Below are 113,719 nucleotides of genomic sequence, written 5' to 3'. Positions count from 1 at the left end.
GTGGTGAGCGTGAGAAGGGCGAGGTTGCGCCGCGTATGTCCGTCCCGGAAGGCGGCATAGAGCAGGAGCCCAGCGCAGAAGAACGCGCTCTGATCGGTCAGGAGGAGATAGCGCAGGATTTTGCTGGACAGGAAGGCGCGATCGAGAACGGAAACCAGAAGCCAGACGAGAACGATGAGCGGATAGCGATCGCGCCGAAAAGCTCCCAGCGCCATCAGCAGGAGAACCCAGCCGTAGAAGATCACTTCGTAGAAGATCGACCAGTAGGAGCCATCCATGGCCTGATAACCGAGCAGCTCGGGCTTGATGACCAGATTCGCTGCCCATTGCGCAGCGCTGGCATGCAGGAACGGCGCGCCCCAGGCGAGCACCACCAGAAAGGTGAGCGTCATGCAGAGCAGGAAAGTGGGATAGATCCGGGCGAAGCGGGCAATGGCGAACTGAAGCGGCGTCCGCCCCTCGGCGGAATAGGCGATCACGAAGCCACTGATCACGAAGAAAAGCGGCACGCCAAGATAGCCGTATTTCAGCACGCTCTCGCCGACCGGCAGCGACATCTGCGTAAAGCCGATCGCCAGACCGCAGAACCCGAAATGGAACAATGCGACCGACAACGCCGCGAGAAGGCGCAGGCCGTCGAGCGTTTCGAGGCGAAGACCGGGCTGGAGGTGGTTCGGCTGACTCATGGCTCACGTCACGTTTCGGCACAGGTTCCGGGCGATGCGGCTCACGCAGCAAGCCGCGCGCCAAACCGTTGGGAGCCTTCATGGTTTCGCCAGACCACCCCAGATCAAGGATATTAATCCTAGGCATATTTACCTAATTCGCCAATTGAGCTTATTTTCCTAAGGCATAGTCCCTTCGGGACCCCCCTTCCCGCTCGACAAAGGCATGATGGACGGCCTCGCCAAGGCATGCTCACATTCGCTGCATCGCAGCATGGAGCCCCCGATGACGAGCAAGACGCCACGCCAGTTCTTCCGGCCGCTTGCCATCGGCGCTCCCGAGCCCTATCGGGAGCTCCCGCTCAAGCTCGAAAGAATGATCCATTTCGTGCCGCCCCACCTGGAAAAGGTGCGCGCCAAGGTCGGCGAGCTCGCCGGGCAGGTCGATATCGTGCTCGGCAATCTCGAGGATGCGATCCCGGTCGAGGCCAAGCAGGCGGCGCGCGACGGCTTCATCGCCATGGGCAAGGCGGTCGATTTCGGCAAGACCGGGCTGTGGACCCGCGTCAATGCGCTGAACTCGCCCTGGTTCCTCGACGACATCATCGCGATCATGGCCGAGATCGGCGGCAAGCTGGACGTCGTGATGGTGCCGAAGGTCGAAGGGCCGTGGGACATCCACTATGTCGACCAGTTGCTCGCGCAGTTCGAGGCACGCCATGCGCTGCCCAAGCCGATCCTGATCCACGCCATCCTGGAGACGGCCGAGGGCGTGAAGAATGTCGAGGCGATCGCCACCGCCTCGCCGCGCATGCATGGCATGAGCCTCGGCCCCGCCGACCTCGCCGCCTCGCGCACGATGAAGACCACCCGCGTCGGCGGCGGGCACCCCGAATACAAGGTGATCGCCGACCCCTCCCCCGATGGCGGGCCGCGCGCCGTCGCCCAGCAGGATCTCTGGCACTACACCCTGGCCAAGATGGTCGATGCCTGCGCAGCGGCGGGCATCAAGCCCTTCTACGGTCCCTTCGGCGATTTCGCCGATGCGGCCGCCTGCGAGGCGCAGTTCCGCAACGCCTTCCTGCTCGGCTGCGCCGGCGCCTGGACGCTGCACCCCTCTCAGATCGAGATCGCCAAGCGGGTGTTCAGCCCGGACCCGACCGAGGTGATCTTCGCCAAGCGCATCCTCGAAGCCATGCCGGACGGTTCGGGAGCGGTCATGATCGACGGCAAGATGCAGGACGACGCGACCTGGAAGCAGGCGAAAGTGATCGTCGATCTGGCGCGGCAGGTTGCCGCAAGGGATCCGGCATTAGCAGAACGTTACGGATTGTGATGGGACTGCGTCCGGCGCTCGATTGATTTTGACGCATTTACGACGCATTGCTCTCGCAAGGGCGGCGACGACCCCGGCCGGCAAAGGATCGGCGGGGATAGCGTAGGTTTGTCATGGAAGCGCGTTCGGCCAAATTCTGCATCGGGCAAGTGGTCAAACACCGCATCTATCCGTTTCGCGGGGTCATCTTCGACGTCGACCCGGTCTTCTCCAACACCGATGAGTGGTGGGAGGCGATTCCGGAGAACATGCGCCCGTCGAAGGACCAGCCCTTCTACCATCTCTTCGCGGAGAACGAGGAGACGGAATACGTCGCCTATGTCTCCGAGCAGAATCTCGTCGTCGACGATTCCGGCGAGCCGGTCCGCCATCCGCGGGCGCGCGAGTTCTTCCGCCGCGACCGCAAGGGGCGCTACCGGATCGACCGCACCGGATTGAACTGAGGGCGACGCCCCAGCGCCCAAGCCCCTGCGCGCTGACGTTTTTGCTCAAAAGAAAAAGGCCGACCCTTTCGGGCCGGCCTTTTCGATTCTCGACCTGTTGCCCGATCAGGGCTTCGGCGGCGTCGCCGGGGCAGTGCCGGGAGCAGGCGCGGCACCGGGAGCTGCGCCCGGGGCGGCGTTGGCGCCGCCGGCGCCGAGCCGCTGGCGCAGCTCTTCCTGGCGCTTCGCCACCTCGTCCTGAAGCTTCTTCTGCTGCTCCTCGAGCACCTTCGGGTCGATCGGCGCGCCGTCGAAGCCCTTGGCGAAATCGGCGAGCGGGATCTGGAAGGTCACCTCGCGGGCGCCCTGGTTCTGGACGCTGACGTTGAGGTTGGTGCCCTTCTTCATCGAATTGATGAAGTCGTCCTTGATCTGCGCCTCGGCGAAGCAGCCGTTCGGAAAGCAGATCGCATAGCGGCCGCCGACCGGCTGGGCGCTGTCGACACCGAAGCGGATGCCCGGCTGGAGCAGGAGGCCGAGCGGCATCAGGAAGCGCACGATCTTGTTCGGATCGCCCTTCACGTCATAGATCGCGACGGCCAGCACCGGCTGGTCCTGATCCGAGACGAAGTCGCGGGTCGTGTAGCAGATTTCCTTGTTGGCGGCCTGGTCCTTGCCGCAGACCTTGGTCCAGCTGGTCTGCTCCGGATTGGACTTGACCTGCACGACGGTGGGGCCGGCAGGCGCGGCAGCGCCGGGCTGCTGGGCGGGAGCGGCCGGCTGCTGGGCCGGGGCCGCCGGACGCGCGGGCGCCGGCCGCTGGGCCGGGGCCTGAGCGAAGGCCGCGATGGGCGAAAAGCCCACGGCCGCGCTGAGCACGAGCGCCAGGGCAGACGATGACAAGCGAAACGGAGCGGGCATTCCTTGCTTTTCCTCACAGGCGAATTCGGGATCACGACTTCGCAAGCCGCGTGCGTCACCGCCGGCGGCCCAATCGCATGGTTGCGCCGGCCACCGCAAGCCGTGCACATCAAGGGCGATTGAGGCGTTTGAATGACACCCGCCCTCGCCTTTAGCGAGTTCGCCCGCCCAATTCCAGCCCGAATAACTGCCTGACGAGCCCATCCCCATGCTATTCTTCGGCAGGGAATCAGGTCGTGCGATGGATTTGCCTCGATTAATCGTGATGCCGTCGCGTCGCGAATTCAGTTTGCTGCTTGCCTTGGGCTCCTTCGCCACCGCGTCGGGCAGGCCCGCTCGCGCCGATTCGGTTCCCGCAGGCCGAGCCATCGCCAGCCATGCGATCGCGATGCATGGCACGCCGGCCCTGCCGCCCGGCTTCGGCCACCTGCCCTATGCCGATCCGAAAGCCCCGAAGGGCGGGCGCATCGTTCTGGGCATCCAGGGCACCTTCGACAGCCTCAACCCGCTGATCGTGCTCGGCGTCGCGCCCGACGCGGTCCCGAAATACGTCCAGCAGAGCCTGCTCTACCGCTCGGCCGACGAGCCCTTCACCGCCTATGGCCTTCTCGCCTCGCAGGTCGAGCTCGATCCCGACAGGACGATGCTCGCCTTCGAGATCGATCCGCGCGCGACCTTTTCCGACGGCAAGCCGGTCACGGCCGAGGACGTGCTCTTCACCTTCGAGATGCTGAAGACGAAGGGGAAACCGTATCACCGCGCCAGCCTGTCCGGCGTCACCGGTGCGTCGGCGCCTTCGCCCCGCCGCGTCGTCTTCACGCTCGGCGACGGCGCCAATCGCGAATTGCCGCTGATGATCGGCGCCATGCCGGTCTTCGCGAAACACGCCACCGATGCCGAGACCTTCGGCGACACCAGCTTCAAGCCGGCGCTCGGCTCGGGGCCCTATGTCGTCAGCGAGGTCAGGCCCGGCGAATCGCTGACGCTGAAGCGGCGCAAGGATTTCTGGGCCGAAGAACTGCCCGTGATGCGCGGCCTCTTCAACGCGGACGAGATCCGCTACGATTTCTATCGCGATTCCAACGCGCTGTTCGAGGCGTTCAAGGCGGGGCTCTACGATCTCCGGCTCGAAGGCGACCCGACCCGCTGGATGACCGGCTACGACATCCCGGCCGTCCATGACGGGCGCATCCGCCGCGAGACCCTGCATTTCGATACGCCCAAGGGCATGACCGGCCTGGTCTTCAACACGCGCCGGCCGATCTTCGCCGATATCCGGGTGCGCGAGGCGCTCGGGCTGCTGTTCGACTTCGAATGGGTCAACCGCAACCTGTTCCACGGCGCCTATCGCCGGGCGGGCAGCTTCTTCTCCGATTCGGACTTGTCGGCGCTGGGCGTGCCGGCCGATGCGCGCGAGACCGCGCTGCTCGCGGCCTTCCCCGGCGCCGTGCGCGAGGACATCCTGACCGGCACCTGGCGGCCCTCCGAGACGGACGGTTCCGGCCGTGACCGAGAGCAGGCGCGCCGGGCGCTCGACCTGCTCAAGGATGCCGGCTTCACGCTGCAGGACGGCGCCCTGCGCAACGGCAAGGGCGAGCCCTTCAGCTTCGAGATCATGGTGACGAGCCGGCCGCAGGAGCGGCTGGCGCTGAACTTCGCGCAGTCGCTCGGCCGGCTCGGCATCGCCGCGCAGGTGCGGCTGATCGACGACGTGCAGTATTGGCGGCGACTGTCCGCCTTCGATTTCGACATGATCCAGTGGACCTGGCCCGCTTCGGCCTCCCCCGGCAACGAGCAGATCGGCCGCTGGGGCTCCGCCAATGCCGCGCGCCGGGGCTCGCTCAACTATGCCGGGGTCAAGTCGCCGGCCATCGATGCCGCGCTGCAAGGCCTGCTGAAGGCACGCGAGCGGGAGGATTTCGTCGCGGCGGCGCGCACGCTCGACCGGCTGCTGATCTCGGGCTTCTACGTGGTGCCGCTCTATTACCTCCCGGACACATGGCTCGCCCTTGCACGCGACGTCGTGCTGAGCGGCCGGCAGCCGGCCTATTTCCTGTCCACCGAAACGCTGGCGCGGCTTCCGGCCGCTCCGCCCGCGGCGAACTGAAGGACCGTCGATGCGGGCTGAACAGGACGAAGCCACCGCCCTGCTCGACGGGCTCGACCTCGACGCGTTGCTTTCGGCGCTGACCCGCGGGCGCGGCTACGAGGCGGCCCTGCGCGATCCGCCCGGCCGGCGCGGCTGGAGCGACGTCAACCCGGCCTCGATCAACTTCCTGCAGCTCGACCAGCGCATCGACCGGCTGGCGAGGCTGCTCTCGATCAACAAGGGGCAGCCCGGCGCGAGTGTCGCGATCCTGGCTCCGCTCGGCCCCGAGGCGATCGTTTCCATTCTGGCCTGCCTGCGCGCCGGTCTTTCGCCCCTGATGCTGCCGCTCCACGGCAACGAGCTCGAATTGCTCCGGCTGATCGAGGCATCGGACGCGGTGATGGCGCTCGGCGTCAGCCGGGTCGGTCCGCTGCGCCCCCTGCTGACGCTGCGGAATCTGGCGATGCGCGCCTTCAGCACCCGCTTCGTCGGCGGCTTCGGCCCCGATATCCCCGACGGCGTCGCACCGCTCGACATGCTGATGGCGAATGCCTCGCTGCATCCGCTGCCGACCATCACCGAGCGGCCGTCGCTCCAGGTCGTGGATGCGGCGACGATGGCCGGGCCGCTCGTCGTGCCCGAGCGCGACGTGCTCGGCAAGGCGCTGGAGCTGTCGCGGCTCTTGAAGCCGGTCACCTCCTCGCGCATCGTCACCACCCTGGTCGGGGGCGACCTCGCGGCGCTGGCCAGCGGGCCGGGCATGGCGATGCTGACGGGGGTCGAGCTTTTACCGCTCGGCCTGTTCAGCCTCGGCGACCTGCAGGCCTGCATCGAGGGCGGCCGCCATGTCCATCTCGTCCTGCCCGGCGAGATGGAGCCGGCGCTGGCGCATTCGCGGCTGGCGAGCCACCATGCGCTGGCCAGCGTCGTCTTCGTGCAACGGACCGGCCAAAGCGCCTATCCGGCGCTCGACAGGCCCGATCTCGCCATCGTCGACATCGATGCCCGCTCGGCGGCGGACATCACGGTTGCGAGACGTTAGAATCAGAGGCGGAACAGCGCCCGTATCTACGCGTTGATCAGGCCGGGCGCGCCAATGGAGAGTTCGCCATGCTCATCGTCAGCCTCGTTTCGCTTTCGCTCTCCTCCGGCCTGATGGTTCCCGTCGCCGATGGGCCGCCGAAGTTCAACATCGAGGCGACCTGTCGCGATGTCGGCAAGTCGAGCAACAGCGTCGGCGGCACGGTCAGCGCCTGCCGCACGGATGAGGAAAAAGCCCGCAACGACCTCACCGCGAAATGGTCGCAATACCCCGTCGCCAAGCGCAACACCTGCGTCGAGGGGGCGAAGCTCGGCGGGCCGCCGAGCTATGTCCAGGTGATCACCTGCTTGGAGATGTAGGCCCGGCCTCCGCGCCCCTGACTGCTTCACGGCCCGGAAGCGCCGCGCGCAGCAGACAATAGAGCACCAGCACGTTCATGAGGTGCCAAAGCCAATGCGTGCCGATCGGCAGCGCCCCGCAGAGCGCGCCATCCGTGCTGCGCAATGTCAGTGAGACGGCGAAGGCGAGGCCGGCCAACGAGACGAGCCGCCGCACCCGGCCCAGTTCCGGCCGGCGCGGCAATGCGGCGGCGATGCCGAACAGCCCGAGCAGGAAGGCGGCATAGCCGGCGGAGCCGGCCATGATCGGCGGCAGCACGGCACGCCCGGCCCAGGACAGGGCCAGCGCAACGCCGAAGAAGGCGAGCGTTCCGGCCGCGGTCGCGGCCGGGGAAGCGCCGAGGAAGCGGCGCAGGGCAAAAGCGAAATAGCCGAAGGCGAAGAGCTGGATCGGCACGACATCGGCCGCCAGCGTCCAGCCATCGGGCATGGTGTGGAACAGGAAGGAGCCGATGCCGATGGTCAGGACGAGCAGGATCAGCGCGAGCGTAGCGGCCTCGCCCCTGCCATGGCGCCGCCAGAGCCACAGAGCGCCGATACCGGCGATGAGAAACGCCGCATTCGTCACGGCGTTGAGCGGCTCGGCCCAGAAGCCATCGTCCAGCCTCTCGCAATAGCCGAATCGCATCCGCAGGGTTCCCGGTTCGAGCCTGTGCCAGCGGAGCCTGTCGCCGTGACACGGTCATGTCGCGGTTTCCCGCTTGTTTCGGGCGCCGGGCTTCTTCACAACGTCGCGAGAACCGGCTGAGGAGGATATCGCCATGCGCCGCTGCATTTCTTCGGGCCTGCCGCTCCGCGGCGCACTGGCCGGATCGGCCGTGGTTGGATCGGTCTTGGCGATCCTGCTGGCCGCCGGCCCGGCCCAGGCCCAGTCGGAACGCTGCGCCGATCTGTGGACTTCGCGCAACGAGATCTACAAGGCGCGAGGCTACTGCTTCCGAACCCAGCGCGCGATCGACGCCTTCGGCAATGCCGGCTGCCAGTACGATGCCATCGAGGACGTGCCGCTCTCCGCCAATGACCGGCGCGCGGTCGCCGACATCGTCCGGCAGGAACGGGAGCTGCGCTGCCCGCGCTGAGCTGACCTCACCCCACCGGCGATTGCCTGTGGAATGCAGCCCTGCCCTGCGCCCGGCGGGGACGAGGCCATGCTAGAAGCGCCGGCCGCGCTTCTGCGCACCATCATTCAAGGCGATTCACGACCGGCATGACGACGGCAATCGAGATGGGAACGACACGGACCGGCGAGCCCGGTCTCATCGATCTCGCCGAATTGCTGGCGACGCGCCTGCTCGTCCAGGGCAATTCCGGTTCGGGCAAGTCGCATCTGCTGCGACGCCTGCTGGAGCAGAGCGCGCCGCTCGTCCAGCAGGCCATCATCGATCCGGAGGGAGACTTCGTCTCGCTCGCCGACCAGTTCGGCCATGTCGTGGTCGATGCCGAATGCGGCGAGGCGGAATTGCAGCGCGTCGCGCTGCGTGTGCGCCAGCACCGCGTCTCGGTGGTGCTGAACCTCGAGAACCTCGAAGCCGACGAGCAGTTGCGCGCCACCGCCGCCTTCCTCGGCGGGCTCTTCGATGTCGACCGCTCGCTCTGGTTCCCGATGCTGATCGTGGTCGACGAAGCCCAGCTCTTCGCACCGGTGATGGCGGGCGAGGCCTCCGACGAGGCGCGCCGGCTCTCACTGGGCGCCATGACCAACCTGATGTGCCGGGGCCGCAAGCGCGGTCTTGCGGGCGTCATCGCGACCCAGCGCCTCGCCAAGCTCGCCAAGAACGTCGCGGCGGAAGCCTCGAACTTCCTGATGGGCCGCACCTTCCTCGACATCGACATGCAGCGCGCCGCCGACCTGCTCGGCATGGACCGGCGCCAGGCCGAGATGTTCCGCGACCTGGAGCGCGGCCAGTTCGTCGCGCTCGGCCCCGCTTTGTCGAAGCGCCCGCTGCCGATCCGGATCGGCGCGGTGAGTTCCGTCGACCGTGGCAGCGCGCCGGGGCTGATGCCCCTGCCCGAGCAGGCGCCGGAGGATGCCGGCAAGCTGATCTTCACGCCCGGCGAGGACGAGCCGCCGCCGATGGCCCGGCCGGTCCGCCCGGCTCCACGCCCGCGCCCGAATCCGAGCGAGGTGCTGCGCCAGATCGAGACCTATCGCCCTGCCCCGCTGCCGGAGCCCGAGCCGGAGATCGAGCTCGAGCCGGCGGAGCGCGAGGCGATCATGGCCGAGATCCTGCGCGAGTTGATGGCCGACCCCGAGGCGCGCTCGCGCCAGGTCGCGGTGCTGTATCAGGACTTCACCGTGCGCTGCCGGAGGCGGCGGCTCGGCCGGACCCATCTCAGCCTCGAGGAATTTCGCCGCAAGCTCGCCGTGGCGCGCGCCGGCGTGAACGACAGCATCGCAGCGAGCGAGGGCTGGCAAGCGGCGGTGGAAGCTTCCGGCACCTTGCCGGAGGACCTGCAGGGGCTGTTCCTGTTCATCGCACGCACGGCGATCGAAGGCGGAACCTGCCCGAGCGACGCGGAGCTGGCGCGGGTCTATGGCAGCCATTCGCCGAGCCGGGCGCGGCGGCTGCTCGGCTATATCGAGGAACGCGGCCTGATCGTCTGCCATGTCGATTTCCGCGGCCAGCGCACGCTGGCCCTGCCGACGCTCGGCGTCGAAACCGCGCCGGGACTGGCGCAGCCGCGCACCGCCGGCATGCCGCGCAGCGCGCGCGGCTGAACCACCTTTTCTACAAAACCTCCAGGTCATCCCGGGCTTGACCCGGGATCCATCGTAAGGCGTCCAGCTCGACGATGGATCCCGGATCTCCGCTTCGCTGCGTCCGGGATGACCCGCGCTCCGATGTCCGCCGCGTGGTGCGGGATCGATGACTTCAACTCACGAATGATGTTCCCCCGGACGGGCTAATCGCGCCGGCACGGCGCCTCCATGTTTGCGCCTCACAGGAGATTCTGACCATGGACTATCGGCGTTTGGGCCATTCGGGACTGAAGGTTCCCGCCCTCAGCTTCGGTGCGGGCACCTTCGGCGGACAGGGGCCGCTCTTCAGCGCCTGGGGCAATACCGATGCCCAGGAAGCGCGCCGCCTCGTCGATATCTGCCTCGAAGCCGGGCTCAACCTGTTCGACACCGCGGATGTCTACTCGAACGGTGCCTCCGAAGAGGTGCTCGGCGAGGCCATCAAGGGCCGGCGCGACAAGGTGCTGATCTCGACCAAGACCACGCTGCCGATGGGTGACGGCCCGAACGATTCCGGCTCCTCGCGCAGCCGGCTGATCAAGGCGACCGAGGATGCGCTGCGCCGCCTCGGCACCGATTACATCGACCTGCTGCAATTGCATGCCTTCGATGCCGGCACGCCGGTCGAGGAGGTCCTCTCGACGCTCGACGAACTCGTCCGGGCCGGCAAGCTGCGCTATGTCGGCGTCTCCAATTTCTCCGGCTGGCACGTGATGAAATCGCTCGCTGCGGCCGAGCGTCATGGCTGGCCGCGCTATGTCGCGCATCAGGTCTACTACTCGCTCGTCGGGCGCGACTATGAATGGGAATTGATGCCGCTCGGCCTCGACCAGGGCGTCGGCGCCCTGGTCTGGAGCCCGCTCGGCTGGGGCCGACTCACCGGCAAGATCCGCCGCGGCCAGCCCCTGCCCGCTTCGAGCCGCCTGCATGAGACCGCCGCATTCGGGCCGCAAGTCGAGGACGAGCAACTCTATGCCATCGTCGACGTGCTCGACGCGATCGCGCAGGAAACCGGCAAGAGCGTGCCGCAGATCGCGCTCAACTGGCTGCTGCAACGGCCGACCGTGTCCTCGGTCATCATCGGCGCCCGCAACGAGCAGCAATTGCGCGACAATCTCGGCGCCGTGGGCTGGAACCTGACGCCGGAGCAGGTCGCGAGGCTGGACGCCGTCAGCGAGCGCCCTGCGCCCTATCCCTATTCCCCCTATCGTCGACAGGAAGGTTTCGCGCGCCTCAACCCGCCTGCGGTCTGAGCTGACTTCAAAAAGCCGAGCCCTCATCCTGATGAGCGCCGCGAGACGCCATTCCCAAGGGAATGGCTCCTCAGGATGAGGGCTCGGAAGCTTGCCCGCCGACTTGGAACCTCGTCCGCGCCCCGCGCAAAACTTGACCACCCCGCCCCCGAACGTGCATGACCTCAAGCCGCATTCACAGGTCCGGCCATGCGCGTTCTGTTGATCGACAACTACGACAGCTTCACCTGGAACCTGGTCCACCTGATCGGTGGGCTGGGCGCCGAGGTCGATGTCTGGCGTAACGACGCGCTCACGGTCGAAGAGGCGCTCAATGGCGAGCACGACGCGATCGTGCTCTCGCCTGGCCCCTGCACGCCCAACGAAGCCGGCATCTGCCTCGATCTCGTGCGCGAGGGCGCCGGCGTGAAGCCGATCTTCGGCGTCTGCCTGGGCCTGCAGGCGATGGGACAGGCTTTCGGCGGCGATGTCGTGCGGGCAGCCCTACCCATGCACGGCAAGGTCTCAGCGATCAAGCACCGGTCGCGCGGCCTGTTCCGTGGCATCAACGGCCCGCTGCAGGCGACGCGCTATCACTCGCTGGTCGTCGACCGGGCAACCTGCCCCGCGGTCTTCGACATCGAGGCGGAGACCGATGACGGGCTGATCATGGCGCTGTCGCATCGCGAATTGCCGATCCACGGCGTCCAGTTCCATCCGGAGAGCATCGCCTCCGAGCATGGCGCCACGATCCTGCGGAACTTCCTCGATCTCGCCCAGCGATGGCGCAGCGAGCACGAAGCTGCCGCCCTGTCCCCATCCGCCTGATTTCCGCAGAGTTTCCATGGACGATTTCAAACCCTTCATCGCCAAGGTCGCCACCGGTGCGAGCCTCTCGCGAGAGGAGGCGCGCGACGCCTTCGACACGATTCTTTCAGGCGAAGTGACGAACGCGCAATCCGCCGCCTTCCTGATGGCGCTGCGCGTGCGCGGCGAGACGATCGACGAGATCGCCGGCGCCGTCGGCGCCATGCGCGGCAAGATGATGCCGGTGAAGGCCCCGGCCGATGCCATCGACATCGTCGGCACCGGCGGCGATTCGTCGGGCTCCTACAATGTCTCGACGCTGGCCTCGATCATCACCGCCGCTTGCGGCGTGCCTGTCGCCAAGCACGGCAACCGCGCGGCGTCGTCACGTTCGGGCGCGGCGGACGTGCTGACCGCGCTCGGCGTCAAGGTCGGGCTCGACCCGGCCGGCACGGAACGCTGCATCCGCGAGGCCGGCGTCGGCTTCATGTTCGCGCCGACGCATCACGCCTCGATGCGCCATGTCGCGCCGGTGCGCACCGAGCTCGGCACGCGCACGATCTTCAACCTGCTCGGCCCGCTCTCCAACCCGGCCGGCGTCAAGCGCCAGCTCGTCGGGGCCTTCTCCGAGACCTGGCTGGAACCGATGGTCAAGGTGCTGGCCACGCTCGGCTCGACCCGCGTCTGGGCCGTGCACGGCTCGGATGGGCTCGACGAGATCACCACCACCGGTCCGACCCGCGTCGTTTCGCTGGAGAACGGCAAGATCGAGAGCTTCTCTATCAGCCCGGCCGATATCGGTCTCGCCCTCGCCAAGCCCGAAGATCTGCGCGGCGGCACGCCCGAGCAGAACGCCGCAGCCCTCAATGCCGTGCTTGGCGGCGAGAAGACCGCCTTCCGCGACATCGCGGCCTTCAATGCGGCGGCGGGACTGCTCATCGCCGGCAAGGCGGGGGATCTGAAGGACGGCTTCGCCCAGGCCACGGCCGCGCTCGATTCCGGCAAGGCCAAGGCGACGCTCGCGAAGCTCATCGCCGTCTCGAACGGCTGAGGAGGCTGGCCATGACCGACATCCTCGCGAAGATCGAAGCCTATAAGCGCCAGGAGATCGCCGCCGCCAAGGCTGCGATCCCACAAGCGGAGATCGAGCGCCGCGCGCGCGGCGCCGGCAAGCCGCGTGGCTTTGCCGACGCTCTCGCCGCCAAGGTTGCAGCCGGGACGCCGGCGCTCATCGCCGAGATCAAGAAGGCGAGCCCGTCCAAGGGGCTGATCCGCGCCGATTTCGATCCGCCGGCGCTGGCACGCGCCTATGCGGCGGGCGGCGCGGCCTGCATCTCGGTGCTGACCGACGCGCCCTCCTTCCAGGGCCAGCCGGAATTCCTGACGCAAGCGCGCGAGGCCTGCGGCCTGCCGGGGCTGCGCAAGGATTTTCTCTACGACCCCTATCAGGTCTTCGAGGCCCGCGCCTGGGGCGCCGATTGCATCCTGATCATCATGGCCGGCGTCGACGACGCCACCGCCCGGGTGCTCAACGACACGGCGCGCGAGCTCGGCATGGATGCCCTCGTCGAGATCCATGACGATGCCGAGCTCGACCGGGCGCTCAAGCTCGAAAGCCGGCTGCTCGGCATCAACAACCGCGACCTGCGCAGCTTCAACGTCGATCTCGCCGTGACCGAGCGGCTGGCGCCGCGCGTGCCGTCCGACCGCATCGTCATCAGCGAGAGCGGCATCTTCACCCACGCCGACATCCGGCGTCTCGGCAAGGTCGGCGTCGAAACCTTCCTCGTCGGCGAAAGCCTGATGCGGCAGGCCGATGTCGCGGCCGCGACTGCGCTGCTGCTCACCGGCAAGGCGCGCGAGAACGCGGCGTGAGCCGGCTCAGCCATCTCGACGCGCAAGGCGCCGCGCATATGGTCGATGTCGGCGACAAGGCCGAGACCGGGCGCATCGCCATCGCCGAAGGCTGCGTCGTGATGGCGCCTGAAACCATCGCGATCGTGCGCGACGGCAACGCCAAGAAAGGCGATGTGCTCGGCACAGCCCGGCTCGCCGGCATCATGGCGGCCAAGCGCACCCATGAACTGATCCCGCTCTGCCACCCGCTGCTGCTGAGCAAGATCGCTGTCGATCTCGAACTGGACGAGGCCCTGCCCGGCGTGCGCGTCCGCGCCGAGGTCAAGATGAAGGGCCAGACCGGCGTCGAGATGGAGGCGCTGACCGCCGTCTCCGTCGCCTGCCTGACCGTCTACGACATGGTCAAGGCCGTCGACCGGGCGATGCGGATCGAAGGCATCCGCCTGCTGCACAAATCCGGCGGACAATCCGGCGATTACGACGCCAAGGCGCTCTGACATGGCTCTCACCCCGGTTCCCGTCGCGCTCAAGGCCCTGCTCGACAGCGTTCCGGGGCCGACGGGCAGCGAGATGCAGCCCCTGGCGCGCTGCGCCTGGCGCGTGCTCGCGGCCGATGTGAAGGCGCTGCGCACCCAGCCGCCTTTCGCCAACTCCGCCATGGACGGCTATGCCGTCCGCGCCGCCGACATGGAAGCCGGCAAGCAACTCCGCGTCATCGGCGAATCCGCGGCGGGGCGGCGTTTCGATGGCGACGTCCGTCCGGGCGAGGCTGTGCGGATCTTCACCGGCGCGCCGATGCCGGAGGGCGCCGACAGCGTCCTCATGCAGGAGAATGCCGATGGCGTCGGCAGCGAAACCATCACGGTGCGCGTGCCGGCCCATAAGGGCCAGTTCGTCAGGGTGGCCGGGCTCGATTTCCGTGACGGCGACGTGCCGCTGACGGCCGGGCGCATGCTCGACAGCGCCGCGCTCGGGCTCGCCGCCGCGATGGGGCATCCGCAATTGCCGGTACGCTGCAAGCCGCGCGTCGCCATCCTCGCCACCGGCGACGAATTGGTGGCGCCGGGCGAGCCGACCGGGCCGGACCAGATCGTCGCCTCGAACTCCTTCTCGCTGATGGCGCTGGTGGAAAAGGCCGGCGGCGAGGCGCTCGACCTCGGTATCGCCCGCGACGATCACGACGACCTCGCGGCGCGGATCGCCGCCGCCCGTGCCGCGGAGGCCGACGTGCTGATCACCCTCGGCGGCGCCTCGGTCGGCGAGCACGACCTCGTGCAGGAGGCGCTGAAGCGGGCCGGCATGAGCCTCGGCTTCTGGAAGATCGCGATGCGACCGGGCAAGCCGATGATGACCGGCCGGCTTGGCCGCATGGTGGTGCTCGGGCTGCCCGGCAATCCGGTCTCGTCGATCGTCTGCGGCCATCTCTTCCTGCTGCCGCTGATCGAGGCGCTGCTGGGTATGGACGACCCCGATCGCGACCGCAGTATTCTGGCGATTCTCGGAAAAGATATGCCGGCTAATGATGAGCGCGAGGACTATCTTCGCTCCGATCTTGCCCTGACGCCGGCCGGTTGGGTGGCGACGCCCTTCGACAGGCAGGATTCCTCGATGCTGGGCACCCTGGCGCGCGCCAAGGCCCTGACGATCCGACCGGCGCATGCAGAGCCGGCTCACAAAGGCGATATCTGCCGCATTCTGCCGCTGCGGTAGCAGTCGCTTGCGGAACACAAGGCGAACAGTTATAGTGTTCTGGCTTTGTTTCGAATCTGTATCGCGGGGGCACCGGCGGGGATCATGCTGACACGCAAGCAACACGAACTCCTGCGCTTCATCCAGGAACGCTTGCGCGAAAGCGGCGTGCCCCCCTCCTTCGACGAGATGAAGGATGCGCTCGACCTGCGCTCCAAATCGGGCATCCACCGGCTGATCATGGCGCTTGAGGAGCGCGGCTTCATCCGCCGCCTGCCCAATCGGGCGCGGGCCCTCGAAGTCATCAAGATGCCGGACGGGCTCGCTGGCCCGCAGCCGCGCCGCTTCAACCCAGCCGTCGTGCAGGGCGGCCTCGGCTCGCAGCCCTCTCTCGCCAAGCCGCGCCCTGCCCCGGCCGATGACGATGCACGCTCCCCGGTCGCGATTCCCGTGATGGGCCGCATCGCCGCCGGCACGCCGATCTCGGCGATCCAGAGCCGCAGCCATACGGTTTCGCTGCCGCCCGACATGCTGGGTTCGGGCGAGCATTATGCGCTGGAGGTACGCGGCGATTCGATGGTCGAGGCCGGCATCCTCGACGGCGACACCGTCATCATCCGCAAGCAGGACACGGCAAACACCGGCGACATCATCGTCGCGCTGATCGACGAGGAAGAGGCGACGCTGAAGCGTCTGCGCCGGCGTGGCTCCTCGATCGCGCTCGAAGCGGCCAATCCGGCCTATGAGACACGCGTCCTGGGCCCCGACCGCGTCAAGATCCAGGGCCGGCTGGTCAACCTGCTGCGCCGCTACTGAGCGAACTCGGTCTCGTCCGACGCGACCTCCGGAGCAGCAGAGGCCCGTGTCGCAGCGGGGGCCGGCGCGCTGGGCCGAGCTGCGGATTCGGAAGGCTTGCGGCGGCTCCAGGGCCGGTCTGCGACGGCGTTTTCCGAGGAATGGCTGCGCCAGCCGAAGGCGGCGCGGTAGAGCGAGGTCGCGCCGTCCCGCGACAGCGCCATCCGATCGACGAGCCTGGCTTCGCAAGGCGCGCTCCAGGGAATGTTGGTGACGACGAGATCGGCGCGGCGGCAATCCTCGATGATGGCGATCCGATCCCGGGCATAGGAGATGCTGCGCCCGTCGGCGGTTCGGACGATGCAGGCATTGGCGTCGCAGGCGATACCGGCACGCAGGGTCGCGTCGTCCGGCGCGCGGCTGTCGCCATCGGAAGCGAGCCATTGCTGCAGGACGAAGCGGCTCGGCCGGCCGGCGATGGCGAGGCGGCCGTCGCTGCCGCGCACGGCGATGCCGGAGCCGTCACGCTCGATCAGGATCTCGGGCCGCTCCGGCCTCGCGGCGAAGGCGACGCCGAGGATGAGCGGCAGCGCCGCCAGCCAGCGCAGCCCCGTGGTCCAGAGCGTGATCCAGAGCAGCGAGGCGGCAAAGGAGAGCAGCACGGCCGGGCCGAAGGCCACCACCGTCATGGTCGAATGGTCGATGGTGGCGACCCAATGCGCGACTTTCAGCACGATGTCGGAAGCGAGCCCCATCAGCGCCCAGGCCGGCCAGTCCAGACCGAAGGGGTAGGCCAGCACGCCGAACACCGCCGCCGGCATCACGAAGAGCGAGACGAAGGGCAGCGCCATCGCATTGCCGAGCAGGCCGAAGGGATTGAAAGTCTGGAAATGATAGGCGCCGAAGGGCGCCGTCGCGGCCGTGGCGAGGAGCGTCGTCACCACGATGCCGAGCGAGGCCGTCCAGAGCGTGCCCAAGGGCCAGGGCAAGGCCGTCGGCGGCTTAGACCGGTCGCGCTTCTCCCAGCGCTCGGCGAAAGCGACCAGCGCCGCGACCGCACCGAAGGACATCTGGAAGCTCGGTCCGAGCAGGGCCTCGGGCTCGCGCAGCAGCACGATGATCGCGGCGAGCGCGAGATTGCGCATGCTGAGCGCCGCCCGGTCGACGAGGATCGCGCCGAGCATGACCAGCGTCATGATGAGCGAACGTTCCGTCGCGACGTCGCTGCCGGAGAAGATGCAATAGGCGGTGGCGCCGATCATCGCCGCGATCGCCGCGATCTTCTTCACCGGCCAGCCGAGCGCCAGCGTCTGCGACAGCGCCAGCAGAGCCCGCACGAGCCAGAAGATCGTCCCGGCTGCAAGCACCATGTGCAGGCCGGAGATCGAGACGATATGATAGATACCGGCGGCGCGCAGATCGTTGTTCGACGCCTCGGTGATGAGGCCGCGCTTGCCGGTGACGAGCGCGGCCGCGACCGCCCCGCCTTGCCCGCCGCCGACGCTGGCGATGCGCTGCGTCAGGACGTTGCGCGCCTTGTCGATCTCCACGTCGAGCGCGAGGCGCCATGGCAGGGGATGCGGCGCCGGGACGAGTGCGATCTTGCCGGCGATGCTGCCGACGGCGCCGATTCCGCGGAAGAAGGCGTCGCGCCCGAAATCATAGCCTCCGGCGCGGGCCGGCCCCGGTGGTGGCAGGAGCCGCGCGGTGCCGGCGATATGGTCGCCGGGCGCGACCGTGCCGCTGCGAATGTTGACGCGCACGCGCTTCGGCCGGCTCTCGGGCGGCACGCCGGCGATGTCCGTCACCACCAGGACGAGGCGGGCGCCGGCATCGCGCGCCTCGACGCTCTCGACGAAGCCGGTGATCTTGCCGATGCGCGGCCGCTCCAGCATCGGCGCGGCGATATCGGCCGTGCGCCAGACGCCTGCCGCGAAGCCGGCGAAGGCCGCGGCGAAGGCGATGCAGACTGCGGCAGCGGCGGGTCGCAGACGCAGTGCGACAGCGAGGCCGCCGGACAGGACGAAGCCCGCGAGCGGCGCCCAGAGTGCGGGTTCCCGATCGGCGGCGAAATAGAGCAGGATGCCGAAGCCCATCGCCACGGGCAGCCAGAGGAACGGGCGGCGGCGCTCGGCCTCCTGCGCCAGCGACGCAGCCAGCCAGTCCCGCAGCGCCTGGAGGCGCTCGGCCAGCGGCAGGCTTCCCAGTGCGACAGGCGGCAGGCGCGCCGGCAGGATGCCGGCGACGGCCCTCAGCGCGCTCCGGCGCTCCGGCGATGCAGGTTGCCGCGCCATCCCCCTTCCCAGCCCCTGCCTTACGGTTGCGCATTGAACGCTTAACCGCCCGGCGAAGCCATGTTACAGGGCGCGCGCCGGTTGTCATGCACGCTTTGGCGTGAAGGCCGGCGCCACATCCTCAAGTCTTGCCCCGGGCGGTTTCATCGCCCGGTCGGAGCTGCCTTCCATGAGCAACGCCGTCGTCACGCGCTTTGCGCCGTCCCCCACCGGATTCCTGCATATCGGCGGCGCCCGCACCGCGCTGTTCAACTGGCTCTATGCCCGCCGGCATGGCGGCAAGATGCTGCTGCGAATCGAGGATACCGACCGGGAACGCTCGACCGACGCCGCCATCGCCGCGATCCTCGACGGGCTGGAATGGCTCGGCCTCGATTGGGACGGACAGACGGTCTACCAGTTCCAGCGCGCGGCACGGCACCGCGAGGTGGCCGAGCAGATGCTCGCCGCCGGCAAGGCCTATTATTGCTATGCCAGCCAGGCCGAGCTCGAGGAGATGCGCGAGAAGGCGCGCGCCGAAGGCAAGCCGCTGCGCTATGACGGGCGCTGGCGTGACCGCGATCCGGCGACCGCCCCGGAAGGCGTGAAGCCGGTGATCCGGCTCAAGGCGCCGCAGACCGGCGAGACGGTGGTGAACGATGAGGTGCAGGGCCGCGTCGTCTGGCAGAACGAGAATCTCGACGACCTCGTGCTGCTGCGCTCGGACGGGACGCCGACCTATATGCTCGCGGTCGTCGTCGACGATCACGACATGGGCGTGACCCACATCATCCGCGGCGACGACCACCTGACCAACGCAGCTCGCCAGACCCAGATCTACGATGCGCTGGGCTGGGACGTGCCGAGCATGTCGCATATCCCTCTGATCCACGGGCCTGACGGAGCCAAGCTGTCCAAGCGCCACGGCGCGCTCGGCATCGATGCCTATCGCTCGATGGGTTATCTGCCGGCGGCGCTGCGCAACTATCTCGTGCGGCTGGGCTGGAGCCATGGCGATCAGGAGATCTTCTCGACGCAGGAGATGATCGACGCCTTCAACCTCTCCTCGATCGGCCGCTCGCCGGCTCGCTTCGACTACGCCAAGCTGGAGAACCTCAACGGGCTCTATATGCGCCAGTCGAGCGATCGTGATCTGCTTGAGGCCCTCAAGGTCATCCTGCCCGAGATCGGTCCGGCGCGGGGGCTCGGCCCCACGCTCTCGCCCGAGCTGGAGGCGAAGTTCCTGGCCGCCATGCCGGGGCTGAAGGAGCGCGCCAAGACCCTGATCGAACTGCTCGACAGCGCCTTCTATCTCTATGCGCAGCGCCCGCTGCAGCTCGACGACAAGGCCAAGAGCCTGCTCGACGAGGCCGCGCGCGGCCGCCTGCCCGCGATCGCCGGGAAGCTCGCCGCCGTCGGCGACTGGGCGGCGGCGTCGCTGGAAGCCGCCGTGCGCGCCTTTGCCGAGGAGAACGGGCTCAAGCTCGGCCAGGCGGCGCAGCCGCTGCGGGCTGCCCTGACGGGCCGGGCGATGTCGCCGGGATTGTTCGACGTCATGGCGGTTCTGGGCCGCGAGGAGACGCTGGCGCGGCTGGCCGACCAGGGTTGAGGCGGCGCCTGCGCGTGCCTGGCGCGACAGCCGGATCGCTATGCTTGGGAGGCGGCACAAACCGCCTTTCGGCTCGGTTGAATGCATGGGGCAAATGGTCTAGTGACGCGCAAGTGCATTGCGCCGCACAACGGCACAGGGCACGAAAATTGCTTGTAAATCAGTCGCATGGATTGCCTTTGCCCCTTCCGTTGACATGCTCTCGTCACGTCAGGCTATTCGGATGAAGGACCTTCCGCGGAGAACCGCGGACGGGGCGCGCAAAACACGGCCGAACAGCAGCGAGCCTTGAAAGGATCGGTATCGATGAGCGGAAACACCAGCCAGCTGAAGGTCGGCGACAAGACCGTCGACATGGCGATCAAGGAGGGGTCGGTCGGCCCCGCCGTCATCGACATCGCCAAGCTCTACGCCCAGACGGGCATGTTCACCTATGACCCCGGCTTCACCTCCACGGCGAGCTGCGAGTCGCAGATCACCTATATCGACGGCGATGCGGGCGTGCTGCTCTATCGCGGCTATCCGATCGAGCAGCTCGCCGAGCATGGCGACTTCCTTGAGACCTGCTATCTGCTGCTCTACGGGGAACTGCCGACCGCCGCGCAGAAGGCCGATTTCGACTATCGCATCACGCGCCACACCATGGTGCACGAGCAGATGGCCCGCTTCTTCCAGGGCTTCCGCCGCGACGCGCACCCGATGGCCGTCATGGTCGGCTCGATCGGCGCGATGTCGGCCTTCTATCACGACTCGACCGATATTTCGGACCCGCAGCAGCGCATGATCGCCTCGATGCGGATGATCGCGAAGGTGCCGACGCTCGCGGCGATGGCCTATAAGTACACGGTCGGCCAGCCCTTCGTGTATCCGCTGAACTCGCTGGACTACACCTCGAACTTCCTGCGCATGTGCTTCGCCGTCCCGGCCGAGGAGTACAAGGTCAATCCGGTGCTGTCGCGCGCGCTCGACCGCATCTTCATCCTGCACGCCGACCATGAGCAGAACGCCTCGACCTCGACGGTGCGTCTTGCCGGCTCGTCGGGCGCCAACCCCTTCGCCTGCATCGCGGCCGGCACGGCCTGCCTCTGGGGCCCGGCCCATGGCGGCGCCAATGAGGCGGCGCTGAAGATGCTGGAGGAGATCGGGACGGTCGACAACATCCCGAAATTCATCGCCAAGGCGAAGGACAAGAACGATCCGTTCCGCCTGATGGGCTTCGGCCACCGGGTCTACAAGAACTACGATCCGCGCGCCAAGATCATGCAGAAGACCACGCATGAGGTGCTGAACGAGCTCGGCATCAAGGACGATCCGCTGCTCGACGTCGCGATCGAGCTCGAGCGCATCGCGCTTTCGGACGAGTACTTCATCGAGAAGAAGCTCTATCCGAACATCGACTTCTATTCGGGCATCACGCTGAAGGCGATGGGCTTCCCGACCTCGATGTTCACGGTGCTCTTCGCCGTCGCCCGCACGGTCGGCTGGATCGCGCAGTGGAAGGAGATGATCGAGGATCCGTCCCAGAAGATCGGCCGTCCGCGCCAGCTCTACACCGGCTCGCCGAAGCGCGACTACACGCCGATCGGCCGCCGCTGAGAGCAATGCCAGCGTAAGAACGACAGGGCGCGGCCGTCTGGCCGCGCCCTTATTGTTTCGGATAATTGATATCGCCGGCGGCGATGACGCTCCGGACGAGGCCGCTACAGTCGTCTCTCTTTTCGGGAGACGCTTCATGACCAGCCATAGTTTTATCGACCGCCGCTCGTTCCTGGTCGGTGCCGGCGCCGCCGGACTCGCGGCCACCGCGGCCGGCGCGCAGGACAAGTATCCGACCCGCCCGATCACGCTGATCGTGCCCTTCGCCGCAGGCGGCTCGACCGACATCGTCGCCCGGCTGGTCGGGCAGAAGATGAGCGAACTGCTCGGCCAGAACGTCGTGATCGAGAATCGCAGCGGAGCCGGCGGCAATGTCGGCTCCACCGCCGTCGCCCGCGCGGCGCCCGATGGCTATACGCTGCTGCTCGGCACGATCTCAACGCACGCCCTCAACCCGGCGATCCTGAAGACCGTCACCTTCGACGCCGTGAAGGACTTCACCCCGATCTCGCTCCTGGCGATCGTCCCTAATGTGATGGTGGTGAACCCGAGCTTCCCGGCCAAGACGGTCAAGGAGGTGCTGCAGGTGCTGAAGGACAATCCGGGCAAATATTCATACGCCTCCTCCGGCGTCGGCACGCCGCTGCATCTCTCCGGCGAATTGTTCAAGTCGATCGGCAACGTCCAGATGAACCATGTGCCCTATCGCGGCGCCGGCCCGGCGCTGAACGACGTCGTCGCCGGCGCGGTGCCGATCATGTTCGACAACCTGCCCTCCTCCGCCGGATTCATCCGGAACGGGCAGTTGCGGGCGATCGGCGTCACCACCCGGGAACGCGTCGCCTCCTTCCCGGATGTTCCGACCATCGCTGAGGGCGGCCTCACCGGCTATGAGACCTACACTTGGAACGCTCTCTTCGGGCCGGCGAACCTGCCGCGCCCCATCGTCGAGAGGATCAACCAGGCCGCGAACCAGGCGCTCAAGGACGAGACCGTGAAGAAGCGGCTCAACGATGTCAGCGCCGATATCGTCGGCTCGACGCCGGAGCAGCTTGGCGAGCACGTCAAGACCGAGCTCGCCAAATGGGGGCCGATCGCCAAGGCGTCCGGCGCGGTCGTCGAGTAAGCTGGCTTACAGGCTCAAGCTTCGCGGCGCGGCCGCGAGGCGACGAGTGCCAGCGCCGCTTCGACGGCGTTGGCGGCCGGACTCGGGCCGGCCGAGCGCATGATGTTCTCGACCTCGGCGAAGCCGTCGAGCTGCACCTGCCGGTCGGGTCCCTCGATGAGCGCGGCCAGCATATGCCGGCTCAAGGCCTCGGCCGTCGCATCGTCCTGAATGAACTCCGGGACGACATTCCGCCCGAGGATCAGGTTGGGCAGGATCACGCTCGGCAGCTTGACCAGCCGTCGGGCCAGCACGGCCTCCCAACCTGCCCCGCGATAGGCCGCAACCGTCGGGACGCCGGACAGCGCCAGTTCGAGCGTGACCGTACCGGAAGCGGCCAGGGCCGCGCGGGCATTGCGGAACACTGCGAGCTTGCCCGCCTCGCCGATAACGATCTCCGGCGCGACCGGCCAGCGCGCCGCCGCCTCCGCAATCATGGGCTGGAGCCGGGCGACGGCCGGCAGGATAAAGCGCGCGCCGGGAACAGATGCCGCGATCCGGGCAACCGCCTCGCCAAAAACCGGCATCAGATGATGGATTTCGGAACGCCGGCTGCCGGGCAGGACCAGCACCTGCGGCCGCAATGCATCATCCCGCACGGCCTGCTCGACCGGGCCCGGCCGAAATTCGGCGAGACGCTCCATCAAGGGATGGCCGACATAGATCGTTTCAGGACCGTGCAGCCGCGCGAGAGCCGCCGGCTCGAAAGGCAGCAGCGCCAGGATGCGGTCGACATGGGGCGCCATGCGGCGCGCCCTGCCGGAGCGCCAGGCCCAGACGCTGGGACAAACCCAATGCGCAATCGGGATATGAGGAGCGCGCGCGCGAACTTTCTTCGCCACCCGCAAACAGAAATCAGGACTGTCGATGGTCAGCAGCAGATCCGGCTGAAAAGCGGCGATTCCCCGCGCGGCATCCTCCATCCGCCGCAGCAGCAGCGGCAGGCGCGCGATCACCGGGCCAAAGCCCATCACCGCGATATCGGCCTGCGGAAAGAACGGCTGCAGCCCGGCTTGCGGCAGGCCGTGATCGCCCACCCCGCGCAATTCGACGGGGCGATCCCCCAACCGCTCTCGCAGCGCCGCAAGAAAACGCAGGGCGAGCGCGTCGCCGGAGGCCTCGCCCGCGATGATGGCGAGCTTGAAGGGCCGCATCAGGCGCTGCCCTCGATGAACAGGCCGAGCTGATCGGCCTGCCGCCCAAGCGCCGCACGGTCACCGACCAGCACCTCGCCCGCCCTGAGACCGATGCCCGACAGGCCCGCTTCGGCAATGTTGCGAAGCGTGTCCGGGCCGATGGCCGGCATGTCGACGCGAAGATCCTGCCCCTTCTTCGGAGCCTTCACGAGAACACCGTCGCCCTTGCCGATCTTGAGACGTCCCCGCGCGACGAGATCCGCCACGCGCTTGATCATCGCGTCGGTCCCTTCGGCGGCCTCGACCGCGATGATGCGATGGTCGGCGAGGATTGCCGCCTGGCCGATATCGAATGGCGACAGCGCCGCCAGCAACGAGAATCCGTGTTCGAGCAGAGCCTGCTGCTTTGCCGTGGCCGGCTTGCGGCCGAGCGGCCCTCGCGGCGCCGTCAGCTCCGGTGCGATCTCCGCAGGACCGTGGACGCGGAAGCCCTGCTCCTCGAAGAAACGTACGACGCCGCGCAGAAGGTGGTCGTCACCGCCCCGGAAGGCGCGGGCGAAATAGGGCAGATATTGCAAGGTCGAGGCTTCGGGCCGCAGCGCCCCGAAGCTGGGGCGCGGCAGGCTCCCGAGCATGACGATGTCGCTGACGCCGCGTCGACGCAATTCGCCCAGCAAGCTGCCGAGCTGGCCAAGACGGTAGCTCCGCACATCGGCATCGCCGAAAGCAGCCGGGTCGGCCGCGCCCTCCAGCGCCGCAATGAAGGGAGCCTCGCCCTGATCGGAAAGGATTCGCGCCAGCCGAAGCGGGTACTCGCCTGCACCCGCGATCAGGACGAGAGGGCCGCGTGCGGTTCCCGCGGCGCTCACCTGTCCGCGGCGGTGACGTCGCGCGGCACGCACAGCGCCTTGTCGCCGCCCTCCCTGATGAAATCGAGAATCTCGTGGATCAGCGGGTGCGCGGCGAATTCGCTTGCGACATCCTCGACACGCTCCGCGAGCGTGCCTTCATCCGCAAACAGCAGACGATAGGCCCGGCGCAGCTCATGGATCTGCTCCCGTGTGAAGCCGCGGCGCTTCAGGCCGATCAGGTTCAGCCCCGCCAGATGCGCGGGGTTGTCGCGGATGGTGCCGAAGGGAATGACATCGCTCAGCACCCCGGCGCCGCCGCCGATGAAAGCATGGTCGCCAACGCGGATGAACTGCTGCAAGCCCGCGCCGCCACCGACGACGACGAAGTTGCCGATGGTCACGTGCCCCGCGCACATGACATTGTTCGAGAAGATGATGTTGTTGCCGAGCCGGCAATCATGGCCGACATGGGAATTGGCCAGGAAGAAGCAGCGGTCGCCGACGGAGGTGACCATGCCGCCGCCCTCGGTGCCGGGGTTCATCGTGACGCCTTCGCGGATCTGGCAATCCGCGCCGATGGTCAGCGTCGATGGCTCGCCGCGATATTTCACATCCTGCGGCGGGTGGCCGATCGATGCGAAGGGGTAGATGCGCGTGCGCGGGCCGATCGTGGTCCGGCCGGCGACGACGACATGGCTGACCAGCTCGACACCCTCGCCGAGCACGACGTCCGGGCCGACCATGCAGAAGGGGCCGATGCTAACCCCGTCCCCAAGCTGTGCCTTGGGGTCGACGATCGACATGGGGTGGATGGTAACGCTCATCGAAAGCTGCCTGACCTTAGTGGCACGACAATGGGTTCAGGACACCATCGCCGAGATCTCGGCCTCGGCGACGAGCGCGCCGTCGACCTTGGCCTCGCCGCGATAGAACCAGATGTTGCGCTTGCGTGCGATCTTGGTGAGGTGGAAGCGAATCTGATCGCCCGGGATGACCGGCTTGCGGAACTTCGCCTTGTCGATGGTGGTGAAGAGCACCGTGTTGACGTGCTGCTCGCCGTCGGGGCGGGCATTCACGACCAGAACGCCGGCCGTCTGCGCCATGCCTTCGATCATCAGCACGCCCGGGAAGACCGGCCGTCCGGGAAAATGGCCGGTGAACTGGGGCTCATTGGCGGTGACGTTCTTGATGCCGACGCCGGAATCGTCGCCGTTGATCTCGACGACGCGGTCGACCAGCAGGAACGGATAGCGATGCGGGATGCTGGTCATGATCTTCTGGATGTCGATCACATCCAGCGTCGTCTTCGGCTCGCTCATCGCCCTTGTTCTCCACAACTGCGGCGCGCCGCCGAAGCGCTCGCGCCGTTTGATCTATCGTCCTGCTGATGCGGGCTTTTCACGCCGTGCAGGTTTTCGGAAATTCATGCCCCTTTGCCGGAAACCTGACGCCTTCGGCAACAGAAATCTCCCGCCAGCACGCTGGAGATGCGGGTTTCCAGCCGCTCATTCCTGGTTATCGCCCGGCTTGCGGCCGCGTCGCGCCACGGCCGCCTTGAGCCAGGCGCTTTCGCGGGCCCAGCTCAGCGCCGGCTGCGCGGGGTAGCCGCCGTAACGAGCGCCGCGCGGAACATCGCCGGCAACGCCGCTCTGTGCGGCAATCTGGGCGCCGGCGCCGATGGTCAGGTGACCGGCGAGGCCGACCTGGCCGCCAAGGACCGCGAAATCCTCCAGCGTCGAGGACCCGGCCAGGCCCGACTGGGCACAGATCACGCAATGGCGCCCGATGACGCAATTATGGCCGATCTGGACGAGATTATCGATCTTGGTGCCCTCGCCGATCACCGTGTCGCGGCTGGCGCCACGGTCGATCGTGGTGTTGGCGCCGATCTCGACATCGTCCTGGATGATGACGCGGCCGATCTGCGGCACCTTCATGTGGCCCTTCGGGCTCATGGCGAAGCCGAAGCCGTCCTGGCCGATGCGGACACCGGGATGAACGATGACGCGGTTGCCGAGGAGCGCCGCCTGGATCGTGCTGCCGGCGCCGACCGAGCAATTGCGGCCGATCCGGACCTGCGGGCCGATGACGGCATGCGAAGCCACGACCGTTCCCGCGCCGATCTCGGCGCCCGGCCCGATCACGGCGCCCGGATCGACCGTGACGCCCGCCTCGAGCACCGCCGTGGCATGGACGATGGCGCCAGGGGCCACGCCTTGCGAGGCGAAGACCGATTCAGGCCGCAATGCCGTCGGGAAGAAGCGTGCGAGGATGCGCGCGAAGGCGTGATAAGGCGTCGGGGAAATCAGGGCGACGGTGCCGGCCGGCACCCGATCGGCGAAGCGGGCCGAGACGAGGCACAGCCCGGCCTTGGTGGCCGCCAGCGCCTCGACATATTTCGGGTTGTCCATATAGGCGAGATCGGCCGGGCCGGCCGTCTCGAGCGCCGCAGCGCCTTCGACGCGGCGGCCCGCCTCGACGCCCTCCGGCAAGGAGGCGCCGCAAATGCTTGCGACCTCGCCGAAGTCGAGCGAGGTCGCGAACGGAAAGAAAACGGGATCTGCCATCGGATTGATCCGAAGCGGGGCCGAAGCCCCGCCCCGTCAGAAGCGCGTGCCGCCCGAGAAGCGGAAGGCCTGGAGACGGTCGCCGCCATACTTGGCGAAGCCGAGCGGGCCGAGGCCGTACTGGCCGTCATCCTTGCTGAGTGCATAGGCGTAGTCGAAGCGGATCGGTCCCAGAGGCGACTGCCAGAGGATCGAGGCGCCGATCGACGAGCGGAGCACGTTCTTGTCGCGCACGCAGGCGATGCTCGACTGCGCACCACCGGTGACGACGTTGAAGGCTCGCGCCTCGGAGCCGGCGGGGCAGCCACCGAGCGCCGTCTTCGTGCCGCCGTCATAGTTGAACAGCGTACCGGCGTCGGCGAAGATCGCGCCGCGCAGGCCGATGTCGCGCGGCAGGCCCCAGATCGGGAACTGCACTTCGAGCGTGCCACCGAAATAGGTCGTGCCGCCGAGAGCGTTGGCCGTCGGATCGTTCAGCACGTCGCGCGGACCGATGCCCGAGGGCGCGAAACCGCGGACCAGTGTCGGTCCGAGGAAGTAGTGATCGGCCATGCGGAGATTGCCGCTGGTCGCCTGGACGTGGCCGCCCTGAAGCCGGACGAAGCCGACGACGTCGTCGAAGATCTCGCGGTAGTAGCGCGCATCCGCCGCGACACGAAGGAACTTCGAGTCGCCGCCCACACCGGCGAATTCCGGCTTCAGCTCGGCGATGAAGCCGTTGCGCGGGTTCTGGACGCTGTCGAGCGAGTTGTAGTTGAAGTTCAGGCCGACGAGCGAGGTCAGCGTGTCGCCCTGCGCTTCCTTGACCGCGACCGAGGCCTCGCCGTTGGTGACGCAGTTGTAGAGCTGGTCCGAAGCGACAGCGCCAGCCGTACCGGGAGTAATGCCCGGGATCGGGTTGGTACAGTCGTTATACGGCCGGCTGACGTCGTTCGGGATCTTGATGTTCGTCACGTAGAGCGAATAGCGCGGCGTGATCGAGAATTCTTCCGTGATCGGGAAGGTGAAACGCACCTGACCGCCGGTCACGCGGCTCTGGAAGCGGCCAACATTGTAGTTGTCATTGTACTTCGAGAACAGGTCGAAGCCGGCCGCGACGCGGTAGCCGAGGAAATACGGCTCGGTGAACGAGAAGTCGATGCCCTGGGTACGCTGGCCGAGCGTGCCGGCGATGCGGACGAACTGGCCGCGACCGAGGAAGTTCGACTCCGAGAGCGAGACCTCGCCGATCATGCCGTCCGAGGTCGAGTAGCCGCCGGCGATCGAGAAGGAGCCGGTCGCCTTGTCCTCGACGTCGATGTTGACGACGACGCGGTCCGGAGCCGAGCCCGGCTCGTTCGTGACGCGGACCTTGTTGAAGAAGCCGAGATTGTTCAGGCGCCGCTCGGCGCGGTCGATCATGACCTTGTTGTAGGCGTCGCCTTCGCCGAGATCGAGCTCGCGGCGGATGACGTAGTCGCGGGTGCGGGTGTTGCCGCGCACATTGATGCGCTCGACATAGACCCGCGGGCCTTCATCGACGACATAGGTGATGCCGATCAGGTGGCCGGAGGCGTCGCGATCGCCGCGCGGACGAACCTGCGCGAAGGCGTGCCCCTCGCGGTTGACCTCGGTGGTCAGCGCGACGAGCGACTTCTCGACCGCCTCGGCATTGTAGGTGTCACCCGTCGAGGTCGCCAGATAGCGCTGCAGGCGCGCCGCATCGACGCCCGGCACCGAGGAATCGACGGAGACGTTGCCGACCTTGTACTGCGGGCCTTCCTCGACCTGGACATCGACGACCCAGCCGCCGGCAGACTCGTCGAAGCGCGCGGTGTTGTTGACGATCTGGAAGTCGGCATAGCCGTTCTTCAGATAGAAACGGCGGATCAGCTCGAGATCGGAATTGATGCGATCCGGATCGTAGACGTCGGACGTCTTGATCCAGCTCAGGAAGTTCGATTCGGTCGACGTCATCAAGCCGCGCAGGCGACCCGCCGAATAGACGTTGTTGCCCGAGAAGTTGATCGACTTGATGCCGGTCTTGCCGCTCTCGTTGATGGTGAAGACCACGTCCTGCCGGCCATTCGGCAGCGGCGCGATGCGGCCGCTGACCGAGGACAGGCCGTAACCGGCACGGCGATAGGCCTCACGCAGGCGCTCGACGTCGGAATCGATCAGGGCCTGGCTCAGCGGGCCGCCGGCCTTGGACTGCACCAGCGGCGTGAGCTGGTCGCTCTTGAGGCGGCGATTGCCCTCGAAGGCGACGCGGTTGACGGTGCCGTTCTGCTCCTGGACGGAGATCACGGTCTGCGCGCCGCGGCGGCTGACCTGAACGTTGGAGAACAGCCCCGTCGCCAGCAGGCTCTCGCGAATCTCCTGCGGGTTGTCGCGGCCGACCGCGTAGGAGCGGATCGTCTCGGCATCGACTCGCCGGTTGCCGTGGACAACCACGGCCTGAGCGAACGCAACGCCACCACTCACGGCCAAGATCAAGGCCGAAAGTCCGATCGATCGAGAGAGCCGCGTCTTGGTCGTCCGGCTCTTTTGGGTCGACGTCATCGGGTCGCCTATTCCATTTCTCTGGTCACCACCCCAACAGGGGTCCGCCATCCGGGAGATGGCGGCAGGGCGAGATTTGCAGTGCAATCGCTTCTACAAAGTTTCCCGCGGGGTGCAAACCGCCATCGTCGTTAATAAAGTATTTTTAGATGGCTCGTTGCCAGGACGCCACGCGCGCTGCCGTGATTCCGCCGCAAAGCGGCCACGCAGCGAGGCGGTAACCGTCAGAGCAGGCCCTTGACGTGGACGAGGTCGTTCCAGGTCACGAACAGCATCAGCATCAGAACGAGCGCCAATCCGAACCGGAAGCCGATCTCCTGCGCGCGCGGGCTCAAGGGGCGCCCGCGAACCGCCTCATAGAGATAGAAGAGCAGATGCCCGCCATCGAGCATCGGCACGGGCAACAGATTCATCAACCCGATCGAGACCGAGAGAATGGCCGCGAGGTTGATCAGCCCGAACAGGCCGCCATTCTGGGCGACCGCTCCCGAAACCTGCGCGATCCGAATCGGACCCGAGAGCTGGTCGGTCGAGGCGCGCCCCTGCACCAGCTTGGCGACGTAGTCATAAGTCTGCGCGACGATGAACCAGCTTTCGGAGACGCCCTGCTTGACGGAATCGACCAGGCCGAAATGCTGCGTCGTCCAGTCTTCCGGCCGGGGCGAAGCCTTGACGCCGATCACGCCGATGCGCTGCTTGCCGAGCGGGGAATCCATCTCGAGCAGCGCCGGCGTCACCGGCAGGGTGACCGTATCCGTTCCGCGCTCGACGGTGACCGACAGGCGCTCGTCGGGCCGTGTCGAGACGATACGCTGCATATCGGAGAAGCTGACGATCCGCTGCCCGTCGATGGCGATCACGAGATCGCCCGGCCGCAGGCCCGCGCGCTCGGCCGCGCTGCCGGCCACGATCTCGTCGACTCGCGGCGTCAGCACCTGCTTGCCGAAGATGAAGGCCGAGCCGGCGAAGATCAGGATTGCCAGCACGAAATTGGCGATCGGTCCGGCGGCGACGATGGCGGCCCGCTCTCCGATCGACTGCGCCGGGAAGGAGCGGGCGCGCTCCTGCGCGGTCATCCGGCTCACAGCCTCATCGTCCGGCGCACTGGAGGCATCCGCGTCACCCGAGAACTTGACGTAGCCGCCGAGCGGAATCAGCGCGAAGCGCCAGCGCGTGCCGTGTCGGTCGTTGAATCCGAAGATCTCGCGCCCGAAGCCGATGGAGAAGGTCTTCACATCGACGCCGCACCAGCGGCCCACCAGGAAATGCCCGAGTTCGTGGACGAAGACCACCAGGGTGAGAACGAAAAGGAAAGGCACGAGATAGCCGAGCACGAAATGGCCCGCGCTGCCGATCGACCCCAAGATTTCCATCGAACTCTCCTGCTACGTTCCCCTAGGTGGCAGCGAATGGCGCTCGCGACAAGAGCAAGGCAGCCCGCTGGCGTGCGTCATGGTCAACAGCCAGCGCCTCGGCGACGTCCTGCGGCGCGCGCGCGGCGCCGAAATCCTGCGCGCAGACCGCCTCGACGAGCGCGGCGATCCCTGGGAACCGGATCCGGCCGGCGAGAAAGGCCGCGACCGCCATCTCGTTTACGGCATTGAGAATGGCAGGCTTGGCCCCGCCTTCGGCCAGGGCCGCCAGCGCAAGGCCCAGCGCCGGGAAGCGCTGCAAATCAGGCCGTTCGAAGGTCAGCGGCTCGCCGGAGGCGAGATCGAGGAAGCGAGCCGGCGGCGCGTCGAGCCGGCCATCGATCCCCAGGCAATGGGCGGCCGCGACCCGCATATCGGGCACCGCCATGCCGGCGCTCACCGAACCGTCCCGGAACGTCACGAGGCCGTGGACGACCTGCTGGGGATGCACGAGGACATCGAGCTGCGCCGGCTCCAGGCCGAAGAGGAAGCGGGCCTCGATCACCTCCAGCCCCTTGTTCATCAGGCCAGCGGAATCGACCGTGATCTTGGCGCCCATGGCATAGTTCGGATGCCGCAGCGCCTGCTCGGGGCCTGCATTCGCGATCGCCTCCGCACTCCAGGTGCGGAACGGGCCACCCGAGGCGGTGAGCGTCATGCTCCGGATCGAATCGAGCGGCTCGTGCCCGAGCACCTGGAACAGGGCGTTGTGCTCGGAGTCGAGCGGCAGCATCCGGGCCCCGGCGGCGGCGGCGCGCGCCATAACCGCCTCGCCGGCGCAGACGAGGCTTTCCTTGTTGGCGAGGGCGATCGTCCGGCCCGGCAGGAGGGCGGCGAAGGTCGCCTCCAGCCCCGCCGCCCCGGAGATCGCGCTGACGACGATATCGGCCGGGCGGGCGACAGCCTCGAGCACGGCCGAACGCCCTGCCCCGCTTTCGATGCCGCTTCCGGCGAGTGCGCGCTTCAGCGCGTCGCCGGCGGTCGCGTCGGCAAGCGCCGCGAAACGCGCTCCCGTCTCGACCGCGACACGGGCCAGCGCCTCGGCATCGCGGCCGCCGACGACCGTTCCGATCGCCAGGCGCTGCGGATTCTCGGCGACGACATCGCGGACGGAACGGCCAACGGAGCCAGTGGCGCCCAGGAGCGTGATGGTGCGAAGCGGCATCGGGTCAAATGTCGATCTGGAACGCGAAGAGCGCGAGCCCGGCCAGGACCAGCACGGCCCAGTAGCCGTCGAGCCTGTCGAGGAAGCCGCCATGGCCCGGAATGAGATGGCTGGAATCCTTGGTATCGAAACGGCGCTTGAGTGCGGATTCGAACAGGTCTCCGGCCTGGCTCGCGACCGAGGCGGCGAGCGAGGCGGCGATCACCCAGCCATTCGCGCCCGGCGCGCCGAGGGTCGCGAAGCTCCAGATCAGCGTGCCCGCGACCGTTCCCGCGAGGGTGCCGCCGATGGCGCCCGACCAGGTCTTCTTGGGGCTGACACGCGGCATCAGTTTCGGGCCGCCGAAGCTGCGGCCGGTGAAATAGGCGGCGATGTCGGTCAGCCAGACGACGGCAAAGCTCCACAGGATGAGCGCGAGCCCGACCACGGGCCAATCGCGCAGGGCCGGCGTGATCAGGGCGAAGGCGAGCGCATAGGCGACGCCGCATAATTCGAGCGCCAGGCGCGCCCGCACGAAAGGCGCCGCCAGCGCGCCGATGAGAGCGGCGGCGGCCGTCGCGCCCGCGAGGGCGGCGGGAGCGATCGGCAGGAAGGACAGGGCGAGCCCGGCCACGACGACGCCGGCTCCGGCCGCGACCGCGTTGCCCCGGCTGACGATCGAGAGCCATTCATAGGCGACGATACCGGCGACCAGCACCCAGACCAGCCGGAACGGCCAGCCGCCCCACAGCGTCAGGGCCAGGACGACGGCTGCGAGGACGAGCGCCGAGACGACGCGCCGCTTCAGTTCGCCCGAGCCCGATCCGGGCGAGGCGGGAGCAGGTTCATTCACGCGACGTCCACGCTGCGGTCTGGCGGCGCCGCGACGCCGCCGAAGCGGCGCTCGCGCTGCCGGTATTGTGCCAGCGCGTCCTCGAAGGCGGCGCGGTCGAAATCCGGCCACATCACCGGCGTGAAGACGAATTCGGCATAGGCCGCCTGCCAGAGCAGGAAATTGGAGATGCGCGTCTCACCCGAGGTGCGGATCACCAGTTCGGGGTCAGGCAGGTCATGGGTATCGAGCCGGGCGGCGAGCGTCGCGTCGTCGATGGCGGCCGGATCGATCCGCCCGGCCGCGGCATCGGCAGCGAGTTGGCGCGCTGCGCGGACGATCTCGTCGCGCGAGCCGTAATTGAACGCGATCGCCAGGATGAGCCCGGTATTGCCGCGCGTGCGCGTCTCGGCATGCTCGACCAGGCGGCGCAGATCCGGCGCCAGATCCAACCGGCTGCCGATGATGCGCACCTGCACATTGGCGGCGGAGAGCTCGGCCAGATCCTTCTCGACGAAGTGCTTGAGCAGCCCCATCAGGAAGCTGACCTCGGCATGGGGCCGCCGCCAGTTCTCGGTCGAGAAGCTGTAGAGCGTCAGCACCGCGATGCCGAGATCGCTGGCGTTGCGCACCGTGCGGCGCAGGGCCTCGAGGCCACGCCGGTGCCCTTCCTGGCGCGGCAGGCCGCGCATCTGCGCCCAGCGCCCGTTTCCATCCATGATGATGGCGACATGGGCCGGGTTGGAAACGCCTGCGTCGCGCTGGCCAGATGACATGCGATTGAGCCTCGTTGGGCCTTGGCAGAAACCGATGCGCGCAGCCCCGGAGGGCTGCGGATCAGACGTGCAGGATTTCCTTTTCCTTCGCCGCCAGCGCCTGATCAATCTCGGCGATATGCTGGTCGGTCGCCTTCTGGACCTGGTCGGTATGGCGGGTCACGTCATCCTTGGTGATGTGACCGTCCTTCTCCAGCTTCTTGATCACATCGATGCCGTCGCGGCGGACATGGCGGACCGAAACCTTGGAATCCTCGGCATATTTATGCGCGACCTTGACCATCTCCTTGCGGCGCTGCTCGTTCAGCTCGGGGATGCGGATGCGCAGCACCTGACCCTCGGTCTGGGGGTTGAGGCCGAGATCGGATTCGCGGATCGCCTTGTCGACGGCCTGGACCATCGAACGGTCCCAGACCTGGACGGAAAGCAGGCGCGGCTCCGGCACGCTCACCGTCGCGAGCTGGCTGAGCGGCGTGCGCGCGCCGTAGGCCTCGACCTGGATCGGATCGAGCATGTTCGAAGAAGCGCGACCACTACGCAGCGAAGCCAGATCACTCTTGAAGGACTGCACGGCACCCGCCATGCGGCGCTTTATGTCATCGAGGTCGAACGTCGTCTGGGCCATTTCAATCAAGACCTTACGGAACATCAAAAATCGGCGCGACCATGGCGGGGCGGCCGCGCAGGGTCAAGAACTACCTGCCGGAACAGCATTTTCCCCGCCGATGGGCAAGGGTAAAGCTGCCAGTGCAGGCAAATCATAGCCGGGCGGCGGGACAGGCCGTTGGCGGACCGCTCGCGGAAACCCATCTGCACACTACCGCCTCGCCTTGCGGCGAGCCAGTTCCGGCTTGCAGAAACCTTGGGAGAAACAGAGTGCCCCGCCTGAACCGCATCATCGAGACCGCGCTCTATGTCGATGATCTCGAACGCGCCCGCGACTTCTATGAGACGAAGCTCGGCCTCGCGCCGCTGCTCAAGACCGCGACGCTGTTCGCCTATGATGTCGGAGGGCAGAGCGTGCTGCTGCTGTTCCAGCGCGGGGCGTCGCTGCAGACGCAGCGCTCCGACAACGGCAGCATCCCGCCGCATGACGGCAGCGGCCCCCTGCACATCGCCTTTGCCGTCGAGGAGGCGGAGCTGGCCGCCTGGGAAGAGAAGCTGGAACAGCTCGGCATCGCCGTCGAGGGGCGCATGCAGTGGGGCGGCGGCGGCAAGAGCCTCTATTTCCGCGATCCGGACGGGCACATGCTCGAGCTGGTGACGCCCGGCCTCTGGCGTACTTACTGAGAATCCGTCCGCTCTTCCGCAGCCCTCATCCCGAGAAGTGCTCGAAGGATGAGGGCTTGAGCTCTTCAAGCGGGGCCAGTGAAGGTGCGCCCCGCTCAGGGAGTCACATAGGTCGCCCGCCCCTCGCCCCGAAGCACGGCCGCGAGAGCGCCCGACTCGGCGATGGAGAAGACGACGATGGTGAGACCGGCATCGCGGGCGAGCGCGAAGGCGGCGGTGTCCATCACCTTGAGATCGCGCCGGATCGCGTCCTCATGGGTCAGGGTGTCGTAGCGGGTCGCGGTCGGATCCTTCTTCGGATCGGCGCTGTAGACGCCGTCGACCTGCGTCGCCTTGAGCAGGTGGCTGCAATCGAGCTCGGCGGCGCGCAGGGCCGCGCCGGTGTCGGTGGTGAAATAGGGATTGCCGGTGCCGCCGCCGAGGATGACGACCTTGCCGTTGCTGAGATGGTCGAGCGCGCGCTTGCGGGCATAGCTCTCGCAGAGCGAGGGCATCGGCACCGCCGACATGGCGCGGGCCGGCGCACCGGCCGCCTCGATGGCGTGCTCCAGCGCGAGCGCGTTCATCACCGTGCCGAGCATGCCGATCGAATCGGCGGTGGTGCGGTCCAGCCCCTTGTTGAGCCCCTGCACGCCGCGGAAGAAGTTGCCGCCGCCGACGACGATGCCGACCTCGACGCCTTCGCGCGAGGCATGGGCGATGTCGGCCGCCAGCGCCACCAGCGTGCCGCCGTCGAGGCCATAGCCCTGCGCTCCCGCAAGGGCTTCGCCGGAGAGCTTCACGAGAACGCGTTTGGGTCGCATCGATGATCTCTCCGTCCATTCGGGCCGCCGCCGGGAATCGGCGCGGCCCTTCTTCCTACAAAAAAGGCCGCGCGATGCGCGGCCTTTCTGTCATTCCTGAACAGGCTTGTCAGCCCGTGGTGCCGCCGGCAGCAGCGACTTCGGCAGCGAAGTCCTGCTCTTCCTTCTCGATGCCTTCGCCGAGCGCGTAGCGGACGAAGCCCGTGAGCTTCACCGGAGCGCCGAGCTTGCCTTCGAGCTCCTTGAGCACCTGCGCGACCGACTTCGAGCCGTCATGGATATAGGCCTGCTCGAGCAGGCAGTATTCCTTGGCGTAGCTCTTCAGGCCGCTCTCGGTGATCTTCTCGAGCACATGGGCGGGCTTGCCGGCATTCTTCTCGGCCAGGATCGCCTTCTCGCGCTCCAGCACGTCGGGAGCGACCGAGGCGAGGTCGAGCGCGACCGGGTTGGTCGCGGCGACGTGCATGGCGAGCTGGCGGCCGAGCGCGACGAGCTCGTCGCTCTTGGAGGTCGTCTCCAGCGCGACGATGACGCCGATCTTGCCGAGGCCCTCGGCGATCGCGCCGTGGACATAGGAGCCGATCAGGCCCGAGGAGACCTTGAGCGCGGCGACCCGGCGCAGCGTCATGTTCTCGCCGATGGTGGCGATGGCGTTGGCGATGGCTTCCTGCACCGTGCCGCCACCCGGATAGTGATGGCCGAGCAGCGCCTCGGCGTCGCCGCCGCGCTCCAGCGCGACATCGGCGATGCTCTTGGCGAGCGCCTGGAATTCGGGGTTGCGGGCGACGAAGTCGGTCTCGGAGTTGACCTCGACCACGACACCCTCATGGCCCTGCACGGCGACGGCGACAAGGCCCTCGGCGGCGACGCGGCCGGCCTTCTTGGCGGCCTTGGAGAGGCCCTTGGCGCGCAGCCAGTCGATGGCGGCCTCGAGGTTGCCGTCATTGGCGGAGAGCGCGGCCTTGCAATCCATCATGCCCGCGCCGGTCTTGTCGCGGAGTTCCTTCACGAGTGCGGCGGTGATCGCTGCCATTGTCTCAAATCCTTAGCTGTCGTGCGGCGCGAGCCCGGTAGGCCGGCCGCGGATCTCTCGTTGCGACGCCATCGATGGGGAAACGCCGACGCTCCGTTTCCGGCCGTCGGCGCTGTTTGGCATCACATCAGAAGCCTGATGGCGACGCGCGAATGACGCGTCGCCATCATTCATTCGGCCGATCAGGCGTCGGCGAGCTCACGCGCCTGGGCGACCCAGCCCTCGCGCTCGATCTTGCCACCGAGCTTGAGGTCGTGGTCGATCTTGGTCACGTCGGCCGGCGACATCGCCGCGATCTGCCAGAAGTGGTAGATGCCGCCGTCGTTCAGCTTCTGGACCGCGTCGGGGCCCATGCCGGAGAGCTTGGTGAGATCGTCCGGAGCGCCACGCGGCGTGGTCAGCACCTCGAAGACCTGGCCTTCGGCCGCAACCGGCTCCAGGGCCTCCTCGACGATCGGAGCTTCCGACGCGCCGAGATCGACGCCGTGGTCGCCCGAGGCGCGGCCGATGCCGTCGATCGCCGAACGGGCGATCAGGTCGCAATAGAACTGGATGGCGCGGCCGGCGTCGTCATTGGCCGGGACCGGGAAGGTGATGCCGTCCGGATCCGAGTTCGAATCGACGATGGCGGCGACCGGGATGCCGAGGCGCTGGGCCTCCTTGATCGCGAGCGCTTCCTTGTTGGTGTCGATCACGAAGATCATGTCCGGCGTGCCGCCCATGTCCTTGATGCCGCCGAGCGCCTTCTCGAGCTTGTCGCGCTCACGCGACAGCATCAGACGCTCCTTCTTGGTCAGGCCGGAGCCGCCGCCATTGAGCAGCTCGTCGACCTTGCGCAGGCGCTGGATCGAGGCCGAGATGGTCTTCCAGTTGGTCAGCATGCCGCCGAGCCAGCGGGAGTTGACATAATACTGGGCCGAACGCTTGGCGGCATCGGCGATGGCATCCTGCGCCTGGCGCTTGGTGCCGACGAAGAGGACGCGGCCGCCCTTGGCGACGGTGTCCGACACGGCCTGCAGGGCACGATGCAGCATCGGCACCGACTGCGACAGGTCGAGGATGTGGATGTTGTTGCGGACGCCGAAGATGTACGGGGACATCTTGGGGTTCCAGCGGTGGGCCTGGTGGCCGAAATGGGCGCCGGCCTCAAGGAGCTGGCGCATCGAGAAATCAGGCAGAGCCATGGTATTCGTTATCCTTCCGGTTGAGCCTCTGGAGCGCGAATGAACAGGCATAGGCTGCCGCGTCACCGGAACGCCTCTTAGGACAGAGGCGATGCGCTCCATGTGGGATGGCGTGCGCCATACAAGGGATAGCGCCGCAATGCAAGCCGGCAAGGCATAGAAAAGCCGATGGAGCCGGCAAATACCCGCGCGAGCGGCTCGCGCGGGGTCGTTCCTGACGGAATCGGTGCCCGATCCGCCCCTTACTGCGGCAGCTTGGCGCCCATCTGCTTCACGAGATCGCCGATCTGCTTGCAATAGACGGCCGACGTGCCGTTCTGCGCCTTGGCGATGGCCTCGATGTCCTGCTCCATCCCCATGGCGGAGATCTTGCCCTTGCGGCCGGCAGCCTCGGCGGCATCACCGCCGCTGAGATCGGCCGGGGCCGGGATCAGCGCGACCAGCTTCTTCTGGACCTCGACCGCACCGCCATCGGTGTAGCCCTTGTCGACGCAATAACCGAGAAGGCCGAGCTGATTGCGCGCCGCCTGATAGGCGAGCTTGAGCTGGTCGGCCTGGGTCTGGGCGAAGGACGGCACGGCGGAAGACAGCAGCGTGGCGGCCGCGACGACAACCTTCAATGACATTTTCGAGATCATTTTGGAGTATCCTTCAAGCTTTCAAATCAATCGCATGCGAGACATGCGCTCCCTCCCCCCGCCTCGTGCCTAGCCGCCCCGGCCCATGCCGACAACCCCCGCTGCCGAACGGCACGCATGCCGTTCGTGCCAGGCCGGAAACCGCTGCTGGGCGGCTCCTGAAGGAGCGACCACCCAGGCAGGTTCCTGCCAAGCGGTTCTTGCCAGGCAGGTTCCGGGAAACACCTGTCGGACGCTTCAGCCTTCCGCGGGAAACGGCCAGAACACGCGCAGGCGATGACCGTCGGGATCGGACGCCGTGAAGGTGCGGCCGAAGTCGAGATCGGTCGGCTCCTGCAGGATCGCGATGCCACGCCCACGCCACTCCGCGCAGGTCGCATCGACGGCCGCGGCAGACGGCGCCATCATCGCGACCTCGGCCGCTCCGCCCTGCGCGGTCGCGGCAGGCTCGACCGTATGGCGCGACCAGAGCCCGAGCCGGATGCCCGAGGGCAGCACGAACATCGCGAAGGTCGGCGACAGTTCCTTCGGCTCCTGACCGATCAGATCGGCATAGAAGCGCGCACTCGCTGCCGGGCTCTCGACATGCAGCAGGATGAAATGAGCATCGAACATGATTGGCCTCCAGGGCTCGTCTTCGGCGGTTTCGACGATGCAGACCGTAGAATCAGATGCTGCCAATTTCCGGCAGTGTCCGTCATTGCGGCGACGGAATGCCCTCCTTCTCGCGCCAGGCCTTGAGCAGCACTGCGCGCCGCTGCGGATAGCGCGCATCCAGCGGCTCGAACCGGTCGATACGATCGACCCGGAAATGGCGAAAATCCTGCCGCAGTTCGCACCAGGCGACGAGGACGCGGACATGATCGAAGAAGGACAGCGCCAGCGGCCAGACGATGCGCTCGCTCGCCCGCCCCTGCCCGTCGCCGTAGGCCATGCGAGCCCGGCGCTCGGCGCGGATCGTGCGCCGCATGGCGGCGAGATCGATGCCCTCTGCGGCGGCGATCGCCCGACCCGGCCCGAGGATCAGCACCGCATCCTCGACGCGGCGCGTCAGGTCGGGTGGCAGCACGGCGACGATCTTCGCCATGGCATCGCGCGCGGCGAGAGCGAGCGGGCCGTCCGCGCGGTCCGCGACCCAGCGCGAGCCGAGCAGCAGCGCCTCGATCTCGTCCTCGCCGAACATCAGCGGCGGCAGCATGAAGCCCGGTTTCAGCACATAGCCGAGGCCGGGCTCGCCCTCGATCGGGGCGCCCTGCCCCTGCAGCGTGACGATATCGCGATAGAGCGTGCGAATGCTGACGCCGAGTTCATCGGCGAGCCGGCGACCGGAGACCGGACGCCGGTGGCGGCGCAGGAGCTGGATGAGATCGAGCAGGCGCTGGGCGCGCGACACCGACGCGGCTCAGCCCGGCAGGTCGCTCACCCTGACCCGGGTGACGTCGTTCTCGGCCATCTCGGCCCAGGCCTTCTCCAGCGAACCTTCGAGATCGATGGCGCGGCAGGCATCCTCGACGACATAGGTCTCGAAGCCGGCGGCGGATGCATCCTGCGCCGTCCAGCTCACGCAGAAATCGGTGGCGAGCCCGACGATGACGGCGCGCAGGATGCCGCGCTCCCTGAGATAGCCGGTGAGGCCGGTCGGGGTCTTGCGGTCGGCCTCGACGAAGCCGGAATAGCTGTCGACCTCGCGGCGATAGCCCTTGCGGATGATCGCCTGTGCGCTGGAAACGTCGAGATCGGCGCGGAACTCCGCCCCCTTCGAGCCCTGGATGCAGTGATCCGGCCAGAGCACCTGCCGGCCGTAAGGCATCTCGACCGTCTCGAACGGCTTCTTGCCGGGATGGCTGGAGGCGAAGGAGGAATGCCCGGCCGGGTGCCAGTCCTGCGTCAGCACGATGTTCGAGAAGCGCTTCGCCAGCGCGTTGATGACCGGGACGACCTCGTCGCCCCTGGGAACGGCAAGGTTGCCGCCAGGGCAGAAATCGTTCTGGACATCGACGACGATGAGAACGGCGCGCTCGTCGATCACGGGTGTCTCCTGTGCCCGGGCGCCACGCGGCGCACCGGCAACGGTCAGCACCGTCGCCCCCGCGATCAGCATGCGCCTGTCGATCTCGAACGGTCCAGCCATGGCCGCCCTCCTTGCGGTCTACAGCGTGCTTCAACCCCATGCCGCGGGCAAGTGCCGGCAAGGCGGGAAACAGGCCGGCCGGCAGGTCTCAACGCAGTTCGACGCTCACAACACCGGGAGCGGCGCGCACCGCATTGGCGACCTGCTGGGTGACCGGGTATTTGCCCGGCAGCTCGATCTCGACCTCCTGCGCACCATCGTCGAGAATCATGACGATCGATACCTTGCCGTCGGAGCGCGAAGCCTCGCCGCGCGGCCGGATGCGCTCGGCGATGGAGGGCACGGCCTTGTCGTCGCGCAGATAGATCAGGAGGTCCTGCTTCTGGCGCGAGGCGAGATCGTCGAGCACCTCGACATCCTCGATGCGCGGACGCACCTCCTCGCCGTCGAGCACGGCGGAAAGCCGCAGCACCAGCGCCCTGCCCGGCTCCAGCAAATCGCGGTAGCGCATCAGCCCTTCCGAGAACAGGACCGCCTCGAACTGACCGCTCGGATCCGACAGGTTGACGATACCCATCTTGTTGCCGGATTTGGTGCGCCGCTCCGACTTGTCGATGACGGAGACCGCGACCTTGCCGACGCCGGTGCCGTTGGCGCGCACGGTCTGGGCGAAATCGGCATAACGCTGCACGCGCAGGCGCTTCAGCACATGCTCGTAATCGTCGAGCGGATGGCCCGAGAGGAAGAAGCCGACCGCCTCGTGCTCGCGCTTGAGCTTCTCGGCCGGAGCCCAGGGCTCGACCTGCGGGATGCGGAAGGCTTCCTGGACGACGCCGCCGCTCAACAGGTCGAACTGGCCGGCGGCCGCCTCGTCGCGGGTGCGGTTGGAGAGCGCCAGCATGCCATCGATGGCGGCCATGGCGCGGGCCCTGTCCTCCTGCAGCTCGTCGAGCGCGCCGGCGGCGATGAGCGCTTCCAGCGTGCGGCGGTTGACCAGCCTGGTGTCGATGCGGCGCGCGAGATCGGCGAGATCGCGGAAGGGACCGCCGGACCGGCGCGCCGCGACCAGCGCCTCGACCGCCGCCCGGCCGACGCCCTTGATGGCGCCGAGCGCGTAGAAGATCTTGCCCTCGGCGACGTCGAATTCGACGCCGGAATGGTTGATCGCCGGCCGCTCGACCTTGATACCGAGCCGCTCGGCATCGCGGCGGAATTCCGAGAGCTTGTCGGTGTTGCCCATGTCGAGCGTCATCGACGCGGCGAGGAACTCGACCGGGTAGTTCGCCTTGAGATAGGCGGTCTGGAAGGCGACGACCGCATAGGCCGCCGCATGGCTCTTGTTGAAGCCGTAGTCGGCGAACTTCGCCAGGAGGTCGAAGATCTCGGAGGCGATGTCCTTCTTGATGCCGCCCTCGATGGCGCCCTTCACGAAACGGTCGCGCTGGGCGTCCATCTCCGCCTTGATCTTCTTGCCCATGGCGCGGCGCAGCAGGTCGGCTTCGCCGAGCGAATAACCCGAGAGCGCCTGCGCGACCTGCATCACCTGTTCCTGGTAGACGATGATGCCGTGCGTCTCGCGCAGATAGGGCTCCATGCCGGGATGGAGATAGGTCGGATCCTCCAGCCCGAGCTTTCGGCGGCAATAGGTCGGGATGTTGTCCATCGGGCCGGGACGGTAGAGCGCGACCAGCGCGATCAGATCCTCGATCCGGTCGGCCTTCATCTCGACCAGCGCCTTGCGCATGCCGACCGATTCCACCTGGAACACGCCGACCGTCTCGCCGCGCGCCAGCATGGCGTAGGTCGGCGGGTCGTCGAAGGGCAATTGGGCGAGGTCGATCTGGATGTCGCGCTGGGCGATGAGCTTCACCGCCGTGGTCAGCGTGGTCAGCGTCTTGAGGCCGAGGAAGTCGAACTTCACCAGCCCGGCCTGCTCGACCCATTTCATGTTGAACTGGGTGACGCGCATGCCGGTGCGCGGATCGACCGAGAGCGCGACGAGCTGTTCGAGCGGCCGGTCGCCGATCACCACGCCTGCGGCGTGAGTCGAAGCATGGCGGTGAAGCCCTTCCAGCTTCTGGCCAATTTCGAGCAGCCGCGCGACGATCGGCTCCTCTTCGGCCGCCTGCTGCAGCTTCGGCTCGCCCTCGATGGCATCCTTCAGCGAGATCGGCTTGGCCGGGTTCTGCGGCACCAGCTTGGTCAGCTTGTCGACCTGGCCATAGGGCATTTCGAGCACGCGGCCGACGTCGCGCAGCACGCCGCGGGCGAGCAGCGTGCCGAAGGTGATGATCTGGGCGACGCGCTCCTGCCCGTAATGGTGCTTGACGTAGTCGATCACCTCTTCACGCCGGTTCTGGCAGAAGTCGATGTCGAAGTCCGGCATCGAGACGCGATCGGGATTGAGGAAGCGCTCGAAGAGCAGGCCGAAGCGCAGCGGATCGACGTCGGTGATGGTCAGCGCATAGGCGACGAGCGAGCCCGCGCCCGAGCCGCGGCCCGGGCCAACCGGGATATCCTGGGCCTTGGCCCATTTGATGAAGTCCGAGACGATCAGGAAGTAACCCGGGAACTTCATCCGGGTGATGATCGAGAGCTCGAAATCGAGCCGCTTCTCGTAATCCTCGACGGAGAAGCCTTCGGCCGGGCCATGCTTGGCGAGCCGCGCGGCAAGACCGGCGCGCGCCTGTTCCTGCAATTCCTCGGCCTCGTCGCGGCCCTCCTCGCCGAAGCGCGGCAGGATCGGCTTGCGGGTGGTGACGCGCCAATGGCAGCGCATCGCGATCTCGACGGTGTTCGCCAGCGCTTCCGGCAGGTCGGCGAAGCGCTTCTTCATCTCGGCGCGCGAGGCGAAATAATGCTCGGGCGTGACGCGGCGGCGCGTGCCGTCCGAGACAAGGCGCCCCTCGGCCACGGCCAGCAGCGCGTCATGGGCGTCGAAATCGGCGGGCTTGGCGTAGAAGGGCTCGTTGGTCGCGACGATCGGCAGATCGGCATCATAGGCGAGGCGCAGGAGATGCGCCTCCAGCGCCGCCTCGTTCTCGCCGCCATGGCGCTGGATCTCGACATAGAGCCGGTCGCCATAGATTTGAGCGAGCGTGGCGAGCCGCGCCGCCGCCACGGGAATCTGGCCATTGCGCAGCGCCGCATCGACCGGCCCTTCGCTGCCGCCCGTCAGCGCGATCAGCCCGTCGTGATAGGCCGCAAGGCGCTCGATCGTGGTCACCGGCTGGCCGGCGCCGCCGGTCGCCAGCGCGGCCTCGCTGACGAGCTTCATCAGATTGCCGTAACCCGCCTCGTCCATGGCGAGCAGGACGATATGCGGCAGGCGCTGCGGCTGCACCGGCCTGCGGCCGCCCTCGCCCTCATCGGCGAAATCGACCGAGAGCTGCACGCCGACGATCGGCTGCAAGCCGGAGCCGGACAGCTTCTCGGAGAATTCCAGCGCGCCGAAGAGATTGTCAGTGTCCGTCAGCGCCAGCGCCGGCTGGCCGTCGGCGGCGGCCATCTTGGCGAGCGTCGTGACCGTCATCGCGCCTTCGAGCAAGGAATAGCTCGAATGGACATGGAGATGGACGAAGCCGATGTCCGACAGGATGCGTGTCTCGCCTGCGTCCCGTCCCATGTCCCTCTCCCGCCGCCGCCGCGCCGCGACTCGCTCACCCGTGCCTTTTCTTATGGAACTCCCTGGGGGCGCCCGTCGATAGTCTCGTCGGGCCGGCTGTGGACGGCGCGCCTCCCGCCCCCTCCTGCCATGATCAGACCTGCGGCCCTGAGAGAAGAGCGGCCCAGAGCCAGATCATGCCGAGGAAGACCGCAAGCGAGGCGATCTCGGCCAGGCCGGCGGCGAATTTACGCGCTGCAGTCATAGCGAACCTCCGTTGTTCTCGATAGGTTCATGTTAGTTCATCTTTTGTTCTCGTCAATTGCCGTGGCGAAAGGGACCGGCCCAGCCTCGTTGAAGAGTCAACGATTGCTTAACGGTTGACGCTTGTGGCGCCTCGCCTGGCGTAAAACCGCGTCATGCTCGGGCTCGACCCGAGCATCTCTGGCAAAATGAACTGCGGAGCCACCCCGTCATCCCGGACAAGCGGCGAAGCCGCGTAGATCCGGGATCCATCGTAGAGCGGCCCTATCATGGATCCCGGCGCTCAGCTTCGCTGCGGCCGGAATGACGGGGTGGTTCCGCAGTTCATCAGGCAGGAGAGCCCCGGGTCGCCGCTCCGCGGCGCCCGGGAATGGCGGCAGGCTCTCAAGCCAGCGGCACGACCAGCCCTTCGCGGATGGTGACCTGGCGGTCCATCTTGCGGGCGAGATCGAGGTTGTGCGTCGCGATCAGCGCCGCGAGCCCGGAGGCGCGGGCGAGCGCGATCAGCGTGCCGAAGACATGCTGCGCGGTTTGCGGATCGAGATTGCCGGTCGGCTCGTCCGCCAGCAGCAGGCGCGGACCGTTGGCGACGGCGCGGCCGATGGCGACGCGCTGCTGCTCGCCGCCCGAGAGCTCGCCCGGCAGATGGTCGAGCCGCTGGCCGAGACCAAGGAAGCTCAGGAGCTCCGCCGCCCGTTCTTCCGCGACATCCCGGTCCAGCCCGCGGATGCGCTGCGGCAGCACGACGTTCTCCAGCGCCGTGAATTCCGGCAGGAGATGGTGGAACTGATAGACGAAGCCGATCTCGGTGCGGCGCAGCCGCGTGCGGCCCTTGTCGTCGAGCTTGGTGGTGGCCAGCCCGCCGACGAAGACCTCGCCGCCATCCGGCTTCTCCAGCAGGCCGGCGACATGCAGCAGGGTCGACTTGCCGGTGCCGCTCGGCGCCACCAGCGCGACGACCTCGCCCGGCCAGAGCGCGAAATCGGCCTTGCGCAGCACTTCGAGCGGCGCATCCGCCTGCGGATAGAAGCGCTCGACCTGCGACAGGAAGAGCGCGGGCGTTTCCTGCGCCATCAGCCCATCCTCAGCGCTTTGACGGGGTCGAGCCGTGCCGCCTTCCAGGCCGGGTAGAGCGTCGCCAGCAGCGACAGCGTCAGCGCCATCAGGACGACATTCACGACGTCGCGCCAGTCGAGCACCGAGGGGATGTCGCTGAGAAAGCGCACCGTCGGGTCCCAGAGATTGGCACCGGTGATCCAGTTCAGCGCGGCCATGATCGACTTGATGTAGTGGGAGAAGAGAACGCCGAGAATCAGCCCGGCGAGCGTGCCGACGACGCCGATCGCTGCGCCGGTGATCAGGAAGACGCGCAGAACCGTGCCGGCCGTCGCGCCCATGGTGCGCATGATCGCGATGTCCTCGGTCTTGTCCTTCACCAGCATGATCAGGCCGGAGACGATGTTGAGCGCCGCCACCAGCACGATCAGCGTCAAGATGATGAACATGACGTTGCGCTCGACTTCCAGCGCATTGAAGAAGCTGCGATTCCGCTGCCGCCAATCGGAGAGGACGAGCGGGCGCGGCGCATCCGCCTCGATGGCGTCGCGGACCTTCTGCGTGTTGTCGGGATTGTCGACGAATATCTCGATGACGTTCACATCGCCGTCGCGATTGAAATAGGCTTGGGACTCGGCGAGCGGCATGTAGACGAAGGTGCCGTCGAACTCGGTCATGCCGATCGAGAAGATCGCCTTGACCGGGTAGGCCTTGATGCGCGGCGCCGTGCCGAAGGGCGTCGAGGCGCCCTGCGGCGTCACCAGCGTGATCGTGTCCCCGACCTGGACGCCGAGCGCATTGGCGAGGCGGATGCCGATGGCGACGCCGGGCGGAGCGGCATCGAAGCCATCGAGCGTGCCGGACTTGATGTTGCCGCCGATGAAGGGGATCGCCTTGATGTCGGCCTCGCGCACGCCGCGCACGAGCACGCCGTTATTGCCGGTCTGTGAGGATGCCAGGGCCTGGCCCTCGACCAGCGGGATGGCGAGCTGGATCCCGGTGATCTTACGCAGCCGCTCGGCCACGCTGTCGTAATCGTCGAGGGGCCGGTCGATCGGGGTCGCGAAGATATGGCCGTTCACGCCGACGATCTTCTCGAGCAGCTCCTTGCGGAAGCCGTTCATCACCGACATCACGATGATCAGCGTCGCGACGCCGAGCATGATGCCGAGAAACGAGAAGCCAGCGATGACCGAGACGAATCCCTCGCGCCGGCGCGTCCGGAGATAGCGCCCGGCGAGCAGCCATTCGAAGCCGGCAAAAGGCTTCGTGCCGGTCGGGATGTCCGAACTTTCGGCGACGGCGCTCATGCCCAATATCCCGCTGCCCGATATCCCGTCACGCCGCCTTGCCCTTGAAGCGATCGAGAGCGACCTCCAGCGAGACGAGCTCGCGCTCGCCGCCGGCACGGCGCTTGATCTCGACCTTGCCCTCGGCCAGCCCCTTGGGGCCGACGATGATCTGCCAGGGCACGCCGATCAGGTCGGCGGTGGCGAATTTGGCGCCCGGCCGGTCGTCGGTGTCGTCGAGCAGCGCGTCGTAGCCCTTGGCGAGCAGGTCCTTGTAGAGGCGTTCGGCTGCGCCGTCGGTCGCGGCGTCGCCCGCCTTGAGGTTGATGACGGCGATGTCGAAGGGCGCGATCTCCTCGGGCCAGACGATGCCGGCATCGTCATGTCCGGCCTCGATCAGCGCCGCGACGAGGCGACTCGGGCCGATGCCGTAGGAGCCGCCATGCAGCAGCACGGGCTGGCCGTCCGGCCCGGCCACGCTCGCGCCCATGGGCTCGGAATATTTGGTGCCGAAATAGAAGATGTGACCGACCTCGATGCCGCGCGCCGAGACGCGCTTCTCCTCGGGAATCGCTTCGAAAGCGGCCTTGTCGTGCATCTCCTCCGTGGCGGCATAAAGGCTCGTCCACTTGTCGACGACGCCCTGCAGGCCCGGAACGCTGTCGAAGTCGGTGTCGACCGCCGGAGTCTGGAAGTTCAGATAGTCGCTGTGGCAGAACACCTCGCTCTCGCCCGTCGAAGCCAGAACGATGAACTCGTGAGACAGGTCGCCGCCGATCGGGCCGGTATCGGCGCGCATCGGGATCGCCTTCAGGCCGAGCCGCGCGAAGGTGCGCAGATAGGCGGTGAACATGCGGTTATAGGCGTGGCGGGCCGTGTCCTTGTCGAGGTCGAAGGAATAGGCGTCCTTCATCAGGAACTCGCGGCCGCGCATCACGCCGAAGCGCGGGCGCACCTCGTCGCGGAACTTCCACTGGATGTGGTAGAGATTGAGCGGCAGGTCCTTGTAGGACTTGACGTAGGCCCGGACGATCTCGGTGACCATCTCCTCATTGGTCGGGCCGTAGAGCATGTCGCGATCATGCCGGTCCTTGATGCGCAGCATCTCCTTGCCATAGGCGTCGTAGCGCCCGCTCTCGCGCCAGAGATCGGCCGATTGGATGGTCGGCATCAGGATCTCGACGGCGCCCGAGCGGTTCTGCTCCTCGCGCACGACCTTGCAGATCTTGTCGAGCACGCGCAGGCCCAGCGGCAGCCACGCATAAATGCCGGCCGATTCCTGACGGATCATGCCGGCGCGCAGCATCAGCCGGTGCGAGACGATCTCCGCTTCCTTGGGCGTGTCGCGCAGAATGGGCAGGAAATAGCGGGAAAGACGCATCGGAAAACCTGTCGGAGGGCGTCGCGCAGGGCCCTGCGCGACGAGTCGCTTCACCTGAGAGACACCATCGCTCTCGGCAAAATGCAAACCAAAATCGGCAGAAAGCGGCGGAAGATGGCGAAGTTATGTGTCTTGCGCCCCGCCCCGTCGGCCGAGCTGGAACCGGATCCGTCATTCCGGGCCATGATCCGGAATGACGGCCGTTTATGCTTCAGCCTTTGGCGAAGCGCGCCTTCAGCGCCGCCAGCACCGGCGGCGGCACGAAAGCCGAAACATCGCCACCCATCGCCGCGATCTGCCGGACCAGCGTCGCGGTGATGTGGCGCACGCCGGGCGAGGCCGGCAGGAAGACCGTCTGCACATCGGGCCCCATCGTGCCGTTCATGCCGGCCATCTGCATCTCGTAATCGAGATCAGTTCCGTCGCGCAGGCCGCGGATGATGAGCGTAGCGCCCGCGCGACGGGCCGCGTCGACGGCGAGATCGTCGAAGGTCACGACGTCGAGCACGGCCCCCTTCGCCGCCAGCAGCGGGGATGCGACTGCGCGCACCAGATCGGCGCGCTGCTCGACGGGGAGAAGCGGCGCCTTGCCGGGGTGAACGCCGATCGCGACGACCAGCCTGTCGCAAAGCCCTGCCGCGGCGGCGATGACGTCGGCATGGCCGTTGGTCACGGGGTCGAAGGAGCCGGTGTAGAAAGCGGTGCGCGTCATGATCCAGCGTTAGCGGCTGGCATCGCCGGCGACAAGCACCGCCGGCTGCAAAGCCGCGCGCCGCCGCATCGGTTGCCGCAACAGGATCAGGAGAACGGAACGATCGCCGTAAGCGCCGCAACGCTGCCGAGGATGATCGCGACGCAGATCATCAGAGGCGCCAGGAAGGAAACAGGGCGGGACGCGACTTGGAACGGGTAGGCATGCATCGAAGACAGCCTCGCGAATCGAAGAATTACTGCATTTCCGTTGGGTGAAGGCGCCAGCGGGCCGCGCCGCGGCAGGATCGTGACGAAATCGTGACGTTTGCCCCGTTTCGCGCTTTCGATTGGCTTTTCCGGCCGACCGCCCTACATCGCCGGAATGCTGACGATCAACGACATCACCTATCGCCTCGGCGAGCGCCTGCTGCTCGACCACACCGGCGCCGCAATTCCCGATGGCGCGCGCGTCGGTTTCGTCGGTCGCAACGGCACCGGCAAGACGACGCTGTTCAAGATCATCACCGGTGATCTCGGCACCGAGAGCGGCAATATCAGCCTGCCGAAGGGCCGGCGCATCGGCGGCGTCGCGCAGGAAGCGCCAGGCGGGCCGGAATCGCTGATCGAGGTGGTGCTCGCCGCCGACATCGAGCGCACCGCCCTGATGAAGGAGAGCGAGACCGCGACCGATCCGCATCGCATCGCCGAGATCGAGACGCGGCTCGCCGATATCGGCGCCCATTCCGCGCCGGCCCGCGCCGCGATGGTGCTGCACGGGCTCGGCTTCAACGAGGAAGCGCAGCAGCGTCCCTGCTCCGATTTCTCGGGCGGCTGGCGCATGCGCGTCGCGCTGGCGGCGGTGCTGTTCTCGGAGCCCGACCTGCTGCTTCTCGACGAGCCGACCAACTATCTCGATCTCGAAGGCACGCTCTGGCTCTACGATTACCTCGAGCGCTATCCGCATACCGTGATCGTCATCAGCCATGATCGCGAATTGCTGGACACCTCGGTCGACCACATCATGCATCTCGACCAGGGCAAGCTCACGCTCTATCGCGGCGGCTATTCCTCCTTCGAGAAGCAGCGGGCCGAGAAGCAGATGCAGCTCGCCCGCGCCAAGGAGAAACAGGACGCCGAGCGCAAGCATCTCCAGGCCTTCGTCGATCGCTTCAAGGCCAAGGCTTCGAAGGCGCGGCAGGCGCAGTCGCGCGTCAAGCGGCTGGAGAAGATGGAGTCGATTGCGGCGATCGTCGACCGCGACGTCCAGCCCTTCGCCTTCCCGGGCCCCGAGAAGCCGCTCTCGCCGCCGATGATCGTGCTGGAGGATGCGAGCGCCGGCTATGGTGAGCGCAAGGTGCTGTCGCGGCTCAATCTCAGCCTCGCGCCGGACGATCGCATCGCGCTGCTCGGCTCCAACGGCAACGGCAAGTCGACGTTCTGCAAGCTGATCGGCGGCCGGCTCGACGCCATGTCCGGCGAGATGAAGAAGTCGAGCAAGCTGGAGACCGCCTATTTCGCCCAGCACCAGCTCGACGAATTGCGGATCGAGGATACGCCGGTCGGCCATCTACGCGACCTGATGCCGGATGCGCCTGAGGCAAAAGTGCGCTCCAAGGCGGCCCAGATCGGCTTCCCCGCGTCCAAGGCGGATACGCCGGTGAAGCTGCTCTCCGGCGGCGAGAAGGCACGGTTGATGCTCGGGCTCGCGACCTTCCACGGGCCGCATCTGCTGATCCTCGACGAGCCGACCAACCATCTCGACATCGACAGCCGCACGGCGCTGGTCAATGCGATCAACGACTATCCCGGCGCCGTCATGCTCGTCAGCCACGACCGCTTCCTGATCGAGGCCTGCGCCGACAGGCTCTGGCTGGTCGCGGGCGGGACTGTGAAGAATTTCGACGGCGACATGGACGACTACCGCACCTATGTGCTCGGCGCAGCCAAAGCCGAAAGGCGCGGCAAGCCGGCGCCGGAGGCCACTGCGAAGCCGAAAGCGGACGAGCGCAAGGAAGCGGCGACGAAGCGCGTGGCGCAAGGGCCGCTCCGGCAGAAGCTCAACCTCGCCGAGGCACGCATCGCCAAGCTGACGGGCCTCATCGAGAAGGTCGATGCCGCGCTCGCCAACGGCGCCTTTTCGCGCGAGCCCGACAAGGCGCTGCAGCTCTCCCGCCAGCGGGCCGAGCTGGCGGAAGCGCTCGCGGCGGCGGAGGAGGAGTGGCTGGTGCTGGGCGAGGAGCTGGAGAGCGCCTGAAGCACGCGCTTCGGGCCGAACGAACATGGTCCGAGCCAGGCACGCGTTTATCCGAGCAAGCGGCGCATGTCGTGCGCCCGTTCGCGGCGGCGTTTGCCTCTCTGAAACGACTATCGGGGCATGCTCGACGGGTTGCCCGGAGATCCGATGTGGAAACGTCCCTTTATCTACCCGTCAAACGCTTCCTCGAGGGCCTCGGCTATAGCGTCAAGGGCGAAATCGGGCATTGCGATCTCGTCGGGCTGCGGGATGACGATCCGGCCGTGGTGGTCATCGGCGAGCTCAAGCTGACGTTCAATCTGGAGCTCATTCTGCAGGGTGTGGACAGAATGAGCCTCGGCGACGAGATCTGGCTGGCCGCCCAGCTTTCCGCCAAGGGCAAGGGCCGCGAAAGCGATCCGCGATATCGCAATCTCTGCCGACGCCTCGGTTTTGGACTGCTGGGCGTCTCCTCATCCGGCCGCGTCGACGTCCTGGTGTCTCCCACCGCGCCGACGCCCCGGAAGGATCCGCGCCGGCGCTCGAGATTGGTCGAGGAGCATAAACGACGCCAGGGCGACCCCGCCGCCGGCGGAGGCACGCGCAAGCCGATCATGACGGCCTATCGCCAGCAGGCGCTCGCCTGCGCGGCAGCGATGACATCGGCGCCGCAACGGCCGCGCGATCTCAAGCGATCCTTCCCCGATGCCCAGAAGATCTTGCGCCGGAATGTCTATGGCTGGTTCGAGCGCTCCGAGCGCGGCGTCTACGCGCTGACCGAGACAGGCCGCAGCGCGTTGGCGACATGGCTGCCGGAGCCTCCTGCGGGCCAGGATGGCAGCGGAGTGGCTGCCTGAGGTCCGGGCATCCGCCATCGACGGCGCCGCAGCGAGCATCAAATGCCCGCTGCCCGCACCGGAGGCTGTCGCCTAGGCCGGCAGGACGACCACCTTCGTCTTGACCGGCGTGCGGTTGTAGAGGTGGATCATGTCCTGGCTGAGCAGGCCGACACAGCCGCTCGTGACCCCCGAGCCGATCGACTCGGGATCGCTCGACGCATAGATCGTGTAGAGCGTGTAGACGCCGTTCTGATAGAGATGGAGCGTGCGGGCGCCGAGCGGGTTGTCGAGGCCACCCGGCATGCCGCGGGCGTATTTGGCGGCCTCGGGCTGGCGCTTGATCATTTCCTTGGGCGGTGTCCAGGTCGCCCATTCGGACTTGCGCCCGACATAGGCGTCGCCGTTCCAGCGGAACCCGTCGCGGCCGACATTGGCGCCGTAGCGTGTGGCGGCCCCGTCTTCCTCGATGCGGTAAACGTAGTAATTGCCGGGATCGACGATGATCGTGCCGGGCGCTTCCTTGGTTTCGTAGCGCACGGTCTTGCGGAAATATTTCGGATCGACCTTGGTGACGTCGACCGCCGGGATCGGGAATTTCTCCTCAGGCACGGGCCCGTAGACCTTCTCCGCCTCGGCGAGGCTCATGCCGTCGGAGATCGCGCAACCGCCCAGCGTCAGCGCGCCGAGCCCCATGGCGGAGCCGGCCAGAAACGACCGGCGGTTGAGAAGCCCCGCGCGACGCTCCAGCAGAGCAATCTCGTCCATCTTGCCGGAATCGGCATTCCTACCGTCCATGATCATCTCTGGTCGCTTCCCATGTCCTGCTGCCCGACGAGAACATACGCCGGTCTAGTTCCGCTGAACGTCTTGTTGAATTGAGAGTGCCGTCACGGGGCTCCCCTGGCAAGCCCGGGGATGACGGCCGAGCGGACGCCGCTCAGCCCTCCCCGCCCGGCTTCACGATTCGGCCCAACCTGTTGTCGGTGAACAGATAAAGCTCGCGCCCGCCGGGCTCGGCATACAGCACCTGCACCTCGCGTTGGCCCTTGCCGCTCTCGCCGATCAGCACGTCGGTCGGGGCCTTGCCCTTGAGCTTGACCAGCTCGCATTCGGTGATGCCGGGCGCGATCTCCTTGGGAAGCGGCCGTGTCGAGGGGTCGAGCGAGACGCCGACGCTGCACTCGCCTTCCGGCGTCAGCACCGGCTCGCGCGTCGAGATGCCGGCGCTGCCGGTGGTGGTCGTCGTGGTGGTGACGCCACCCTTCGTCTCCGACTGGAAGGCGAAGCCGCCCATGTCGACCGAGCAGCCGCCGAGCGCCGCGGCGCAGAGGAACAGGACAGGCAGTCTCACGCTTTCTTCTCCCAGCGGCCGGCCTCGTCCTGCTGCCAGTAGCTGGCGGCATGTCCGGAAGCCCTCGCCTTCTTCCAATCCTCGCGAGCGGCACTGAGCGCCTCGGGATCGTCACCATCGAATATCAGAACGACGCGCTCGTAGTCTTGCATTGCGTCCGGAATGCGAACGCCATCCGCGCAGATTCTCACCTGCGCGGCATTGGGGTTATGCGCCTGCGTCGTCACCACGATCGGGTTCTTGGCCGCGTCGGCTTCCATCGCCGTGACATGCGGCAGGAAGCTCTCATCGGCATAGGTCCAGAGATGGTCGTCGACGACGCTCATCCGCTCCTGGCTGGAAACCTCGACCACGACCTTCTGACCACGCGCCAGCGCCCGGTCGAGGATGGTCGGCAGGACCTGCTCGAGCGGGCGCGACTGCAGATGGAAGAACAGGATCTCAGCCATAAAAACCCCTGCGACCCAAAACTTTACCGCTACTTCCTGAGAAAGCGAATCACCCTTCGTAATGGTCCTTCACCAGCCGGTCGAGCAGGCGCACGCCCCAGCCCGGTCCCCAGGAACGGTTGATCTCGCTGTCCTTGGCCGCCATGCCCGTGCCGGCGATGTCGAGATGGGCCCAGGGCGTGTCGTTGACGTGGCGCTGCAGGAACTGCGCTGCGGTGATCGAGCCGGCATAGCGGCCGGACGAGTTCTTCATGTCGGCGAATTTCGAATCGATCATCTTGTCGTAGGCCTTGCCGAGCGGCATGCGCCAGACCGTCTCGCCCGTCGCGAGGCCGGCCACCGTCAGGCGCTGCGCCAGCTCGTCGCTATTGGTGAAGAGGCCGGCATTCTCCTGCGCCAGCGCGACCAGGATCGCCCCCGTCAGCGTCGCCAGGTTGATCATGAAGCGCGGCTTGAAGCGGTCTTGCGCGTACCAGAGTACATCGGCCAGGACGAGCCGGCCCTCGGCGTCGGTGTTGATGATCTCAATGGTCTGGCCGGAGAGCGAGGTCACGATGTCGCCGGGGCGCTGGGCATTGCCGTCCGGCATGTTCTCGACGAGGCCGATCACGCCGATGGCGTTGACCTTCGCCTTGCGGGCCGCGAGCGCATGCATGAGACCGACGACGCAGGCCGCGCCTGCCATGTCGCCCTTCATGTCCTCCATGCCGGCGCCGGGCTTCAGCGAGATTCCGCCGGTGTCGAAGGTGACGCCCTTGCCGATGAAGGCGACCGGCTGCTCGTCCTTGCCGGCGCCGTTCCAGCGCATGACGACGACGCGGCTCTCGCGGCGCGAGCCCTGACCGACGCCGAGCAGTGCCCGCATGCCGATCTTCTTCAGATCCTTCTCGTCGAGAATCTCGACCTCGACGCCGAGCTTTTCGAGCTTCTTCGCACGATCGGCGAACTCCTCCGGATAAAGGACGTTCGGCGGCTCGTTGACGAGATCGCGTGCCAGAACGACACCGGCAGCGATGGCATCCGCCGCTTTCAGAGCCTTCTTCGCGGCCGCGGGATCGGCCACCCGGAGCGTGACCGCGATGGAGCCGGTCTCGTCCTTGTCCTTACTCTTCGTCTTGTAGCGGTCGAAGACATAGCTCCGCAGCCTGAGGCCCAGCGCCAGATCGGCGGCCTGTTTCGCCTCCACCATGCCCTCCGGCAGAGCGAGGACGATCTCCGCGCTACGACCGGCGGCAAGCCGGCCTGCGATCACTCCGCCGAGCTTCACGAAATCGAGTTCGCCGCGATCGGCGGCGGATCCGGTGCCGATCGCGATCAGCCGCTCATAGGCGGCGCCTTCGGGCGCAGGCAGCGTCAGCCCGGCATAGGCCTTGCCCTTGAAGCGCTCGGCGGCGGCCGCACGCGCGAGCAAAGCCTGCGCGCCCGGCCCCGCAGCCTCCTGCGCCGCTCCCGAAAGGGTCAGCGCATCGGAAACGAGGACGACGAGATCGTGCCCCTCGACCGTATCCGGGGCTTTGATCTCGAGCTTCAGGCGCTGCGACATGATCCGCTCACAATCTTGCGAAAATAGCTTGGAAGAGACAGTTGGAGGACACGGCGCGGACGATTCCCGTTTGCGCCGCAAATCCGCCTATACCATAGGGTGAGTTCGACGAACCACCTCGGGGCCCTTCGGTTCCCCGCCTGCCGGAAAGCAACGCGTGTTCCTGAACCGCCTCGACCGATACATCCTCAAGACCGCGGCGGGCGCGGCGATCGTGCTGCTGCTCGGCCTCACCGGCGTGATCTGGGTGACACAGGCGCTGCGCGAGGTCGACCTCATCACCGGCAAGGGCCAGACGGTCCTGATCTTCCTGACCGTGACCCTGCTCTCGCTGCCGGCGCTGGTCGCGGGTATCGCGCCGGTCGCGCTGTTCATGTCGACGCTCTACACGCTGAACAAGCTCAACGGCGATTCCGAGCTCATCGTCATGAACGCGGCCGGCATCGCGCCGCACCGCGTCACGCGCCCCTTCCTGGTCCTGACCGTGGCGACGGCCGTCGTCGTCGCCTGGATGACGGTGTCGGTGATGCCGGCAAGCTTCCGGATGCTGCGAGACCTCATCACTCTGATCCGGGCCGATTTCGTCACCAACGTCGTCAAGGAAGGCCAGTTCGTCTCGCTCGATTCCGGCGTGACCTTCCACTACCGCGAAAAGGTGGGCGACTCGCTGGTCGGCATCTTCATGCAGGACCGGCGCGACCCGACGCAGCCCTCGATCTACCTCGCCGAGCGGGGACGCACCGTCGAGGCGGAGGGCCAGAGCTTCCTGATGCTGGAAAAAGGCACGATCCAGCGCGAGGCCAAGAACACCAACACGACCTCGATCATCTCCTTCGAGCGCTACGCCCTCAATCTCTCGGCGCTGACCGGCGATCCGACCGGCGGGGCCGGCGAAGGCGACGGCGACAAGGTGGTCTACAAGCCGCGCGAGCGCTCGACCTGGGAGCTGATCAACCAGAACCCGAACGAGGCCTATTACAAGATCCAGGAAGGCCGGTTCCGGGCCGAGCTGCATAACCGCCTCTCGGCGCCGCTCTACCCCTTCGCCTTCATGCTGATCGCCTTCGCAGCCATCGGCGAGGCGCGCACCACGCGCCAGGGCCGCGCTCTGGCGATCCAGGCGGCGATCATGATCGTCGGCGCGACGCGCATCGCAGCCTATGCCGCCTGGACGGCGAGCGTGCGCTCGCCCGTCGCCGCCGCGATGCTCTATATCCTGCCTCTCCTCGCCATCATCCTGGCGGTAGCCCTCATCTATTACGGCGAGCGGCTGCGGCCCATCCTCGCCCGGCTGACGGCCCCGCTGACATTGCCGCTGGTCAATCTGGCGGCCCGGTTCCGGCGCGCCTGATGCTGCTCTTCACAACCCTCGGCCGTTATCTGACGCTGCGCTTCACCCGCGCGATCATCAGCGTGTTCGGCACCTTCTTTTTCCTGATCGGTACGCTCGACTTCGTCGAGCTGATGCGCCGGGCCGGCGACTCGCCGATCGCCACCACGCCGCGCATCATCATGCTGGCGCTCTATCGCGTTCCGAGCGTCGCCGAGCAGATCTTCCCCTTCGCGGCCTTGTTCGGCGGCATGTTCGCGCTGCTGACGCTGAGCCGGAAGCTCGAACTGGTCGTCGCCCGTTCGGTCGGCGTCTCGGCCTGGCAGTTCCTGCAGCCGGCGGCCGTGGTGGCGGGGGTGATCGGACTGATCTCGATCACGGTCTACAACCCGCTCGCCTCCGAGATGAAGCGCCGCGCCACCGCCCTCGAGACCCGGCTCTTCGTGCGCACCGGCGGACCGGCGGCCGCGAGCGTGCCGGAAATCTGGCTGCGGCAGAGCAGCGTCGACGGCCAGGCGATCATCCGTGCCGCCGGTGCCTTGCCGGACGAGGACGGGCTCTCGCAGGTCGCGATCTTCAACTTCAACCCGGACGGCTCCTTCAGGGACCGAATCGATGCCCGCCAGGCCATCCTGCGACCCGGGCACTGGCAGCTCTCCGATGCGCGTGTGATCTCCGCCTCGGAAGAGCCACAGAATTACAAGAACTACGATCTCGCGACGACGCTGGAGCCGGATCAGATGCGCCAAAGTTTCACACCGCCCGCGGCGGTCGGCTTCTGGTCCATGCCGACGGCCATCGAGCGGACGAAGCGCGCCGGCCTCGACACGACGCCTTATGAGCTGCGATATCAATCGCTTATGGCGCGCCCGCTGCTGCTGATCGCCATGGTGCTGGTGGCAGCATCCGTTTCTTTAAGATTTTTCCGCTTTGGTGGTGTCACGAAACTGGTGATCGCTGGCGTCGCGGCGGGGTTCGTGCTCTATGTGGCGACACAACTGTCGGAGGAACTCGGATCGTCGGGAATCGTCAATCCGGTCGTCGCGGCGTGGCTGCCCGCAGCATTGGGGACGATGCTGGGCGCTCTCGCCCTCCTCCATCAGGAAGACGGGTAAATCTTACTGTGCCTATGGTTAATTTTGCGTTTCACGGATGGGTCAAGGCGTGACGAGCGTGGCACGATTTGCTGCGGCGACGGCGCTTGCCTCCAGCCTCGCCTTCCTGCTGGCCGGCCCGGGCTTCGCCCAGGGCAAGCCCTCGGCAGGGGGCAAGCCGGCGGCGGGAGCCGCAGCGCCTGCCAAGCCGCAGGACCGCATGGTCGTCGATGCGCGTGAACTCGTCTACGACAACGACAAGAAGACCGTCGCCGCCGTCGGCGACGTGCAGATCCTTTATCAGGGCCGCACGATCGAAGCCGACAAGGTCATCTACGACCAGGCGAACAAGCGCGTCACGGCGATCGGCAATGCGCGCATCACCGAATCGAACGGTAGCGTCATCACCGGCGACCGCTTCAACCTGACCGACGATTTCCGTGACGGCTTCATCGATTCGCTCAGGGTGGTGAACCCCGATAAGACCCGCTTCTCGGCGCCCCGCGCCGAGCGGACGGACGGCGAGACCTTCGTCTTCGACAAGGGCATCTACACGGCCTGCGAGCCCTGCAAGGACAACCCGGAGCGGCCGCCGCTCTGGCAGGTCCGTGCGGCGCGCATCATCCACAAGAAGTCCGAGCAGACCATCTATTACGAGGATGCCCGCGTCGAATTCGCCGGCATCCCGATGGCCTATATCCCCTACATGTCGGGGCCGGATTCGACGGTGAAGCGCAAGACCGGCTTCCTGGCGCCAAAATTCATCAATACCGGGGCTCTCGGCTTCGGCGTCGGGCTGCCCTATTTCCTCAATCTCGCGCCGAATTACGACCTCACGCTGACGCCGACCTTCCTCACGCGCCAAGGCGTGCTGGGACAGGTCGAGTGGCGCCACCGGCTGCTGAACGGCTCCTACACGATCCGCGCCTCCGGCATCTTCCAGCAGGACAAGGGAGCCTTCGTCGCAGGCCCGCTCGGTCCCGGCGACGACAGCTTCCGCGGATCGGTCGAGACGACCGGCAAGTTCTACATCAACCCGCGCTGGACCGTCGGCTGGAACGCCGCCATGTCGACGGATCGCTGGTTCTACAAGAACTACCGCATCCTGAACGAGAGCTTCAGCAACACCACCTATCTGCAGGAATCGATCTCGACGGCCTATCTGAACGGCCAGAGCCCGACCGCCTGGTTCGACCTGCGCGGCTACTATTTCCAGCCGCTCAACTATCAGGACTGGCAGAAGCAGCAGCCCGTGGTGCTGCCGGTGCTGGACTACGACAAGCGCATCCACAAGCCGTCCTTCCTGGGCGGCGAGCTGGAGTTCAACGTCAACGTCACCAGCCTGACCCGCGATACGGCCGCCTTCACCCAGCTGCCCGCACAGAAGAACTATCTGATCACCACACCGGGCTATTCGCTCTATGACGGGTGCGCGGTCTACGACAAGAACAACTGCCTCGTGCGCGGGCTGGCAGGCAACGTGTCCCGCGCGACCGCGCAGGTCTCGTGGCGGCGCAACATCATCGATCCGATCGGGCAGATCTGGACGCCCTATGCCTCGCTGCGGGCCGACGTCTTCGCGATCAACCCGGATACCAGCGGCATCATCAATTCGCGCGTCTCGACGATCGCCGACAGCTCGGACGAGGTCTTCGGCCGGGTGATGCCGGCGATCGGCCTGATGTACCGCTACCCCTTCGTCGCCAAGACCGACTGGGGCACGCATATCATCGAGCCGGTGGCGCAGATCGTCGCCCGCCCGAACGAGACGAACAGCCTGCGGATCGCCAACGAGGATTCGCAGAGCCTCGTCTTCGACGCCAACAACCTGTTCGAATGGCAGGGCAAGTTCTCCGGCTACGACCGCGTCGAGGGCGGCACGCGCGCCAATGTCGGCGCGCTCTATACCGGTCGCTTCGGCAAGGAAGCCTATGCCAACCTCCTGGTCGGCCAGTCGTTCCAGCTCGGCGGGCGCAATTCCTACGCGACCGGCGACCTGCTCAATACCGGCCTCGATTCCGGTCTCCAGACGGCGAGCTCCGACATCGTTGCCCGGGCGCAGATCTCTCCGATGAAGGGCTTCTTCCTGACCGGTGCCACGCGCCTGAACTCGACGACCTTCGAGGCGCAGCGCATCGATGCCGCGGCGACCTATTCGACCGGCGTCGTCACGGCCTCGGTCGGCTATGCCCGCTACGAGCCGCAGCCGGATCTCGGCATCCCCCGCCGCCGCGAAGGCCTTTCGCTGAACGGCTCCCTGCTCGTCACCCCGAACTGGCGCGTCAGGGCCGGCGTGCTGTTCGACCTCGACAAGTACAAATACGACCGCGAGCTCTGGCGGAACGCCTATGCCGCCGCCCTGGCGGCGTCGACGGCCATCCCGGCCTATCCGACGACCGGTCCGTTCCAGACCGCCTCGACCTCGCTCGGCATCAACTACACCGACGAATGCACGGTCTTCGACGTCAGCTACTCGCAAAGCTATGCCGACCGGCAGGCCGGCGCGACGAAGGATACGCGCACCGTCATGTTCCGGCTCGAGCTGCGGACTCTGGGCGAGATCAGCTATTCCCAGAACCTCGGCGGAACCTCGACCGGCGACGGCGTGGGCGGCTCGAACTAGAACGCGTGATCCCATCGATATCTGAGAGGCGGATGCACCGATCGGGTTGTTTCGACCTGATCGGATCCGGCTCAAGCAAAGCGACGCGGGCAGCCCTATGGCCCGCGCTTCCGCGACATCGGAGCGTCCCTTGCCGACCCTGCCGCTAGCGCTGACCCAGGGCGACCCCGCCGGCATCGGGCCGGAACTCAGCCTGCGTGCCTGGCAAGAACGCAAAGAGCGCGCGCTGCCGGCCTTCGCCTGCATCGCGAATGCGGAGCAGCTCGCGCGAACCGCCGAGCGGCTTGGATGGCCGATCCCAATCCGGGAATGCTCCTGGGAGGAGGCCCCCGCGGTTTTCCAAGAGGCGTTGCCGGTGATCCCGCTCGCACAGGCGGTCGATGTCCTGCCCGGCAGGCCCGATGCCGTTTCGGCTGCGGCCACGATTGCCTCGATCGACCGGGCCGTGGCGGCGGTCCGGGCCGGACAGGCTGGCGCAGTCGTAACCAATCCAATCGCGAAATCAGTGCTTTACGCGGCCGGCTTCAAGCATCCCGGACATACGGAATATCTCGCTCATCTCGCGGCCGAGGGCGGGGTCGAGCCTCTGCCGGTGATGATGCTGTGGTGCGAGGAGCTCGCCGTCATCCCGGTCACGATCCATGTGCCGCTGCAACGGGTGCCGGAGCTGCTGACGACGAAGCTTATCGTCGACACGGCCCGGATTGTCGCGGCGGGTCTGCGTCAACAATTCGGTATCGCCAGCCCCCGGCTCGCCCTCAGCGGATTGAACCCGCATGCCGGCGAGAACGGAACGATGGGGCGCGAGGACGAGGACATCGTGAAGCCGGCCATCGCGCAGCTCCAGGCCGAGGGTATCGATGCGCGCGGGCCCTATCCGGCCGATACGATGTTCCATGCGCGGGCGCGGGCGGGCTACGACGCGGCGCTGGCGATGTATCACGACCAGGCGCTGATCCCGATCAAGACCATCGCCTTCGACGAGGGCGTCAACGTCACGCTCGGCCTGCCCTTCATCCGGACCTCTCCCGATCACGGCACGGCCTTCGACATCGCCGGGCGCGGCATTGCGAGGCCTGACAGCCTCTGCGCCGCTCTGCGGCTTGCCGCGCGCATGGCCGGACGGCGGGACGCGGCCCATGAGGCGGCGGGCCAGCCATGAGCCAGATCGACGATCTGCCGCCGCTGCGCGAGGTGGTGGAGCGCCACGGGCTGATGGCCCAGAAAGCGCTCGGCCAGAACTTCCTGTTCGATCTCAACCTGACGAGCCGGATCGCCCGCTCCGCCGGCCCGCTCGACGGCGAGACGATCGTCGAGATCGGCCCCGGCCCCGGTGGCCTGACGCGCGCCCTGCTCGCCAACGGGGCGGGCCGGGTCATCGCCATCGAACGCGACCGGCGCTGCCTGCCAGCGCTGGCCGAGATCGCGGCGCGCTATCCGGGGCGGCTGGAGGTCGTCGATGGCGATGCGCTTGCCGTCGATCTCTCGTCCCATCTGAAGGGCGAACGCGCCCGCATCGTCGCAAACCTGCCCTATAATATCGGCACGCCGCTGCTGGTGGGTTGGCTCAGTCTCGAGCCCTGGCCGTCCTGGTGGAGCTCGCTCACGCTGATGTTCCAGCGCGAGGTCGCCGAGCGCATCGTCGCCTCGCCGGAAGAGCGGGCGGATTACGGCCGGCTCGCCGTGCTGGCGAACTGGCGCTGCCGGACGAAGATCCTGTTCGACGTGCCGCGCGACGCCTTCGTGCCGCCGCCGAAGATCACCTCCTCGGTGGTCCAGCTCCTGCCGCGCGAGGAGCCGGAGCCTTGCGACCGGCGCCTGCTGGAGCGGGTGACGCTGGCCGCGTTCGGCCAGCGTCGCAAGATGCTGCGGCAGAGCCTGAAGGCCGTGCTGCCGGACCCGGCGCCCATCCTCGCGGCGGCCGGCCTCGCCGAGACGGCGCGGGCGGAGGAAGTGCCGGTTTCCGGCTTCGTGCGACTCGCGAACGCGCTCGCCGCAGAGCTTCAGGGCAGCTCCTCGGCCAGAAGCTGATCGACGAAGGCGCCGAGCCCCACCGCGCGGCTGCGCTTGAGGCGCTCTGCCGTCAGGATCGCCTTGATCGACTCGTAGGCTGCGTCGAGATCGTCATTGACGATGACGTAGTCGTACTGGCTCCAGCGCGCGATCTCGTCGCGGGCATTGGCCAGCCGCTTGGCGATGACCTCCGGCGCATCCTCGGCCCGGCGCACGAGGCGCGAGCGCAGCTCCGCCATCGACGGTGGCAGGATGAAGATCGTCACCACGTCGGCGCGCGCCTTCTTGACGATCTGCTGTGTGCCTTGCCAATCGATGTCGAACAACACGTCGCGCCCGGCCGCCAGCGAAGCCTCGACCTCCTTGCGCGGCGTGCCGTAGCCGTTGCCGTGGACCTCGGCCCATTCCAGCAGGTCGTTATGCTGGCGCATGGCGTCGAAGGCGTTGCGGTCGATGAAGCGGTAATGCACGCCGTCGATCTCGGACGGGCGCCGCGGCCGCGTCGTCACGGAGATCGAGAGGTCGAGATTGTTCTCGCTCTTGAGATTACGGGTGAGCGTCGTCTTGCCGGCGCCCGAGGGCGAGGACAGGATGAGCATGAGGCCGCGTCGGGCCGGGCGATGGCTCTCGGCCGTCATCTCTCACTCCACATTCTGGACCTGCTCGCGCATCTGGTCGACGACCGTGCGCAAGTCGAGGCCGATCCGCGAGAGGCCGGGGTCGTTCGCCTTGGCGCAGAGCGTCGAGGCCTCACGGCCGAATTCCTGGGAGAGGAAATCGAGCTTGCGGCCGATGGGACCGCCCTTCGCCAGGAGCTCCCGCAACGCCCCGACATGGGCGTGGAGGCGGTCGATCTCCTCGCGGATATCGGAGCGAACCGCGACGAGCGCAGCCTCCTGATGCAGGCGTTGCGGATCGAGCCCGTTGGCTGCGCCCAGCAGGGCTTCGACCTGGGTGGCAATCCGGGCACGGATGGCCTCCGGGCTGCGGGCAGGATGTCGCTCGGCTTCCGTCGTCAGGCGCGAGATCGTCTCGACCTGGCCGAGCACGATCGCCTCCAGCGCCCGTCCCTCGGCGGAACGGGCCTCCTTCAGCGCCTCGGCAATCGATTCGAGGCCGGCGAGTGCCGGCTTCTCGATGGCGCCGAGCGCATCCTGAGCCTCATCGGCGTATTCGACCACGCCGCGGATGCCGAGCAGCCCGTCGAAGGTCGGCGGATTGATGCCAGCAGCCGGCGGCAGCTTCTCAATGGCCTCCAGCAGGGCCGCGAGCACCGTCTCGTTGACGCGGGGGCGCGGCGGCCCTGCATCGCTGGTCACGGAGAGATTGACGTGGAGCGTGCCGCGCGAGAAGGCGCTCGTCAGGCGCTTGCGGGCCGCCTCGGCCAGCACCTCGAAACCGGGCGGAACCCGCACGCGCAGATCAAGTCCCCGGCCGTTGACGCTGCGGATTTCCCAGGCCCAGGCGTGAACGCCGGCTGTCCCCGCCGCGCGGGCAAAGCCCGTCATGCTCTCGATGCCCATTCAATCCCCGCTTTGCGATCCGCTTGCCGCCGCCCTGCCGGGCGCAATGCGGCGGGACCGTAGTGGCGCGCCGCAGCCATCGCAAGCACAGCGGCGCGGAAGATGGGGACGGCGAGCCGTGCCGGGAATGTCTCAGGGCATCTTGAGCTGCGGCAACTGCTTGGGCGAGTTGAGATCGAAGGTCTTGTTCAGCAGCGGATCCCGCGGAGTGCCTTCCGAGGCGTCGAAAGCCCGGGCTCGGGTGCCCGCCACGCCGCCGGCCGGCAGGGCGACAGGAGCCGAGCCGTCGCCCGCGGCGACTGGCTGGGCGCTCGCCGGCGCCTCGGTGCGGTTGTCGGGGCCCGCAGGCGGCTCGACCTTGTCGACGCTGTCCGCCGGGGGCTTGCCGGTCTGCTGCTGGCGCGTCGTTTCGATCTGGCGCCAGCGGCCGACATTGCGGTTGTGCTGGTCGAGCGTCTCGGCAAAGACATGGCCGCCCGTGCCGTCGGCGACGAAGAAGAGCTCCTTCGTGCGCGAATGATTGACCACCGCCTCCATCGCGGCGCGGCCAGGATTGGCGATCGGTCCCGGCGGCAGGCCGGGGATGACATAGGTGTTGTAGGGCGTCGCCTGTGTGATCTCGTTGCGCTGGATCGGGCGACCGAGCGTGCCCTTGCCGCCGACGAGGCCGTAGACGATCGTCGGGTCGGATTGCAGCCGCATCTTCTGGTTCAGGCGGTTGATGAAGACCCCGGCGACGCGCGGACGCTCATCGGCGCGGCCGGTCTCCTTCTCCACGATCGAAGCCAGGATGACGAGATCCTGCGGTGTCTTGATCGGCAGGTCGGCGGGGCGACGCTCCCAGATCCGGCTGAGGATCACACGCTGGTCGCGCGCCATGCGGTCGAGGATGGCCTGCCGCGAGAAGCCGCGCGGGAAACGATAGGTGTCGGGCAGGATCGAGCCTTCCTTCGGCACCTGGGTGATGTCGCCGGTCAGGAGATCGTTCTCGCGCAGGCGCTCGACGATCTGCTCGCTGGTCAGCCCCTCGGGAATGGTGACCGAATGCTCGACCACCTTGCCGCTCGAAATGATGCCGAGGATCTCCTGCGGGCTGACGCGCGCCTTGAACAGGTATTCGCCGGCCTGGAGCTTGTGCCAGTCGCCGCCGATGATGGCGGCGATGCGGAAGGTGAGCGGATGCTCGATCAGCCCTTCGCGCTGCAGAAGCTCGGCGATCTCGGTGAGCCCGCTCTCCTTCGGGATGATCAGCGCACGGTCGCTTGCCAGCGGACCCGGCGACTTGCTCTGGTTGGAGACGATGGCGATGCCGGCCCCGACCACACCGGCGCCGACGAGGGCGAGCGTGAACAAGCCGCTCAGCATGGAGAGGAACGGGCTGCGTCGCCGGTGGCGCACCTTCGGCGGCGGCGCCGGTGGCGCTACGGGCTTGAGGGCCTCGCTCGGGCTTTTTGGGGCGACGCGGGGCGTATCGTTCACAGTTTCAGCGCTCGCAGCACGGGATAGACGACCTCGGCACGATGCTTTCGTCCGCATCGTGCCGGATGAAGAACCGGGCATATCGGCTCCAGGGCCGCATTAGAGCCGGTTTCGTCGCCGCTGTGAACGCGGAATCACGCCTTCAGCAGCATCAGCCGCAAACTCTACCCAAGATTATGGCGAAACCGCGCTGTCGGGACGGGGCAAGGCCGCGGGCAGCGCATCGCGGCGCCCGAGAATCTCCGGCCGAGAAGGGCGCCTCTAGGCCGCAAGATGCTCGGGTCGAGCCCGAGCACGGTGCCTCCCGGTCGTGATCGAGCCGGCCGGTGAAAGCCTCAGCCGTCGGCCCGATAACGCTGCAGCACCAGCGAGGCGTTGGTGCCGCCGAAGCCGAAGGAGTTCGACAAAGCGTACTCGATCTCGCGCTTGCGGGCGACATGCGGCACCAGGTCGATGTCGGTCTCGACGGAGGGATTGTCGAGATTGATCGTCGGCGGCGCGACCTGGTCGCGAATGGCGAGCACGGTGAAGATCGCCTCGATGGCACCCGCCGCACCCAGCAGATGGCCGGTCGCCGATTTCGTCGAGGACATCGACGGGCGCTTCGGCGCGTTCGCCAGCAGCCGCTCGACAGCGCGCAGCTCGATCTCGTCGCCAAGCGGCGTCGAGGTGCCATGGGCATTGACGTAATCGAGGTCGGACGCCGCGATGCCGGCGCGGTCCAGCGCCATGCTCATGCAGCGATAGGCGCCGTCGCCGTCCTCGGCCGGCGAAGTGATATGGTAGGCGTCGCCCGACATGCCGTAGCCGATGACCTCGGCATAGATGCGCGCGCCGCGGGCCAGGGCATGCTCCAGCTCCTCGAGCACGACGACGCCGGCCCCCTCGCCCATGACGAAGCCGTCACGGTCCTTGTCGTAGGGGCGCGAGGCCTTTTCGGGGGTGTCGTTGAAGCTGGTGGAGAGCGCCCGGCAGGCGCAGAACCCGGCGATGCCGATGCGGTTGATGGCCGATTCGGCGCCGCCAGCCACCATGACGTCGGCATCTCCGAGCGCGATCATGCGCGCGGCGTCGCCGATCGCATGCGCGCCGGTCGAGCAGGCGGTGACGGCCGAATGGTTCGGCCCCTTCAACCCGTGCTCGATCGAGACATAGCCCGCAGCGAGGTTGATCAGGCGGCCGGGAATGAAGAAGGGAGAAAGGCGGCGCGGGCCACGCTCCTTGAGCAGGAGCGAGGCCTCATAGATGCCGCCGAGGCCGCCGATGCCGGAGCCGATGGCGACGCCGGTGCGGGTCTGGTCCTCGTAGCTTTCCGGTTTCCAGCCCGCATCCGCCAGCGCCTGCGTGGCGGCAGCCATGCCGAAGACGATGAAGTCGTCGACCTTGCGCTGTTCCTTCGGCTCCATCCAGTCGTCGGGATTGAAGGTCCCGTCGCTGCCGTCACCCCGCGGGATGTTGCAGGCGATCTGCGCCGGCAGGTCGCTGGCGTCGAAGCTGGTAATGGGGCCGGCGCCGCTGGCGCCGGCAAGGATCCGCGTCCAGGTCGGTTCGACGCCGCAACCGAGCGGCGTCACCATGCCGAGCCCGGTCACGACGACGCGCCGCATCGAAACACTACGAGGAGCCATGAGACTTTCTGTATGAAACGACCCTTGGGTCGATCAGCGCCCGATCAGGCGCCTAATCAGGCACTCTTGGCCGAGAGGAACTTGACCGCGTCGCCGACCGTCACGATCGTCTCGGCAGCATCGTCCGGAATCTCGACGCCGAACTCTTCCTCGAAGGCCATGACCAGCTCGACGGTGTCGAGGCTGTCCGCACCCAAATCCTCGATGAAGTTGGCGCTATCGACGACCTTCTCGGGCTCGACGCCGAGGTGCTCGACCACGATCTTCTTCACGCGCTCGGCGACATCGCTCATGGGTCTCTTCCTTAGAAACTGAAAACGCACCGCAGAGCTGCGACGCGCATATGGATCTTCATTCCGACCCGCCGCGCCATCGTGATGATGCACGCGATCCGGAAAGCTTGAAGCCTGCACAAACGCAACAACCGGGTTTTCGTCAAGTCCCCAGGAGCCGGAAAGGCAGCGCGACGGCGCTAGTTAACACACCCTGTCCACAGTGGCGAGAGCGTCGAACGGCTTCTGGAACGCTTCCAGAATGCGCCGCAACCCGTTCAGATCATGGCCATTCCGCCGTTGACGTGAAGCGTCTGTCCGGTCACGTAGCCGGCTTCCGTGCTGGCGAGATAAGCGACCGCCGCCGCCACATCGGCGCCCGCGCCGAGCCGCCCCATCGGCACGTCCGAGAGAATGCCTTCGCGCTGCTTCTCGTTCAGGGCCTGCGTCATCGGTGACTCGATGAAGCCCGGGGCGACCACATTGACGGTGATGTTGCGACTCGCCACCTCCGCCGCCAGCGCCTTGGACATGCCGATGAGACCGGCCTTGGCGGCGGCGTAGTTGCCCTGCCCGGGATTGCCCATCGTGCCGACGACGGAGCCGATCGAGACGATTCGGCCGTAGCGCCTGCGCATCATCGACTTCACCGCCGCGCGCGACAACCGGAAGGCGGCCGTCAGGTTGATCGCGATGACCGCGTCCCAATCCTCGTCCTTGAGGCGCAGGAACAGGTTGTCCTTCGTGATGCCGGCATTGTTGACGAGAATGTCGAGCCCGCCGAGCTTCTCCTCGGCGCTCGGCAGCAGCGCCTCGACCGAATCCTTGTCCGCGAGGTTGCAGGGCGTGATCACGACCCGCTCGCCGAGCTCGGCCGCCAGGGCCTCCAGCGCTTCGGCCCGGGTGCCGGAGATGGCGATGGTCGCGCCCTGGGCGTGAAGGGTTCTCGCAATGGCTCCGCCGAGGCCACCGGTCGCGCCGGTGACCAGGGCCTTGCGGCCGGTCAGATCAAACATGTCCACTCCCCGTTTCCGGCGTTCTGCCGTCTTAGCGTCCGGATTTCCTCCAGACCTTTCCGATCAGCCCTTGCGAGCCTTATAGGCGGCGATGTCCTCGGCCGTGCCGACCGAGGCCGTGGCGGTGCCGGCGGCGATGCGCTTCACCAGGCCGGCGAGAACCTTGCCGCTGCCCAGCTCGACGAAATCGTCCACGCCGGCCGCTGCCATCGCCTGCACGCATTCGCGCCAGCGCACGGTTCCCGTCACCTGCGCCACCAGCGAGGCGCGAATCGCCTCCGGGTCGCTCAGTGGCGCGGCGCCGACATTGGCCATCACCGGCACGACCGGCGCCCGCATCGCAATCTTGGACAGGGCCTCTCGCATCGCCTCGGCAGCCGGCTGCATCAGCGCGCAATGGAAGGGCGCGGAAACCGGCAGCAGCATGGCGCGCTTGACGCCCCGCTCGGTGGCGAGCGCGATGGCGCGATCGATCGCCGCCTTCGCGCCGGAGAGCACGACCTGCCCGCCGCCATTGTCGTTGGCCGCCTCGCAGACTTCGCCCTGCGCCGCCGCGGCGGCGATCTCGCGGGCGAGGTCGAGCTCGGCGCCGAGCAGCGCCGCCATGGCACCCTGCCCCGCCGGCACGGCCTTCTGCATCGCATCGCCGCGGATGCGCAGCAGGCGGGCCGCGTCGCTGACCGAGAAGGTCCCGGCCGCAGCCAGCGCGGAATACTCGCCGAGCGAGTGGCCGGCGACGAAGGCGGCATCGCGCCCGAGATCGAGCCCGGCCTCGGCCTCGAGCACCCGAACCACCGCGAGGCTGACCGCCATCAGCGCCGGCTGGGCGTTGGCCGTCAGCGTCAGCTCCTCGGCGGGGCCTTCCCACATCAAGGTAGAGAGCTTCTGCGACAGGGCCGCGTCGACCTCGTCGAACACCGCCTTCGCGACCGGGAAGGCGTCGGCCAGGCTCCTGCCCATGCCGACGGCCTGGGAGCCCTGGCCGGGAAAGATCAACGCTGTCGTCATGTCGGGAACGCCTCGTCCTGCAAAACTTTTGTATTATGACGCGGCTGTCACAACGGTTTCGCCGCCAAGTCAAGCACGGAGCCCAGCTTTTCCGCTCGTGGGCGGGTTTTACCGTCAGATTCCGGTTGCCATGGCCGTCCGGACACTGTAACGACCGCCTCCTGCTTGTTCGGCCGGAGGCTGAACGGATGGCGCGTGCCTTTTTGAAGGCCGCGCAGACTTCGATGGAGTCGTCATCCTGTGTCTCCGCCTTCGATGAAATCCTGTCGGGCCTTATCCAGGGCTCGGAGGGCTCCGCGCCGGGCGAAGCAGGGTGAAACAGAAAGGCCAAATCTAGATGGCATTGTACGAGCATGTGCTGCTCGCGCGGCAAGATGTCAGCGCGCAGCAGGTCGAAGCTCTTGTCGAGCAGTTCAAGGGCGTGATCGAAGCGAATGGCGGCGCCATCCGCAAGGTCGAGTACTGGGGCGTCAAGTCCCTCGGCTACCGCATCAAGAAGAACCGCAAGGCGCACTACACGCTGCTGAACATCGAGGGCCCCTCCGCCGCCGTGCTGGAGATGGAGCGCCAGATGCGCATCAACGAAGACATCCTGCGCTTCATGACCATCAAGGTCGAAGAGCTGGAGGAAGGTCCGTCGGCCATGCTCCAGAAGCGTGATCGCGACGACCGTCCCGAGCGTGGTGGCGACCGTTTCGAGCGCGGCCCGCGCCGTGACCGTCCGCGTCGTGACGACGAAGTGACCGAAACCGCCGAAGTGGGGGCCTGATCCATGTCGACCGCATCTGCCGGCGCCCGCCGCCCCTTCTTCCGCCGCCGCAAGTCCTGCCCGTTCTCGGGCGAGGGCGCGCCGAAGATCGACTACAAGGACGTCCGTCTGCTCTCGCGCTACATCTCCGAGCGCGGCAAGATCGTGCCGTCCCGCATCACGGCGGTTTCCGCCAAGAAGCAGCGCGAGCTCGCCCAGGCGATCAAGCGCGCCCGCTTCCTCGGCCTGCTGCCCTACGTCATCCGTTGATCCGCTAAGCGGATTTCGGAATTTCCGGAGGCGCCCCGGCGCCTCCGGCTTTCACGTTCAAGATCAACCAGTCGCCCGGCGGTGAGACTCCCCCGGGTTCGTTGAGGCGAGACGCCTCTCACCCTGCCGGGCCAGAACGGCCAGCGAGCAGCGGGACAGCAGGACGGACCATGATTCCGATTGTCGGCATCGGCGCGGGCCTCGTTGCGGCCCTGCTCTTTTCAGTGGTGATCACCGGATCGCCGCTGTCTGCACTGCTGTACTCGGCCGCTCCTCTCCCGATCTTCATCGCCTCGCTGGGCTGGAACCACCGCTCCGGGCTGTTCGCCACGGCCGCGGGCGCGCTCGCCGTCGCGGTGGCGCTGGCGCCGACGGGCGGCGTCGCCTTCGCCCTGATCATCGGCCTGCCGGCCTGGTGGATCGGCTATCTCGCCTTGCTCGCACGCGGCGACGCGCAGGGCACGACGGAATGGTACCCGCTCGGCAATCTCATGGTCTGGATCGCCGCCACCGCCGCGCTCGCGACCGTCGGCAGCGCGCTGGTGATGACCACCGACTACGAGACCTATCGTTCGGTGATCGCGCGGATGATCGAGAACCTGCTGAACGAGATGGTACGCGGCCGTCTGATCGCCCTGCCCGCCGGCATCGAGGTCGGCGAGCTGGCGCAGAGCCTCGCACCCGCCGTGCCGCTCGGCATCGGCGCTTCCTTCGTCACCACGATCACGGCCAATCTCTGGCTCGCCGCCCGCGCGGTGAAGGTCTCCGGCCGGCTGCCGCGGCCCTGGCCCTTCATTCCGGCCACGACGCTGCCGCGCCCCGCGCTGCTGCTCCTGCTCGCCTCTGCCTTCCTCGCCACGCTCGGCAGTTTCGTCGGCGTCGCGGCGATGGCCCTCACGGGCGCCCTGCTCGCCGCCTTCATGTTCTGCGGCTTGAGCCTGCTCCACGACATCTCGCGCGGCCGCCCCTGGCGGGCGCCGATGCTGATCTCGGTCTATGTCGCGCTCGTCGTGATGCAGGCCCTGCTAACGCCGCTGCTCGCGCTCATCGGGCTCGCCGACACGCTGTTCGGCCTGCGCAAGCGTTCAGCGTCGCCGCCTCCGCCTACCCAATCCTGAAAACCAGACCAGACCTGTAAGGAGAAGACAAATGGAAGTGATCCTGCTCGAACGTGTCGCCAAGCTCGGCCAGATGGGCGATGTCGTGCGCGTCCGCGACGGCTTCGGCCGCAACTACCTGCTCGCCCGCGGCAAGGCGCTGCGCGCCACCGAGGACAACAAGAAGCGCTTCGAGAGCCAGAAGCTCGAGCTCGAGACCCGCAACCTCGAGCTGAAGTCGGAAGCCGATGCCGTCGCCGCCCGCCTGAACGGCCAGAGCGTCACCATCCTGCGCCAGTCCGGCGAGTCCGGCGTGCTCTACGGCTCGGTCTCGACCCGCGACATCGCCGAGGCCCTGACCAAGGACGGCTTCAACGTCGCCCGCAGCCAGGTGACGCTGAACACCCCGATCAAGACGCTCGGCCTGCACACCGTCCCGGTCGTGCTGCACCCGGAAGTCGCCGTCACGGTCACCGTCAACGTCGCCCGCTCGGCCGAAGAGGCTCATCGCCAGGCCGCCGGCGAGGACGTCACCGCCCGCGAGGAGTTCGACCTCGACGATCTCGGCCTCGAGGTCGGCGCGGCGCTGGCCGAGGCCGGCGACGACGATCGCTGAGCCGAACCGCTCGGACGACGAGTCAAGGGCGCCGTGGCAACACGGCGCCTTTTTCGTTCCGTGGCCTGTGCAAAGGAGTGGATCACGCATCACGCTGCTGGCAGGAGATGGCGGGGTGGTAATCTAAGAGTCTTCCGAATCAGCCGCCGCGCGTTTCGTATCCAGCGGCCGAATGTCGGCTTGAAGTATCAATCAGCATTGATTTATCGGGACGGCCATGGCCACCGCTACAGCCCTCGTCGCTCGCCTCGACAACCGCGAGGCGGAATACCGCGTCCAGCCTCACAACATCGAGGCCGAGCAGGCGCTGCTGGGCGCGATCCTGGTCAATAACGACGCCTTCTACCGCGTCTCCGACTTCCTGCTGCCGGACCATTTCTTCGAGCCGATCCACCAGCGCGTCTTCGAGCTGAGCTCCAGCCTGATTCGCTCCGGCAAGCTTGCGACGCCGATCACGCTCAAGACCTTCGTCAACGACCTCGATCTCGGCGACATCACGCCGAGCCAGTATCTCGCACGACTGGCCGCCGAGGCGACGACCGTCATCAACGCCGGCGATTACGGCCGTACGATCTACGAACTCGCCGTGCGCCGCCTGCTCATCGGCGTCGGCGAAGACCTCGTCAACGTCGCCTATGACGCCCCCGTCGAGATGGCGCCGCGCGAGCAGATCGAAGAAGCCGAGCGCAAGCTCTACGAACTCGCCGAAAAGGGCCGCTACGAAGGCGGCTTCCAGAAATTCGACGGGGCGCTGCGTCTCGCCATCGACATGGCGGCGAGCGCCTATCAGCGCGCCGGCGGCCTGTCGGGCATCTCGTCAGGCCTGCGCGATCTCGACCAACGCATGGGCGGCCTGCAGCCCTCCGACCTGATCGTGCTCGCCGGCCGCCCGGCCATGGGCAAGACCTCGCTGGCGACCAACATCGCCTTCAACATCGCCAAGGCCTGGCGCGGCGAGCGGCAGGCGGACGGGACGATCAAGACGGTCGATGGCGGCGTCGTGGCCTTCTTTTCGCTCGAAATGTCGTCCGACCAGCTCGCGACCCGTATCGTCGCCGAGCAGTCCGGCATTTCCTCCTACAAGATCAGGCAGGGCCGCATCACCGAGGCCGATTTCGCCCGGCTGACCGATGTCGCCGCGCAGATCGAGCGAATCCCGCTCTATATCGACCAGACCGGCGGCATCTCGATCGCGCAGCTCGTCGCTCGCGCCCGGCGGCTCAAGCGGCAGAAGGGGCTCGATGTCCTCTTCATCGACTACCTCCAGCTTCTGTCCGGCTCCTCCAAGAACAGCCAGAACCGCGTGCAGGAGCTGACCGAGATCACGACCAGCCTGAAGGCGCTGGCGAAGGAGCTCTCGGTTCCGATCATCGCGCTGTCCCAGCTCTCGCGCCAGGTCGAGAGCCGCGACGACAAGCGCCCGCAGCTCTCGGACCTGCGCGAATCCGGCTCGATCGAGCAGGACGCCGACGTGGTCATGTTCGTCTATCGCGACGAATACTACCTCAAGGGCAAGGAGCCGCGCCCCGGCACCGAAGAACACAACAAATGGCAGATCGAGATGGAGGCGGCGCATGGCGTCGCCGAGCTGATCATCGGCAAGCAGCGCCATGGCCCGACCGGGACGATCGCCCTCCAGTTCGACGCCGATGTGACGCGCTTCTCCGACCGCGCCGACGACCTTCGCCTCCCGGACCGTGAATGATGTCTGTCGAAACGCCTGAACCCGGCGCCTATGGCGCGACACTGACCATCGACCTCGATGCGCTGGTCTCGAACTGGCGGCTTCTCGGCAAGCGCGCCGGCACGGAGGCGGGCGCCGTCGTCAAGGCGGACGCCTACGGCATCGGCATCGAGCCGGCCGTAACGGCTCTGAGCCGGGCGGGCTGCCGCAATTTCTTCGTCGCCCATCTCTCCGAAGGCATCCGCGCCCGCAAGGTCGCACCCGGGGCGACGGTCTACATCCTGAACGGCCTGCTGCCCGGAAGCGGCGGGATCTATGCCGAGCATGAATTGTCGCCGGTGCTCGGCTCGCATGAGGAATTGCTGGAATGGGCCTCGTTCCGGCAGACCGGCGCGAAAGTCCGGCCGGCGGCGCTGCACGTCGACACGGCGATGAACCGGCTCGGGCTCTGGCCCGGCGAGGGGCTGAACCTCGCCCGCGAGAAATCGGGCACCCTCGCCGCGGCCGATATCGGCCTGCTGATGAGCCATTTCGCCTCTTCCGAGGACGAAGCCGACCCGGCCAATGCCCGCCAGATCGCCGCCTTCGCCGAGATCGCCGCCGCCTTCCCGGAGCTGCCGGCCTCGCTCCTCAACTCGTCCGGACATTTCCTGAAGGACTGCCCGTCCTACCAGCTCACCCGGCCGGGCTACGCGCTCTATGGCGGCAATCCGACGCCGGGCCGGCCGAACCCGATGCAGCCCGTCATCGGGCTCGAAGCGACGATCATCCAGACCCGCGAGGTCGAGGATGGGACCCAGGTCGGCTATAACGGCCGCTGGACCGCCAAAGGCAAGCGCAAGCTGGCCACGATCTGCCTCGGCTATGCCGACGGCTATCCGCGCAACGGGAGCTGGACCGACACGATCACCGGCGGCTCGGCCCTCGTCGCCGGCGTGGCCTGCCCCTTCGTCGGCTCGGTCTCGATGGACCTGATCATCATCGACGTCACCGATGCGCCCGCGGGCGCCGCCCAGCGCGGCGCAAGCGTCACGCTGATCGGCGGGCCACTCGATCTGGAGTCCGTCGGCGCCGGCGCCAAGACGATCGGCTACGAGATCCTGACCAGCCTGGGTCGGCGCTATCAGCGGCGGTATTTGGGCGGCTGATGGCCAAGCGCGGCCCGACCTATCATTGTCAGGCCTGCGGGGCCGTCTATCACCGCTGGCAGGGCAAGTGCGACGCCTGCGGGACATGGTCCTCGCTCGTCGAGGAAGCGCAAGCGGCGCCGGTTCCGGGCGGCGGGCGCCCCTCGTCCGGCGGGAGGGCGCGGGGCCGCGTCTTCGCGCTGGAGACGCTCAAGGGCGAGACGCAGGACGCGCCGCGCATCGTCTCAGGCATAGGCGAACTGGATCGCGTCACGGGCGGGGGCTTCGTGCCAGGCTCGGTGCTGCTGATCGGCGGCGACCCCGGCATCGGCAAATCGACGCTCCTGATGCAGGCCTGCGCCGCGCTGGCGCTGGGCGGACGGCGCGTCGTCTATGTCTCGGGCGAGGAATCGACCGGGCAGGTCAGGTTGCGTGCCGAGCGCATGGGGCTGGCCGAGGCGCCGGTCGATCTGGCGGCGGAAACCAATGTCGAGGATATCATCGCGACGCTCGGCCAGGGTGAGCGCCCTGCCCTCGTCGTGATCGATTCGATCCAGACCATGTGGTCCGGCGAGGTCGAAAGTGCGCCCGGCACGGTGACGCAGGTGCGCGGCTCGGCCCAGGCGCTGATCCGCTACGCCAAGACCAGCGGCGTCTGCCTGATCCTGGTCGGCCATGTCACCAAGGACGGGCAGATCGCCGGCCCGCGCGTGGTCGAGCACATGGTCGACGCCGTTCTCTCATTCGAAGGAGAAGGGGCGCACTCGTTCCGCATCCTGCGCGGCCAGAAGAACCGCTTCGGCGCGACCGACGAGATCGGCGTCTTCGAGATGACCGGCAAGGGGCTGTCGGAGGTCACCAACCCGTCCGCCCTGTTCCTCGCGGGCCGAGACCAGCCGGCGCCGGGCGCGGCCGTCTTCGCCGGCATCGAGGGCACGCGGCCGGTGCTGGTCGAGATCCAGGCGCTGGTGGCGCCGACCGCGCTTGGCACGCCGCGGCGCGCCGTGGTGGGCTGGGAGAACAGCCGGCTCGCCATGGTGCTCGCGGTGCTCGAAACCCACGGCGGCCTCAGACTCGGCCAGCACGACGTCTATCTGAATGTCGCGGGTGGCTTGCGCGTCAACGAGCCGGCGGCGGATGTCGCGGTGGCGGCGGCGCTGGTCTCCTCGTTGACGGGTGCGATCCTGCCGCAGGAGGCGGTCTATTTCGGCGAGATCGCGCTGTCGGGCGCGGTCAGGCCGGTCTCGGTCGCGGCGGCGCGACTCAGGGAGGCGGCGAAGCTCGGATTCGAGGCGGCGCTCATGCCGGCGGGCGGTGCCGATCATGGCGACGGCAATGGCCTGTCGCTGCGCCGTTTCGGCCATGTGACGGAACTCGTTGCCGATATCGCCGCCCGCGCGCCACGCAAGAGTGTGAAATGACATCGCCGGCAGGGTGACGCAGGGGCGAGGAACGCGTATAGCAAAACCGAAACGGTGGTCCGTCGGCGGGCCGGCCGTCGTGAGTCATCAGCAAAGCGGCCTTCCCAATGCCTGTCACCATTCTCGATCTCGTCGTCATCGGCGTGGTTCTGATCTCGGCTTTGCTGGCCGCGGTCCGCGGCTTTACCCGCGAAGTGCTCGCCATCGTCTCATGGATCGCCGCGGCGGCCGTCGCCTGGGTGTTCCATCCGCAGCTCGTGCCCTTCATCCAGCAATACATTCCGGCAAGCTCGGCGCAGGGCACGATCGCGCTGGTCGCCTCGATCGCGTTGTTGTTCCTCGGCACGCTGATCGTCGTCTCGCTGCTGACGGCGCGCATCTCCGACTTCGTGCTCGACTCGCGCATCGGCGCGCTCGACCGCACCTTGGGCTTCGTCTTCGGCGCGGCGCGCGGGCTGCTGCTGGCCGTGATCGGCTATGTCTTCTTCGCGGCGCTGGTCGGCAACGAGAAGATGCCGGTCTGGGCCAAGGAGGCCAAGGCCAAGCCGATGCTGGAGGAAACCGGACGCTCGCTGATCGCGATGCTGCCGCAGGACGTGAATGCCGACTTCATCAAGAACCTGCTGAAGAAGCCCGGCACCGAGGCTGCGCCCGAACCGCCCGCAGAGGAGCCCCGCGCTCCGGGCACGCCGGCGCCCGTTGCGCCTGCCCCAACCCGTCCCTAATTAGCGCGTAGAAAGTTCGCCTCTAAACCCCGTGTGGAGCTCGCCATGATCTCGCCGACCGAGACGGAGACCGCCTTCGATCCCAACGCCGACCGGCTGCGGGAGGAATGCGGCGTCTTCGGGATCTACGGCCATGCCGATGCCGCGGCGCTGACGGCGCTGGGCCTGCATGCGCTCCAGCATCGCGGGCAGGAGGCGGCGGGCATCGTCTCTTTCGACGGCACCCGCTTCCACTCGGAACGGCGGCTCGGCCTCGTCGGCGATGCCTTCTCGGAAGCGAGCGTCATCGACAAGCTCAAGGGCAAGCAGGCGATCGGCCATGTCCGCTATTCGACGACGGGCGAGACCATCCTGCGCAACGTCCAGCCTCTCTTCGCCGAGCTGCATGGCGGCGGGTTCGCCCTGGCGCATAACGGAAACCTCACCAACGGGCTGACGCTGCGCCGCAACCTCGTGCGCGACGGCGCGATCTACCAGTCGACCTCCGATACCGAGGTGCTGCTGCATCTGGTGGCGCGCAGCCGCAAGCAGAATTTCGTCGACCGTTTCGTCGAGGGCATCCGCCAGATCGAGGGCGCCTATGCCTTCGTCGGCATGACCAACAAGAAGCTGATCGGTGCGCGCGATCCGCTTGGCATCCGCCCGCTGGTGCTGGGCGAGCTCGACGGCTGTCCGATCCTGACCTCCGAGACCTGCGCGCTCGACATCATCGGCGCCAAGTTCATCCGCGAGGTCGAGAACGGCGAGGTGCTTATCGTCTCCGAGAGCGGCATCGAAAGCCACAAGCCCTTCCCGCCGATCGCGGAACGGCCCTGCATCTTCGAATACATCTACTTCGCCCGGCCCGACTCCATCGTGAAGGGCCGCAGCATCTATGAGCGCCGCAAGGCGATGGGCGCCGTGCTGGCGCAGGAATCCCCCGCCAATGCCGATGTGGTCGTGCCGGTGCCGGATTCGGGCGTGCCGGCCGCGCTGGGCTATGCGCAGGCGAGCGGCATCCCCTTCGAGCTCGGCATCATCCGCAACCACTATGTCGGGCGCACCTTCATCGAACCGACGCAGAAGGTCCGCGAGCTCGGCGTCAAGCTGAAGCACTCGGCCAACCGCTCGGTGGTCGAAGGCAAGAGCATCGTGCTGGTCGACGATTCGATCGTGCGCGGCACGACCTCCTTCAAGATCGTCAAGATGATGCGCGAGGCCGGCGCCCGCGAGGTGCATTTCCGCATCTCCTCGCCGCCGATCACCCATCCCGACTATTACGGCATCGACACGCCCGACCGCGAGAAGCTGCTCGCCGCGACGCATTCGCTCGAGGAGATGCGGCAGTTCGTCGGCGCCGACTCGCTCGCCTTCATCTCGGTCGACGGGCTCTATCGCGCCATGGGCCATGAGCGGCGCGATCCGCTGAGGCCGCAATTCACCGACCACTGCTTCACCGGCGATTACCCGACCTCGCTGACCGACGTGATCGGCGAGAGCGCCAAGCAGCAGATCTCCCTGCTGGCCGAAGCCGGCTGAACCGGCGGCGTCTGATGTCCAAGCCTTTGCAGGGGCGCATCGCGCTCGTCACCGGCGCCTCGCGCGGCATCGGTCGCGCGGCGGCGCTGGCTTTCGCCGCAGCCGGAGCCCATATCGTGGCGCTCGCCCGCACCACCGGCGCGCTCGAGGAACTGGACGACGAGATCAACGCGCTCGGCGGCAGCGCCACGCTGGTGCCGCTCGACCTCGCCGATGCGGGCGGGCTCGAGAAGCTCGGTCCTGCGCTGCTGGAGCGCTGGGGCAAGCTCGACATCCTGCTCGCCAATGCCGGCGTTCTCGGTTCCCTCTCCCCGCTCGGCCACGTGACCGAGAAGGACTGGGCCAAGGTGCTCGACATCAACGTCACGGCCAACTGGCGATTGATCAAGTCGCTCGATCCGGCGCTGCGCGCTTCCGACGCTGGACGCGTCATCCTGCTCTCCTCGGGCGCGGCGCATAAATGCCTGGCCTATTGGGGGCCGTACTCGATCTCCAAGGCGGCTGTGGAGGCTCTGGGGCGCACCTATGCGGCTGAGACGGCGACGACCCCGGTCAAGGTCATGCTGGTCAATCCCGGCCCGCTGCGCACCAAGATGCGTGCCGAGGCGATGCCGGGCGAAGACCCGGCGACGCTGAAGACGCCGGAGGATCTCGCGCCGCATCTCGTCACGCTGGCCTCGCCGGACTGGGCCGACAGCGGCAAGATCTTCGACTTCCCGCAAGGCAAGGTGCTGGCGCCGCAGATGCCGGCCTGAGAGCGTCTCGCCGCTCCCGACCATCGGAGGCAGAATGCTCGCAGGTTTCGTCTGGCGTCCGCTTTCCCTCCCGGCCCTCGGCGCGGCTATGGTCCTGACCACCGGGCATGCTCTTGCCGATGACGGGGCGGCATCTCCTCGCCCGGCCATTTCGGACTTGCGCCAAACCTGTCGCTCCGGCCTCACGGAAGCGGCCCTCGATCCGCTGGAGAGCATCGCCCGCCATGACCGGGCTCTGGCGGCCTGCAATGCCTTGATCGACAAGGGCGGTCTCGCAGGTGACGCGCTCGCCGCGGCCCTGCTCGATCGCGCAGACCTGCTGGCGCCGGGAACGGGCGCAATCTACGCGCGAGCGCTCGCCGATTACGACCGCGCCATCGCGCTTGCGCCGACGCTCGCGGTCGCCTTCTGGAAGCGCGGAAAGGCCCATCTATTCTACATGCGGGATCTTCCGCGGGCCTTGAGCGATCTCGACACCGCCATCCGTCTCGACCCTGCGCAAGCAGAGTTCCTCGTAACGCGCGCCTCGATCCAGGCCTCGCTCGGTGAAGCGGACAAGGCGCTCGCCGATCTCGATCGCGCTGTCGCCCTCGCCCCGGGATTGGAAAAGGCGCGCACGGTCCGCGGCCTGACCTATTTCAACAGAGGCGACACGGCCCGTGCCATCGCCGACTTCAGCGAGGCGATCCGTCTCGCGCCCGAATCGGACGCGAATTACCGGTTCCGCGCCGCGGCCCGGCATGCCGCAAAAGACGAGGACGGGGCTCGGGCAGACGAGGCGAAGGCCGAGGAGCTCTCGGCGCGCGACGCGGGCAAGCCAGCCGGCGTCACTCGGCCCTGAGCCAGCGCAGCAACCCGGCCTGATCGCCGCTCTCGACCGCCGCAGCGACCCGCCTGCCGACGGCGGCGCCGAATTTGTAGCCGTGGCCCGAACAGGCCGAGACGACCGTGACCCGGCCGATCTGCCGCGAGAGGAACTTCTTGTCGGCGGTGAAGGTGTAGGCGGACGCGGTGCTGGTCGCCGGAAGCGGCGTAGTGGTTGGGGATCTGCGGTGCCTGCTCGAACAGCGTCACCGCATGCCCGCGCCGGTTCAACGACCAGGCGGTCGAAAGACCGGCGATGCCGGCGCCCACGACCGCGACACGCATCAGCCCTTGCGTTCCTTGTCGTAAGGATTGTGGCCGCCGCGCGTATGCAGCCGGATCGGCGTGCCCGGCAGCTCGAAGGCCTCGCGCAGATTGTTGACGAGGTAGCGGGTGTAGGACACCGGCAGGTGGTCGAGCTGATTGCCGAACAGAGCGAAGGTCGGCGGCCGGGCCTTGGCCTGCGTCATGTAGCGGATCTTGATGCGACGCCCGGCCACCGCCGGCGGCGGATGGGCCGAGAGAACGCCTTCGAGCCAGCGGTTGATGCGCGCGGTCGAGACGCGGCGGTTCCACACCTCATAGGCCGAGAACACGCCCTGCATCAGCCGGTCGATGCCCTCGCCGGCGAGGCCCGAGAGCGGGATGATCGGCACGCCGCGCACCTGCGCCAGCAGATGGTTGGCCTTCTCCTTGAGTTCGGCGAGCAGGCCCTGCTTGTCGGCGACAAGGTCCCATTTGTTGAGGCCGATGACGACGGCCCTGCCCTCGCGCTCGGTCAGGTCGACCAGCGTCAGATCCTGCTTCTCGAAAGGAATGGTCGCATCGAGCAGCACGACCACGACCTCGGCGAAGCGGATGGCGCGCAGCGAATCCGCGACGGAGAGCTTCTCCAGCTTCTCCTCGATGCGGGCGCGCTTGCGCATGCCGGCCGTGTCGAAGAGCTTGACCTTGCGGCCGCGCCATTCCCAGTCGACCGAGATGGTGTCGCGGGTGATGCCGGCCTCAGGGCCGGTGAGCAGCCGCTCCTCGCCGATCATGCGGTTGACCAGCGTCGACTTGCCGGCGTTGGGCCGGCCGATGATGGTGACGCGCAGCGGCCGGTCCGGATCGATATCCTCTTCGGTCCCCTCGCCTGCGACGTTCTCCCAGGCGGCCTCGCTCTCTTCCCCATCCTCATCGGGCTCATCGTCGATGAAGGGGGCGAGCGCTTCCAGCAGATCCGAAGTGCCCTCGCCATGCTCGGCCGAGAACGGCACGGGATCGCCGAGCCCGAGCGAATAGGCGTCGATGATGCCGTCCGCGCCCTTTTTGCCCTCGGCCTTGTTGGCCAGCAGGATCACCGGCTTGCCGGAGCGGCGCACCAATTCGGCGAAGGGCTGGTCCATCGGCGTCAGGCCCAGCCGGGCGTCGATCATGAAGACGACGACATCGGCCTGGGCGATCGCCATCTCGGTCTGGGCGCGCATGCGGCCGAGAAGCGAATCCTTGTCGGCCTCTTCCAGACCGGCGGTGTCGATGACCTTGAAGCGCAGATGGCCGAGCGAGGCGTCGCCCTCGCGGCGGTCGCGCGTCACGCCCGGGCGGTCATCGACCAGCGCGAGCTTCTTGCCGACGAGCCGGTTGAACAGGGTCGACTTGCCGACATTGGGGCGCCCGATGAGGGCAACGATGGCTGTCATTCGCTTCACATCTTCCGTCGTCATCCCAGCCACGCAAAGCGCAGAGCCGAGATCCATTGCCTGAACCTTAGCTGGAAACGCTCAGGCATGGATCCCGGGTCTCCCTGCGGTCGCCGGGATGACGCGCGCGATGATAAGGGTTTTTTCTAGTTCTGCACCGTCACCGGCCCGCCACGGACCAGCGCGAGGTAGAGGTCGGCCCGCTGACGCTCGGCCTGCGGTGTCGCCGGATCGGTGACGATGGCGTCGAACCAGCGCCCGGCATCCTCGAAGAGGTTGTTCTTCAGGGCCGAGACGCCGAGGAATTCGCGCGCGGAATGGCGCCAGATGCCCTGCGGCGTCGCCAGCGGCTCCAGCGCCTGCTTGATCTCGGCATAGGGAACGAGATCGACGCGCAGGATGCCGGCGCGCAGCCGGGCCAGGTCGCGATAGCTCTGGTCGAGCGAGCCGTCATTGGCGAGCGCGTCGAAGGCGGTGGCGCCGGCGGCGGGATCGTTCTTGGCCGTCTCGGCGGCGAGACGGAAGCGGGCGATCTCGCGATAGCCGGCCGGTGCACCCGCGGCGAGCTCCTTCAGGATCGACTCAGCCTGGGTGCTATCGCCGTCGCGCGAGGATTTCAGCGCCGCCTCGAAGCGCGCGCCAACGGCCGCCGCTGCCTGATTCTGCTGGTGCTGCCAGAACTGCCAGCCGGCCATGCCGATGACGGCAAGCACGGCCAGCGCCACAGCGGCCCAGCCGTACTTCTTCCAGAACTGCGCCGCCTTGTCCCGGCGGACTTCCTCATCGATCTCGCGAAAAATATCGGCCATTTGACTGTCAAAATCCCTGTTGGGAGCCCGGTAGCATTTTCACGGCCGGAATGCGAGCCGGTTCAACGACCGTGGCGTCGCAGATTGCAGCATCGACATGGACGGCCCGGCCGCCGCCATGGCAGAACACGGCACGAGGCTTGCTGTGACTCGCTGGAAAGCGGGCAGATCGCCGCTGCGGAGGCCGACATGGCTCAGAACATCATTTCGCGTTACGGCATGGCTGCTCTCGCCCTTGCCACCCTTGCCCTTGGCACCGTCACCTTGCCGGCGAGAGCCGCCTCGGAGCCGGTCAAGGTCAAGGTCTTCGTCGCGGCGATGTTCGAGATCGGCGAGAATACGGGCGATCGCGCCGGCGAATTCCAGCACTGGTACGAGCGCTACTGGATGAAAAGCCCGCCCCATGCCGTCAAAGGCGCGCTGAAGCCGATCTATTGCAACGATGACGGCGTCTGCGGGGCCGTGCTCGGCATGGGCAAAGTCAACTCCTCCTCCTCGATGCAGGCGATCCTGCTCGATCCGGCCTATGACTTCTCGCAGGCCTATTTCATCCTGAGCGGCGTCGCCGGCACGCCGCCCTCGCGCGGCACCATCGGCGACGTCTCCTGGGCGAGCTGGCTCGTCGATTACGATCTCGGCCATCGCTGGGCGCCGGAGGAAGGCAAGCCGGGCGAGCCGGTCTTCATGCCGCGCAAGGGCTATGAGAGCTACCGCGTCTTCCAGCTCAACCCGGCGCTGGTCGGCTGGGCCGTCAAGCTGAGCCAGGGCACCAACCTGCAGGATTCCGATGCGGCGCGGCAATACCGCATGCGCTATCCGGAGAAGCGCGCGCAGGCTGCGCCGGCCGTGACGACCGGCACGCATATGACCGGCGACACCTTCTTCCACGGCCCCGGCCTGTCGAAGGAGGCCCAGTACATCGCCAAGCTCTACGGCGCCGACGACTATGTCATCACCGAGATGGAGGCGGCGGCGATCACGCTGGTGATCAAGCGCCAATTCGGCACCGACCGTGTCCTGAGCCTGCGCGGCGCGGTCAATTTCGACCAGGGCAACCCGAACGAGACGACGTTGCAGCATCTCGACCCGGCGCCGGGTCAGACCGCCGGCGGCTTCGCCGAAACCGTCGCCAATATCGAAGCGGCCGGCTCGCGCGTGGTCGATCACATCGTGACGGACTGGCCGGAATGGCAGAAGGGCGTGCCGCCGCTGCCGGGGAACTGAGACTGGAAGCGTCATTCTCGGGCGAAGCGAAGCGCGGACCCGAGATCTCAAGACGAGAAAGCACTGGTTTCCGTCATGCTCGGGTCAAGCCCGAGCATGACGGCTGCGGTCAGCCCGCCCTGAACAGCAGGCTGCCGTCGCCATAGCTGTAGAAGCGGTATTGCTCAGCGATCGCATGGGCATAGGCGCGTTTCATCACGTCGAGTCCGCAGAAGGCGGAGACGAGCATGAACAGCGTCGAGCGCGGCAGATGGAAATTGGTCATCAGCACGTCGACCGCGCGGAAGCGATAGCCCGGCGTGATGAAGATCGCCGTGTCGCCGGAGAAGGGCCGGATCGCCCCGTCCTCGCCGGTCGCGCTTTCGAGGAGGCGCAGCGAGGTCGTGCCAGCGGCGACGATGCGCCCGCCCCTCGCCTTCACCGCGTTGAGCGCGGCCGCCGTCTCCGCCGAGACCGTGCCCCATTCGGCATGCATGCGGTGTTCGTCGGTGTCATCAGCCTTGACCGGGAGGAAGGTGCCGGCGCCGACGTGCAGCGTGACGAAATGGCGGGAGACGCCGCGTGCTTCGAGACCTGAGAACAGCTCCGGCGTGAAATGTAAGCCAGCCGTCGGCGCCGCGACAGCACCCTCATGACGGGCGTAGGAGGTCTGGTAATCGCTGGCATCGGCGTGGTCGGCGGGCCGCTTGCCGGCGATATAGGGCGGCAGCGGCAATTCGCCGAGCCGCGCGATCGCCTCGTCGAGATAGGCGCCGGTCAGGCTGAAGCGCAACTCGACCTCGCCGCCCTCGCCCTTCTCCAGGACTTCGGCCTGCAGGCGGCCGAGCTCGCAGGCATTGCTGGCGCCGTCCGCGTCGAACATGACGGTCTCGCCCAATGCCAGCTTCTTGGCCGGGCGGGCGAAGGCGCGCCAGCGATCCTCGCTCTCGCGCTTGTGCAGCATGATCTCGACGCGTGCCGAATCCTCGCCGCGATAGCGCCGGCCGCGCAGGCGCGAGGGAATCACACGGGTATCGTTGAGAACGAGCGCGTCGCCCGGCTGCAGCAGGGACGGCAGGTCACGGATGCCGAGATCGGCGAAGGGCTGGGCTGCGTCAGGACGCACCACGAGCAGACGCGCCGCATCGCGCGGGCTTGCCGGCCTCAGCGCGATACGGTCCTCGGGCAGATCGAAATCGAAGAGGCCGACATCCATCGGTCTACATCTCTCTTCAAACGCAAAGAGCCCTCATTCCGGGCGTCGAGCGCGGCTGGCGCCGCATCTCCCGGAACGAGGGCTCGGGTTGAGCGAAGCGATCAGGCCGCGTCGGCCATCACCTTCATCGAGACGATGGAGTCGGGATCGCGCACGGGCTCGCCGCGCTTGATCTTGTCGACATTCTCCATCCCTTCGACGACCTGGCCCCAGACGGTGTACTGCTTGTCGAGGAAGCGGGCATCGTCGAAGACGATGAAGAACTGGCTGTTGGCCGAGTTCGGGTTCTGGGAGCGGGCCATCGAGCAGATGCCGCGGACATGCGGCTCGGCGTTGAATTCCTGCTTCAGGTCAGGATAGTCCGAGCCGCCGGTGCCCGTGCCATGGGGGCAGCCGACCTGCGCCATGAAGCCGTCGATGACGCGGTGGAAGACGATGCCGTCATAGAAGCCCTCGCGAGCGAGCGTCTTGATGCGCTCGACATGGCCCGGAGCGAGGTCGGGGCGCAGCTTGATGACCACCTTGCCCTTGGTCGTCTCCATGACGATGGTGTTTTCTGGATCGAGCGACATCAGCTCTGCCTTTCGTTAAGCGGCACGTGGCCGTGGAAGCGTATGATGAAGGGTCGCCCCGCGATACTCGCTCCGAGGCCCTTCGACAACCTGATCGGCGTGCAGGCATGCACGGCGGCAACGGCGGACTCGCTGAAGCGTCTCTGGAACGCGGGATCGCCGCGCCGGGTTTCCCAGGTCACGCGCGGCTGGCCGAACAGCGTGCCGTCACGCCGCAGGCTGAAGCGGAGCGAGACCATCGCGCCGGTCAGGTCGCCCGGCAGCGGCGGCGGCTGCCAGCAGCGGCGCAGGGCCGGCGCGATATCGGTGAGCTTGTCGACGGCCTCACCCGGCTCGTTCGGCGTCTGGGGCGAGACGTCGCCGATCAGGCCGATCTCGCCCGCGCCGCCCCTGAGGCGAGACGGGCCGATCCGGCGCTGATCGATGCCGGGGATGTCGTTGCCGCTGAACGGCCCACCGACGCCCGGAGCGTAGCGCTGGCCGCTCTGCGGCGGCAGGATCGGGTTCTGCGAGCCGGAAGGCGGCGGCAGAACCGGATTCTGCGAGCCGGAGGGCGGTGGCCGGCCGAGATCGAGCGTTTCCTGCGCGGCGGCCGGCGCGAGCGCCGCGCCGAGGAGAAAGGCAGTCAAGACGAGAGGGCGCATGGCCTGCTCCTTTGCACCAGCCTGCCCCATCCGCCGGAGACGCTCACGCCTGACTTGGCCGGCTTACTTGGCCCGCTTACTTGGCGTCGGCCTGCATCCGCATGGAGACGATCTTGTCCGGGTTCGTGACCTGGCCGCTGCCGGGCGCGCCCTTCTTGATCTTGCGCACGGCATCCATGCCGGAGACGACTTCGCCGAAGAGCGTGTAGCTGCCGGTCAGAGAGCCGCAGCCCTCGTAGCAGATGAAGAACTGCGAGTTGGCGGAATTGGGCGATTGCGAGCGCGCCATGCCGACGGAACCGACCTTGTAGGGCGTCTGGCTGAACTCGGCCGGGATGTTCGGCAGGTCGGAGCCGCCGGTGCCGGTGCCGGTCGGATCGCCAGTCTGGGCCATGAAGCCGTCGATGACGCGGTGGAAGACGACGCCGTCATAGAAGCCGCGCTTCACCAGCGCCTTGATCTGCGCGACATGCTTCGGCGCCAGATCGGGCCGCAGGCGGATCGTCACCGGGCCGTCCTTGGTGGTCAGCACCACGGTGTTGTCGGGATCGGGCTTCGGCGCGGCAGTTTGGGCCTGGGCAAAGCCGAGCGAGGCGAGAAGGGCAAAAGCGGCGAGCGAGCTGCGCAGCATGAAGATCTCCATGGCCGCAAATGAGGCGGCGACCTTTCGGTCAGTAGCGATATCCTTTGGCCGGAACAAGGCATGCGGCGGCCGCGAATCCAGCCTTGTTGCACTGCACAAGTGCAGCCGAGAATGAATTTGCAAAAAGTTGAGGCTGGAGGTGCCTAAACTGATGACAACTCCGTCACAATCGGCTAATCCTTCTTGCGCTGGGCACGCTTTGTTAAGGCAAGGCGCCGCGGACCAGGTCTCGGGAGGAACGAACGCCCGCTAGTATGCAAGTCGTACGCACATAGACGTACGCCGATACTGCGGAAAAAGGCGGACTCACCAAGGCAAGGCTGCGGCCTTGCCTTTTTTCTTTTGGGGCTCCCGTTGAGGCGCCGCGTGAGGGACGCCCCAGCCTGAATCGATATGGCGACTGCGAATGGCGGGCTCGAACCGCCCTTTTTTCGCTGCCGCTTCGTCGCCCGAGCCGTTCTTTCGATCATGGCGAAGCCGTGGAAGGCATGGGGGCTCGAAAGCCGGCCCCCGCGCCAAGAACTAAAGCACGGCTTCCGTTGCCCGGGATCTCCAGAGCCGTTCCCGATCGGGCTCCGGCGACAGATCAAAACTTGCCACGGTCCCGGTTCGGATGTGACGTCGCAGAGCATCGCTGCGCTGCGTATCGATCCGAAGCCTGCCCAGGTCGTGGAGTTCCTGAAGCCGTGTGCGCGAAACCGCCAGCTCGGACGCCAGCAGACGATCGAGGCGCGTGCCGACCTGAAGCGGCACCGTCAGCGCGATCTCCAGTTCCGTCCAACAGGGCGCTTCACATACGACATCCTTCAAGATGTCGTACTCGGAGAACTCGTCGATGCGTTGCGACTTGCGCCTCAATGCATCGAGATTGAACGCTTCTGCCCGGATCCATTGCGGATCGTTGGACTGAAGCGCCTCCAGAACCGAAGGGTCGATATCGCGAAGGTTGCGTCGCTCGAAGAGCGGACGGTTCCAGGTTTTTTCGCAATCCACGCATTTGTAGATGAGCCAGGCGTCAAGCTTGCGGCCATTGGCGTTGAGCCGGATCTTCCCACTGGATTGGAAGGCTTTCAGCCCGCCGCAACCGCTACAAGCAATCCAAGGCCGGGGGGCGGTTTTGGGCGTGATGGTCCAACGGACCCGAAGTGCTCTGCACATAGTCGTCTTGGTCTTCCGTTCGGAAGTTCACCAAGATGGCGCGAGAGAGACCCTTGCCGGGCGCGGTATGGCGGTGTCGTGATGGTCGAAGAGCAGAGACAGCGGGAGCTGTGCTGGCCCATTTGAACAGTGCCAAACCGGTCTCTCGCCACCACCCGACGAACGCATTCATACGCCGACGGCATTTCGCCATCGGCTGTACGGGTGAACTGGATTGAGACCGGACTTACTTAGGCAAAGTCTACCTCGAGGCACCAAAGCTCTTCGACGACAGCGATAGCAGGTGATCGACGTGAGCGGGAGCCCCGCCCAGCGTGCGACGAGAAGAGCCGCCGGATGAGATAATTCTGCAACGGCGCCCGATGACGGTGACCGAGCTGAAAAGCGCGCTTGAGAACGCAGCGGCCGCTTCAGAAGTCGTAATTCGCCCAGATATACCAGACGAAGACGAAGATGACGGCCGCGATGACCGAGGTGATCGCCGCCTTCTTCAGCAGCCCGGGCAGGACCGGCGCGCCGGGCTCGGTGCCGTCGACGACCTCCCCGCTTTCCTGCTGGCTGCGGATGCCGAAGGGCAGCACCGCGAACAGCACCGTCCACCAGATGATGAAATAGACCGCAAGCGCGCTGGCGATGGTCATGGCGTGGTCCCTGTCAGCGCGATGCAGGAAAAGGCGACGCGCGCCTCGGTCGGAACACCGAAACGGGCCGTGTGGCGCGCCGGCAGGCCGTTCGGGAAATGCTTCACATATTCGGCGTTGCAGGCGGCGTAGTCGGCCGGATCGGTGATCAGCATCGTCATCTGGACGACGCGATCGAGAGCGCTGCCCGCCTCTGCCAGGATCTCGGCGATCCGGCCCAGCGCGTTGCGCACCTCCTCGGCCGGTGTCGTGCCGCGATGGATGCCGCGCGCCGGATCATGCGGCGCGGAATGCCCGGAAACGAAGACGAGGCCGCCGGCGACCGTCGCGGCGCTGAAGGGGCGCGGCGAGCCGGGTTCAGGCTGGCCGAGAAAGCTGATGTCGGACATGGCTCAGGCCTGCTCCAGCTCGACCAGCGTGCCGAGGAAATCCTTGGGGTGCAGGAACAGCACCGGCTTGCCATGGGCGCCGATGCGCGGCTCGCCGGAACCGAGCACGCGGGCGCCCTGCTCCTTCAGCCTGTCGCGGGCGGCGAGGATGTCGTCGACCTCGTAGCAGATGTGATGGATGCCGCCGTCCGGGTTGCGCTCGAGGAACTTCGCGATCGGAGAATCGGCGCCGAGCGGCTCGAGCAGCTCGACCTTGGTATTGGGCAGTTCGACGAAGACGACGGTGACGCCGTGCTCCGGCTCGGGCTGCGGCTGCGAGACGCGCGCGCCGAGCGTGTCGCGATAGAGCGCCGTCGAGGCCGCGAGATCCTTCACGGCGATGGCGACGTGGTTGAGGCGTCCGATCATGTCTCTCTTCCCGCTCACACCCATCCTCGGAAACGCCACGTCATCCCGGCCAAGGCGCAGCCGCGCCGATCCGGGATCCATCGAAGGGCGATGTCCCGCCTGATGATGGATTCCGGATCTCCGCTTCGCTGCGTCCGGAATGACGGCGCGTGACCATACGAGATCCTACTCTAGACCTCGATCACCAGCGCATGCACCTGGGGCTTCTTGCCCCATTCCTCGTTGACGGCGCTGCGAACGCCGCGCTCCAGCGCATTGCGCAGAGCCTCGGGGTCGCGGCGGCGGGCCTTGGGAATGCCGTCGAGCAGTTCCGCGACGGTGTCGGCGACGTATTCTTCGAAATCCGTGCCGTCCTGCGTGCGTGGCGGCAGGCCGAGGATGGCGATCTCCGGCTCGCCGGCGATGCCACCCTTCTCGTCGACCGCGACCGCGACCGAGACCATGCCGGCGAAGGAGAGCCGACGGCGCTCGGCAATCGTCTTCTCCAGCGAATTCACCAGCAGGCTGCCATCCTGATAGAGCCGGCCATGCGGCGCCTCGTCGATCTTCCGCGCCCCCTCGGCCGAGATCGCGACGACATCGCCATTGACGGTGCGCAGCACATGCTTGACGCCGAGGCTGCGGGCGAAGCTCTCATGCTCGGCGAGGTGCAGATCCTCGCCATGGGCGGGGATGGCGATCTGCGGCTTCAGCCAGCCATAGAGCCTGGCCATCTCCTCACGGCGCGGATGGCCGGACACGTGCACGAGATGGGTGCGGTCAGTGATGATCTCGATGTTGTCGCGCGCCAGGGCGTTCAGGATGTTGCCGACCGATTTCTCGTTGCCGGGGATGGTGCGCGAGGAAAAGATCACGCGATCGCCGGCCGAAAGCGCGATCTCGGGATGGTCGTCGGCGGCGATGCGCGAGAGCGCGGCGCGCGGCTCGCCCTGACTGCCGGTGACCAGCGCCACGACCTTGTCGCGCGGCAGGTAGCCATAGGCATCGACCGGGCGGAAGGACGGGATGCCGTCGAGATAGCCGCATTCGCGCGCGACATCGATGACGCGGTCCATGGCGCGTCCGACGACGACGACCTCGCGATCATTCGCCATCGCCGCTTCGGCGACGGCGCGCAGCCTTGCGACATTGGAAGCGAAGGTGGTGACGGCGACACGGCCCGGCGCGGAGGCGACCAGTTCCTTCAGCTTGGCCGCGACATCGGCCTCGCTCGGGCTGGTGCCGTCGCGCATCACGTTGGTCGAGTCGCAGATCAGGGCGAGCACGCCCTCCTCGCCGAGCTCGCGCAGGCGCTTCTCATCGGTCGGCAGGCCGACGCGCGGGGTCGGGTCGATCTTCCAGTCGCCGGTATGGACGACGAGGCCGGCCGGGGTGCGGATGGCGAGCGCGTTCGACTCGGGGATGGAGTGCGCGACGGGCACGAACTCGATGTCGAAGGGGCCGAGCGTGATGCGCCCGCCCTGCGGCACGACATTGATCTCGACCTTGGGCGCGCCGGGCTCCGAGAGGCGGCGCGTGCCGAGCAGGCCGGCGGCGAATCGCGTGCAGTAGACCGGGGCGCGCAGGCTCGGCCAGAGCGCCGCGAGCGCGCCGATATGATCCTCATGGGCGTGGGTGATCACGATGCCGATGAGGTTCGCCCGCTCCTCGATGATATAGCGCAGGTCGGGCAGGACGATGTCGACGCCCGGCGCCTCCGGCCCGGCGAAGGACAGGCCGCAATCGACCAGGATCCATTTTCGCCGCCCTTCCGGCCCGAAGCCGTAGAGGGCAGCGTTCATGCCGATCTCGCCGAGGCCGCCAAGGGGAACGAAAACAAGCTGGTCGCTGGAACGGGTCACGGATGATCCTGCAGGCACGGAGAGCCGCCAGCGGCATGCCTCATCGCACGCCGGTCGCGGCTTCCTGGAAGATGTTTCGGAAAACGCAGGTCATCCCGGACGAAGCGAAGCGGAGATCCGGGATCCATGCCGGACCCTTTCCGGTCGGCGTTCCGGCATGGATCCCGGGTCGTCCCTTGGCCGTCCGGGATGACCGCGTTGAACCGGAAATGTCCTTTAGCACGGTCGTGTCGCGGCAGGCCAGCATTGCCGCCCGCCACCTCAGGGCGCCCCGAAGAACAGATCGCCCGCATCGATCAGGCGTCGGCCGGTTTCGGTTTCGAGCTCGAGGCGGCCGGTCGGATCGAGGCCGTAGAAACGGCCCGCAAGCGGCCCTTCCGGCAAACGGATCGTGATGGTTTCGCCGAGGAAGGCGGCACGCTCGAGCCAGGCGGCGCGGATCGGGCCGAAACCGCCGGGTTGCGACCAGACGGCGTGGCGCTTCGCCCAGGCGTCGCTGAGTGCGAGCAGCATCGCCTCGACATTCGCGCGGGGCGCGGCGGTCTTCAGGTAAGTCGCCGGATAGGGCGTGTCCGTCGGGCAGGAGGCGATGTTGACGCCGCAGCCGAGGATCACGTTGAGCCTCCCTGCCCGGCTTTCGCCTTCGAGCAGCAGGCCCGACGTCTTGGCGCCGCCGAGCAGCAGGTCGTTCGGCCATTTCAGCTTGAGCCCGCCGGCGGCGGGGCCGAGCAGTTGCGAGGCGGCATCATGCAAGGCGAGCCCGGCGACGAAGCCGAGCTGCGGCGCCAGCGCCGGCTCGCACGGGTCGGTCAGCAACAGGCTGGCGTAGAGGTTGCCGGGCGGCGAACCCCATTGCCGGCCGTGACGCCCGCGCCCGGCCTTCTGGCTCCGGGCGACGATCCAGAGCCTGCCCGGCTCACCCTGATGCAGGGCGCGGCGGGCCTCCTCCATGGTCGAGCCGACCTCGTCGCGGATGATCAGCCGGTAGCCGGCAGCGCGGGCGGCTTCACCGAGCATGGGGCACAACGCACGGAGACGACATGCCCCCGTCATTCTCGGGTGAAGCGAAGAGCAGACCCGAGAATCTCAGGCCGGAAAAGCCGCCTCTCCTTCGCGAGATGCTCGGGTCAAGCCCGAGCATGACGGCCCGCATCACTCAAAACAGCGACTTCGCCGCAGCCGCAGCCGAGTCGAAGAGCGGTGCCGGCACGAGCGACAGCGCCAGCACGAAGACGGCCGAGACGAACAGCACCGTGCGCACGCCGAGATCCGAGCGCTCGAAGGCCGGCTTCGGATCGTCGAAATACATCACCTTGACGAGGCGCAGATAGTAATAGGCGCCGACGACGCTGGTCAGGACGCCCACCACGGCGAGCGTGTAGAGCTTGGCGTCGATCGCGGCGAGGAAGACGTAGAACTTCGCCCAGAAGCCGGCGAGCGGCGGGATGCCGGCGAGCGAGAACATCATCATCGAGAGCGCGAAGGCCATCCAGGGGCTCGTCCGGGAGAGGCCGGCAAGCTCGTTGATGTCCTCGACCAGCTTGCCGTCGCGGCGCATCATCAGCACGCAGGCGAAGGCGCCGAGCGTGGTGGCGAGGTAGATCGCCATATAGGTCATCACGCCCTGCACGCCGCCGGCCGTGCCCGCGGCGAGGCCGACCAGTGCGAAGCCCATATTCGCGATCGAGGAATAGGCGAGCAGGCGCTTGATGTTGCGCTGGCCGATCGCGGCGAAGGCGCCGAGCGCCATCGAGGCGATCGAGATGAAGATGATGATCTGCTGCCAGTCATGGATCGCGCCGGGGAAGGCGCCGATGAAGACGCGGATCACCATCGCCATCGCCGCCATCTTGGGCGCCGAGGCGAAGAAGGCGGCGACCGGGGTCGGCGAGCCCTCATAGACATCCGGCGTCCACATATGGAACGGCACGGCCGAGATCTTGAAGGCGACGCCGGCGGCGATGAAGACGATGCCGAAGACGAGACCGAGGCCGGCATGGCCGCCCTGCGTCGCCGCCGCGATGCCCGGGAAGGTCACCGTTCCGGTGAAGCCATAGGTCAGCGAGGCGCCATAGAGCAGCATGCCGGAGGAGAGCGCTCCGAGCACGAAGTACTTGAGGCCGGCTTCCGTGGAGCGGGCATTGTCGCGGTCGAAGGCGGCGACGACATAGAGCGCCAGCGACTGCAATTCGAGGCCGACATAGAGACTGATGAGATCGTTGGCCGAGATCATCATCATCATGCCGATGGTCGAGAGCACGATCAGGATCGGGAACTCGAAGCGCATCACGCCCTGACGGCGCAGCGTCTCCGAGGCCAGGAGGATGGTCGCACCAGCGCCCAGCAGCGTCAGCACCTTCATGAAGCGGGCGAAGCCGTCGGCGACGAAGCCGCCGTTGAAGGTCAGGAGTCTGCCCTCGCCCGAGACGACCACCACGAGCGCCACGGCAAGCAGGACAAGCGCCAGGCCTTCCAGCAGGCGGCCGGCACGCTCGCCGCGGACGGCGCCGATCAGCACCATGGCGATGGCGCCGAGCGCCAGGATGATTTCCGGCAAGGCCGGGCCGAGAGCGGGCAGAGCCATGTCCGAGACCTTACTGCGCGGCGAGCATGGCCGTCTTCGCGACGGTCAGCGCGGCCTGATAGTTCTTGATGAGCATTTCGGTCGGCGCCGCGAAGGCGTCGAGGATGGTGTGGGGCTGGATGCCGTACCAGATCGTCAGCAGGACCAGCGGAGCGAGGATCGCGATCTCCCGGCCGTTCAAATCCTTGATGTCCTTGAGCTCGGGCTTCACCAGTTCACCGAAGACGACGCGGCGATAGAGCCAGAGCGCATAGCCCGCCGAGAGGATGACGCCCGACGTCGCGAAGAAGGCGACCCAGGGATTGGCGCGGAAGGCGCCGAGCAGCGTCAGGAACTCGCCGACGAAACCGGCCGTGCCGGGCAGCCCGACATTGGCCATGGTGAAGACCATGAAGACCACGGCGTAGAGCGGCATCCGGTTCACCAGCCCGCCATAGGCGGCGATCTCGCGGGTGTGCATCCGGTCGTAGATCACGCCGACGCAGAGGAAGAGCGCGCCCGAGACGAGGCCGTGGCTCATCATCTGGAACATGGCGCCCTGGATGCCCTGCGGGGTCAGGGTGAACAGCCCCATGGTGACGAAGCCCATATGCGCCACCGAGGAGTAGGCGATCAGCTTCTTGATGTCCTCCTGCATCAGCGCCACCAGCGAGGTGTAGACGATGGCGATGACGGAGAGCGCGAAGACCAGCGGCGCGAAATCATGCGACGCCTCCGGGAACATCGGGATCGAGAAGCGGATGAAGCCGTAGCCGCCCATCTTCAGGAGGATCGCCGCCAGGATGACGGAGCCGGCGGTGGGCGCCTCGACGTGGGCGTCAGGCAGCCAGGTATGGACCGGCCACATCGGCATCTTCACCGCAAAGGAGGCGAAGAAGGCGAGCCAGAGCCATTTCTGCATGCCGGCCGGGAACTGGTGGGCGAGCAGCGCCGGAATGTCGGTGGTGCCAGCGTTCCAGTACATCGCCATCACGGCCAGCAGCATCAGCACCGAGCCGAGCAGCGTGTAGAGGAAGAACTTGTAGGAGGCGTAGACGCGCCGCTTGCCGCCCCAGATGCCGATGATCAGGAACATCGGGATCAGGCCGGCCTCGAAGAACAGGTAGAACAGCACGAGGTCGAGCGCCGCGAAGACGCCGATCATCAGCGTCTCCAGCACCAGGAAGGCGACCATGTACTCCGCCACCCGCTTCTCGACCGAGGTCCAGGAAGCGAGGATGCAGAACGGCATCAGGAACGCCGTCAGCACGATGAAGGGGAAGGAGAAGCCGTCGACGCCGAGCTTGAAGCGGATCGACTCCGAGATCCAGCCATGGCTCTCGACGAGCTGGAAGCCGGGATCGGCCGGGTTGAAGCGGCTCCAGGCGACGCAGGCGAGCACGAAGGTCAGCACCGTCGTGACCAGCGCCGCCCAGCGGGCGTTTGAAGCGACCGAAGCCTCGTCGCCGCGCTGCGCCAGGATGAAGGCAGCGCCGACCAGCGGCAGGATCAGGAGACCGGTGAGAATACCGAAACCGAACATCATCTCACCCGCGGGTCACGAGATACCAGGTCACCAGCCCGGCGACGCCGATCAGCATGGCGAAGGCATAGTGGTAGAGATAGCCGGTCTGCAGACGCACGACGCGGTTGGTGACGTCGACGACGCGGGCCGAGACGCCGTCCGGACCGAAGCCGTCGATGACGAAGCCGTCACCCTTCTTCCAGAGGAAGCGGCCGAGCCACTTCGCCGGGCGCACGAACAGGAAGTCGTAGATCTCGTCGAAGTACCATTTGTTGAGCAGGAACCGGTACAGAACCGGGTTCGCTGCCGCGAGCCTGCCCGGGATGTCCGGCCGGCGGACATACATCCAGTAGGCCAGCACGAAGCCGATCGCCATCGCCACGAAGGGCGACCAGACCACCCAGCCCGGCACTTCATGCATGGTGTGCAGGATGTGGTTGTCCTTGCCCATGAACAGCGCCGACTTCCAGAAATGCTCGAAGTCGTGGCCGATGAAGTACTCCTTGAAGACATAGCCGGCAGCGACCGCGCCCAGCGAAAGCAGGGCGAGCGGCAGCAGCATCACCCAGGGGCTCTCATGCGGGGTGTGATCATGGCCGTGGCCGTGATCGTCATGCGCATGGTCATCGTGGCCGTGAGCGGCGTGCGCGTGATCGTCGTGACCATGTGAACCATGGCCATGGCCCCAGCGCGGCGCGCCCTCGAAGGTCATGAAATAGAGCCGCCAGGAGTAGAAGGAGGTCATGCAGGCCGCGACGACCAGCAGGACGAAGGCGTAGGACGAGGCGAAGCCGCCATGCGCCACCGAGGCATAGGCGCTCTCGATGATGGCGTCCTTGGAGAAGTAGCCGGCGAAGCCAGGGAAGCCGGTCAGTGCCAGCGTGCCGATGGTCATGGCGGCGGCGGTGAAGGGGATATGCTTCCGCAGGCCGCCCATATGGCGCATGTCCTGCTCGTGGTGCATCGCGTGGATGACCGAGCCGGCGCCCAAGAAGAGCAGCGCCTTGAAGAAGGCGTGCGTGAACAGGTGGAAGATGCCGGCGCCGTAATTGCCGACGCCGAGCGCGACGAACATGTAGCCGAGCTGCGAGCAGGTCGAATAGGCGATGACGCGCTTGATGTCGTTCTGCACGAGGCCGACCGTCGCGGCGAAGAAGGCCGTGGTGGCGCCGATGACGACAACGACGGTGAGCGCGACCGGAGCGTATTCGAAGATCGGCGAGAGGCGCGCGACCATGAAGACGCCGGCCGTGACCATCGTCGCGGCATGAATGAGGGCGGAGACCGGGGTCGGGCCTTCCATCGCGTCCGGCAGCCAAGTGTGCAGCAGGAACTGCGCCGACTTGCCCATGGCGCCCATGAACAGCAGCAGGCAGGTCAGCGTCAGCGCATTCCAGTCATAGCCGAGGAAATGGAAGGGCTTGCCGACCATCTCGCCGACGCGCGGGAAGATCGAGTCGAAGGTGACCGCGCCGAAGAGCACGAAGATCAGGAAGATGCCGAGCAGGAAGCCGAAATCGCCGACGCGGTTGACGATGAAGGCCTTCATCGCCGCGGCATTGGCCGAGGGCTTCTGGTACCAGAAGCCGATCAGCAGGTAGGAGGCGAGACCGACGCCTTCCCAGCCGAAGAACATCTGGACGAGGTTGTCCGCCGTCACCAGCATCAGCATGGCGAAGGTGAACAGCGAGAGATAGGCGAAGAAGCGCGGCCGGTGCGGATCCTCGTGCATGTAGCCGATGGAATAGAGGTGCACGAGCGACGACACGGTGTTGACGACGACCAGCATCACCGCCGTCAGCGTGTCGATGCGGAAGGCCCAGTCGACCTGCAGGGCACCAGAGGAGATCCAGTTCGCGACCTGGATGCGCGTCGTGCCCGAACCCAAGCCGACCTGGAAGAAGGCGACCCAGGACAGCACTGCCGAGACGATGAGCAGCGAGGTCGTGACGATCTCGGAGCCGCGCGCGCCGATCAGCCGGCCGAAGAGCCCGGCGATCAGGAAGCCGATGAGGGGGAGGAAGACGATCAGGTGATACATGTCCGTGAGGTCCAGGCGCCTTGCGACGCTCAGCCTTTCATCATGTTGATGTCTTCCACCGCGATCGAGCCGCGGTTGCGGAAGTAGACGACGAGAATGGCGAGACCGATCGCGGCCTCCGCCGCCGCCACCGTAAGCACGAGCAGCGCGAAGACCTGGCCGACGATGTCGCCCAGGAAGCTCGAGAAGGCGACGAAGTTGATGTTGACCGAGAGCAGGATGAGCTCGACCGACATCAGGATGACGATGATGTTCTTGCGGTTGACGAAGATGCCGAGCACGCCGAGCGTGAACAGGATCGCGCTGACGGCGAGATAGTGGCCCAGTCCGATCATCATGCCATCTCCTCGGGAACGCCGGCGCGCGAGGGCACCTGCTTGACCTCCATCGCCGCGGCCTTGGTACGGGCGTTCTGGGTCGGGACGTGCTGGCGCTTGATGCCGTGGCGCTCGCGCAGCGTCAGCACGATCGCGCCAATCATGGCGACGAGCAGCACGAGGCCGGCCGCCTGGAAGTAGTAGATGTACTGCGTGTAGAGCACGCGGCCGAGCGCCTCGGTATTCGTGATCCCGCCGGGAATCGCGGCGACCGGCGCCTTGACGAGCTGCGGGTTGATGACCCAGGCGCCGACGACCATCAGGAGCTCGACGGCGAAGATGAAGCCGATCAGCGCGCCGATCGGCAGGTAGTTCAGGAAGCCCTGGCGGAACTCGGCGAAATCGACGTCGAGCATCATCACCACGAAGAGGAAGAGCACCGCGACCGCGCCGACATAGACGACGACCAGCAGCATCGCGAGGAACTCGGCGCCGAGCAGCATGAACAGCCCGGCCGCGTTGACGAAGGCCAGGATCAGATAGAGCACCGAGTGCACGGGATTGCGCGAGGTCACCACCATAAAGGCGGATGCCACGGTAATGCCTGCGAAGAGATAGAAGAAAGCCGCTGCGGCATTCATCTCGGCCAGCCCTTCCCGCCCCTTTTCGGCGCGGTCCTCGTTTGGTTCGTGCTCCGGGACTCAAAAGACCCCGAGCAATTTGGAGCGTCTATAATCAGGCCCGCCGGGCGGGACAACCGCACGGCGGGTCTGGTCTCGTTCTAAGGGCGTCATTCTCGGGCTTGACCCGAGAATCTCCGGCAAGAGATGCCCGGGTCAAGCCCGAGCATGACGGCGCTTCAACTACCGATAAGGCGCGTCCATCGCGATGTTGCGCGCGATCTCGCGTTCCCAGCGCGCGCCGTTCGCGAGCAGCTTGTCCTTGTCGTAGAACAGCTCCTCGCGGGTCTCGGTCGCGAACTCGAAATTCGGCCCCTCGACAATGGCATCGACCGGGCAGGCTTCCTGGCAGAAGCCGCAATAGATGCATTTGGTCATGTCGATGTCGTAACGGGTGGTGCGGCGCGTGCCGTCGTTGCGGCGCGGGCCGGCCTCGATGGTGATGGCCTGCGCCGGGCAGATCGCCTCGCAGAGCTTGCAGGCGATGCAGCGCTCCTCGCCGTTCGGATAGCGGCGCAGCGCGTGCTCGCCACGGAAGCGCGGCGAGAGCTGGCCCTTCTCGAACGGGTAGTTCAGCGTCGCCTTCGGCTTGAAGAAATAGCGCATCGAGAGCCCGATCGCCCCGACGAACTCCTTCAGCAGCAGGCCCCTTGCGGCTTGCGCGAGTGACATCGCCTTCGTCCTTCCATCCTCAGCCGAACAGCGTCCGGCCGATCACGAAACCCAGGACCGGCATCAAGCCGATCGTCATCACAACCAGAGCCGCCCGCAGGATGCGGATACGGCGCTCGTAATCATCCTTCTCGGCCTGCGTCTCCGAGCGATCCGTGCGCCGGAGCGCCCCGATCACCACGGCCGAGATCAGCCGGTATTCCAGCAGGCCCAGCCCGAAGCCGATCAGGGCGCCGAGCGGGCCGGCCCAACTCATCCGCCGACCGGGCCCCAGCCCGTCAATTGCAGCACCAGCGCCACGATCACCACGCAGGCGAGCGAGAGCGGCAGGAAGACCTTCCAGCCCAGGCGCATCAACTGGTCGTAGCGGTAGCGCGGCACGAAGGCCTTCACCAGCGCGAACATGAAGAACACCAGGCAGACCTTGAGCGCGAACCAGAACACGCCGGGCAGCCAGGTGAAGGGCGGCAGCGCGACCGGGGGCGCCCAGCCGCCGAGGAAGAGGATCGTGGTCAGCGAGCACATGGTCATGATCGCCACGTATTCGCCGAGCATGAACAGCAGGTACGGCGTCGAGGAATACTCGACCATGAAGCCCGCCACGAGCTCGGATTCCGCCTCGGCCAGATCGAAGGGCGGCCGGTTCGTTTCGGCCAGCGCCGAAACAAAGAAGACCACGAACATCGGGAAGAGCGGGATGAAGTACCAGTTCAGGATCGAGAGCCACGGCACGCCCAGCGCATGGGCGAGGCCCCGGTTCTGCTGCGCCTCGACCACGGCCGAGAGATTGAGCGAGCCGACGCAGAGCAGCACGGTGATGATGACGAAGCCGATCGAGACCTCGTAGGACACCATCTGCGCCGCCGAGCGCAGCGCGCTCATGAACGGGTATTTCGAGTTCGAAGCCCAGCCGGCCATGATGATGCCGTAGACGCCGAGCGAGGAGATCGCGAGGATGTAGAGCACGCCGACATTGATGTCGGCGATCGCCCAGCCTTCCGCCACCGGGATCACCGCCCAGGCGCCGAGCGCCAGGAGGCAGGAGATGAAGGGCGCCAGCAGGAAGATGCCCTTGTTGGCGCCGGACGGAATGATCGGCTCCTTGAGCGCGAACTTGATCAGGTCGGCGAAGCTCTGGAACAGGCCCCAGGGACCAACCACGTTCGGGCCGCGGCGCAGTTGCACCGCCGCCCAGACCTTGCGGTCGGCCAGCAGGATGTAGGCGATGAAGACCAGCAGGCAGACCAGCAGCAGCAGGCTCTTGCCGAGAACGATCGCGATATCGAGGACGAGGTCCCAGTTCATGGCCGGTTACTCCGCCGCCTGCTGGTGCCGGCCCGAGGCCAGCGCCGAGCATTCCGCCATGATGGCGGAGGCACGCGCGATCGGGTTGGTCTGATAGAAATCGGCGACGGGCGAGACGAAGCCCGCCTTGTCGGTCTTGCCGCCGAGGCCGGCGAGCTTGCCGATCTCCGAAGCGTCATTGGCCGGCAGGGCGTCGAGCGCCGCGAAATGCGGATGCGCCTCATAGAGCGCCTTGCGCAGGCCGGCGAGCGAGTCGAAGGGCAGCGTCTTGCCCAGCGTCGCCGAGAGCGCGCGCAGGATCGCCCAGTCCTCGCGGGCATCGCCCGGCGGGAAGGTGGCGCGGTCGCCCATCTGCACACGGCCTTCCGTGTTCACATAGGTGCCGGACTTCTCGGTATAGGCCGCGCCCGGCAGGATGACGTCGGCGCGATGGGCGCCCTTATCGCCATGCGTGCCCTGGTAGACGACGAAAGCGCCTTCCGGCACCTCGATCTCGTCGGCACCGAGCAGGAAGAGCACGTCGAGCGCGCCCGGCTTGACCATCGCAGCGGCGTCCAAACCGCCCTCGCCCGGCACGAAGCCGAGATCGAGCGCCCCGACACGCGACGCCGCGGTGTGGATGACGCCAAAACCGTTCCAGCCTTCGCGGACAGCGCCGAGCGCTTGCGCCGCCTTGGCGGCGAGCGAGAGCACAGCCTCACCGTCAGTGCGGGTCAGAGCGCCCTGCCCGACCAGCACCATCGCCTTGCCCTCGCCGGCCTGGGCCGATTTCACGACATCGGCCAGCGTCTCCGGGCCAGCGCCGAGATAGTCATAGGCATAGGTCAGATCGGCCTTCTCGCCGATGACGCTGACCTTGAAATTGCCGCGCAGCCAGCGCTTGCGGATGCGGGCATTCAGGATCGGCGCCTCGCGGCGCGGGTTCGAGCCGATGATGAGCAGCGAATCCGCCTGCTCGATGCCGGCGATGCCAGCGTTGAGCACGTAGGAGGCGCGGCCGAATTTCGGATGCAGCCTGGTGCCGTCCTGGCGGGCGTCGAGATTGACCGATCCGAGCGAGGCGATCAGCGCCTTCAGCGCGAACATCTCCTCCACGGCCGCGAGATCGCCCGCGATGGCGCCGATCTTCTCTGGGCTCGCGGCCTTCACCTTGTTGGCGACGGCAGCGAAGGCCTCCGTCCAGCTCGCGGGGCGCAAGCGCCCGTTCTCGCGGATATAGGGCCGGTCGAGGCGCTGGGTCTTGAGACCGTCGGCGATATGGCGGGTCTTGTCGGAGATCCACTCCTCGTTCACCGCCTCGTTGAGGCGGGGCAGGATCCGCATCACTTCCTTGCCGCGCGAGTCGACGCGGATGGCCGAGCCGACCGCATCCATCACGTCGATGCTCTCGGTCTTGGAGAGCTCCCAGGGCCGGGCCTTGTTCTGGTAGGGCTTGGAGGTCAGCGCGCCGACGGGGCAGAGATCGACGATGTTGCTCTGCAATTCAGAGCTCATCGCGTGCTCGAGATAGGTCGTGATCTCCATGTCCTCGCCTCGGCCGATGGCGCCGAGATCGGAGGCGCCGGCAACCTCGGTGGTGAAGCGGACGCAGCGCGTGCACTGGATGCAGCGCGTCATCGTCGTCTTGACCAGCGGGCCGATATACTTGTCCTCGACGGCGCGCTTGTTCTCGGCGAAGCGGGAGGTTTCCGCGCCGAAGGCCATGGCCTGGTCCTGCAGGTCGCATTCGCCGCCCTGATCGCAGATCGGGCAGTCCAGCGGGTGGTTGATGAGGAGGAACTCCATCACCCCCTCGCGCGCCTTCTTGACCATCGGCGACTTGGTCGAGACGACCGGCGGCTCGCCGTTCGGGCCAGGGCGCAAATCGCGCACGCCGATGGCGCAAGAGGCCTGCGGCTTCGGCGGGCCGCCCTTCACCTCGACGAGGCACATGCGGCAATTGCCGGCGATGGAGAGGCGCTCGTGGAAGCAGAAGCGCGGCACCTCGGCGCCAGCCGCCTCGCAGGCCTGGAGGACCGTGTAATCGGCCGGGACGTCAACCTCAATGCCGTCGATGACGAGTTTGGTCATGGTCTCACTCCGCCGCCATCAGGCGCACAGGCTCGCTGTGCGGGTTGGCGGCATAGTCGTCGATGCGCTGCTCGATCTCATGCCGGAAATGCGCGATCAGGCCCTGGATCGGCCAGGCCGCGGCGTCGCCGAGCGCGCAGATGGTGTGGCCCTCGATCTGCTTGGTGACGTCGAGCAGCATGTCGATCTCGCGCTTCTGGGCGCGGCCCTCGGCCATGCGCTCCATGACGCGCCACATCCAGCCCGTGCCCTCGCGGCAGGGCGTGCACTGGCCGCAGCTCTCATGCTTGTAGAAATGGCTGATGCGGGCGATGGCGCGGACGATGTCGGTCGACTTGTCCATCACGATCACCGCCGCCGTGCCGAGGCCGGAGCGCAGCTTGGAGAGCGAGTCGAAATCCATCGGCGTGTCGATGATCTGCTCGGCCGGGACCATGCGCACCGAGGAACCGCCGGGGATAACCGCCTTCAGGTTGTCCCAGCCGCCGCGGATGCCGCCGCAATGCTTGTCGATCAGCTCGCGGAACGGGATGCCCATCGCCTCCTCGACGTTGCAGGGCTTGTTCACATGGCCGGAGACGCAGAACAGCTTGGTGCCGACATTGTTCGGCGTGCCGATCGAAGAGAACCAGGCGGCACCGCGGCGCAGGATGGTCGGGGCGACCGCGATCGACTCGACGTTGTTCACCGTGGTCGGGCAGCCATAGAGGCCCATATTGGCGGGGAAAGGCGGCTTCAGCCGCGGCATGCCCTTCTTGCCTTCGAGGCTCTCCAGCAGCGCCGTCTCTTCGCCGCAGATATAGGCGCCGGCGCCGTGATGCACATAGAGATCAAAGGGATAGCCGTGGACGTTGTCCTTGCCGATGAGCTTGGCCGCATAGGCCTCGTCGACGGCGCGCTGCAGCGCTTCGCGCTCGCGGATATATTCGCCGCGGATGTAGATATAGGCCGCATGCGCGCCCATGGCGAAGGACGCGATCAGGCAGCCCTCGACCAGCGTATGCGGGTCGTTGCGCATGATCTCGCGGTCCTTGCAGGTGCCCGGCTCCGACTCGTCGGCATTGACGACAAGGTAGTGCGGGCGCCCGTCACTCTGCTTGGGCATGAACGACCATTTCAGCCCGGTCGGGAAGCCGGCGCCGCCACGACCGCGCAGGCCGGACTTCTTCATCTCGTCAATGATCCAGTCCCGGCCCTGCTCCAGGATGAACTTGGTACCATCCCAGCCGCCGCGTTGGATCGCGCCCTTCAGGGAGCGGTCATGCAGGCCGTAGAGATTGGTGAAGATGCGGTCGCGATCTGCGAGCATGTCCTAGTGCCTCACTCTGCCGGCTTGTCGCCAAGCTTCGACTCCGGGCGCCAGCCCGTCGCGAGCTTCTTCGACTGAGCAATCCAGTCGTCACGCAGCGCCCGGCCCTTGAAGCCGGTCAGCCGTGCATCGACCCAGGCGAGCTCCGCCGGTGTCCATTTGGCGATCTGGTCGTAATGCCAGACGCCCATCTCGTTGAGCATCTTGCCAAGCTTCGGCCCGACGCCCCAGATCAGTTCGAGATCGTCGCCCTTGCCGTCGCGCGCGGCGGTCAGCAGTTCGGGCTTGCTCTCGTCGGTCGCGGCGGCCTTGTCCGCTCCCGCGGGCTTGGCAGCCTCGGCGACATCCTTCTTCTCGACCTTGCCCTTGGCAGCCGGCGTGTCGTTCGCAGCGCTGGAGGGCTGGGCCGGCGACGAGGGCTGCGGGCGAGCGGCAGCGGCCGTCTCCGTCGCAGGCTTCTCGGCAATGGCTGCCGGGGTCGCTTCGGCCTTTTTGGCCTCGGCTTCGGCGGCCTTCTTGGCTTCTGCCTCGGCGGCGGCCTTGGCGGCGGCGGCTTCGGCGGCAGCCTTGCGCTGCTCGGCGATGCGCTTCTGCCAGTCGCCCGCGCCGATCATCGAGCCGTCATAGAGGGCCTTGTCGGTCAGGGTCTGCGGACCACCTTCCGGCTCGGAGCCGGTGCGGCCGTTCTGCGGGCCGGGCTTGGTGGCGCGGCCGTTGCGGAGATCGTCGAGAAGCTGGCGGAAATTCGCCGGCGTCAGGTCCTCGTAGTAATCGACATTGATCTGCGCCATCGGGGCGTTGCAGCAGGCGCCAAGGCACTCGACTTCGAGCCAGGAGAGCTTGCCGTCGGCGGTCACGGTCGATTGCGGGCCGATGACGTCCTCGCAGACCTTCTTCAGCGCTTCCGCGCCACGCAGCGCGCAGGGCGTCGTGCCGCAGAGCTGGACGAAATACTCGCCGACCGGCTGCAGGTTGAACATGGTGTAGAAGGTCGCGACCTCCAGCACGCGCATCGGCGCCATGCCCAAGCGCTTGGCGACGGTCTCGATCACGGCGCGCGAGACCCAGCCCTCCTGCTCCTGCGCCTTCCACAGAAGCGGGATGACGGCGGAAGCCTGGCGGCCTTCGGGGTACTTGGCGATCTGCTGGTCGATCCAGTTCTCGTTCGCCGCAGTGAAGGCGAAGGAGGCCGGTTGGATAGGATCAGGTGCGAGACGACGGACGGACATTCGGCTTTCTCAACCCTGGCAATAGCTTCGATATTGGGCGGCGGCACGCGGCAGAGCCGGCACACAACGCCCGTAATTCGGATCCTGGCCGCCGCAGCTGCAGCTGAAGACCGGATCCGTACAACGGCGGACATAAATCCAGGAGCACCAGCTCACATAGCCGGGCTGATCCTTGGCAACATAGCGAAATCCGGCCTTCTCAAGCTGCTGATAGGTCGGACGGCCCTGCGCCGACGCGCCACTCGCGGCGATTGCGCACCCAACCAGCCCCATCAAGGCAGCGGCCAATCTCACCGATCGACCTCCCCGAACACGATGTCCAGCGAGCCGAGGATCGCGGAGACGTCGGCGAGCATGTGCTTGCGGCACATGAAATCCATGGCCTGGAGATGGGCGAAGCCCGGGGCCTTGATCTTGCAGCGATAGGGCTTGTTGGTGCCGTCGGAGACCAGATAGACGCCGAACTCGCCCTTGGGCGCCTCGACGGCCGCATAGACCTCGCCGGCCGGCACCCTGTAGCCCTCGGTGTAGAGCTTGAAATGGTGGATGAGCGACTCCATCGAGCGCTTCATCTCGCCGCGCTTGGGCGGCACGACCTTGCCGTCGAGCGAAGAGACCGGGCCGCCGCCATCGGGCGCCAGCAGCTTCTCGCAGCACTGCTTCATGATGCGCACCGACTGGCGCATCTCTTCCATGCGGATGTGATAGCGGTCGAAGCAGTCGCCGTTCTTGCCGACGGGGATGTCGAATTCCATCTCCTCGTAGCATTCATAGGGCTGCGACTTGCGCAGATCCCAGGGCGCGCCGGAGCCACGCACCATCACGCCCGAAAAGCCCCATTTCCAGCAGGTCTCGAGATCGACCACGCCGATATCGACGTTGCGCTGCTTGAAGATGCGGTTGTCGGAGAGCAGCCCTTCGAGGTCGTCGCAGACCTTGAGGAAGGGGTCGCACCATTCGGCGATGTCGTGGATCAGCGAAACCGGCAGGTCCTGATGGACGCCACCCGGCCGGACATAGGCCGCATGCATGCGCGCGCCGCAGGCACGCTCGTAGAAGACCATCAGCTTCTCGCGCTCCTCGAAGCCCCAGAGCGGGGGCGTGAGCGCGCCGACATCCATCGCCTGCGTGGTCACGTTGAGGATGTGCGAGAGGATGCGGCCGATCTCGGAATAGAGCACGCGGATGAGCTGGCCACGGCGCGGCACCGTGATGCCGAGCAGGCGCTCGACCGCGAGCGCGAAGGCATGCTCCTGATTCATCGGCGCGACATAGTCGAGCCGGTCGAAATAAGGCACGGCCTGGAGATAGGTCTTGGCCTCGATCAGCTTCTCGGTGCCGCGATGCAGCAGGCCGATATGCGGATCGACGCGCTCGACCACCTCGCCGTCGAGCTCCAGCACCAGGCGCAGCACGCCGTGCGCAGCCGGATGCTGGGGGCCGAAATTGATCGAGAAATTGCGGATGTTGTGCTCGGTCATGCCGTGCCGCCCTGCTTTGCCGCGACGCGGGCCAGGAATTCGTCCCCGGTCAGTCGTGGCCGCTCGCCGGCAAACGCATAGAGCGCCGGCTTGTCATCGATGAAGATCTCCGCGACGAAGTCGAAGGACGATTGGTCGTCGAAGGCCTGGAAGGCCACCGCGACATGGCCGTCCGCACCTTCGCGCAGGCGCCAGAACAGGCTCGACCCGCAGGTCCTGCAGAAGACCCGCTCACCCCAGTCGGAAGACGGATAGACCTCGAGCGCCTGCTCGTCCGCCACGGACACGCCGGAGCACGGCACCGCCATGAAGACGCCGCCGCTCCATTTCCGGCACATGCCGCAATGGCAGACATCCATCTCCTGCTTCTCGGGCGTCGCGGTGAAGCGCACCGCGCCGCAGAGACAGCCGCCGGACAGGGTTTGGTGGCCTGACGCCATCACGCCCCCTTCGCCTTCTCGTCGCCCGGCAGCACGTAATCCGTGCCTTCCCAGGGCGAGAGGAAATCGAAGTTGCGGAATTCCTGGTTCAGCTTCACCGGCTCGTACACGACGCGCTTCTGCTCGTCGTCATAGCGAACCTCGACGAAGCCGGTCAGCGGGAAGTCCTTGCGCAGCGGATAGCCCTCGAAGCCGTAATCGGTGAGGATGCGGCGCAAATCCGGATGGCCGGTGAACAGGATGCCGTAGAAATCGTAGGCCTCGCGCTCGAACCAGTTCGCCGCCGGGAAGACGTCGACGACGGAGGGAACCGGCGTCGCCTCGTCGGTCTGGACCTTGACGCGGATGCGCCGGTTATGGTGCGGCGCGAGCAGGTGATAGACGACGTCGAATCGCCTCTCGCGGCCGGGATAGTCGGCCCCGGCGATGTCGGTGAAGTTCACGAAGCGGAAGCGCGGGTCGCTGTAGAGCGTGCGCAGGACCTCGACGATCGAAGCCGCCTCGGCATGGATCGTCAGCTCCTCGAAAGCGACGACCGCCTCCGTGACCGCGCCGGGCAGCGCAGTCATGATCTCTTCACCGAGCTTTTCGAGCGCTTCGCTCATCGTCTCACCTTCATCGCCTGCCGCATCGACCGATGGAGCGCTCAGCGCTCGATCGTGCCGGTGCGGCGGATCTTCTTCTGCAGCAGCAGCACGCCGTAGAGCAGCGCCTCGGCCGTCGGCGGGCAGCCCGGAACGTAGATGTCGATCGGGACGATGCGGTCGCAGCCGCGGACCACCGAATAGCTGTAGTGGTAATAGCCGCCGCCATTGGCGCAGGAGCCCATCGAGATGACGTAGCGCGGCTCCGGCATCTGGTCGTAGACCTTGCGCAGGGCCGGAGCCATCTTGTTGGTCAGCGTGCCCGCCACGATCATCACGTCGGACTGGCGCGGTGAGGCGCGCGGCGCGAAGCCGAAGCGCTCGACATCGTAGCGCGGCATCGAGAGCTGCATCATCTCGACGGCGCAGCAGGCCAGGCCGAAGGTCATCCACATCAGCGAGCCGGTGCGGGCCCAGTTGATCAGATCGTCCGTCGCGGTGACGAGGAAGCCCTTGTCGGCCAGCTCGTTGTTGATCTCGACGAAGAAGGGATCACGCGCCCCGACGGGCTTGCCGTCCGGACCGAGCAAACCCCTCGGCGCCTGCGCGACGAGCGGATCACCACGATCGATCGCTGTGACTGCCATGTCCTAATCCTCGTGAACGTCTAGTCTGCCTGACAGAAAACGGAAAACCGCCTCACGATCAGGTCAGTCCCACTCCAGCGCGCCCTTGCGCCACTCGTAGATGAAACCCACGGTGAGCACGCCGAGAAAGACCATCATCGACCAGAAACCATACCAGCCGAGCCCGCCGAAGGCGACGGCCCAGGGGAACAGGAACGCGACCTCGAGATCGAAGATGATGAAGAGAATCGCGACCAGGTAGAACCGCACGTCGAACTTCATGCGGGCATCGTCGAAGGCGTTGAAGCCGCATTCGTAAGCCGAGAGCTTTTCGGCGTCAGGCTTCGAATAGGCGATCGCGAAGGGGGCGATCAGCAGCGCCAGCCCGATCACCGCCGAGACGCCGATGAACAGCACCAGCGGCAGGTAGTCGGTCAGAAGGGAATGCACCGGAAGAGCTTGCATCGTCGAACTCGCTTCGCGCGGCCGCACAACGGCTCACCGCCCCGTTCGCTTAGACCCTCGATTAGAATGAAGCAAGACTCCGCCGCGCCGCACAATCGCGTGGGCGGGTTGTATGCGGCGCAGGATGCGGCAAAATCGCACCGCCTCCGCTCTCCCTCCCACGGCCATGAGGCAAAATTCGGCCGGAAGCGCGTGTTTTTCGCGTTGGGAACCCACAGCAATTCGTTCACCCTGCCCGAATCGCCCGCGGGCGGACGCTTTTTTGAAAGGCCCTCCATGCGCTCCCCCTCCCGGCCATCCTGCGGCGCAACACCGCGCGGAGCCCGGCCGGCGTGAAGCCGCTCGCCTGCCTGCCGGCGAGCCTGGCGTTCGCCGTAGCCCTGCTCCTTGCCGCCGAAGCCCGCGCCCAGGACGGTCAAAGCGTGCGTGCGCCCCAGCCGCCGCAACGTCCCTTCGATCTCGATCTGGCAGGCACGCCGAAACTGCCGCCGATCGTCGTGCCACCCGCGCCGCGCCCGGCGCAGGAGACGCCGGCAAGCCCCGCCGTCGCAGAGACGCCGCCAGCCGCGCCATCGACGGAAACGCCCGCAGCCGGCGGAACGCCTGCATCGGAAACACCGCCCGCAGAGGGTACCGCGCCCATGGCCGACGGGCCGGACGAGGATGAGGGGCCGGAATGGCCGAAGCTCACCCCCGGGCAGAAGGCCGGCGCGGAGCCGGCATTCGACCCGAACGAGAAGGCCGACAGGCCCGGCATCTCCACCGATCCAGGCACGTCGACCGCCTGCCTGCCGCAGCGGCTGAAGCTGATTCTCGGCAAGATCGTCGACAGGTACGGCGCGGTGAAGGTGACCTCGACCTGGCGGCCGCCCTGGCGGGCGCGGCGCGGCTCCTATCACAAGCGCTGCGAGGCGATGGATTTCCGCGTGCCCGGCGTGAAGCCGCGCGTCGTGCTGGAATGGGCGCGGTCACTGCCGGAGGTCGGCGGCAACCAAGTCTACTGGAACGGGCTGATCCATATCGACACCGGGCCGCGCCGGCCCTGGTGAGTCGGCGCGGCAATGGCCGGGGGCCAGCCTGTCGGTCAGGCCCCGGCCCTAGTCGCGAGGATGAACAGGCGGGGGAAGCGCAGCAGCACCTTGCCGTCCGGCTCGACCGGATAGGCGGGCGCGATCCGCTCCTTGTAGCGTGCGAGGAAGCCCTCGCGCTCATCCGCAGGCAGCGGGTCGAGATAGGGCTTCAGAGCGGTGCTCTTGAACCATTCGACGATCGCGTCATGGCCAGCCAGCGCGTGGACATAGGTGGTCTGCCAGAGATCGACGGTGCAGCCGGCCTCCGCGAGCCAGCGGCGATAATCAGAGAAACTGCCCATCGGCGCCCGCGCTGCGGCGGCCTCGACGAGACGCCCCGCCCAGGGCCCTTCCGCCGCGGTCTCGGCCATGGCAACGTGAGAGGGCTCGGCGAGATTGTTCGGCATCTGCACGGCGAGCTGGCCGCCGGGCTTCAGCGCACCCGCGAGCCGGGGAAACAGGCTCGCATGGTCCGGCAGCCATTGCAGCACCGCATTGGCGAAGATCAAATCGTAGTCAGGGCCGGCCGACCAATCGTCGAGATTCGCCAGCACGAAGGAGAGCTGCGGCAAGCGCTTGCGCGCCTTTTCGATCATGTCGGGCGAGGAATCGAGCCCCGTCACCTCGGCATCGGGAAAGCGGGCCGCGACGAGCTCCGTGCTGTTGCCGGGGCCGCAGCCGAGATCGATGCAACGCGTCGGCGCCCGAAGCCCGACGCGCTGGATCAGATCGAGCGGCGGGCGCGTCCGCTCGTCCTCGAAGCGCAGATACTGATTGGCATCCCAGTCGGCTTTGGCAGACATGTCGCATTCCATTCCCTGGTGCGCCGCCATGGGACGGCGGCGCACTCTACAATAGCGGGCCGCATGCCGTGTCCAGCCCGATATCGCAGCGCCTTGTTCTTCGGGCGCGGTTCGCCGCTCAGTGGCTCTCGCCGTGCTTCAGGATCTGGCCGAGGAATTTGCGGGTGCGCTCGTTTTGCGGCGCCGAGAAGAACGATTCGGGCGGCGCGACCTCGACGATCTCGCCAGCGTCCATGAAGATCACCCGGTCGGCGACCTTGCGGGCAAAGCCCATCTCATGGGTGACGCAGAGCATGGTCATGCCGCTCTCGGCGAGCTCGACCATCACGTCGAGCACCTCGGAGACCATCTCGGGGTCGAGCGCCGAAGTCGGCTCGTCGAACAGCATGATCTTGGGGTTCATGCAGAGCGAGCGGGCGATGGCGACGCGCTGTTGCTGGCCGCCGGAGAGCTGGACCGGATATTTGTTGGCCTGCTCCGGGATATGGACGCGCTCCAGGATCCTGCGGGCGTTCGCCTCGGCCTCAGCCTTCGCAATGCCGCGCACCTTCATCGGCGCCAGCGTGCAGTTCTCCAGCGCGGTCAGATGCGGGAACAGGTTGAAGCTCTGGAAGACCATGCCGATCTCGCGGCGGATGTCCTCGATGCCCTTCAGCCCGGCATGGACCGTCGTGCCGTCGATGACGATATCGCCCTTCTGATGCTCCTCGAGCTGGTTCAGGCAGCGGATCAGGGTCGACTTGCCCGAGCCGGAGGGCCCGCAGATGACGATGCGCTCGCCGCGCGAGACGGTGAGGTCGATATCGCGCAGCACATGGAAGTCGCCATAGAATTTGTCGACATGACGCATCTCGATGATCACGTCGCCGATCTCATGGTCGCCGGCGGAGGGAGCGGTCGCGGACATCTGCAAAAGCCGTTCTGGTTCAGTTGGAGATGCGCCCGGCACAGGACCGGGCGCATCCGGTTTCAGAAGCCGTCAGGCCCCGTGAGCGATCACCACTTGGTGCCTTCGAACTGCGGCATCGGCGGCAGCTTCGGCAGCGGCATGCCGAACCATTTCTGGTTGATCTTGGACAGTTCGCCGTTGCCCTCGATCTCGGCGATGAACTTGTTCGAGAACTCGGCCAGCGCGGTATCGGCCTTGCGGAAGGCCATGCCGTTGGCCTGTTCCTTGAGCGTGATCTTGGGTTCGATGCCGAGCTGCGGATAATCCTTGTTGAGCTGGGCGAGGATGGTGTTGCTGGCGCCCATGCCCTGGACCTGCCCGGAGATCAGGGCCTGAAGCGCGGTCGCGTCGTCATCATAGCGCTTCAGCGGGGTACCGGGAGGGGCGACATTGCTGATCGCGATGTCCTGCGTCGAGGCGCGCGCGACGCTGATCGTGACGTTCTTCAGATCCTCCGGCGTCTTGACGTTCAGGCTCTTGGGGGCCAGCACATAGATCGTCAGCGTGCTGTAGGGGTTGGAGAACAGCACCTGCTTCTGACGCTCGGGGGTGATGCCGAAGGTGGCGATCAACAGGTCGACCTTGTTGGTCAGCAGATAAGGGATGCGGTTCGGGCCGGTGACCGGGACGAGCTCGAGCTTGACGCCGAGCGCCTTGGCCATCAGCGCCGCGACATCGGCGTCGTAGCCGGCCGGCTGCTGCTGGGCGTCGGTGCCACCGAAGGGCGGGTAGTCGGTCAGCACGCCGACCATCAGCTTGCCGCGGGCCTTGATCTCGTCAGGGGTAGCGGCCTGCGCCGGGGCGACGTTGAGCGCGGCGGCGGCAAGGCCGGCGAAGACCAGCGTGCCGAGGCCGCGGCGGCAAATCGATTTAAACAGGGACATGGGGACGTTCTCCTCTGGGACAGGCTGAATTGCATCGCCGCCTTCAGCGGGCGGCGACGAGGAGCTTTTGCTCCATCCTTTTGCTGTAGGCCGAGAGCGGCCTGCAGATGACGTAATAGAGCAGCGCGACGAGCGCGAAGACCGTGAAGGGCCGGAAGGTCGCGTTGTTGATGATCTGCGCCGCGCGTGTCAGCTCGACGAAGCCGATGATCGAAGCGAGCGAAGTGCCCTTGATGAGCTGCACCAGGAAGCCGATCGTCGGGGGAATTGCGATGCGGACGGCCTGCGGCGCGATGACGAGCATCATCTTCGGCCAGTAGCGCAGGCCGAGCGAGGTCGCCGCTTCCCATTGTCCGCGCGGCACGACCTCGATGGCGCCGCGCCAAATCTCGCCGAGGAAGGCGCTGGCATGCAGCGACAGGCCGAGCGCCGCCGCCGTCCAGGGGTCGACCGACCAGCCGAACAGCCCGGGCACGAAGAAGGCGAGGAAGAGCTGCATCAGCAGCGGCGTGCCCTGGAAGAGCTTGATGTAGCCAGCCGAGGCGAAGCGCAGCCATTTGTATTCGCCGCTGCGGGCGAGCGCCACCAGCGCCCCGCCCAGCGCGCCGCCGAGGAAGGCGACGAGCGAGAGCAGCAGCGTCCAGCGCACCGCCATGATGATGTAGATGATGTCGCCTGATCCGAGTGTGCGCATGTCGTCACCTCACCGGGTTGGCTTGCGCAGGAAGGCGCGTTCGATCCCGGCGAAGACCGTCCAGAAGAAGACGGAGAGGCCGAGATACAGACAGGTGGCGACGAAATAGACCTCGAAGCTGCGGAAGGTGCGCGACTGGATGTCGCCCGCCACCGCCGTCAATTCGCTCGCCGCGATCGCCGAGCAGACGCTGGTGTTCAGCATCAGCAGGATGAACTGGCTGGTCAGCGAAGGGTAGATCGCCTGGATCGCCGGCTTCAGGATGATGTAGCGGAAGATCTGGAGCGGGCGCATGCCCAGCGACTTGCCCGCCTCGACCTGGCCCTTCTGGATGCTCTCGATGCCGGCGCGGATGATCTCGATGCCATAGGCGCCGACA

At 66.9% G+C, this 113,719-nt stretch carries 109 protein-coding genes and 1 pseudogene (2 of these 110 cut by a window edge); 38 read left to right on the top strand and 72 right to left on the bottom strand.

What is annotated here, in order from left to right:
* A protein-coding gene (locus AB6806_RS05555) for an acyltransferase family protein (RefSeq protein WP_370954241.1) crosses the window boundary here: on the bottom strand, positions 1-686 show its 5' portion. Its footprint begins 430 nt before the window's first position; 686 of the gene's 1,116 nt are visible here — the first part of the coding sequence; the start codon lies at positions 684-686; the stop codon falls past the left edge of the window.
* 265 nt (positions 687-951) lie between these two features.
* On the opposite strand from AB6806_RS05555, the gene AB6806_RS05550 reads away from it, so the two are divergent.
* The gene (locus AB6806_RS05550; RefSeq protein WP_370954240.1) at positions 952-2,001 is read left to right on the top strand and encodes an HpcH/HpaI aldolase/citrate lyase family protein; all 1,050 of its coding nucleotides are present in this window, start codon (positions 952-954) and stop codon (positions 1,999-2,001) included.
* A gap of 113 nt (positions 2,002-2,114) precedes the next feature.
* The gene (hspQ, locus tag AB6806_RS05545) at positions 2,115-2,444 is read left to right on the top strand and encodes a heat shock protein HspQ (protein ID WP_038367525.1); all 330 of its coding nucleotides are present in this window, start codon (positions 2,115-2,117) and stop codon (positions 2,442-2,444) included.
* A gap of 105 nt (positions 2,445-2,549) precedes the next feature.
* Here hspQ and AB6806_RS05540 read toward each other — a convergent pair whose 3' ends face one another.
* Positions 2,550-3,344, bottom strand: coding sequence for an invasion associated locus B family protein (locus AB6806_RS05540; protein ID WP_038367528.1), 795 nt, complete (start codon positions 3,342-3,344; stop codon positions 2,550-2,552).
* A 265-nt stretch (positions 3,345-3,609) separates the two neighbouring features.
* Between AB6806_RS05540 and AB6806_RS05535 the strand changes: the two genes are divergently transcribed.
* The 3 genes from AB6806_RS05535 to AB6806_RS05525 all read left to right on the top strand — a co-directional run bounded on the left by AB6806_RS05535 (position 3,610) and on the right by AB6806_RS05525 (position 6,834).
* Positions 3,610-5,451, top strand: coding sequence for an extracellular solute-binding protein (locus tag AB6806_RS05535; protein WP_370954239.1), 1,842 nt, complete (start codon positions 3,610-3,612; stop codon positions 5,449-5,451).
* A gap of 10 nt (positions 5,452-5,461) precedes the next feature.
* Entirely contained in the window at positions 5,462-6,475 is a 1,014-nt protein-coding gene (locus AB6806_RS05530) for an AMP-binding protein (protein WP_038367529.1), read from the top strand.
* Between the two features lie 68 nt (positions 6,476-6,543).
* Complete coding sequence (locus tag AB6806_RS05525; protein WP_142020866.1) at positions 6,544-6,834, top strand: hypothetical protein; 291 nt, start codon at positions 6,544-6,546, stop codon at positions 6,832-6,834.
* On the opposite strand, the gene AB6806_RS05520 is transcribed toward AB6806_RS05525, so the two are convergent.
* The gene (locus AB6806_RS05520) at positions 6,815-7,501 is read right to left on the bottom strand and encodes a ceramidase domain-containing protein (RefSeq protein ID WP_142020865.1); all 687 of its coding nucleotides are present in this window, start codon (positions 7,499-7,501) and stop codon (positions 6,815-6,817) included. The two genes, AB6806_RS05525 and AB6806_RS05520, sit on opposite strands and share 20 nt — an antisense overlap.
* 133 nt (positions 7,502-7,634) lie before the next feature.
* On the opposite strand from AB6806_RS05520, the gene AB6806_RS05515 reads away from it, so the two are divergent.
* From AB6806_RS05515 to lexA, 9 genes are all read left to right on the top strand, one after another.
* Positions 7,635-7,952 (top strand): YARHG domain-containing protein, encoded by a 318-nt coding sequence (locus AB6806_RS05515; RefSeq protein ID WP_142020864.1) that lies wholly within the window; start codon positions 7,635-7,637, stop codon positions 7,950-7,952.
* A 128-nt stretch (positions 7,953-8,080) separates the two neighbouring features.
* Positions 8,081-9,592, top strand: a complete 1,512-nt coding sequence (locus AB6806_RS05510; protein ID WP_370954238.1) for a helicase HerA domain-containing protein — start codon at positions 8,081-8,083, stop codon at positions 9,590-9,592.
* Positions 9,593-9,831: 239 nt separating this feature from the next.
* Complete coding sequence (locus AB6806_RS05505; protein WP_112762148.1) at positions 9,832-10,866, top strand: aldo/keto reductase; 1,035 nt, start codon at positions 9,832-9,834, stop codon at positions 10,864-10,866.
* A 189-nt stretch (positions 10,867-11,055) separates the two neighbouring features.
* Entirely contained in the window at positions 11,056-11,673 is a 618-nt protein-coding gene (locus tag AB6806_RS05500; protein ID WP_142020862.1) for an anthranilate synthase component II, read from the top strand.
* A gap of 16 nt (positions 11,674-11,689) precedes the next feature.
* Positions 11,690-12,703, top strand: coding sequence for an anthranilate phosphoribosyltransferase (trpD, locus tag AB6806_RS05495; RefSeq protein ID WP_370954237.1), 1,014 nt, complete (start codon positions 11,690-11,692; stop codon positions 12,701-12,703).
* Positions 12,704-12,714: 11 nt separating this feature from the next.
* On the top strand, positions 12,715-13,527 hold the full coding sequence (gene trpC, locus AB6806_RS05490) for an indole-3-glycerol phosphate synthase TrpC (RefSeq protein ID WP_370954236.1): 813 nt from the start codon (positions 12,715-12,717) through the stop codon (positions 13,525-13,527).
* Positions 13,524-14,006: a cyclic pyranopterin monophosphate synthase MoaC gene (moaC, locus tag AB6806_RS05485; RefSeq protein ID WP_142020859.1), complete on the top strand. Its 483-nt coding sequence runs from the start codon at positions 13,524-13,526 to the stop codon at positions 14,004-14,006. The genes trpC and moaC overlap by 4 nt, the downstream gene beginning before the upstream one ends.
* Position 14,007: 1 nt before the next feature.
* Positions 14,008-15,219 carry a molybdopterin molybdotransferase MoeA gene (locus tag AB6806_RS05480; protein WP_370954235.1) on the top strand — a complete coding sequence of 404 codons (1,212 nt, stop codon included), beginning with the start codon at positions 14,008-14,010 and terminating at the stop codon, positions 15,217-15,219.
* An 84-nt stretch (positions 15,220-15,303) separates the two neighbouring features.
* A complete protein-coding gene (lexA, locus tag AB6806_RS05475; RefSeq protein WP_038367545.1) occupies positions 15,304-16,014 on the top strand; it encodes a transcriptional repressor LexA in 711 nt (236 codons plus the stop codon).
* On the opposite strand, the gene AB6806_RS05470 is transcribed toward lexA, so the two are convergent.
* The gene (locus tag AB6806_RS05470) at positions 16,008-18,287 is read right to left on the bottom strand and encodes a ComEC/Rec2 family competence protein (RefSeq protein WP_370954234.1); all 2,280 of its coding nucleotides are present in this window, start codon (positions 18,285-18,287) and stop codon (positions 16,008-16,010) included. The two genes, lexA and AB6806_RS05470, sit on opposite strands and share 7 nt — an antisense overlap.
* A gap of 169 nt (positions 18,288-18,456) precedes the next feature.
* Between AB6806_RS05470 and gltX the strand changes: the two genes are divergently transcribed.
* From gltX to AB6806_RS05455, 3 genes are all read left to right on the top strand, one after another.
* The gene (gene gltX, locus AB6806_RS05465; RefSeq protein ID WP_133564149.1) at positions 18,457-19,875 is read left to right on the top strand and encodes a glutamate--tRNA ligase; all 1,419 of its coding nucleotides are present in this window, start codon (positions 18,457-18,459) and stop codon (positions 19,873-19,875) included.
* Positions 19,876-20,181: 306 nt separating this feature from the next.
* Positions 20,182-21,471 carry a citrate synthase gene (gene gltA, locus AB6806_RS05460; protein ID WP_038367551.1) on the top strand — a complete coding sequence of 430 codons (1,290 nt, stop codon included), beginning with the start codon at positions 20,182-20,184 and terminating at the stop codon, positions 21,469-21,471.
* Between the two features lie 136 nt (positions 21,472-21,607).
* The gene (locus AB6806_RS05455; RefSeq protein ID WP_038367554.1) at positions 21,608-22,597 is read left to right on the top strand and encodes a Bug family tripartite tricarboxylate transporter substrate binding protein; all 990 of its coding nucleotides are present in this window, start codon (positions 21,608-21,610) and stop codon (positions 22,595-22,597) included.
* A 14-nt stretch (positions 22,598-22,611) separates the two neighbouring features.
* On the opposite strand, the gene lpxB is transcribed toward AB6806_RS05455, so the two are convergent.
* From lpxB to frr, 11 genes are all read right to left on the bottom strand, one after another.
* Entirely contained in the window at positions 22,612-23,790 is a 1,179-nt protein-coding gene (lpxB, locus tag AB6806_RS05450; protein WP_142020855.1) for a lipid-A-disaccharide synthase, read from the bottom strand.
* Positions 23,790-24,641, bottom strand: coding sequence for an LpxI family protein (locus AB6806_RS05445; protein ID WP_142020854.1), 852 nt, complete (start codon positions 24,639-24,641; stop codon positions 23,790-23,792). The genes lpxB and AB6806_RS05445 overlap by 1 nt, the downstream gene beginning before the upstream one ends.
* Positions 24,638-25,447 carry an acyl-ACP--UDP-N-acetylglucosamine O-acyltransferase gene (lpxA, locus tag AB6806_RS05440; protein WP_038367559.1) on the bottom strand — a complete coding sequence of 270 codons (810 nt, stop codon included), beginning with the start codon at positions 25,445-25,447 and terminating at the stop codon, positions 24,638-24,640. The genes AB6806_RS05445 and lpxA overlap by 4 nt, the downstream gene beginning before the upstream one ends.
* 36 nt (positions 25,448-25,483) lie before the next feature.
* The gene (fabZ, locus tag AB6806_RS05435) at positions 25,484-25,942 is read right to left on the bottom strand and encodes a 3-hydroxyacyl-ACP dehydratase FabZ (protein WP_038367560.1); all 459 of its coding nucleotides are present in this window, start codon (positions 25,940-25,942) and stop codon (positions 25,484-25,486) included.
* Positions 25,943-26,128: 186 nt separating this feature from the next.
* On the bottom strand, positions 26,129-27,190 hold the full coding sequence (gene lpxD, locus AB6806_RS05430; RefSeq protein WP_142020853.1) for a UDP-3-O-(3-hydroxymyristoyl)glucosamine N-acyltransferase: 1,062 nt from the start codon (positions 27,188-27,190) through the stop codon (positions 26,129-26,131).
* Between the two features lie 36 nt (positions 27,191-27,226).
* A complete protein-coding gene (gene bamA, locus AB6806_RS05425; protein WP_038367565.1) occupies positions 27,227-29,731 on the bottom strand; it encodes an outer membrane protein assembly factor BamA in 2,505 nt (834 codons plus the stop codon).
* A 224-nt stretch (positions 29,732-29,955) separates the two neighbouring features.
* Complete coding sequence (gene rseP / locus AB6806_RS05420) at positions 29,956-31,104, bottom strand: RIP metalloprotease RseP (RefSeq protein ID WP_038367566.1); 1,149 nt, start codon at positions 31,102-31,104, stop codon at positions 29,956-29,958.
* Positions 31,105-31,126: 22 nt separating this feature from the next.
* On the bottom strand, positions 31,127-32,308 hold the full coding sequence (gene dxr / locus AB6806_RS05415) for a 1-deoxy-D-xylulose-5-phosphate reductoisomerase (RefSeq protein WP_113253115.1): 1,182 nt from the start codon (positions 32,306-32,308) through the stop codon (positions 31,127-31,129).
* 4 nt (positions 32,309-32,312) lie between these two features.
* The gene (locus tag AB6806_RS05410; RefSeq protein WP_370954233.1) at positions 32,313-33,140 is read right to left on the bottom strand and encodes a phosphatidate cytidylyltransferase; all 828 of its coding nucleotides are present in this window, start codon (positions 33,138-33,140) and stop codon (positions 32,313-32,315) included.
* Entirely contained in the window at positions 33,137-33,895 is a 759-nt protein-coding gene (locus AB6806_RS05405) for an isoprenyl transferase (RefSeq protein ID WP_370954232.1), read from the bottom strand. Before AB6806_RS05405 ends, AB6806_RS05410 begins: the two co-directional genes overlap by 4 nt.
* 61 nt (positions 33,896-33,956) lie before the next feature.
* Positions 33,957-34,520, bottom strand: coding sequence for a ribosome recycling factor (frr, locus tag AB6806_RS05400; protein ID WP_038367572.1), 564 nt, complete (start codon positions 34,518-34,520; stop codon positions 33,957-33,959).
* Positions 34,521-34,771: 251 nt separating this feature from the next.
* Here frr and AB6806_RS05395 point away from each other — a divergent pair, with 251 nt between their 5' ends.
* Positions 34,772-35,185, top strand: a complete 414-nt coding sequence (locus AB6806_RS05395) for a VOC family protein (protein WP_260368333.1) — start codon at positions 34,772-34,774, stop codon at positions 35,183-35,185.
* A 95-nt stretch (positions 35,186-35,280) separates the two neighbouring features.
* Here the strand turns inward: AB6806_RS05395 and pyrH are convergent, their stop codons facing one another.
* The 12 genes from pyrH to coaD all read right to left on the bottom strand — a co-directional run bounded on the left by pyrH (position 35,281) and on the right by coaD (position 49,220).
* Positions 35,281-35,988 (bottom strand): UMP kinase, encoded by a 708-nt coding sequence (gene pyrH, locus AB6806_RS05390; RefSeq protein ID WP_038367577.1) that lies wholly within the window; start codon positions 35,986-35,988, stop codon positions 35,281-35,283.
* 109 nt (positions 35,989-36,097) lie between these two features.
* A complete protein-coding gene (tsf, locus tag AB6806_RS05385) occupies positions 36,098-37,021 on the bottom strand; it encodes a translation elongation factor Ts (protein ID WP_038367580.1) in 924 nt (307 codons plus the stop codon).
* A gap of 182 nt (positions 37,022-37,203) precedes the next feature.
* A complete protein-coding gene (locus tag AB6806_RS05380; protein WP_038367582.1) occupies positions 37,204-38,205 on the bottom strand; it encodes a 30S ribosomal protein S2 in 1,002 nt (333 codons plus the stop codon).
* Positions 38,206-38,447: 242 nt separating this feature from the next.
* On the bottom strand, positions 38,448-38,831 hold the full coding sequence (locus AB6806_RS05375; RefSeq protein WP_113253139.1) for a pore-forming ESAT-6 family protein: 384 nt from the start codon (positions 38,829-38,831) through the stop codon (positions 38,448-38,450).
* Positions 38,832-39,080: 249 nt separating this feature from the next.
* On the bottom strand, positions 39,081-39,458 hold the full coding sequence (locus tag AB6806_RS05370) for a VOC family protein (protein ID WP_142020849.1): 378 nt from the start codon (positions 39,456-39,458) through the stop codon (positions 39,081-39,083).
* A gap of 82 nt (positions 39,459-39,540) precedes the next feature.
* Positions 39,541-40,236, bottom strand: a complete 696-nt coding sequence (locus AB6806_RS05365) for a helix-turn-helix transcriptional regulator (protein ID WP_142020848.1) — start codon at positions 40,234-40,236, stop codon at positions 39,541-39,543.
* 9 nt (positions 40,237-40,245) lie between these two features.
* Entirely contained in the window at positions 40,246-40,974 is a 729-nt protein-coding gene (pncA, locus tag AB6806_RS05360; protein WP_370954231.1) for a bifunctional nicotinamidase/pyrazinamidase, read from the bottom strand.
* A gap of 88 nt (positions 40,975-41,062) precedes the next feature.
* Positions 41,063-44,539 (bottom strand): DNA polymerase III subunit alpha, encoded by a 3,477-nt coding sequence (gene dnaE / locus AB6806_RS05355; protein WP_370954230.1) that lies wholly within the window; start codon positions 44,537-44,539, stop codon positions 41,063-41,065.
* Between the two features lie 627 nt (positions 44,540-45,166).
* Complete coding sequence (locus AB6806_RS05350) at positions 45,167-45,856, bottom strand: ABC transporter ATP-binding protein (protein ID WP_038367597.1); 690 nt, start codon at positions 45,854-45,856, stop codon at positions 45,167-45,169.
* Complete coding sequence (locus tag AB6806_RS05345; protein WP_051988446.1) at positions 45,856-47,148, bottom strand: lipoprotein-releasing ABC transporter permease subunit; 1,293 nt, start codon at positions 47,146-47,148, stop codon at positions 45,856-45,858. Before AB6806_RS05345 ends, AB6806_RS05350 begins: the two co-directional genes overlap by 1 nt.
* A gap of 28 nt (positions 47,149-47,176) precedes the next feature.
* Positions 47,177-48,508, bottom strand: a complete 1,332-nt coding sequence (proS, locus tag AB6806_RS05340) for a proline--tRNA ligase (protein WP_370954229.1) — start codon at positions 48,506-48,508, stop codon at positions 47,177-47,179.
* A gap of 211 nt (positions 48,509-48,719) precedes the next feature.
* Positions 48,720-49,220: a pantetheine-phosphate adenylyltransferase gene (gene coaD / locus AB6806_RS05335; RefSeq protein WP_142020845.1), complete on the bottom strand. Its 501-nt coding sequence runs from the start codon at positions 49,218-49,220 to the stop codon at positions 48,720-48,722.
* 363 nt (positions 49,221-49,583) lie between these two features.
* On the opposite strand from coaD, the gene AB6806_RS05330 reads away from it, so the two are divergent.
* On the top strand, positions 49,584-51,455 hold the full coding sequence (locus tag AB6806_RS05330) for an ABC-F family ATP-binding cassette domain-containing protein (RefSeq protein WP_112762368.1): 1,872 nt from the start codon (positions 49,584-49,586) through the stop codon (positions 51,453-51,455).
* Between the two features lie 149 nt (positions 51,456-51,604).
* Positions 51,605-52,291: a DUF2161 domain-containing phosphodiesterase gene (locus tag AB6806_RS05325; RefSeq protein ID WP_038367605.1), complete on the top strand. Its 687-nt coding sequence runs from the start codon at positions 51,605-51,607 to the stop codon at positions 52,289-52,291.
* 72 nt (positions 52,292-52,363) lie between these two features.
* Here AB6806_RS05325 and AB6806_RS05320 read toward each other — a convergent pair whose 3' ends face one another.
* The 4 genes from AB6806_RS05320 to AB6806_RS05305 all read right to left on the bottom strand — a co-directional run bounded on the left by AB6806_RS05320 (position 52,364) and on the right by AB6806_RS05305 (position 55,616).
* Complete coding sequence (locus tag AB6806_RS05320; RefSeq protein ID WP_038367608.1) at positions 52,364-53,074, bottom strand: L,D-transpeptidase family protein; 711 nt, start codon at positions 53,072-53,074, stop codon at positions 52,364-52,366.
* 136 nt (positions 53,075-53,210) lie between these two features.
* Positions 53,211-53,624 (bottom strand): hypothetical protein, encoded by a 414-nt coding sequence (locus tag AB6806_RS05315; protein WP_248311265.1) that lies wholly within the window; start codon positions 53,622-53,624, stop codon positions 53,211-53,213.
* Positions 53,621-54,073 (bottom strand): DNA polymerase III subunit chi, encoded by a 453-nt coding sequence (locus tag AB6806_RS05310; protein ID WP_038367611.1) that lies wholly within the window; start codon positions 54,071-54,073, stop codon positions 53,621-53,623. The genes AB6806_RS05315 and AB6806_RS05310 overlap by 4 nt, the downstream gene beginning before the upstream one ends.
* Before the next feature lie 49 nt (positions 54,074-54,122).
* Entirely contained in the window at positions 54,123-55,616 is a 1,494-nt protein-coding gene (locus AB6806_RS05305) for a leucyl aminopeptidase (RefSeq protein ID WP_142020843.1), read from the bottom strand.
* 157 nt (positions 55,617-55,773) lie between these two features.
* Between AB6806_RS05305 and lptF the strand changes: the two genes are divergently transcribed.
* From lptF to rsmA, 5 genes are all read left to right on the top strand, one after another.
* Positions 55,774-56,967 carry an LPS export ABC transporter permease LptF gene (lptF, locus tag AB6806_RS05300; protein WP_370954228.1) on the top strand — a complete coding sequence of 398 codons (1,194 nt, stop codon included), beginning with the start codon at positions 55,774-55,776 and terminating at the stop codon, positions 56,965-56,967.
* Positions 56,967-58,061, top strand: a complete 1,095-nt coding sequence (gene lptG / locus AB6806_RS05295; protein WP_038367618.1) for an LPS export ABC transporter permease LptG — start codon at positions 56,967-56,969, stop codon at positions 58,059-58,061. Before lptF ends, lptG begins: the two co-directional genes overlap by 1 nt.
* 49 nt (positions 58,062-58,110) lie before the next feature.
* A complete protein-coding gene (locus AB6806_RS05290) occupies positions 58,111-60,663 on the top strand; it encodes an LPS-assembly protein LptD (RefSeq protein WP_370954227.1) in 2,553 nt (850 codons plus the stop codon).
* Positions 60,664-60,793: 130 nt separating this feature from the next.
* A complete protein-coding gene (gene pdxA, locus AB6806_RS05285) occupies positions 60,794-61,825 on the top strand; it encodes a 4-hydroxythreonine-4-phosphate dehydrogenase PdxA (protein WP_370954226.1) in 1,032 nt (343 codons plus the stop codon).
* Positions 61,822-62,694: a 16S rRNA (adenine(1518)-N(6)/adenine(1519)-N(6))-dimethyltransferase RsmA gene (gene rsmA, locus AB6806_RS05280; protein ID WP_038367624.1), complete on the top strand. Its 873-nt coding sequence runs from the start codon at positions 61,822-61,824 to the stop codon at positions 62,692-62,694. The genes pdxA and rsmA overlap by 4 nt, the downstream gene beginning before the upstream one ends.
* Here rsmA and gmk read toward each other — a convergent pair.
* The 7 genes from gmk to fabD form a co-directional block, all read right to left on the bottom strand.
* Entirely contained in the window at positions 62,667-63,314 is a 648-nt protein-coding gene (gene gmk, locus AB6806_RS05275; protein ID WP_038367626.1) for a guanylate kinase, read from the bottom strand. The two genes, rsmA and gmk, sit on opposite strands and share 28 nt — an antisense overlap.
* A 3-nt stretch (positions 63,315-63,317) precedes the next feature.
* Complete coding sequence (locus tag AB6806_RS05270) at positions 63,318-64,199, bottom strand: YicC/YloC family endoribonuclease (protein ID WP_133564130.1); 882 nt, start codon at positions 64,197-64,199, stop codon at positions 63,318-63,320.
* Between the two features lie 132 nt (positions 64,200-64,331).
* Positions 64,332-65,678 carry an endolytic transglycosylase MltG gene (gene mltG / locus AB6806_RS05265; RefSeq protein ID WP_260368330.1) on the bottom strand — a complete coding sequence of 449 codons (1,347 nt, stop codon included), beginning with the start codon at positions 65,676-65,678 and terminating at the stop codon, positions 64,332-64,334.
* Between the two features lie 335 nt (positions 65,679-66,013).
* Positions 66,014-67,285: a beta-ketoacyl-ACP synthase II gene (fabF, locus tag AB6806_RS05260; RefSeq protein ID WP_038367631.1), complete on the bottom strand. Its 1,272-nt coding sequence runs from the start codon at positions 67,283-67,285 to the stop codon at positions 66,014-66,016.
* Positions 67,286-67,362: 77 nt separating this feature from the next.
* Positions 67,363-67,599, bottom strand: a complete 237-nt coding sequence (locus AB6806_RS05255) for an acyl carrier protein (protein ID WP_038367632.1) — start codon at positions 67,597-67,599, stop codon at positions 67,363-67,365.
* A gap of 257 nt (positions 67,600-67,856) precedes the next feature.
* Complete coding sequence (fabG, locus tag AB6806_RS05250; protein WP_142020837.1) at positions 67,857-68,594, bottom strand: 3-oxoacyl-[acyl-carrier-protein] reductase; 738 nt, start codon at positions 68,592-68,594, stop codon at positions 67,857-67,859.
* A 63-nt stretch (positions 68,595-68,657) separates the two neighbouring features.
* A complete protein-coding gene (fabD, locus tag AB6806_RS05245; RefSeq protein WP_142020836.1) occupies positions 68,658-69,602 on the bottom strand; it encodes an ACP S-malonyltransferase in 945 nt (314 codons plus the stop codon).
* Positions 69,603-69,939: 337 nt separating this feature from the next.
* Between fabD and rpsF the strand changes: the two genes are divergently transcribed.
* The 11 genes from rpsF (at position 69,940) to AB6806_RS05190 (ending at position 80,404) form a co-directional block, all read left to right on the top strand.
* On the top strand, positions 69,940-70,371 hold the full coding sequence (gene rpsF / locus AB6806_RS05240; RefSeq protein WP_038367640.1) for a 30S ribosomal protein S6: 432 nt from the start codon (positions 69,940-69,942) through the stop codon (positions 70,369-70,371).
* A 3-nt stretch (positions 70,372-70,374) separates the two neighbouring features.
* The gene (gene rpsR, locus AB6806_RS05235) at positions 70,375-70,620 is read left to right on the top strand and encodes a 30S ribosomal protein S18 (protein WP_038367644.1); all 246 of its coding nucleotides are present in this window, start codon (positions 70,375-70,377) and stop codon (positions 70,618-70,620) included.
* A gap of 170 nt (positions 70,621-70,790) precedes the next feature.
* Entirely contained in the window at positions 70,791-71,738 is a 948-nt protein-coding gene (locus AB6806_RS05230) for a DUF2232 domain-containing protein (protein WP_112762123.1), read from the top strand.
* A 31-nt stretch (positions 71,739-71,769) separates the two neighbouring features.
* Positions 71,770-72,333 carry a 50S ribosomal protein L9 gene (gene rplI / locus AB6806_RS05225; protein WP_038367650.1) on the top strand — a complete coding sequence of 188 codons (564 nt, stop codon included), beginning with the start codon at positions 71,770-71,772 and terminating at the stop codon, positions 72,331-72,333.
* 217 nt (positions 72,334-72,550) lie between these two features.
* Complete coding sequence (locus AB6806_RS05220) at positions 72,551-74,038, top strand: replicative DNA helicase (protein ID WP_038367653.1); 1,488 nt, start codon at positions 72,551-72,553, stop codon at positions 74,036-74,038.
* Positions 74,038-75,165, top strand: a complete 1,128-nt coding sequence (gene alr, locus AB6806_RS05215; RefSeq protein WP_142021068.1) for an alanine racemase — start codon at positions 74,038-74,040, stop codon at positions 75,163-75,165. Before AB6806_RS05220 ends, alr begins: the two co-directional genes overlap by 1 nt.
* Positions 75,165-76,565, top strand: coding sequence for a DNA repair protein RadA (gene radA / locus AB6806_RS05210; RefSeq protein ID WP_113253102.1), 1,401 nt, complete (start codon positions 75,165-75,167; stop codon positions 76,563-76,565). The genes alr and radA overlap by 1 nt, the downstream gene beginning before the upstream one ends.
* 107 nt (positions 76,566-76,672) lie before the next feature.
* Entirely contained in the window at positions 76,673-77,290 is a 618-nt protein-coding gene (locus AB6806_RS05205) for a CvpA family protein (RefSeq protein WP_370954225.1), read from the top strand.
* A gap of 45 nt (positions 77,291-77,335) precedes the next feature.
* On the top strand, positions 77,336-78,808 hold the full coding sequence (gene purF, locus AB6806_RS05200; protein ID WP_112762120.1) for an amidophosphoribosyltransferase: 1,473 nt from the start codon (positions 77,336-77,338) through the stop codon (positions 78,806-78,808).
* Between the two features lie 14 nt (positions 78,809-78,822).
* On the top strand, positions 78,823-79,563 hold the full coding sequence (locus AB6806_RS05195) for an SDR family NAD(P)-dependent oxidoreductase (RefSeq protein WP_142020835.1): 741 nt from the start codon (positions 78,823-78,825) through the stop codon (positions 79,561-79,563).
* A gap of 157 nt (positions 79,564-79,720) precedes the next feature.
* Positions 79,721-80,404, top strand: a complete 684-nt coding sequence (locus AB6806_RS05190; RefSeq protein WP_370954224.1) for a tetratricopeptide repeat protein — start codon at positions 79,721-79,723, stop codon at positions 80,402-80,404.
* Positions 80,405-80,592: 188 nt separating this feature from the next.
* Here the strand turns inward: AB6806_RS05190 and AB6806_RS05185 are convergent.
* From AB6806_RS05185 to AB6806_RS05175, 3 genes and pseudogenes are all read right to left on the bottom strand, one after another.
* Positions 80,593-80,712, bottom strand: a pseudogene (locus tag AB6806_RS05185) (FAD-dependent oxidoreductase); the annotation flags it as partial.
* Positions 80,712-82,109 (bottom strand): ribosome biogenesis GTPase Der, encoded by a 1,398-nt coding sequence (der, locus tag AB6806_RS05180; RefSeq protein ID WP_142020832.1) that lies wholly within the window; start codon positions 82,107-82,109, stop codon positions 80,712-80,714. The gene der and the pseudogene AB6806_RS05185, both read right to left, overlap by 1 nt.
* Before the next feature lie 146 nt (positions 82,110-82,255).
* Positions 82,256-82,918 carry a tetratricopeptide repeat protein gene (locus AB6806_RS05175; protein WP_113253097.1) on the bottom strand — a complete coding sequence of 221 codons (663 nt, stop codon included), beginning with the start codon at positions 82,916-82,918 and terminating at the stop codon, positions 82,256-82,258.
* Between the two features lie 189 nt (positions 82,919-83,107).
* Here AB6806_RS05175 and AB6806_RS05170 point away from each other — a divergent pair, with 189 nt between their 5' ends.
* A complete protein-coding gene (locus AB6806_RS05170) occupies positions 83,108-84,142 on the top strand; it encodes a purine-nucleoside phosphorylase (RefSeq protein WP_142020831.1) in 1,035 nt (344 codons plus the stop codon).
* A 109-nt stretch (positions 84,143-84,251) separates the two neighbouring features.
* Here the strand turns inward: AB6806_RS05170 and queA are convergent, their stop codons facing one another.
* From queA to AB6806_RS05040, 26 genes are all read right to left on the bottom strand, one after another.
* Positions 84,252-85,337: a tRNA preQ1(34) S-adenosylmethionine ribosyltransferase-isomerase QueA gene (gene queA / locus AB6806_RS05165; RefSeq protein ID WP_142020830.1), complete on the bottom strand. Its 1,086-nt coding sequence runs from the start codon at positions 85,335-85,337 to the stop codon at positions 84,252-84,254.
* A 101-nt stretch (positions 85,338-85,438) separates the two neighbouring features.
* Positions 85,439-85,909, bottom strand: a complete 471-nt coding sequence (locus tag AB6806_RS05160; protein WP_038367672.1) for a peptidylprolyl isomerase — start codon at positions 85,907-85,909, stop codon at positions 85,439-85,441.
* Positions 85,909-86,553 (bottom strand): hypothetical protein, encoded by a 645-nt coding sequence (locus AB6806_RS05155; protein ID WP_370954223.1) that lies wholly within the window; start codon positions 86,551-86,553, stop codon positions 85,909-85,911. Before AB6806_RS05155 ends, AB6806_RS05160 begins: the two co-directional genes overlap by 1 nt.
* 76 nt (positions 86,554-86,629) lie before the next feature.
* Entirely contained in the window at positions 86,630-87,184 is a 555-nt protein-coding gene (locus tag AB6806_RS05150; protein WP_038368701.1) for a peptidylprolyl isomerase, read from the bottom strand.
* Positions 87,185-87,718: 534 nt separating this feature from the next.
* Complete coding sequence (locus tag AB6806_RS05145; protein ID WP_113253093.1) at positions 87,719-88,354, bottom strand: DUF1062 domain-containing protein; 636 nt, start codon at positions 88,352-88,354, stop codon at positions 87,719-87,721.
* A gap of 410 nt (positions 88,355-88,764) precedes the next feature.
* On the bottom strand, positions 88,765-88,995 hold the full coding sequence (locus AB6806_RS05140) for a DUF1467 family protein (protein ID WP_113253092.1): 231 nt from the start codon (positions 88,993-88,995) through the stop codon (positions 88,765-88,767).
* Positions 88,992-89,384, bottom strand: coding sequence for a RidA family protein (locus tag AB6806_RS05135; protein ID WP_113253091.1), 393 nt, complete (start codon positions 89,382-89,384; stop codon positions 88,992-88,994). Before AB6806_RS05135 ends, AB6806_RS05140 begins: the two co-directional genes overlap by 4 nt.
* A 3-nt stretch (positions 89,385-89,387) precedes the next feature.
* Entirely contained in the window at positions 89,388-89,792 is a 405-nt protein-coding gene (gene mce / locus AB6806_RS05130) for a methylmalonyl-CoA epimerase (protein WP_038367679.1), read from the bottom strand.
* Between the two features lie 170 nt (positions 89,793-89,962).
* Complete coding sequence (locus AB6806_RS05125; protein WP_038367681.1) at positions 89,963-91,633, bottom strand: ribonuclease J; 1,671 nt, start codon at positions 91,631-91,633, stop codon at positions 89,963-89,965.
* A gap of 261 nt (positions 91,634-91,894) precedes the next feature.
* The gene (locus AB6806_RS05120) at positions 91,895-92,650 is read right to left on the bottom strand and encodes a biotin--[acetyl-CoA-carboxylase] ligase (protein ID WP_370954222.1); all 756 of its coding nucleotides are present in this window, start codon (positions 92,648-92,650) and stop codon (positions 91,895-91,897) included.
* A 139-nt stretch (positions 92,651-92,789) separates the two neighbouring features.
* Complete coding sequence (gene nuoN / locus AB6806_RS05115; RefSeq protein WP_370954221.1) at positions 92,790-94,217, bottom strand: NADH-quinone oxidoreductase subunit NuoN; 1,428 nt, start codon at positions 94,215-94,217, stop codon at positions 92,790-92,792.
* A 10-nt stretch (positions 94,218-94,227) separates the two neighbouring features.
* A complete protein-coding gene (locus AB6806_RS05110; protein ID WP_038367688.1) occupies positions 94,228-95,739 on the bottom strand; it encodes an NADH-quinone oxidoreductase subunit M in 1,512 nt (503 codons plus the stop codon).
* A gap of 4 nt (positions 95,740-95,743) precedes the next feature.
* Positions 95,744-97,762 (bottom strand): NADH-quinone oxidoreductase subunit L, encoded by a 2,019-nt coding sequence (nuoL, locus tag AB6806_RS05105; RefSeq protein WP_133564100.1) that lies wholly within the window; start codon positions 97,760-97,762, stop codon positions 95,744-95,746.
* 29 nt (positions 97,763-97,791) lie between these two features.
* Positions 97,792-98,100: an NADH-quinone oxidoreductase subunit NuoK gene (gene nuoK, locus AB6806_RS05100; protein ID WP_038367693.1), complete on the bottom strand. Its 309-nt coding sequence runs from the start codon at positions 98,098-98,100 to the stop codon at positions 97,792-97,794.
* Complete coding sequence (locus AB6806_RS05095; protein ID WP_133564098.1) at positions 98,097-98,720, bottom strand: NADH-quinone oxidoreductase subunit J; 624 nt, start codon at positions 98,718-98,720, stop codon at positions 98,097-98,099. The genes nuoK and AB6806_RS05095 overlap by 4 nt, the downstream gene beginning before the upstream one ends.
* Before the next feature lie 222 nt (positions 98,721-98,942).
* On the bottom strand, positions 98,943-99,431 hold the full coding sequence (gene nuoI, locus AB6806_RS05090) for an NADH-quinone oxidoreductase subunit NuoI (RefSeq protein WP_038367698.1): 489 nt from the start codon (positions 99,429-99,431) through the stop codon (positions 98,943-98,945).
* Positions 99,432-99,450: 19 nt separating this feature from the next.
* Positions 99,451-99,687, bottom strand: coding sequence for a hypothetical protein (locus tag AB6806_RS05085; RefSeq protein WP_038367700.1), 237 nt, complete (start codon positions 99,685-99,687; stop codon positions 99,451-99,453).
* The gene (gene nuoH / locus AB6806_RS05080; RefSeq protein ID WP_038367703.1) at positions 99,684-100,736 is read right to left on the bottom strand and encodes an NADH-quinone oxidoreductase subunit NuoH; all 1,053 of its coding nucleotides are present in this window, start codon (positions 100,734-100,736) and stop codon (positions 99,684-99,686) included. Before nuoH ends, AB6806_RS05085 begins: the two co-directional genes overlap by 4 nt.
* Positions 100,737-100,742: 6 nt before the next feature.
* A complete protein-coding gene (nuoG, locus tag AB6806_RS05075; RefSeq protein ID WP_370954220.1) occupies positions 100,743-102,806 on the bottom strand; it encodes an NADH-quinone oxidoreductase subunit NuoG in 2,064 nt (687 codons plus the stop codon).
* A 4-nt stretch (positions 102,807-102,810) separates the two neighbouring features.
* Positions 102,811-104,115 carry an NADH-quinone oxidoreductase subunit NuoF gene (gene nuoF, locus AB6806_RS05070; protein ID WP_370954219.1) on the bottom strand — a complete coding sequence of 435 codons (1,305 nt, stop codon included), beginning with the start codon at positions 104,113-104,115 and terminating at the stop codon, positions 102,811-102,813.
* A gap of 11 nt (positions 104,116-104,126) precedes the next feature.
* On the bottom strand, positions 104,127-105,344 hold the full coding sequence (nuoE, locus tag AB6806_RS05065; RefSeq protein WP_370954218.1) for an NADH-quinone oxidoreductase subunit NuoE: 1,218 nt from the start codon (positions 105,342-105,344) through the stop codon (positions 104,127-104,129).
* Between the two features lie 290 nt (positions 105,345-105,634).
* On the bottom strand, positions 105,635-106,825 hold the full coding sequence (locus AB6806_RS05060) for an NADH-quinone oxidoreductase subunit D (RefSeq protein ID WP_112762099.1): 1,191 nt from the start codon (positions 106,823-106,825) through the stop codon (positions 105,635-105,637).
* Positions 106,822-107,265 (bottom strand): GFA family protein, encoded by a 444-nt coding sequence (locus AB6806_RS05055; RefSeq protein ID WP_142020823.1) that lies wholly within the window; start codon positions 107,263-107,265, stop codon positions 106,822-106,824. The genes AB6806_RS05060 and AB6806_RS05055 overlap by 4 nt, the downstream gene beginning before the upstream one ends.
* The gene (locus AB6806_RS05050) at positions 107,265-107,870 is read right to left on the bottom strand and encodes an NADH-quinone oxidoreductase subunit C (RefSeq protein ID WP_142020822.1); all 606 of its coding nucleotides are present in this window, start codon (positions 107,868-107,870) and stop codon (positions 107,265-107,267) included. Before AB6806_RS05050 ends, AB6806_RS05055 begins: the two co-directional genes overlap by 1 nt.
* Before the next feature lie 41 nt (positions 107,871-107,911).
* A complete protein-coding gene (locus tag AB6806_RS05045) occupies positions 107,912-108,496 on the bottom strand; it encodes a NuoB/complex I 20 kDa subunit family protein (RefSeq protein WP_038367718.1) in 585 nt (194 codons plus the stop codon).
* 63 nt (positions 108,497-108,559) lie between these two features.
* The gene (locus AB6806_RS05040) at positions 108,560-108,940 is read right to left on the bottom strand and encodes an NADH-quinone oxidoreductase subunit A (protein WP_370954217.1); all 381 of its coding nucleotides are present in this window, start codon (positions 108,938-108,940) and stop codon (positions 108,560-108,562) included.
* A gap of 332 nt (positions 108,941-109,272) precedes the next feature.
* Here AB6806_RS05040 and AB6806_RS05035 point away from each other — a divergent pair, with 332 nt between their 5' ends.
* Positions 109,273-109,989 carry a DUF882 domain-containing protein gene (locus AB6806_RS05035; RefSeq protein WP_112762096.1) on the top strand — a complete coding sequence of 239 codons (717 nt, stop codon included), beginning with the start codon at positions 109,273-109,275 and terminating at the stop codon, positions 109,987-109,989.
* Positions 109,990-110,024: 35 nt separating this feature from the next.
* On the opposite strand, the gene tam is transcribed toward AB6806_RS05035, so the two are convergent.
* From tam to AB6806_RS05010, 5 genes are all read right to left on the bottom strand, one after another.
* A complete protein-coding gene (gene tam / locus AB6806_RS05030) occupies positions 110,025-110,813 on the bottom strand; it encodes a trans-aconitate 2-methyltransferase (RefSeq protein ID WP_248312447.1) in 789 nt (262 codons plus the stop codon).
* 118 nt (positions 110,814-110,931) lie between these two features.
* A complete protein-coding gene (locus AB6806_RS05025) occupies positions 110,932-111,720 on the bottom strand; it encodes an amino acid ABC transporter ATP-binding protein (RefSeq protein ID WP_081925630.1) in 789 nt (262 codons plus the stop codon).
* An 89-nt stretch (positions 111,721-111,809) separates the two neighbouring features.
* Entirely contained in the window at positions 111,810-112,646 is an 837-nt protein-coding gene (locus AB6806_RS05020) for a transporter substrate-binding domain-containing protein (RefSeq protein WP_051988452.1), read from the bottom strand.
* Between the two features lie 43 nt (positions 112,647-112,689).
* Positions 112,690-113,340 carry an amino acid ABC transporter permease gene (locus AB6806_RS05015; protein ID WP_038367723.1) on the bottom strand — a complete coding sequence of 217 codons (651 nt, stop codon included), beginning with the start codon at positions 113,338-113,340 and terminating at the stop codon, positions 112,690-112,692.
* A 9-nt stretch (positions 113,341-113,349) separates the two neighbouring features.
* Positions 113,350-113,719 carry the 3' portion of an amino acid ABC transporter permease gene (locus tag AB6806_RS05010; RefSeq protein WP_142020820.1) on the bottom strand. It continues 299 nt past the right edge of the window, so 370 of the gene's 669 nt are visible here — the last part of the coding sequence; its start codon lies beyond the right edge, outside the window; the stop codon is at positions 113,350-113,352.

It is taken from the genome of Allobosea sp. RCC_152_1, from assembly GCF_041360765.1.
Taxonomy (GTDB): domain Bacteria; phylum Pseudomonadota; class Alphaproteobacteria; order Rhizobiales; family Beijerinckiaceae; genus Allobosea; species Allobosea spartocytisi.
Note: the sequence above shows the minus strand (reverse complement) of the source record. Positions and strands in the feature narration are given on the sequence as shown.

Coding starts and splice junctions, on each gene's coding strand:
- AB6806_RS05135 (WP_113253091.1), bottom strand. CDS start 89,384: ATGTCCGACATCAGCTTTCTCGGCCAGCCTGAACCCGGCTCGCCGCGC.
- AB6806_RS05515 (WP_142020864.1), top strand. CDS start 7,635: ATGCGCCGCTGCATTTCTTCGGGCCTGCCGCTCCGCGGCGCACTGGCC.
- queA (WP_142020830.1), bottom strand. CDS start 85,337: ATGGATGTCGGCCTCTTCGATTTCGATCTGCCCGAGGACCGTATCGCG.
- pyrH (WP_038367577.1), bottom strand. CDS start 35,988: ATGCGACCCAAACGCGTTCTCGTGAAGCTCTCCGGCGAAGCCCTTGCG.
- rpsR (WP_038367644.1), top strand. CDS start 70,375: ATGTCGACCGCATCTGCCGGCGCCCGCCGCCCCTTCTTCCGCCGCCGC.
- tsf (WP_038367580.1), bottom strand. CDS start 37,021: ATGGCAGCGATCACCGCCGCACTCGTGAAGGAACTCCGCGACAAGACC.
- AB6806_RS05320 (WP_038367608.1), bottom strand. CDS start 53,074: ATGATCATGGACGGTAGGAATGCCGATTCCGGCAAGATGGACGAGATT.
- AB6806_RS05170 (WP_142020831.1), top strand. CDS start 83,108: ATGGCTCAGAACATCATTTCGCGTTACGGCATGGCTGCTCTCGCCCTT.
- nuoH (WP_038367703.1), bottom strand. CDS start 100,736: ATGAACTGGGACCTCGTCCTCGATATCGCGATCGTTCTCGGCAAGAGC.
- rsmA (WP_038367624.1), top strand. CDS start 61,822: ATGAGCCAGATCGACGATCTGCCGCCGCTGCGCGAGGTGGTGGAGCGC.
- AB6806_RS05375 (WP_113253139.1), bottom strand. CDS start 38,831: ATGTCATTGAAGGTTGTCGTCGCGGCCGCCACGCTGCTGTCTTCCGCC.
- AB6806_RS05140 (WP_113253092.1), bottom strand. CDS start 88,995: ATGACCATCGCCAGCGCGCTTGCGGTCTATTTCATCATCTGGTGGACG.
- AB6806_RS05525 (WP_142020866.1), top strand. CDS start 6,544: ATGCTCATCGTCAGCCTCGTTTCGCTTTCGCTCTCCTCCGGCCTGATG.
- AB6806_RS05305 (WP_142020843.1), bottom strand. CDS start 55,616: ATGTCGCAGCGCCTGAAGCTCGAGATCAAAGCCCCGGATACGGTCGAG.
- nuoL (WP_133564100.1), bottom strand. CDS start 97,762: ATGTATCACCTGATCGTCTTCCTCCCCCTCATCGGCTTCCTGATCGCC.
- AB6806_RS05500 (WP_142020862.1), top strand. CDS start 11,056: ATGCGCGTTCTGTTGATCGACAACTACGACAGCTTCACCTGGAACCTG.
- AB6806_RS05230 (WP_112762123.1), top strand. CDS start 70,791: ATGATTCCGATTGTCGGCATCGGCGCGGGCCTCGTTGCGGCCCTGCTC.
- radA (WP_113253102.1), top strand. CDS start 75,165: ATGGCCAAGCGCGGCCCGACCTATCATTGTCAGGCCTGCGGGGCCGTC.
- AB6806_RS05540 (WP_038367528.1), bottom strand. CDS start 3,344: ATGCCCGCTCCGTTTCGCTTGTCATCGTCTGCCCTGGCGCTCGTGCTC.
- AB6806_RS05120 (WP_370954222.1), bottom strand. CDS start 92,650: ATGCTCGGTGAAGCCGCCCGCGCTGCCGGCTACCGGCTGATCATCCGC.
- AB6806_RS05175 (WP_113253097.1), bottom strand. CDS start 82,918: ATGGCCGATATTTTTCGCGAGATCGATGAGGAAGTCCGCCGGGACAAG.
- bamA (WP_038367565.1), bottom strand. CDS start 29,731: ATGACGTCGACCCAAAAGAGCCGGACGACCAAGACGCGGCTCTCTCGA.
- trpD (WP_370954237.1), top strand. CDS start 11,690: ATGGACGATTTCAAACCCTTCATCGCCAAGGTCGCCACCGGTGCGAGC.
- nuoN (WP_370954221.1), bottom strand. CDS start 94,217: ATGGCTCTGCCCGCTCTCGGCCCGGCCTTGCCGGAAATCATCCTGGCG.
- AB6806_RS05150 (WP_038368701.1), bottom strand. CDS start 87,184: ATGCTGCGCAGCTCGCTCGCCGCTTTTGCCCTTCTCGCCTCGCTCGGC.
- rpsF (WP_038367640.1), top strand. CDS start 69,940: ATGGCATTGTACGAGCATGTGCTGCTCGCGCGGCAAGATGTCAGCGCG.
- pncA (WP_370954231.1), bottom strand. CDS start 40,974: ATGGCTGGACCGTTCGAGATCGACAGGCGCATGCTGATCGCGGGGGCG.
- AB6806_RS05255 (WP_038367632.1), bottom strand. CDS start 67,599: ATGAGCGATGTCGCCGAGCGCGTGAAGAAGATCGTGGTCGAGCACCTC.
- AB6806_RS05085 (WP_038367700.1), bottom strand. CDS start 99,687: ATGAGTTGGGCCGGCCCGCTCGGCGCCCTGATCGGCTTCGGGCTGGGC.
- AB6806_RS05060 (WP_112762099.1), bottom strand. CDS start 106,825: ATGACCGAGCACAACATCCGCAATTTCTCGATCAATTTCGGCCCCCAG.
- AB6806_RS05405 (WP_370954232.1), bottom strand. CDS start 33,895: ATGTCATCTGGCCAGCGCGACGCAGGCGTTTCCAACCCGGCCCATGTC.
- AB6806_RS05045 (WP_038367718.1), bottom strand. CDS start 108,496: ATGGCAGTCACAGCGATCGATCGTGGTGATCCGCTCGTCGCGCAGGCG.
- AB6806_RS05040 (WP_370954217.1), bottom strand. CDS start 108,940: ATGCAAGCTCTTCCGGTGCATTCCCTTCTGACCGACTACCTGCCGCTG.
- AB6806_RS05530 (WP_038367529.1), top strand. CDS start 5,462: ATGCGGGCTGAACAGGACGAAGCCACCGCCCTGCTCGACGGGCTCGAC.
- alr (WP_142021068.1), top strand. CDS start 74,038: ATGTCTGTCGAAACGCCTGAACCCGGCGCCTATGGCGCGACACTGACC.
- rseP (WP_038367566.1), bottom strand. CDS start 31,104: ATGGAAATCTTGGGGTCGATCGGCAGCGCGGGCCATTTCGTGCTCGGC.
- AB6806_RS05160 (WP_038367672.1), bottom strand. CDS start 85,909: ATGTCGCTCGATCCAGAAAACACCATCGTCATGGAGACGACCAAGGGC.
- AB6806_RS05270 (WP_133564130.1), bottom strand. CDS start 64,199: ATGGGCATCGAGAGCATGACGGGCTTTGCCCGCGCGGCGGGGACAGCC.
- dnaE (WP_370954230.1), bottom strand. CDS start 44,539: ATGGGACGGGACGCAGGCGAGACACGCATCCTGTCGGACATCGGCTTC.
- der (WP_142020832.1), bottom strand. CDS start 82,109: ATGACAGCCATCGTTGCCCTCATCGGGCGCCCCAATGTCGGCAAGTCG.
- fabF (WP_038367631.1), bottom strand. CDS start 67,285: ATGCGGCGCGTCGTCGTGACCGGGCTCGGCATGGTGACGCCGCTCGGT.
- purF (WP_112762120.1), top strand. CDS start 77,336: ATGATCTCGCCGACCGAGACGGAGACCGCCTTCGATCCCAACGCCGAC.
- nuoF (WP_370954219.1), bottom strand. CDS start 104,115: ATGCTCGCAGATCGCGACCGCATCTTCACCAATCTCTACGGCCTGCAT.
- nuoI (WP_038367698.1), bottom strand. CDS start 99,431: ATGTCACTCGCGCAAGCCGCAAGGGGCCTGCTGCTGAAGGAGTTCGTC.
- AB6806_RS05155 (WP_370954223.1), bottom strand. CDS start 86,553: ATGCGCCCTCTCGTCTTGACTGCCTTTCTCCTCGGCGCGGCGCTCGCG.
- AB6806_RS05015 (WP_038367723.1), bottom strand. CDS start 113,340: ATGCGCACACTCGGATCAGGCGACATCATCTACATCATCATGGCGGTG.
- AB6806_RS05505 (WP_112762148.1), top strand. CDS start 9,832: ATGGACTATCGGCGTTTGGGCCATTCGGGACTGAAGGTTCCCGCCCTC.
- proS (WP_370954229.1), bottom strand. CDS start 48,508: ATGCGTCTTTCCCGCTATTTCCTGCCCATTCTGCGCGACACGCCCAAG.
- AB6806_RS05455 (WP_038367554.1), top strand. CDS start 21,608: ATGACCAGCCATAGTTTTATCGACCGCCGCTCGTTCCTGGTCGGTGCC.
- AB6806_RS05195 (WP_142020835.1), top strand. CDS start 78,823: ATGTCCAAGCCTTTGCAGGGGCGCATCGCGCTCGTCACCGGCGCCTCG.
- lexA (WP_038367545.1), top strand. CDS start 15,304: ATGCTGACACGCAAGCAACACGAACTCCTGCGCTTCATCCAGGAACGC.
- rplI (WP_038367650.1), top strand. CDS start 71,770: ATGGAAGTGATCCTGCTCGAACGTGTCGCCAAGCTCGGCCAGATGGGC.
- gltA (WP_038367551.1), top strand. CDS start 20,182: ATGAGCGGAAACACCAGCCAGCTGAAGGTCGGCGACAAGACCGTCGAC.
- AB6806_RS05025 (WP_081925630.1), bottom strand. CDS start 111,720: ATGTCCGCGACCGCTCCCTCCGCCGGCGACCATGAGATCGGCGACGTG.
- lpxB (WP_142020855.1), bottom strand. CDS start 23,790: ATGCGGCCCTTCAAGCTCGCCATCATCGCGGGCGAGGCCTCCGGCGAC.
- fabZ (WP_038367560.1), bottom strand. CDS start 25,942: ATGAGCGAGCCGAAGACGACGCTGGATGTGATCGACATCCAGAAGATC.
- nuoE (WP_370954218.1), bottom strand. CDS start 105,344: ATGTCCGTCCGTCGTCTCGCACCTGATCCTATCCAACCGGCCTCCTTC.
- dxr (WP_113253115.1), bottom strand. CDS start 32,308: ATGCCGCTTCGCACCATCACGCTCCTGGGCGCCACTGGCTCCGTTGGC.
- AB6806_RS05050 (WP_142020822.1), bottom strand. CDS start 107,870: ATGAGCGAAGCGCTCGAAAAGCTCGGTGAAGAGATCATGACTGCGCTG.
- AB6806_RS05055 (WP_142020823.1), bottom strand. CDS start 107,265: ATGGCGTCAGGCCACCAAACCCTGTCCGGCGGCTGTCTCTGCGGCGCG.
- AB6806_RS05145 (WP_113253093.1), bottom strand. CDS start 88,354: ATGTGCAGAGCACTTCGGGTCCGTTGGACCATCACGCCCAAAACCGCC.
- AB6806_RS05095 (WP_133564098.1), bottom strand. CDS start 98,720: ATGAATGCCGCAGCGGCTTTCTTCTATCTCTTCGCAGGCATTACCGTG.
- fabD (WP_142020836.1), bottom strand. CDS start 69,602: ATGACGACAGCGTTGATCTTTCCCGGCCAGGGCTCCCAGGCCGTCGGC.
- AB6806_RS05330 (WP_112762368.1), top strand. CDS start 49,584: ATGCTGACGATCAACGACATCACCTATCGCCTCGGCGAGCGCCTGCTG.
- coaD (WP_142020845.1), bottom strand. CDS start 49,220: ATGACGCGCACCGCTTTCTACACCGGCTCCTTCGACCCCGTGACCAAC.
- AB6806_RS05510 (WP_370954238.1), top strand. CDS start 8,081: ATGACGACGGCAATCGAGATGGGAACGACACGGACCGGCGAGCCCGGT.
- mce (WP_038367679.1), bottom strand. CDS start 89,792: ATGATCGGACGCCTCAACCACGTCGCCATCGCCGTGAAGGATCTCGCG.
- fabG (WP_142020837.1), bottom strand. CDS start 68,594: ATGTTTGATCTGACCGGCCGCAAGGCCCTGGTCACCGGCGCGACCGGT.
- AB6806_RS05550 (WP_370954240.1), top strand. CDS start 952: ATGACGAGCAAGACGCCACGCCAGTTCTTCCGGCCGCTTGCCATCGGC.
- nuoK (WP_038367693.1), bottom strand. CDS start 98,100: ATGATGATCGGACTGGGCCACTATCTCGCCGTCAGCGCGATCCTGTTC.
- lptG (WP_038367618.1), top strand. CDS start 56,967: ATGCTGCTCTTCACAACCCTCGGCCGTTATCTGACGCTGCGCTTCACC.
- lpxA (WP_038367559.1), bottom strand. CDS start 25,447: ATGAGCGTTACCATCCACCCCATGTCGATCGTCGACCCCAAGGCACAG.
- nuoG (WP_370954220.1), bottom strand. CDS start 102,806: ATGACCAAACTCGTCATCGACGGCATTGAGGTTGACGTCCCGGCCGAT.
- AB6806_RS05370 (WP_142020849.1), bottom strand. CDS start 39,458: ATGTTCGATGCTCATTTCATCCTGCTGCATGTCGAGAGCCCGGCAGCG.
- AB6806_RS05345 (WP_051988446.1), bottom strand. CDS start 47,148: ATGAGCGCCGTCGCCGAAAGTTCGGACATCCCGACCGGCACGAAGCCT.
- AB6806_RS05520 (WP_142020865.1), bottom strand. CDS start 7,501: ATGCGATTCGGCTATTGCGAGAGGCTGGACGATGGCTTCTGGGCCGAG.
- AB6806_RS05380 (WP_038367582.1), bottom strand. CDS start 38,205: ATGGCTCTGCCTGATTTCTCGATGCGCCAGCTCCTTGAGGCCGGCGCC.
- AB6806_RS05310 (WP_038367611.1), bottom strand. CDS start 54,073: ATGGCTGAGATCCTGTTCTTCCATCTGCAGTCGCGCCCGCTCGAGCAG.
- tam (WP_248312447.1), bottom strand. CDS start 110,813: ATGTCTGCCAAAGCCGACTGGGATGCCAATCAGTATCTGCGCTTCGAG.
- trpC (WP_370954236.1), top strand. CDS start 12,715: ATGACCGACATCCTCGCGAAGATCGAAGCCTATAAGCGCCAGGAGATC.
- AB6806_RS05350 (WP_038367597.1), bottom strand. CDS start 45,856: ATGGCGCAGGAAACGCCCGCGCTCTTCCTGTCGCAGGTCGAGCGCTTC.
- frr (WP_038367572.1), bottom strand. CDS start 34,520: ATGGCCCAGACGACGTTCGACCTCGATGACATAAAGCGCCGCATGGCG.
- AB6806_RS05535 (WP_370954239.1), top strand. CDS start 3,610: ATGCCGTCGCGTCGCGAATTCAGTTTGCTGCTTGCCTTGGGCTCCTTC.
- AB6806_RS05470 (WP_370954234.1), bottom strand. CDS start 18,287: ATGGCGCGGCAACCTGCATCGCCGGAGCGCCGGAGCGCGCTGAGGGCC.
- AB6806_RS05480 (WP_370954235.1), top strand. CDS start 14,008: ATGGCTCTCACCCCGGTTCCCGTCGCGCTCAAGGCCCTGCTCGACAGC.
- gmk (WP_038367626.1), bottom strand. CDS start 63,314: ATGACGGCCGAGAGCCATCGCCCGGCCCGACGCGGCCTCATGCTCATC.
- AB6806_RS05110 (WP_038367688.1), bottom strand. CDS start 95,739: ATGTTCGGTTTCGGTATTCTCACCGGTCTCCTGATCCTGCCGCTGGTC.
- AB6806_RS05220 (WP_038367653.1), top strand. CDS start 72,551: ATGGCCACCGCTACAGCCCTCGTCGCTCGCCTCGACAACCGCGAGGCG.
- hspQ (WP_038367525.1), top strand. CDS start 2,115: ATGGAAGCGCGTTCGGCCAAATTCTGCATCGGGCAAGTGGTCAAACAC.
- AB6806_RS05020 (WP_051988452.1), bottom strand. CDS start 112,646: ATGTCCCTGTTTAAATCGATTTGCCGCCGCGGCCTCGGCACGCTGGTC.
- AB6806_RS05205 (WP_370954225.1), top strand. CDS start 76,673: ATGCCTGTCACCATTCTCGATCTCGTCGTCATCGGCGTGGTTCTGATC.
- gltX (WP_133564149.1), top strand. CDS start 18,457: ATGAGCAACGCCGTCGTCACGCGCTTTGCGCCGTCCCCCACCGGATTC.
- lpxD (WP_142020853.1), bottom strand. CDS start 27,190: ATGGCAGATCCCGTTTTCTTTCCGTTCGCGACCTCGCTCGACTTCGGC.